At 67.6% G+C, this 115,343-nt stretch carries 103 protein-coding genes and 3 tRNA genes (2 of these 106 only partly in view); 34 read left to right on the top strand and 72 right to left on the bottom strand.

What is annotated here, in order from left to right; all coding sequences use genetic code 11:
* From glmM to EV380_RS16785, 4 genes are all read right to left on the bottom strand, one after another.
* A protein-coding gene (gene glmM / locus EV380_RS01775; RefSeq protein WP_130448904.1) for a phosphoglucosamine mutase crosses the window boundary here: on the bottom strand, positions 1-237 show its beginning. Its footprint begins 1,122 nt before the window's first position; the window shows 237 of its 1,359 coding nt (coding positions 1-237); the start codon lies at positions 235-237; its stop codon lies off the left edge, out of view.
* A 172-nt stretch (positions 238-409) separates the two neighbouring features.
* Positions 410-910 (bottom strand): 30S ribosomal protein S9, encoded by a 501-nt coding sequence (rpsI, locus tag EV380_RS01770; protein ID WP_102159567.1) that lies wholly within the window; start codon positions 908-910, stop codon positions 410-412.
* A gap of 42 nt (positions 911-952) precedes the next feature.
* Complete coding sequence (rplM, locus tag EV380_RS01765) at positions 953-1,396, bottom strand: 50S ribosomal protein L13 (protein ID WP_102159566.1); 444 nt, start codon at positions 1,394-1,396, stop codon at positions 953-955.
* Between the two features lie 276 nt (positions 1,397-1,672).
* Positions 1,673-4,654 carry a helix-turn-helix transcriptional regulator gene (locus EV380_RS16785; RefSeq protein ID WP_130448902.1) on the bottom strand — a complete coding sequence of 994 codons (2,982 nt, stop codon included), beginning with the start codon at positions 4,652-4,654 and terminating at the stop codon, positions 1,673-1,675.
* Between the two features lie 674 nt (positions 4,655-5,328).
* On the opposite strand from EV380_RS16785, the gene EV380_RS01755 reads away from it, so the two are divergent.
* The 8 genes from EV380_RS01755 to EV380_RS01720 all read left to right on the top strand — a co-directional run bounded on the left by EV380_RS01755 (position 5,329) and on the right by EV380_RS01720 (position 12,471).
* The gene (locus EV380_RS01755; protein ID WP_165391863.1) at positions 5,329-5,544 is read left to right on the top strand and encodes a Flp family type IVb pilin; all 216 of its coding nucleotides are present in this window, start codon (positions 5,329-5,331) and stop codon (positions 5,542-5,544) included.
* A gap of 78 nt (positions 5,545-5,622) precedes the next feature.
* Positions 5,623-6,015, top strand: coding sequence for a TadE/TadG family type IV pilus assembly protein (locus EV380_RS01750; protein ID WP_130448900.1), 393 nt, complete (start codon positions 5,623-5,625; stop codon positions 6,013-6,015).
* On the top strand, positions 6,012-7,034 hold the full coding sequence (locus tag EV380_RS01745) for a pilus assembly protein TadG-related protein (RefSeq protein WP_165391862.1): 1,023 nt from the start codon (positions 6,012-6,014) through the stop codon (positions 7,032-7,034). The genes EV380_RS01750 and EV380_RS01745 overlap by 4 nt, the downstream gene beginning before the upstream one ends.
* Before the next feature lie 45 nt (positions 7,035-7,079).
* Positions 7,080-7,838: a Flp pilus assembly protein CpaB gene (cpaB, locus tag EV380_RS01740; protein ID WP_102159561.1), complete on the top strand. Its 759-nt coding sequence runs from the start codon at positions 7,080-7,082 to the stop codon at positions 7,836-7,838.
* Entirely contained in the window at positions 7,835-9,031 is a 1,197-nt protein-coding gene (locus EV380_RS01735; RefSeq protein ID WP_130448896.1) for a CpaE/TadZ family protein, read from the top strand. Before cpaB ends, EV380_RS01735 begins: the two co-directional genes overlap by 4 nt.
* Before the next feature lie 266 nt (positions 9,032-9,297).
* Positions 9,298-10,629, top strand: coding sequence for a TadA family conjugal transfer-associated ATPase (locus EV380_RS01730; RefSeq protein ID WP_423219038.1), 1,332 nt, complete (start codon positions 9,298-9,300; stop codon positions 10,627-10,629).
* Positions 10,626-11,576 carry a type II secretion system F family protein gene (locus EV380_RS01725; RefSeq protein WP_130448894.1) on the top strand — a complete coding sequence of 317 codons (951 nt, stop codon included), beginning with the start codon at positions 10,626-10,628 and terminating at the stop codon, positions 11,574-11,576. Before EV380_RS01730 ends, EV380_RS01725 begins: the two co-directional genes overlap by 4 nt.
* Positions 11,577-11,583: 7 nt before the next feature.
* Entirely contained in the window at positions 11,584-12,471 is an 888-nt protein-coding gene (locus EV380_RS01720; protein WP_130448892.1) for a type II secretion system F family protein, read from the top strand.
* Between the two features lie 7 nt (positions 12,472-12,478).
* On the opposite strand, the gene truA is transcribed toward EV380_RS01720, so the two are convergent.
* A complete protein-coding gene (gene truA / locus EV380_RS01715; protein WP_130448890.1) occupies positions 12,479-13,441 on the bottom strand; it encodes a tRNA pseudouridine(38-40) synthase TruA in 963 nt (320 codons plus the stop codon).
* Positions 13,442-13,520: 79 nt separating this feature from the next.
* Here truA and EV380_RS01710 point away from each other — a divergent pair, with 79 nt between their 5' ends.
* Positions 13,521-15,164 (top strand): integrase, encoded by a 1,644-nt coding sequence (locus tag EV380_RS01710; protein WP_130448888.1) that lies wholly within the window; start codon positions 13,521-13,523, stop codon positions 15,162-15,164.
* A gap of 88 nt (positions 15,165-15,252) precedes the next feature.
* Here the strand turns inward: EV380_RS01710 and rplQ are convergent, their stop codons facing one another.
* The 6 genes from rplQ to infA form a co-directional block, all read right to left on the bottom strand.
* Entirely contained in the window at positions 15,253-15,801 is a 549-nt protein-coding gene (gene rplQ / locus EV380_RS01705; protein WP_130448886.1) for a 50S ribosomal protein L17, read from the bottom strand.
* An 85-nt stretch (positions 15,802-15,886) separates the two neighbouring features.
* Positions 15,887-16,894, bottom strand: coding sequence for a DNA-directed RNA polymerase subunit alpha (locus EV380_RS01700; protein WP_102159555.1), 1,008 nt, complete (start codon positions 16,892-16,894; stop codon positions 15,887-15,889).
* Between the two features lie 173 nt (positions 16,895-17,067).
* On the bottom strand, positions 17,068-17,469 hold the full coding sequence (gene rpsK, locus EV380_RS01695) for a 30S ribosomal protein S11 (protein WP_102159554.1): 402 nt from the start codon (positions 17,467-17,469) through the stop codon (positions 17,068-17,070).
* Positions 17,470-17,516: 47 nt separating this feature from the next.
* The gene (rpsM, locus tag EV380_RS01690) at positions 17,517-17,885 is read right to left on the bottom strand and encodes a 30S ribosomal protein S13 (protein WP_102159553.1); all 369 of its coding nucleotides are present in this window, start codon (positions 17,883-17,885) and stop codon (positions 17,517-17,519) included.
* 152 nt (positions 17,886-18,037) lie between these two features.
* Entirely contained in the window at positions 18,038-18,151 is a 114-nt protein-coding gene (rpmJ, locus tag EV380_RS01685) for a 50S ribosomal protein L36 (RefSeq protein WP_102159552.1), read from the bottom strand.
* A 106-nt stretch (positions 18,152-18,257) separates the two neighbouring features.
* Positions 18,258-18,479, bottom strand: coding sequence for a translation initiation factor IF-1 (infA, locus tag EV380_RS01680; RefSeq protein WP_102159551.1), 222 nt, complete (start codon positions 18,477-18,479; stop codon positions 18,258-18,260).
* 287 nt (positions 18,480-18,766) lie between these two features.
* On the opposite strand from infA, the gene EV380_RS01675 reads away from it, so the two are divergent.
* The 4 genes from EV380_RS01675 to EV380_RS01660 all read left to right on the top strand — a co-directional run bounded on the left by EV380_RS01675 (position 18,767) and on the right by EV380_RS01660 (position 23,314).
* Positions 18,767-19,783 carry a carbohydrate ABC transporter permease gene (locus EV380_RS01675; protein WP_130448884.1) on the top strand — a complete coding sequence of 339 codons (1,017 nt, stop codon included), beginning with the start codon at positions 18,767-18,769 and terminating at the stop codon, positions 19,781-19,783.
* A 56-nt stretch (positions 19,784-19,839) separates the two neighbouring features.
* Positions 19,840-20,688, top strand: a complete 849-nt coding sequence (locus EV380_RS01670; RefSeq protein ID WP_242607681.1) for a carbohydrate ABC transporter permease — start codon at positions 19,840-19,842, stop codon at positions 20,686-20,688.
* Between the two features lie 132 nt (positions 20,689-20,820).
* Positions 20,821-22,203 (top strand): ABC transporter substrate-binding protein, encoded by a 1,383-nt coding sequence (locus tag EV380_RS01665; protein WP_130448882.1) that lies wholly within the window; start codon positions 20,821-20,823, stop codon positions 22,201-22,203.
* A 151-nt stretch (positions 22,204-22,354) separates the two neighbouring features.
* Positions 22,355-23,314 carry a hypothetical protein gene (locus tag EV380_RS01660; protein ID WP_130448880.1) on the top strand — a complete coding sequence of 320 codons (960 nt, stop codon included), beginning with the start codon at positions 22,355-22,357 and terminating at the stop codon, positions 23,312-23,314.
* A 75-nt stretch (positions 23,315-23,389) separates the two neighbouring features.
* On the opposite strand, the gene EV380_RS01655 is transcribed toward EV380_RS01660, so the two are convergent.
* On the bottom strand, positions 23,390-24,097 hold the full coding sequence (locus EV380_RS01655) for a winged helix-turn-helix transcriptional regulator (protein ID WP_130448878.1): 708 nt from the start codon (positions 24,095-24,097) through the stop codon (positions 23,390-23,392).
* Positions 24,098-24,193: 96 nt separating this feature from the next.
* On the opposite strand from EV380_RS01655, the gene EV380_RS01650 reads away from it, so the two are divergent.
* Together EV380_RS01650 and EV380_RS01645 are read left to right on the top strand one after the other, a co-directional pair.
* The gene (locus EV380_RS01650) at positions 24,194-24,838 is read left to right on the top strand and encodes a maleylpyruvate isomerase family mycothiol-dependent enzyme (RefSeq protein ID WP_130448876.1); all 645 of its coding nucleotides are present in this window, start codon (positions 24,194-24,196) and stop codon (positions 24,836-24,838) included.
* 42 nt (positions 24,839-24,880) lie between these two features.
* Entirely contained in the window at positions 24,881-25,525 is a 645-nt protein-coding gene (locus EV380_RS01645) for a maleylpyruvate isomerase family mycothiol-dependent enzyme (protein ID WP_130448874.1), read from the top strand.
* A 77-nt stretch (positions 25,526-25,602) separates the two neighbouring features.
* On the opposite strand, the gene map is transcribed toward EV380_RS01645, so the two are convergent.
* The 33 genes from map to EV380_RS01480 form a co-directional block, all read right to left on the bottom strand.
* Entirely contained in the window at positions 25,603-26,433 is an 831-nt protein-coding gene (gene map / locus EV380_RS01640; protein ID WP_130448872.1) for a type I methionyl aminopeptidase, read from the bottom strand.
* A 144-nt stretch (positions 26,434-26,577) separates the two neighbouring features.
* Entirely contained in the window at positions 26,578-27,150 is a 573-nt protein-coding gene (locus EV380_RS01635; protein ID WP_130448870.1) for an adenylate kinase, read from the bottom strand.
* Positions 27,147-28,451: a preprotein translocase subunit SecY gene (gene secY, locus EV380_RS01630; RefSeq protein WP_130448868.1), complete on the bottom strand. Its 1,305-nt coding sequence runs from the start codon at positions 28,449-28,451 to the stop codon at positions 27,147-27,149. The genes EV380_RS01635 and secY overlap by 4 nt, the downstream gene beginning before the upstream one ends.
* Before the next feature lie 198 nt (positions 28,452-28,649).
* Positions 28,650-29,105 carry a 50S ribosomal protein L15 gene (rplO, locus tag EV380_RS01625; RefSeq protein WP_102159544.1) on the bottom strand — a complete coding sequence of 152 codons (456 nt, stop codon included), beginning with the start codon at positions 29,103-29,105 and terminating at the stop codon, positions 28,650-28,652.
* Between the two features lie 2 nt (positions 29,106-29,107).
* Complete coding sequence (gene rpmD, locus EV380_RS01620; RefSeq protein WP_102159543.1) at positions 29,108-29,314, bottom strand: 50S ribosomal protein L30; 207 nt, start codon at positions 29,312-29,314, stop codon at positions 29,108-29,110.
* Positions 29,315-29,318: 4 nt separating this feature from the next.
* Entirely contained in the window at positions 29,319-30,011 is a 693-nt protein-coding gene (gene rpsE / locus EV380_RS01615; protein ID WP_102159542.1) for a 30S ribosomal protein S5, read from the bottom strand.
* Positions 30,008-30,379 carry a 50S ribosomal protein L18 gene (gene rplR, locus EV380_RS01610; RefSeq protein WP_102159541.1) on the bottom strand — a complete coding sequence of 124 codons (372 nt, stop codon included), beginning with the start codon at positions 30,377-30,379 and terminating at the stop codon, positions 30,008-30,010. Before rplR ends, rpsE begins: the two co-directional genes overlap by 4 nt.
* 2 nt (positions 30,380-30,381) lie before the next feature.
* Positions 30,382-30,918, bottom strand: a complete 537-nt coding sequence (gene rplF, locus EV380_RS01605; protein ID WP_102159540.1) for a 50S ribosomal protein L6 — start codon at positions 30,916-30,918, stop codon at positions 30,382-30,384.
* A gap of 20 nt (positions 30,919-30,938) precedes the next feature.
* Positions 30,939-31,337 (bottom strand): 30S ribosomal protein S8, encoded by a 399-nt coding sequence (gene rpsH, locus EV380_RS01600; protein ID WP_102159539.1) that lies wholly within the window; start codon positions 31,335-31,337, stop codon positions 30,939-30,941.
* A 58-nt stretch (positions 31,338-31,395) separates the two neighbouring features.
* Complete coding sequence (gene rplE / locus EV380_RS01595; RefSeq protein WP_102159538.1) at positions 31,396-31,965, bottom strand: 50S ribosomal protein L5; 570 nt, start codon at positions 31,963-31,965, stop codon at positions 31,396-31,398.
* Positions 31,965-32,327, bottom strand: a complete 363-nt coding sequence (rplX, locus tag EV380_RS01590; RefSeq protein WP_102159537.1) for a 50S ribosomal protein L24 — start codon at positions 32,325-32,327, stop codon at positions 31,965-31,967. Before rplX ends, rplE begins: the two co-directional genes overlap by 1 nt.
* A 2-nt stretch (positions 32,328-32,329) precedes the next feature.
* The gene (rplN, locus tag EV380_RS01585) at positions 32,330-32,698 is read right to left on the bottom strand and encodes a 50S ribosomal protein L14 (RefSeq protein WP_102159536.1); all 369 of its coding nucleotides are present in this window, start codon (positions 32,696-32,698) and stop codon (positions 32,330-32,332) included.
* A 354-nt stretch (positions 32,699-33,052) separates the two neighbouring features.
* Positions 33,053-33,343 carry a 30S ribosomal protein S17 gene (gene rpsQ / locus EV380_RS01580; RefSeq protein WP_102159535.1) on the bottom strand — a complete coding sequence of 97 codons (291 nt, stop codon included), beginning with the start codon at positions 33,341-33,343 and terminating at the stop codon, positions 33,053-33,055.
* Complete coding sequence (rpmC, locus tag EV380_RS01575; RefSeq protein WP_102159534.1) at positions 33,343-33,588, bottom strand: 50S ribosomal protein L29; 246 nt, start codon at positions 33,586-33,588, stop codon at positions 33,343-33,345. Before rpmC ends, rpsQ begins: the two co-directional genes overlap by 1 nt.
* 2 nt (positions 33,589-33,590) lie before the next feature.
* The gene (gene rplP, locus EV380_RS01570) at positions 33,591-34,007 is read right to left on the bottom strand and encodes a 50S ribosomal protein L16 (RefSeq protein WP_102159533.1); all 417 of its coding nucleotides are present in this window, start codon (positions 34,005-34,007) and stop codon (positions 33,591-33,593) included.
* Positions 34,007-34,810, bottom strand: a complete 804-nt coding sequence (gene rpsC / locus EV380_RS01565) for a 30S ribosomal protein S3 (protein ID WP_102159532.1) — start codon at positions 34,808-34,810, stop codon at positions 34,007-34,009. The genes rplP and rpsC overlap by 1 nt, the downstream gene beginning before the upstream one ends.
* Entirely contained in the window at positions 34,811-35,176 is a 366-nt protein-coding gene (gene rplV / locus EV380_RS01560) for a 50S ribosomal protein L22 (RefSeq protein ID WP_102159531.1), read from the bottom strand. It lies immediately after the preceding gene.
* A gap of 55 nt (positions 35,177-35,231) precedes the next feature.
* A complete protein-coding gene (gene rpsS / locus EV380_RS01555) occupies positions 35,232-35,513 on the bottom strand; it encodes a 30S ribosomal protein S19 (protein WP_102159530.1) in 282 nt (93 codons plus the stop codon).
* Between the two features lie 12 nt (positions 35,514-35,525).
* Positions 35,526-36,365: a 50S ribosomal protein L2 gene (rplB, locus tag EV380_RS01550; protein ID WP_102159529.1), complete on the bottom strand. Its 840-nt coding sequence runs from the start codon at positions 36,363-36,365 to the stop codon at positions 35,526-35,528.
* A gap of 28 nt (positions 36,366-36,393) precedes the next feature.
* A complete protein-coding gene (rplW, locus tag EV380_RS01545) occupies positions 36,394-36,699 on the bottom strand; it encodes a 50S ribosomal protein L23 (RefSeq protein ID WP_102159528.1) in 306 nt (101 codons plus the stop codon).
* Positions 36,696-37,301 carry a 50S ribosomal protein L4 gene (gene rplD / locus EV380_RS01540; protein WP_102159527.1) on the bottom strand — a complete coding sequence of 202 codons (606 nt, stop codon included), beginning with the start codon at positions 37,299-37,301 and terminating at the stop codon, positions 36,696-36,698. Before rplD ends, rplW begins: the two co-directional genes overlap by 4 nt.
* A gap of 4 nt (positions 37,302-37,305) precedes the next feature.
* Positions 37,306-37,956, bottom strand: a complete 651-nt coding sequence (gene rplC, locus EV380_RS01535) for a 50S ribosomal protein L3 (RefSeq protein ID WP_102159526.1) — start codon at positions 37,954-37,956, stop codon at positions 37,306-37,308.
* A 19-nt stretch (positions 37,957-37,975) separates the two neighbouring features.
* Entirely contained in the window at positions 37,976-38,284 is a 309-nt protein-coding gene (gene rpsJ, locus EV380_RS01530) for a 30S ribosomal protein S10 (protein ID WP_013349689.1), read from the bottom strand.
* Positions 38,285-38,700: 416 nt separating this feature from the next.
* Complete coding sequence (locus EV380_RS01525; protein WP_130448866.1) at positions 38,701-42,495, bottom strand: hypothetical protein; 3,795 nt, start codon at positions 42,493-42,495, stop codon at positions 38,701-38,703.
* Between the two features lie 128 nt (positions 42,496-42,623).
* A complete protein-coding gene (gene tuf / locus EV380_RS01520; protein ID WP_102159525.1) occupies positions 42,624-43,814 on the bottom strand; it encodes an elongation factor Tu in 1,191 nt (396 codons plus the stop codon).
* Between the two features lie 234 nt (positions 43,815-44,048).
* A complete protein-coding gene (gene fusA / locus EV380_RS01515) occupies positions 44,049-46,169 on the bottom strand; it encodes an elongation factor G (RefSeq protein WP_102159524.1) in 2,121 nt (706 codons plus the stop codon).
* Positions 46,170-46,253: 84 nt separating this feature from the next.
* Positions 46,254-46,724, bottom strand: coding sequence for a 30S ribosomal protein S7 (gene rpsG, locus EV380_RS01510; RefSeq protein ID WP_102159523.1), 471 nt, complete (start codon positions 46,722-46,724; stop codon positions 46,254-46,256).
* Positions 46,724-47,098: a 30S ribosomal protein S12 gene (gene rpsL, locus EV380_RS01505; protein WP_102159522.1), complete on the bottom strand. Its 375-nt coding sequence runs from the start codon at positions 47,096-47,098 to the stop codon at positions 46,724-46,726. The genes rpsG and rpsL overlap by 1 nt, the downstream gene beginning before the upstream one ends.
* Before the next feature lie 334 nt (positions 47,099-47,432).
* Entirely contained in the window at positions 47,433-51,323 is a 3,891-nt protein-coding gene (locus EV380_RS01500; RefSeq protein ID WP_102159521.1) for a DNA-directed RNA polymerase subunit beta', read from the bottom strand.
* A 119-nt stretch (positions 51,324-51,442) separates the two neighbouring features.
* Positions 51,443-54,949, bottom strand: a complete 3,507-nt coding sequence (rpoB, locus tag EV380_RS01495; protein WP_102159520.1) for a DNA-directed RNA polymerase subunit beta — start codon at positions 54,947-54,949, stop codon at positions 51,443-51,445.
* A gap of 267 nt (positions 54,950-55,216) precedes the next feature.
* Positions 55,217-57,100 carry an FAD-binding monooxygenase gene (locus EV380_RS01490; protein ID WP_130448864.1) on the bottom strand — a complete coding sequence of 628 codons (1,884 nt, stop codon included), beginning with the start codon at positions 57,098-57,100 and terminating at the stop codon, positions 55,217-55,219.
* Positions 57,101-57,361: 261 nt separating this feature from the next.
* Positions 57,362-61,588, bottom strand: a complete 4,227-nt coding sequence (locus tag EV380_RS01485; protein ID WP_130448862.1) for a SpaA isopeptide-forming pilin-related protein — start codon at positions 61,586-61,588, stop codon at positions 57,362-57,364.
* A 632-nt stretch (positions 61,589-62,220) separates the two neighbouring features.
* Positions 62,221-70,026 carry a prealbumin-like fold domain-containing protein gene (locus EV380_RS01480; protein WP_130448860.1) on the bottom strand — a complete coding sequence of 2,602 codons (7,806 nt, stop codon included), beginning with the start codon at positions 70,024-70,026 and terminating at the stop codon, positions 62,221-62,223.
* 589 nt (positions 70,027-70,615) lie between these two features.
* Between EV380_RS01480 and EV380_RS01475 the strand changes: the two genes are divergently transcribed.
* Positions 70,616-71,803, top strand: a complete 1,188-nt coding sequence (locus EV380_RS01475) for an acetyl-CoA C-acetyltransferase (RefSeq protein WP_242607463.1) — start codon at positions 70,616-70,618, stop codon at positions 71,801-71,803.
* Here the strand turns inward: EV380_RS01475 and EV380_RS01470 are convergent.
* From EV380_RS01470 to rplJ, 3 genes are all read right to left on the bottom strand, one after another.
* Positions 71,751-72,866 (bottom strand): acyltransferase family protein, encoded by a 1,116-nt coding sequence (locus EV380_RS01470; RefSeq protein WP_130448856.1) that lies wholly within the window; start codon positions 72,864-72,866, stop codon positions 71,751-71,753. The genes EV380_RS01475 and EV380_RS01470 overlap by 53 nt on opposite strands.
* A 165-nt stretch (positions 72,867-73,031) precedes the next feature.
* The gene (rplL, locus tag EV380_RS01465; protein ID WP_102158336.1) at positions 73,032-73,409 is read right to left on the bottom strand and encodes a 50S ribosomal protein L7/L12; all 378 of its coding nucleotides are present in this window, start codon (positions 73,407-73,409) and stop codon (positions 73,032-73,034) included.
* A 72-nt stretch (positions 73,410-73,481) separates the two neighbouring features.
* Positions 73,482-74,030, bottom strand: a complete 549-nt coding sequence (gene rplJ / locus EV380_RS01460) for a 50S ribosomal protein L10 (RefSeq protein ID WP_102158337.1) — start codon at positions 74,028-74,030, stop codon at positions 73,482-73,484.
* A 312-nt stretch (positions 74,031-74,342) separates the two neighbouring features.
* Between rplJ and EV380_RS01455 the strand changes: the two genes are divergently transcribed.
* A complete protein-coding gene (locus tag EV380_RS01455; protein WP_130448854.1) occupies positions 74,343-74,897 on the top strand; it encodes a GNAT family N-acetyltransferase in 555 nt (184 codons plus the stop codon).
* 101 nt (positions 74,898-74,998) lie between these two features.
* On the opposite strand, the gene rplA is transcribed toward EV380_RS01455, so the two are convergent.
* From rplA to EV380_RS01430, 5 genes are all read right to left on the bottom strand, one after another.
* Entirely contained in the window at positions 74,999-75,703 is a 705-nt protein-coding gene (gene rplA / locus EV380_RS01450) for a 50S ribosomal protein L1 (RefSeq protein ID WP_102158339.1), read from the bottom strand.
* A gap of 136 nt (positions 75,704-75,839) precedes the next feature.
* On the bottom strand, positions 75,840-76,271 hold the full coding sequence (rplK, locus tag EV380_RS01445) for a 50S ribosomal protein L11 (protein WP_102158340.1): 432 nt from the start codon (positions 76,269-76,271) through the stop codon (positions 75,840-75,842).
* Between the two features lie 130 nt (positions 76,272-76,401).
* Positions 76,402-77,250, bottom strand: coding sequence for a transcription termination/antitermination protein NusG (gene nusG, locus EV380_RS01440; protein WP_130448852.1), 849 nt, complete (start codon positions 77,248-77,250; stop codon positions 76,402-76,404).
* Positions 77,251-77,335: 85 nt separating this feature from the next.
* Positions 77,336-77,599 (bottom strand): preprotein translocase subunit SecE, encoded by a 264-nt coding sequence (secE, locus tag EV380_RS01435; RefSeq protein ID WP_102158342.1) that lies wholly within the window; start codon positions 77,597-77,599, stop codon positions 77,336-77,338.
* A gap of 124 nt (positions 77,600-77,723) precedes the next feature.
* Positions 77,724-77,796: transfer RNA gene (locus EV380_RS01430), tRNA-Trp, on the bottom strand.
* Positions 77,797-78,114: 318 nt separating this feature from the next.
* Here EV380_RS01430 and EV380_RS01425 point away from each other — a divergent pair.
* Positions 78,115-79,308, top strand: a complete 1,194-nt coding sequence (locus EV380_RS01425; RefSeq protein ID WP_130448850.1) for a pyridoxal phosphate-dependent aminotransferase — start codon at positions 78,115-78,117, stop codon at positions 79,306-79,308.
* A gap of 118 nt (positions 79,309-79,426) precedes the next feature.
* Here EV380_RS01425 and EV380_RS01420 read toward each other — a convergent pair whose 3' ends face one another.
* A complete protein-coding gene (locus EV380_RS01420) occupies positions 79,427-80,113 on the bottom strand; it encodes a LuxR C-terminal-related transcriptional regulator (RefSeq protein ID WP_130448848.1) in 687 nt (228 codons plus the stop codon).
* A complete protein-coding gene (locus EV380_RS01415; protein ID WP_242607462.1) occupies positions 80,110-81,477 on the bottom strand; it encodes an ATP-binding protein in 1,368 nt (455 codons plus the stop codon). The genes EV380_RS01420 and EV380_RS01415 overlap by 4 nt, the downstream gene beginning before the upstream one ends.
* Positions 81,478-81,602: 125 nt before the next feature.
* Between EV380_RS01415 and EV380_RS01410 the strand changes: the two genes are divergently transcribed.
* From EV380_RS01410 to EV380_RS01390, 5 genes are all read left to right on the top strand, one after another.
* Complete coding sequence (locus tag EV380_RS01410) at positions 81,603-83,087, top strand: PspC domain-containing protein (RefSeq protein ID WP_130448846.1); 1,485 nt, start codon at positions 81,603-81,605, stop codon at positions 83,085-83,087.
* Positions 83,084-83,440 (top strand): hypothetical protein, encoded by a 357-nt coding sequence (locus tag EV380_RS01405; RefSeq protein WP_130448844.1) that lies wholly within the window; start codon positions 83,084-83,086, stop codon positions 83,438-83,440. Before EV380_RS01410 ends, EV380_RS01405 begins: the two co-directional genes overlap by 4 nt.
* A gap of 4 nt (positions 83,441-83,444) precedes the next feature.
* On the top strand, positions 83,445-83,693 hold the full coding sequence (locus EV380_RS01400) for a PspC domain-containing protein (protein WP_102158348.1): 249 nt from the start codon (positions 83,445-83,447) through the stop codon (positions 83,691-83,693).
* Positions 83,694-83,826: 133 nt separating this feature from the next.
* Positions 83,827-84,855: a 6-phosphofructokinase gene (locus EV380_RS01395; RefSeq protein WP_102158349.1), complete on the top strand. Its 1,029-nt coding sequence runs from the start codon at positions 83,827-83,829 to the stop codon at positions 84,853-84,855.
* Between the two features lie 144 nt (positions 84,856-84,999).
* Complete coding sequence (locus EV380_RS01390) at positions 85,000-85,731, top strand: GNAT family N-acetyltransferase (RefSeq protein ID WP_130448842.1); 732 nt, start codon at positions 85,000-85,002, stop codon at positions 85,729-85,731.
* On the opposite strand, the gene ygfZ is transcribed toward EV380_RS01390, so the two are convergent.
* The 3 genes from ygfZ to EV380_RS01375 all read right to left on the bottom strand — a co-directional run bounded on the left by ygfZ (position 85,728) and on the right by EV380_RS01375 (position 88,393).
* Positions 85,728-86,849 carry a CAF17-like 4Fe-4S cluster assembly/insertion protein YgfZ gene (ygfZ, locus tag EV380_RS01385; RefSeq protein WP_130448840.1) on the bottom strand — a complete coding sequence of 374 codons (1,122 nt, stop codon included), beginning with the start codon at positions 86,847-86,849 and terminating at the stop codon, positions 85,728-85,730. The two genes, EV380_RS01390 and ygfZ, sit on opposite strands and share 4 nt — an antisense overlap.
* Positions 86,850-86,949: 100 nt before the next feature.
* Positions 86,950-87,582, bottom strand: coding sequence for a nitrobindin family protein (locus EV380_RS01380; protein ID WP_130448838.1), 633 nt, complete (start codon positions 87,580-87,582; stop codon positions 86,950-86,952).
* Between the two features lie 184 nt (positions 87,583-87,766).
* Positions 87,767-88,393: a hypothetical protein gene (locus tag EV380_RS01375; RefSeq protein ID WP_130448836.1), complete on the bottom strand. Its 627-nt coding sequence runs from the start codon at positions 88,391-88,393 to the stop codon at positions 87,767-87,769.
* A 251-nt stretch (positions 88,394-88,644) separates the two neighbouring features.
* Between EV380_RS01375 and EV380_RS01370 the strand changes: the two genes are divergently transcribed.
* The 11 genes from EV380_RS01370 to EV380_RS01320 all read left to right on the top strand — a co-directional run bounded on the left by EV380_RS01370 (position 88,645) and on the right by EV380_RS01320 (position 99,886).
* Complete coding sequence (locus EV380_RS01370; RefSeq protein ID WP_102158354.1) at positions 88,645-89,352, top strand: winged helix-turn-helix transcriptional regulator; 708 nt, start codon at positions 88,645-88,647, stop codon at positions 89,350-89,352.
* 65 nt (positions 89,353-89,417) lie between these two features.
* A complete protein-coding gene (gene mshD, locus EV380_RS01365; RefSeq protein WP_130448834.1) occupies positions 89,418-90,407 on the top strand; it encodes a mycothiol synthase in 990 nt (329 codons plus the stop codon).
* A 97-nt stretch (positions 90,408-90,504) separates the two neighbouring features.
* On the top strand, positions 90,505-92,721 hold the full coding sequence (locus EV380_RS01360) for an RNA degradosome polyphosphate kinase (RefSeq protein ID WP_102158356.1): 2,217 nt from the start codon (positions 90,505-90,507) through the stop codon (positions 92,719-92,721).
* A complete protein-coding gene (locus tag EV380_RS01355) occupies positions 92,721-93,686 on the top strand; it encodes an NUDIX hydrolase (RefSeq protein ID WP_130452045.1) in 966 nt (321 codons plus the stop codon). The genes EV380_RS01360 and EV380_RS01355 overlap by 1 nt, the downstream gene beginning before the upstream one ends.
* A gap of 95 nt (positions 93,687-93,781) precedes the next feature.
* A complete protein-coding gene (locus EV380_RS01350; RefSeq protein ID WP_102158357.1) occupies positions 93,782-94,108 on the top strand; it encodes a GNAT family N-acetyltransferase in 327 nt (108 codons plus the stop codon).
* A 53-nt stretch (positions 94,109-94,161) separates the two neighbouring features.
* Entirely contained in the window at positions 94,162-94,674 is a 513-nt protein-coding gene (locus tag EV380_RS01345; RefSeq protein ID WP_130448832.1) for a DUF1648 domain-containing protein, read from the top strand.
* A gap of 10 nt (positions 94,675-94,684) precedes the next feature.
* Positions 94,685-95,488, top strand: a complete 804-nt coding sequence (locus tag EV380_RS01340; protein ID WP_130448830.1) for a thymidylate synthase — start codon at positions 94,685-94,687, stop codon at positions 95,486-95,488.
* Complete coding sequence (locus tag EV380_RS01335) at positions 95,485-96,030, top strand: dihydrofolate reductase (RefSeq protein WP_130448828.1); 546 nt, start codon at positions 95,485-95,487, stop codon at positions 96,028-96,030. The genes EV380_RS01340 and EV380_RS01335 overlap by 4 nt, the downstream gene beginning before the upstream one ends.
* Positions 96,031-96,294: an NF038396 family protein gene (locus tag EV380_RS01330; RefSeq protein WP_278030528.1), complete on the top strand. Its 264-nt coding sequence runs from the start codon at positions 96,031-96,033 to the stop codon at positions 96,292-96,294.
* A gap of 78 nt (positions 96,295-96,372) precedes the next feature.
* Positions 96,373-97,491: an aspartate-semialdehyde dehydrogenase gene (gene asd, locus EV380_RS01325; RefSeq protein ID WP_130448826.1), complete on the top strand. Its 1,119-nt coding sequence runs from the start codon at positions 96,373-96,375 to the stop codon at positions 97,489-97,491.
* A 208-nt stretch (positions 97,492-97,699) separates the two neighbouring features.
* Positions 97,700-99,886, top strand: a complete 2,187-nt coding sequence (locus tag EV380_RS01320) for an HNH endonuclease signature motif containing protein (protein WP_130448824.1) — start codon at positions 97,700-97,702, stop codon at positions 99,884-99,886.
* A gap of 111 nt (positions 99,887-99,997) precedes the next feature.
* On the opposite strand, the gene EV380_RS01315 is transcribed toward EV380_RS01320, so the two are convergent.
* The 14 genes from EV380_RS01315 to EV380_RS01250 form a co-directional block, all read right to left on the bottom strand.
* Positions 99,998-100,210: a hypothetical protein gene (locus EV380_RS01315; RefSeq protein ID WP_242607461.1), complete on the bottom strand. Its 213-nt coding sequence runs from the start codon at positions 100,208-100,210 to the stop codon at positions 99,998-100,000.
* Positions 100,211-100,301: 91 nt separating this feature from the next.
* On the bottom strand, positions 100,302-101,375 hold the full coding sequence (locus EV380_RS01310; RefSeq protein WP_130448822.1) for a UDP-N-acetylmuramate dehydrogenase: 1,074 nt from the start codon (positions 101,373-101,375) through the stop codon (positions 100,302-100,304).
* Positions 101,372-101,824 carry a MaoC family dehydratase gene (locus EV380_RS01305; RefSeq protein WP_102158363.1) on the bottom strand — a complete coding sequence of 151 codons (453 nt, stop codon included), beginning with the start codon at positions 101,822-101,824 and terminating at the stop codon, positions 101,372-101,374. The genes EV380_RS01310 and EV380_RS01305 overlap by 4 nt, the downstream gene beginning before the upstream one ends.
* A gap of 2 nt (positions 101,825-101,826) precedes the next feature.
* Entirely contained in the window at positions 101,827-102,273 is a 447-nt protein-coding gene (locus EV380_RS01300; protein WP_102158364.1) for an FAS1-like dehydratase domain-containing protein, read from the bottom strand.
* Positions 102,274-102,302: 29 nt separating this feature from the next.
* Positions 102,303-102,548, bottom strand: coding sequence for a hypothetical protein (locus tag EV380_RS01295; protein ID WP_130448820.1), 246 nt, complete (start codon positions 102,546-102,548; stop codon positions 102,303-102,305).
* A 30-nt stretch (positions 102,549-102,578) separates the two neighbouring features.
* Entirely contained in the window at positions 102,579-103,820 is a 1,242-nt protein-coding gene (locus EV380_RS01290) for a MinD/ParA family ATP-binding protein (protein ID WP_130448818.1), read from the bottom strand.
* A gap of 609 nt (positions 103,821-104,429) precedes the next feature.
* Positions 104,430-106,973 carry a rhamnogalacturonan lyase gene (locus EV380_RS01285; protein WP_130448816.1) on the bottom strand — a complete coding sequence of 848 codons (2,544 nt, stop codon included), beginning with the start codon at positions 106,971-106,973 and terminating at the stop codon, positions 104,430-104,432.
* Between the two features lie 285 nt (positions 106,974-107,258).
* Positions 107,259-107,332 (bottom strand) — tRNA-Met (locus tag EV380_RS01280).
* 61 nt (positions 107,333-107,393) lie between these two features.
* A tRNA-Thr gene (locus EV380_RS01275) sits at positions 107,394-107,465 on the bottom strand.
* A gap of 196 nt (positions 107,466-107,661) precedes the next feature.
* Positions 107,662-108,726 carry a phosphotransferase family protein gene (locus EV380_RS01270; RefSeq protein ID WP_130448814.1) on the bottom strand — a complete coding sequence of 355 codons (1,065 nt, stop codon included), beginning with the start codon at positions 108,724-108,726 and terminating at the stop codon, positions 107,662-107,664.
* Positions 108,723-110,021 (bottom strand): phosphotransferase, encoded by a 1,299-nt coding sequence (locus EV380_RS01265; RefSeq protein WP_130448812.1) that lies wholly within the window; start codon positions 110,019-110,021, stop codon positions 108,723-108,725. Before EV380_RS01265 ends, EV380_RS01270 begins: the two co-directional genes overlap by 4 nt.
* Complete coding sequence (locus EV380_RS01260) at positions 110,018-111,844, bottom strand: ABC transporter ATP-binding protein (RefSeq protein WP_130448810.1); 1,827 nt, start codon at positions 111,842-111,844, stop codon at positions 110,018-110,020. Before EV380_RS01260 ends, EV380_RS01265 begins: the two co-directional genes overlap by 4 nt.
* Positions 111,841-114,378, bottom strand: a complete 2,538-nt coding sequence (locus EV380_RS01255; protein ID WP_130448808.1) for a glycosyltransferase family 4 protein — start codon at positions 114,376-114,378, stop codon at positions 111,841-111,843. Before EV380_RS01255 ends, EV380_RS01260 begins: the two co-directional genes overlap by 4 nt.
* Positions 114,365-115,343 carry the 3' portion of a glycosyltransferase family protein gene (locus EV380_RS01250; protein WP_130448806.1) on the bottom strand. 254 nt of this gene lie beyond the right edge of the window, so only the last 979 of its 1,233 coding nucleotides appear in the window; the start codon falls outside the window, past its right edge — the gene reads right to left on this strand; the stop codon is at positions 114,365-114,367. Before EV380_RS01250 ends, EV380_RS01255 begins: the two co-directional genes overlap by 14 nt.

Here is a 115,343-nt window from a genome sequence, read left to right as displayed (position 1 = left end):
GCCGGCGTCGTACACGTCGACACCTGCGGCCGCGAGGCCCGCCTCGATCGCCGCAGAGATGAAGTCGCCGCTGATGCGCGGGTCCTTCGCGACGACGGCCACGGGCCGTTTACCGGCCTCCGCCTGATTGAATCCGAGGACGACCGCGGCCGCCTGGGCCAGCGACATCGCCAGTTGCGGCGTGATCAACTGGTTCGCTTTACCGCGGACGCCGTCGGTACCAAATAGTCTGCTCATCGTTGCCTATCCTAAGACCCCAACCTGCGAGAATCGCCGTATTACCGACGATTCCGGACAAACTTTCTGTGCTAAACCCCACATAGATTCAAGCACAAGGGCCCCGCAGCCGTTTGGCTGCGGGGCCCCCAAACCGGAGCGGAAACCACGTTTCCGCCCCGTGAGAAGCGGTTTAGCGCTTCGAGAACTGCGAGGCCTTGCGGGCCTTCTTGAGACCGGCCTTCTTACGCTCGATCACACGAGCGTCGCGGGTCAGGTATCCGGCCTTCTTGAGGGCCGGGCGGTTGTTCTCGCGGTCGATCTCGTTCAGCGAGCGGGCGATGCCCAGGCGCAGCGCGCCGGCCTGGCCCGAGTCGCCACCGCCGGTGATGCGGGCGGCGACGTCGTAAGCACCCTCGAGGCCGAGGAGCTTGAACGGCTCGTTGACGTCCTGCTGGTGCAGCTTGTTCGGGAAGTACTCCTCGAGCGAGCGGCCGTTGATGGTCCACTTGCCCGTGCCCGGGACGAGACGCACGCGAGCGATGGCTTCCTTGCGACGACCGACAGCGGAGCCGCCGATGGTCAGGGCCGGGCGCTCGGCGACAACGGTCTCTTCAGACGGGGTCGACTCGGTGGTGTAGGTCGAGGGGGTCTCAGCCTCGACCTCGTTCAGCTCTTCAGTGTTCTGAGCCACGATTCTCCTTGAAAACTAGTTCTCTTGTTTCGGGGCCCAGCGCTACTGCGCGACCTGGGTGATTTCGAATGCCTTCGGCTCCTGCGCGGCGTGCGGGTGCTCCGCGCCACGGTAAACCTTCAGCTTGGCCATCTGCTGAGCAGCCAACTTGTTCTTGGGAAGCATGCCGGAAATAGCCTTCTCCACGGCGCGGACCGGGTTCTTCTCCAGAAGTTCCGCGTAGGTCTCGGACTTCAGGCCGCCCGGGTAGCCGGAGTGGCGGTAGGCACGCTTCTGCTCGAGCTTGGCACCCGTCAGGGCAACCTTCTCGGCGTTGATGATGATCACGAAGTCGCCCATGTCCTGATGCGGAGCAAAGGTCGGCTTGTGCTTGCCACGCAGCAGAGTTGCGGTCTGGCTGGCGAGGCGGCCCAGAACGACGTCAGTGGCGTCGATGACGTGCCACTTGCGATCTGCGTCGCCGGGCTTCGGGGTGTACGTACGCACGGTAATTGCCTTCGTTTCCTTGGTTACTGGTCAAGTGCACCTGCCAAGACGGCTGTGAGATCCGTCCGTAGCACGCGCACTGTGTTACGAGTAGCGCTCTACCAGTTCATCAGGTGAGGACTGATTCCAACCGGTTCCCTTGTAACGCCTGCACACGTCACCGACCAGGGCCCTGCAACGAGGCCGTCACGTGAAATGTGGGATGTCAGGCACGGGTATGCACAACAGCTACAAATCCTAGCAGATCCGCGCGCCGTCCCCAATTCGGACAGGGGCTCACCGCTCCCCCGGCGACCGCCCGTTCTCCGCGAACATGTCGCGGACCTCGCTGCGCGAACCGAGCCGCAGTTTCCGGGCGATGTTCGCCGCGTGGTACTCGGCCGTCCGCACCGAGATCACGAGCCGATCGGCGATCTCCTTGTTCATCAGCCCGAGTCCGATCAGCCCCGCGATCTCCCGCTCCCTCCGGGTCAGGCCAGCGAGCGCCGCACCCTTCGCGGCCAACCTACTGCGCGAGGGCGTCGCGGGAAGGGCGCCGTCGTCGGCCGCGGCTTCGATCCCCTGCCCGTCGAGCAGCTCCCGCAGACCCCGCACGACGGCGCCGCTCGCCTCCCGCAGGCTGGGCGCCCGGCAGCCGATCCACAGCTGCTGGGCGCCGAGCGCCGCGCGGAACGCCTCGAGCGCGTGGCCGCGCAGGACGCCGCCGGACTCCACGACGAGCCGGCCGTAGTCGTAGGCGGCCAGCGCCCGGTAGATCCGCAGTCCGCCGCCGCGGCTGTCGGGGGCCCCGGTCGAGATATCGGGGATGCGCGCCGCCGCGGCCAGCGCCGCGGAGTACTCGTCAGCAGCCCGGCGCGGGTCGTCGTCGGCGGCGGCCAGGGCGCGCACGTAGGCGGTCACGAACGAGGCCACCGGCTCGGTCGCCGTGATCCCGTAGGCCTCGATGAGTTCCAGGGCCTCGCCGGCGAGTGCCGCGCTGCCGGAGTAGTACTGGGCGCGGGCCAGCAGCGTCAGGGCAGCCATGCCGAGCGGCTGCCAGCCGAGCACGTTGTCGGAGACGGGCAGCAGGGCCGCCACGACGTCGTCGTGGTCCCCGTCCGCCGTGGCGGCCCAGGCGCGCGCATACACGGACGCCAGGTGCACGAACGGGAGCCACAGCGCGTCGGGGGTGCTCTGCAGCTCGGCGAGCAGCGGCGCGACGCCGTCCTGCCCCTCGCGCGCGCCGGCGACGAGCACGCCCACGGCCTCGGCGGTGAGCAGCAGCTCGGAGTTGTAGGTGCCGAACACGAGCGCGCGGCCCAGGGTCGCGAACTCCTCGGCGCGGGAGAACTGGCCGGCGTCGAAATACGTCAGCGCGAGCTGGCAGTAGGCGTCGGCGGAGAGCTCCTCGCTGCCCGCCTCGACCACGGCGCGGTGCCCGAGGATCCGCGCCACGGAGGGGCGGTCGCTGTAGTCGCGGGCGCGGGCCGCGGCGAAGACGCGCACCGCGAGAACATCGTCCTCGGTGTCGGGCAGGGCCGCGAACCGCGCGGACTGGCTTCGGGCGAGCTCCGCGAATCCGCCCGGCTGCACGGGGCCGGGCTGCGGCACAAGTTCGGCCAGCTCGTCCCACAGGGCGAAGCTCGCGTGCAGAGCGTCGAGCCGGGATGGCCGGGCGAACGCGGCGAGCGCGGTGCCGCCACCGTCGACCGTGGCGATGCCGCCGTGCTCGAGCCGCCGCAGGTGCGCGGCGGCGACCCGGCGCAGGTCACGGCTCTGGAACAGGGTCCCGCGCACGGCGTCCGTGCGGGCGACCCGGTCGACTGCCTGCAGGAAGACGAACGTCGCCACCGGGCTGTCCACGTCGACGGCCCCGGCGTGCGTGAGCTCGGCGACGGCGGCCTCGTAGTGGGCCTCGGCGAAGTGCTGGACGGCCCGCGCAACGGAGAGCAGCAGGGGGCACCGGGCGCCGCGCATCGCGAAGCGGAGCGGGGCTCGCAGGTCCTCGCGGGGTTCGCGCCAGCGGGCCAGGAGGACCAGCCCGAGCGTCTCGTCACCGGGGCACGCCCGCGCCAGCGCGTTCAGATAGTCGGTCACGCGGCCGTGCTCGCGGCTGTCCAGCAGCCGCAGCACGTGCTCGGCGACGTCGGCGGGGACCCGCCCGTTGGGGCCTTCGGCGAGCTTGCTGCCGCCGAGGGCCTCCGGATGTCGGCCCAGGAAGCGGTGCAGCGGCGTCGACGCGACCTCGCCGATCTCACCCAGCGCCCGGTGGGTGCCGGCGATCTCGTCGGGCAGCATCGCCTGGCGCACGCCCTGGGCGATCGGCGGCAGCGAGAGGCGGTAGCCGCGCTCGCCCGGCTCCCACTGGATGAGATCCGCATCCTGGAGTGGTGCCAGATCCGCGGTGCCGAGTTCGTTCAGGCCGCACGCCTGCTCGATCTGGGCGACGCTCAACGGGTCCGGACTCAGCGCGAGGACGCGCATGACCGCCCTCCCCGTCGGCGTCAGGAAGGTCAGCGTGTCCGCGACCGCGGCATCGAAATCGCGCAGCCTGCGCGCGGTCCGGGCGGCGAAGACGTCCAGCGCGTCGGCGACGGCGTCGGCGTCGTGGCGGCGGTGGCGCAGCACGCGCACGGCCTCCTCGAGCAGCAGCGGCAGTCCTCCCGTGAGCTCATGCAGCCGCCCCGCGAGCGCGGGCCCCACGGGCGCGCCGATCATCGCCGACAGCGCCGTCCGCGTCTCCGCGGCATCCAGCGGCGGCAGGTCGATGTACGAAGACGTCGCCGGCGCCAGCGCAGCCCGGATCAGCTGCTTCGCCGGTTCATCGACGCACGGCCGCACGGTGCTGATGAAGAGCACCGGGTAGTTGCCCAGGTTCGGGAGGATGCCGGACATGATCTTGGTGGAGACGGTGTCCGTCCACTGCGCGTTCTCGAGAATGATGATCGTCGGCTCTTCGAACGTGTCCAACACGGAGAGCGCGAACGCCACCGCCCGGGAAACGTCCGACGTCAGCTCCGGCGTCATACCGGGAACGAGTTTGCAGGCCGCGGAGCCGGGAACGAACCGATCACCCGGCTCGAGGGAGGCGAACTTGCGCGGCCAGTGCAGCACACCCTCCAGCGCCGCCCACAGGACCTCCGACTTGCCGGCGCCGACGTGCCCTTCGAGGACGACGAACCGGTGGTGACCCGCGGCGACCTGATCGGCCGCCGCGCGCAGACGCGCGACCGCGTCTCCGCGGCCGATCGTGAGATTTTCGGGCCGCAATTTCCCCATGCACGCCAGTGTAGTAGTGCGGGCATGAAAAAGCCCCCCGGCAGGCACACCCCGAAGCCATCGGGGGGGGGTGAGAAAACTCCGGCGTGTGCACGCGAGGGGCCGTCGCCGAAACGACGACTGAAATCAATTTACGGTCGCTTATTCGCGATCAACAAGGGGTTGTTGAAGGTTCACGTATCCTGCCCGCGAAGTCCCGTATCACCCTCGTATTCACCTGCATCAACCACGTATGGTCCACGTACCAACCCCCTGCTCACTTGAGGTTCCATGGAGGACTACGGGAATTTACTCAAGACTTACGCAGGAAACTAGCAGGTGTTTTCAGATCGAAGACAATGCCTTCACAATCTAGTTTCTCTGCAAACTTCCGCGTTATTCAAAGGTTAAACCATCGGCTTTTTCTGCTGGCCCGTGAATATCTCTCCCGAGCCGACCGATTTCCGCCCGACGCCGTTGCCGGATCCGTACCCACAAGCCATCCCCGTACCCATGGACAGCCGGCGATGGCGCTCCTACGCTGCAGGTCAGACGCGACGGTCGAAGGCCGTTCGAGGAGCCGGAAACGGCTGGCGTCGCCCCGGACACGGGCGGCCTCGAAAACCCTTCGGACATCACATCAGCACTAGGACGCGGCCGGTGCCGCTTCCGCTAACACGATGGGGAATCAAGCCATGAACACCTTCTTCGCCAACATCTACCTCGCCCTCGAGACGCTCGGCGGTCGCCTGCGCCGCGAAGAGAAGGGCGCCACCGCCGTCGAGTACGGCCTGACCATCGGGCTGATCTCGCTCGTCGTCCTGATCGGAGCCGCCGCGATGACCGGGGCACTCAACAACCTCTGGACCGAGATCGGCGCCTACCTCCAGGGCATCGCGGACGGCCTCTAGGCCGATCCGCACCACTCGCTGCGGGGCGGGACCACTCGCCCCGCCGCAGAACCGTCGTCGACCCAGGGGAGGTGCGCCGTGTTCCGAAGCCGCACGAAAATTAATATCCGTCAGGAGCACGGCGGCTCCGCGGTCGAGTTCGCCCTGATCATCCCGCTCCTGCTCGGTCTCAACTTCGGCATCCTGGAGTACGCCTGGTACTTCAACCAGCAGATCTCGGCGACACAGGGGGCCCGCGCCGCGGCGCGGGCCTACGTCCTGCACCACAACGACCCCGGGTTCGACCTCGTCGCCGTCGCCGATGCCGGCGCACCCACCGTCGACATCACGAGCGCCACGGCCTCGCAGGCAGGGTGCCCTGAAGGGGTGACGATCTCCGTGGTGATCGCGGGCCCCAACGCCCCCCTCTTGGGGCTCTTCCCGCTACCCGCCCAGATCAAGGCCAAGGGGGCCATGCAATGCGAAGCGTGAAACGCCCCGGGCTGAGTGACGAGAGCGGCGGTTCCGCAGTCATGGTCGCCGTCCTCATGGTCGTGCTGCTCCTGTTCACCGCGATCGCCGTGGACTTCGGCAAGCTCTTCTGGGAGCAGGCCGAACTCCAGAACAGCGCGGACGCGGCGGCCCTGGGCGTCGCCAACGCATGCGCCAAGGATCCGGCTGCACCAGCGTGCGCAAACGATTCGGCGCTCGGCGATTCCCTGACCGATGCCAACGCGGCCGACGGCGCATCCGCGGCGAACACGAGTGTCGACCTCGCGGCTCAGGAAGTCACCGTCATCACCGAGGCCCGCGAACCCGGCGGGCCCGATGTCAACGGCTCCGCGGTCTGGTTCGGCCAGCTCTTCGGCACCGACACGGTCGGCGTCCGTGCCCGTGCCGTCGCCGCGTGGGGCGGGCCGACGATGGGCACCTTCTCGTTCCCGCTCCCGTTCTCCGAATGCGCGCTGCAGGACTTTCTGGCCTCCGGCGTCGACACCGCCCGGTGGCTCACCTACGCGGCGAGCCCGTGCAATCCCCACGGCAGCGCGATTCCGGGCAACTGGGGCTGGCTCGATCCGGACGGAGCGTGCGAGGTGAACATCGACACCGGCGCGGGCACCTTCTACCCCGGCGACACCGGAAACTCCCTGCCGGCCTCCGGGGGTGTGAAAGCCATCTGTCAGGAGACGCTCGAGGCGTGGATCGCGTCCATCGCATCCGAGGGGGCGGCGACCGTGTACTTCCCCGTCATTTCCGACAGCAACGGGCTGACGGGCTCCAACGTGGAGTGGGAGATCACCGGAATCGCGGCCTTCGAGATCGAGGCCTGGAAGTTCTCCGGCGGCGGCTCCCCCGACCAGTATCCGAACAACTCGACCCTGCCCCCCGGCTGCACCAGCAGTTGCCGCGGCGTCTACGGGAAGTTCGTGACGATCTACGAACCCGACGAGCTCGGCGGAGGTGGAGGAATCGACTACGGCGTCACCGTCCCGCCATCGCTCGTCGAGTAGCACCGCATCCGAACGCCGCGCGCGGCGTCAACCACAAGGAGAACCATGAACAGCAGGCTCGTCGGCGGCATCGTCGCACTCGTGTTGGCCGTGGTCGGGGCCATCCTGCTCCTGAACTACGTCCGCGGTGCGGACCAGCGGGCGCAGGCCGGCCTCGAACCGCAGGTGGTCCTCGTCGCGACCGCCGATATCGAGGCCGGCACGGCCGTCGCCGAGCTCAGCGACTTCCTCGAAACCGCCACGCTGCCGACCAACGCCGTCGCCGACGGCGCCCTGAGCGATCTCGAGGGCCGCGACGGGCTGGTCCTGGGCCAGCCCGTTCTGGCCGGCGAGCAGCTGCTGGAGGCCAAACTCGTCGACCCGGCCGAGCAACTAGAGCCCGGGACGGTGCCCGTCCCCGAAGGACTGCAGGAGGTGACCGTCGCGCTCGACCCCGCGCGCGTCGTCGGCGGCAAGATCCGCGCCGGAGACCGGGTCGGGATCTTCGGCAACTACGAGGTCCGCGTCGTCGGCGGAGAGGAAGCAGGTGCCAATGAGAAGTACACGAGACTCCTCATGGAGCAGGTGCTCGTCACGGGCATTCAAATCGCGTCTCCCGAGCAGACCGACACGGCGGCGCCCGACGGCGTCTCCGCCCTGCCCACCGGTTCGGCCTTCGTGACGTTCGCCGTCGACACCGACCAGGCCGGTCGAATCATTTTCACCCAGGACTTCGGGCTGACGTGGCTCACCAAGCAGAACGACGACACCCGGCCCGGTGACTCGGGAGCCGAGATCTTGGACATCGAGGAGATCCTCCGATGAGCCGCTTTCTGCTGATCTCCGACCGCCAGCCGCTCGAGGCCCGGCTCAACGCGGGCCTCAACTCCACCGTGCCGGGGTCCGTGTACCGGATCGGCGCCGGTGCCGCCGCGCAACCCTCCGACGACGTGCTCCGGCGCAGCATCGGCGAACCGACCGACGTCGTGATCCTCGGACCGGACGTCGCCACGGACACGGCGCTGCGTCTGGCCTCCTCGCTCGCGGCGACGGCCCCGGACGTCGCGGTCGTCCTGATCACCGAGTCGGATGAGGATCCCGAGCTCATGCGCTCGGCGATGCGGGCCGGGATCCGCGACGTCGCGGCCGCGGACGCGGACCCCGCCGCGCTGCGGCTGGCCGTCGAACGCGCGTGCGCCGCCGTCGAACGACGCCGGCACCCGGCCGGAGCCGACTCGGCACGGCCCCGCGGCGAGGTCATCACCGTCCTCTCCCCCAAAGGCGGGGTCGGCAAGACGACCGTGGCGACCAATCTGGCCGTCGGGCTCGCGCGCATCGCACCGCAGCGGGTCGTCGTCGTGGACCTCGACCTGCAGTTCGGCGACGTCGCCAGCGCCCTGAACCTCGACCCCGAGCACGTCATCACCGACGCCGCCCACAACGTGGCCGCCCAGGACTCCGTGGTGCTCAAGGCCTTCCTCGCCCGCACCGACCACGGCGTCTACGCTTTGTGCGGACCGCGCACCCCGGCCGACGCCGACCAGATCACCCCAGACCAGACGGGGCTGCTCATCGATCAGCTCGCCGTCGAATTCGACTACGTCGTGATCGACACGGCCCCCGGGCTCGGCGAGCACCTCCTCGCCGCACTGGAGCGGACGACCACCGCTGTCTGGATCTGCGGCATGGACGTGCCCAGCGTCCGCGGCACCAACAACGCCCTCGCCGTTCTCGGAGAGCTGCAGCTCGTCCCGCGCGGGCGGCACACGGTGGTCAACTTCGCCGACAAGCGCAGCGGCCTGACGATCGGGGACATCGAGTCGACGCTCGGTGCCCCCGTCGACGTCGTCATCCCCCGTTCGCGGACGCTCCCGCTGAGCACGAACCGCGGTATCCCGCACATCGCCGACGGGCGGCACGACAGCGCCTTCCGCGGCCTCGCGAAACTCGTCGACCGGTTCGACGCCGAGGAGCGCCAGCGTCTCCGCCAGCAGCACCGACGGGAGGTCGTCTCGTGAAACTCTCCGACCGACTGCGGGCGAACCGCAGTACGGGGCAGGGCGGCGAAGCCGTCGCCCCGTCCTCCGGCACATTCCCGGCCACCACGCTTGGAACCGGCACGCTGCCGACGCCCGAGAGCCCCTCGCCCGACTCCCCGGCGAGCGCCGAACAGCCCCCTGCGTCCACGGGCGCACTCGAGACGACGAACGCCCCCATCGCCGACTCCTCCGTCTTCAGCGCCCCGTCGAGCGGCTCGCCCGACGGCGCGGGGCACCGGGCCGAGGTGCCGATCCCGTCCCGCTCCCGGGCCGCAGGCGAGCGCAACACCGGCGCTGGAGGCCGAGACGCCCTCGCCGGCCTCAAAGCCCGCGCCGCCGACACCCTCTTCCAGCGGCTCGGATCACGCATCAGCGACCCCAACATGACCGAGGACTCCCTGCGCCGGCTCGCCCGCGACGAGCTGAGCCGCGCGATCGACGCCGAGCAGGTGCCGCTCACGCCCGAGGAGCGCCTGCGGCTGATCCGCGACATCGGCGACGAGGTCCTCGGCCTCGGGCCCCTGCAGCGGCTCCTCGACGACGACACGGTCACCGAAATCATGGTCAACGACCACCGGCAGATCTTCGTCGAACGCAACGGTCGCCTCGCCCAGGTCGATGCCGGATTCAGTACGGACGAGCACCTGCGCCGGGTCATCGAGCGGATCGTCTCCCGCGTGGGACGCCGGATCGACGAGTCCTCACCCCTGGTGGACGCGCGCCTCGAGGACGGCTCCCGCGTCAACGCCATCATCCCGCCGCTGGCCGTCAACGGACCCAGCCTGACGATCCGGAAGTTCGGCGCCGTCCCGCTCACCGTGCGGAACCTGATCGACTTCGGCACGCTCACCCCGGAGATGGCCCACCTGCTGCGCGCGTGCGTCGAGGCCCGCCTGAACATCATCATCTCCGGCGGCACCGGCACCGGCAAGACGACCCTGCTCAACGTCCTCTCCTCCTTCATCCCCAACGATGAGCGGATCATCACCATCGAGGACGCCGTCGAGCTGCAGCTGCAGCAGGACCATGTGGTGCGCCTCGAGTCCCGTCCGCCCAACATCGAGGGCAGCGGCGCCATCACGATCCGCGACCTCGTGCGGAACTCGCTGCGCATGCGCCCGGACCGCATCATCGTCGGCGAGGTCCGCGGCGGCGAGACCCTCGACATGCTCCAGGCCATGAACACCGGCCATGACGGCTCGATCTCCACGGTCCACGCCAATTCCCCGCGCGACGCCATCGCCCGCCTCGAGACCCTTGTCCTCATGGCCGGCATGGACTTGCCGCTGCGGGCGATCCGCGAGCAGATCTCCTCCGCGGTCGACGTCGTCGTGCACCTGACGCGCCTGCGCGACGGCACCCGGCGCGTCACCCACGTGACCGAGGTCCAGGGCATGGAGGGCGACGTGGTCACGCTTCAGGACGCGTTCGCGTTCGACTACGCGGCCGGCGTCGACGCGCACGGCCGATTCCTCGGCCGTCCCGTCCCCACGGGGGTGCGCCCGCGCTTCGTCGAGCACTTCCACGACGTCGGTGTCGCGCTCCCGCCCGGCCTGTTCGACGGCGGCCTGCGGTGAACCCGGCGGCCTGGCTCCTGATCGGCGGGCTCGCCGCCGTCGTCGCCGCGCTCACCCTCGGCGTACTCGTCGCCTTCCGCCCTGCGACGTCCCGCGTCGGGCGGGAACGACGACGGCCCGACGGCGCCGCGGGCGAAGAGTCCACGATCGCACGCGTCGGCGGGGCGGCGGTGACCGCCGTCGAGGCCAAGATCGGCACCACAGGCCGCGGCTGGCTGACCGCCGAGACTCTTGAGAAGGCCGGCGTGCGCCAGTCCCCCGCGGAGATCGTCGTGCTCACAATCATCGGCAGCGCCGTCGCGGCCGCCCTCGGCTGGGCCCTCGCCGGCCCTCCCGCCGCGCCGCTCTTCGCGCTGGCCGTTCCGGGAGGCGTCGCCGTCGTGCTGCACGTGCGGACCCAACGGCGGCGGGCGACCTTCGAGGAGCAGCTGCCCGACCTCCTCCTGACGCTTGCCGGCAGCCTGCGGGCCGGGCACTCCGTGCTGCGCGCCTTCGATGCGGCGGCGGGAGAGTTCGGAGCGCCGATGAGCGGGGTCCTCAGCCGGATCGTCAACGAGTCGCGTGTGGGCCGCAATCTCGAGAGCACGATGCTCGAGGCGTCCGAGCGGATGCGCTCCGAGGACTTCGCGTGGATCGCCGAGGCGATCCGCATCAACCGGGAGGTCGGCGGTGACCTCGCCCGCGTGCTCGACCAGGTGGGGGCCACGATCCGCGAGCGGGCGGAACTCAAGGGCCAGGTCCGGGCGCTGTCCGCCGAGGGACGGATCTCCGCCTACATCCTGATCGCGCTGCCCTTCGCCCTGTCCCTGCTGATGTCACTGCTGAACCCCGGATATATCGGCCAGCTCGTCACGCATCCCATCGGTCTCATCATGCTGGTCGTCGGCGCCCTCATGCTCGCGATCGGCACCATCGTGCTCACCCGCATGACGCGGATCGAGTTCTAGGGGCGGCATGGACATCACCTGGTTCGGATGGGCGGCGATCGCGCTGACGGTGCTGCCCGTGGCTGCGCTCGCGTACGGGCTCGTCGCCGTGGACCGGCGCCAGTTCGTCCTCATCCAGCAGAACCTCGCCCGCGCGGGCGTCGACGACGCCGCGCCGACCCACGGAACCCGGAGCTTCGCGGGCCTGGCCCGGCGCCTGACCCCGGGGACCTACGAGACGCGGCTGGACCGGCTGCTCGCTTACGCGGGCCGTCCCACGGCCTGGCCTCTGGACCGGCTCCTCACGGTCAAACCACTGGCCGCGTTCGCCGGCTTCGTCCTCGGCGGTCTCGTCGTCATCGGCTCGCCCGCCCCGTCGACCGTCGCCGGGTGGCTCCTGCTGACGGCCTTCGCCTACTTCCTTCCGGACCTGCTGGTCCTGAACGCCTCGATCAAACGCCAGCAGGCGATCCTGCAGGAGCTGCCGAACGTGCTCGACCAGCTGCTCATCGCCGTCGAAGCGGGCCTCGGGCTCGAGCAGGCGATGTCGCGCGTCGCCGTCGGAAGCAGCCCCATGGCCCAGGAGATGGGCCGGACCCTGCAAGAGATGCAGGTCGGCCGCTCCCGGCGCGAGGCGTATGAGGCTCTCGCGGAGCGGTCCACCGTGGCTGACCTGAGATCGTTCGTCCGCGCCGTGACGCAGGCCGACCGCTACGGCATCGGCATCTCCCGGGTGCTGGCGGCGCAGGCGGCACAGATGCGCGTGAAGCGTCGTCAGCGGGCCGAGGAGAAGGCGATGAAGCTGCCGGTGAAAATCCTCTTCCCGCTGCTCTTCTTCATCTTCCCGACGATCTTCATCGTGGTCATGGGCCCCGCCGTCATCAACATCCTCGAGAGCCCGCTCTTTGGCGGCTGATCCCTCGTCAACCGCCGGAGATGCCGGGCGAGCCGCCCGCATCGGCCGGGGCGCGCCGTGCCCGGGTCAGCTCGGCGCGGGCGGCGAGCTCCGCGGCGTCGTCCGGGTAGGCCACTTCCTCGAGCACGAGCGGGTGGGGCGCGGCGAGGATCGACTTCGCATCGCGCACCCGGGCGTCCAGCCGCTCCGCGATCCAGCCCGCGGCTTCGCGCCCGTCGCCGACGCGCAGCGCCGCGCCGATGACGGCCCGCACCATGTTGTGGCAGAACGCGTCCGCGCGCAGGTGAGCCGTGATCACTCCGTCCGCCCCGCGCTCGAAGCGGCAGTCCGTGAGCGTGCGGATCGTCGTCGCACGCTCACGGGGCTTGCAGAAGCTCAGGAAATCGTGCTGACCGAGCAGAGCGGCGACGCCCGCGTTCATCGCGACGAGGTCGACGGGGTCGGCGTGCCAGAGAGTGGTCCGCCGCTCGAGCGGGTCCCACCGGTCGGGGCCGTCGGCGATGCGGTACGAGTAGCGGCGCCAGAGCGCGGAGAACCGGGCATCGAAACCGGAGGGCGCGACCTCGACGGAGCGGATCAGGATCGCCTGCCCGTGCCGGGTGAGCACGCCGCGCAGGCGGCGCAGGAGCGAACGCATCGGATCGATGTCGCGTCCGCGGGAGAGCCCTGCCACCTCTTCCTCGGTCAGGTCGAAGTGCGCGACCTGACCGCGGGCGTGCACGCCGGCGTCGGTGCGGCCGGCGACCGTCGTCCGGACGCGGCGGCGGACCAGCAGCTCGAGCCCTTCCTCGAGCCGGCCCTGCACCGTGATCCGGCCGGGCTGGGTGGCCCACCCGGAGAATTCGGCACCGTCGTACGCGAGCAGCACCTTGATCCGCACGAGAGCGGGGGCCGGGGCACCGCCGTCGTGCCCGCCCTCGGCGGCGGGGACGACGAGGCCTGCTTCGGCGAGGGGATCGTTCGAACGCATGACGATCATTCTATGGGGACAGCACCGGCCCGCGCCGCGGACCGGGCAGCCCCGACATCGAGAACGGAGTCCGGAAACCATGGCAGCAGGCAAGAGCACCAAGCCGCGGACCTCGCGGATCATCGGCCAGGACCCCTACGCGACTCATATCGCCACCCGCCTGCAGGACTTCTTCCTCCCGTCGGCGCCGTGGCAGCGCCGGCTTTGGGAGGCCGGCACGCTCTCGACCCTCACTGAACTCCTCGATGCGTCCCGCTGGCAGAGCGAAGGCGTCCTGCACCCGTCGGCGGTCAAGAGCCTGTCCGCAGACCTCGGCACGATGATCGCCAAGGACCCCGGCATCGGCGGACCGAAGAAGACCGAGATCATCAACGCTGAGCTGTCGACGAATGTCCCGTACGGTTCCGGGCACTGGCAATCGCTTGATCAGCTCACGGAGCAGGCGAAGCGCCAATACCTGAAGTTCTGGCGGGACGCCATCGACTCGAATTCTCCACCTGGAGCCGAACGGGCCGCCCGGGCCATCGCGGCCACACTGCTCGACACCGGATACAGCATGTCGATGCTCCACGGCTGGATCACCAATCACATCGAGAATTGCGTGGAACTGGGGGAAATGCTCGAATCCGCAGACTCCCTGCGACGGCAGAAGCCGACGAAATTCACCGTCGCCATCCCGTTCACCTCGATGCCTCGAGCAAACGCCGCTCGTTCAAATCCTGCATGGCGGGACGCGCCGGCGATCAAACTCTGGCTCGGCGACTCCCGGAAAGCCCTGACCAAGGGCGTCTACTTCATGGGCGGCTTCCGATACGACTTGAGTGCCATGGATGAGCACTCGGCCCTCCAGGAGGCTTCCGCGATTCGCGGGCGGATCCTCTCACGCAGCAGCTTCGTTCCCGGCTACCGGAACATCGCGCCAGCTGGGATCGTCTGGATTCTCAACCAGGCCACCGGCGCGATTCGGCAATTCCCGCTGGAGGAGGCCCACCGGGGCATCTTCCTGCATTCACTGGGAGTAGGCGACCGAGTGCACGCCGTCGGATCCACAGTCAGCCGCCTGGACGACGCCCTCGAGCTGGCCTCGTCTCTCAACAACAGCAGCTCGCCCGGGCAGCCCATTGTCAATGGCTGGTCCGCCCTCGAAGGTCTGCTGTTCACGTCCGAAAATCCCGTCGACGTCAAGAAAGGGCGCGGACTCGTCGCAACTTCACGGGCCGCCCTGCTCGCGACCTGCTCGTGGCCGCGAGCCGAGTTGACGAGCCTCTCGTATTCCAAACGGCAGGACGTCACCGCTCTGGACATACGTCTGGAAGGTGCGGCGAGCAACCAAGAACGGTGCGGGCACCTTCTCCATCAACTCCGGACGACGGGGAATCTGAGTCTGTCGGATTCGCGTGACCGCGCGGCGCAGGAGCGGATGCTCGAGCTCATCAAGGACAAGACCGGAACGCTCAAGGCGGTAAGGCGCCAGATGGAGCTGGCCTTCCGCCGCTTGTACCGCAACCGGAACATCGTGGTCCATGGCGGCGCGGCCTCGGCGCAGACCCTCGCCGTCGCCGTTCGCACCACCGCTCCCCTCGTGGGGGCCGTGCTCGACCGCCTCGTGCACGCCCAGCTGACGGACGGCGTCGAACCACTGAGCCTCGCGGCCCGTGCGGAGTTGAGCTTGAAGAAGGTCGATCTGGGCGAGGGGCCGCCCGTGCACAGTCTCCTCGAATAGCCAGGAATACTAAAAGGCGCAGGGCCCGCACCCTTGTGGGGTGCGGGCCCTGCAGCGCGGAAGACGCGCGGAGGTCGGCTCGAAGAGCTTAGGCCTCCTTGGTCTCCTCGGCCTTGGCCTCGGTCTCGGGGGTCTCCTCGACCTGAGCCTCGGTGGTCTCCTCGACCTGCGCCTCGACGGTTTCCTCGGCCGGAGCCTCGGTCGCCGGGGCAGCCTTCTCAGCAGCCTTCTCGGCCTCGGCCACAACGGCCTGCTTCGGGGAGACGGGCTCCATCACCAGGGAGATGACGGCCATGGGGGCGTTGTCGCCCTTGCGGTTGCCGATCTTGGTGATGCGGGTGTAGCCGCCGTCGCGGTTGGCCATCACCGGAGCGATGTTCTCGAACAGCTCGAAAACGATGCTCTTGTTGGTGCGGCTGCGCGAAGCGATCGCGGCCTGGACGCGGCGACGCGAAGCCAGGTCGCCACGCTTGGCGAAGGTCACGAGGCGCTCGGCGTACGGGCGCAGGCGCTTGGCCTTGTGAACCGTGGTGGTGATCTGCTTGTGCTCGAACAGCTGGGCAGCCAGGTTTGCGAGCATCAGGCGCTCGTGGGCGGCACCGCCACCGAGACGCGGGCCCTTAGCGGGGGTAGGCATGGTATTTCTCCTCAAGTGGAGTCCGGGCTTCCGCGCCTCGCGGCGGGAAAGTCGGACTGAAAACTACTGATGTAGGTGAAGGGCCTTAGGCCTCTTCGTCACCGAACTCGGCGTCGTCCTCGATCGAGGCAGCGTGTGCGGCCAGATCGTAGCCTGGAGGGGAATCCTTCAGGTTCAGACCCAGGTCGATCAGCTTGGCCTTGACCTCGTCGATGGACTTCGCACCAAAGTTGCGGATGTCCATCAGGTCAGCCTCGGAGCGTGCCACGAGCTCACCCACGGTGTGGATGCCCTCGCGCTTGAGGCAGTTATACGAGCGAACCGTCAGGTCCAGGTCCTCGATCGGCAGCGCCATGTCGGCGGCCAGGGCCTGGTCCGTCGGCGACGGGCCGATCTCGATGCCTTCGGCAGCCGAGTTCAGCTCGCGCGCCAGACCGAAGAGCTCGACCAGCGTGGTGCCGGCGGAAGCCACGGCGTCGCGCGGGACGATCGATTCCTTGGTCTCGACGTCGACGATGAGCTTGTCGAAGTCGGTGCGCTGCTCGACACGAGTCGCCTCGACGCGGAAGGTGACCTTCAGAACCGGGGAGTAGATCGAGTCGACCGGGATGCGGCCGATCTCCTGATCTGCGCTCTTGTTCTGCGAGGCCGACACGTAGCCGCGGCCGCGCTCGATGGTCAGCTCCATGTCGAACTTGCCATCGGCATTCAGCGTCGCGATGTGCAGGTCCGGGTTGTGGAACTCCACACCGGCGGGCGGGGTGATGTCAGCCGCGGTCACGACGCCCGGGCCCTGCTTGCGCAGGTAGGCGACGACCGGCTCGTCGTGCTCGGAGGACACAGCAAGGTTCTTGATGTTCAGGACGAGTTCGGTGACGTCTTCCTTCACACCCTGAACGGTCGTGAACTCGTGCAGCACACCGTCGATACGAACGCTGGTGACAGCAGCACCAGGAATCGAGGAGAGCAGCGTACGGCGGAGCGAGTTACCGAGGGTGTAGCCGAAGCCCGGCTCCAGCGGTTCAATCGTGAACCGGGAGCGGTTGTCAGAGACTACTTCTTCAGTGAGGGTGGGGCGCTGTGCAATAAGCACTTACATTTCCTTTCAGCGAGCGTCCGCTATATGACGCAACACATGTGGGTGGAAACGACGTTGGCCGTGGATGGCGTCCGTCTTTGAAGTGAGTTGACGCTCCGGCGGGCACGGCCGCCGTCGTACTGCATGACAGTACGACGGCGGCACGGTGCCCGCCGCTGAGAAGCAACTTAGACGCGGCGGCGCTTCGGCGGGCGGCAGCCGTTGTGAGCGCTCGGGGAAACGTCCTGGATCGAACCCACCTCGAGGCCGGCGGCCTGCAGCGAGCGGATCGCGGTCTCGCGGCCCGAACCCGGGCCCTTCACGAAGACGTCGACCTTCTTCATGCCGTGCTCCTGAGCGCGCTTTGCAGCGGACTCGGCGGCCATCTGAGCGGCGTACGGGGTCGACTTGCGCGAACCCTTGAAGCCGACCTCACCGGCCGAAGCCCACGAGATAACAGCACCGGTCGGGTCCGTGATGGACACGATGGTGTTGTTGAACGTGGACTTGATGTGGGCCTGGCCCAGCGTGATGTTCTTCTTGTCCTTGCGACGCGGCTTACGTGCCGCTCCACGAGTCTTTGGGGGCATTGATGTACTCCTACGAGATTTGGGCTTGAGTGCCGCTGAAAGCGGTCTTACTTCTTCTTACCGGCGACGGTGCGCTTCGGACCCTTGCGGGTGCGAGCGTTGGTCTTGGTGCGCTGACCGCGGACCGGAAGGCCCTTGCGGTGGCGGATGCCCTCGTAGGAGCCGATCTCGACCTTGCGGCGGATGTCGGCTGCCACTTCGCGGCGGAGGTCGCCTTCGACCGTGAAGTTGCCTTCGATGAAGTCGCGCAGCTGCAGCAGCTGCTCGTCGTTGAGGTCCTTGACGCGCGTGTTCGGGTCGATGCCCGTTTCCGCGATCGTCTGTTCTGCACGGGTCTTGCCCACGCCGTAGATGTAGGTGAGCGCAATGATCACGCGCTTCTCGCGCGGGATGTCTACGCCAGCGAGACGAGCCATAGTGGTTGTCTTCCTGTTCTTGATTCGGAGGTCTGAAGCAGTACGACCCGGTCTCCCGGTCCTCGGCCTCCGTGCCGAGGGTGTGCGTCCCGCGTAGTGGACGCTGTACTGCCGAAATTACTAACTACGCGCAGGGGTTCCCGTACGGGGAATTAGCCCTGGCGCTGCTTGTGGCGTGGGTTATCGCAGATCACCATGACCACGCCACGACGGCGGATCACTTTGCACTTTTCGCAGATCGGCTTCACGCTAGGGTTGACCTTCAAGGCATTTCCTTTGCGATGTGGTTTTGAGTGGAGCAGTAGTCGCCAACGCGCCTGCGGAACGAACCGCCCCGTCTCCGGGCCGGATGCTTCGCAGGTGCTGCGGTCTCTACTTGTAGCGGTAAGTGATTCGGCCGCGGTTCAGGTCGTACGGGCTGAGTTCCACGACGACCCGGTCCTCGGGAAGGATTCGAATGTAGTGCTGACGCATCTTGCCCGAGATAGTGGCAAGCACGACGTGACCGTTCGGCAGCTCAACGCGAAACATCGCGTTGGGCAGAGCTTCCGATACGGTGCCCTCTACCTCGATGACACCCTCTTTCTTGGCCATATCCTCCGCTAACTTTTGTGCCGGTTGCTTGCGCTCCCGGCGTTGATAGTTTCTGATTGGATCGACGCACGCACCCCCGGCACCTCAGGAGGGGCCATTTTTTGGGCATGCGCATAGAGACAACCAACAGTCAAGCGTACCGGCTCCGGTGCCGAAACTGAAATCCTGTCCGTGCGACGCCGGACACACCCCATCCGCGCCGCCGTCTCCGACCGTTCGCCCGCCGGCAACCCCGCGTTCGCCCCCTCGCCAACCCAGGCGCACCGGGGGCTGGAACGCTATCGGGCATGACTTCACCGCCCACCACGGCAGCCGCCGGCACCCCGGCGCCCCTGCTGCCTGACGACGAGACCGGCCGGCCCGCCGGAACACACGCCGGGCCGCGCACCGAACCGCGCACCGTCAACCCGAAGGACTTCCGCCGGCGCAGCCTGCGCACCCGGCGCGACTTCTGGGTCTTCCTCGCCTTCGCGCTGCCGAACCTGATCCTCATTCTGCTCTTCACGTACCGGCCGCTCATCGCGAACATGCAGTACTCGTTCCTGGACTGGACGCTCGGCTCCCCCACCGCCACTCAGGTGGGGCTCGCCAACTACGTCCGCTTCTTCACCGGGCCCGACGCCCGGGAGATCCTCAGCACGACGGCGGTCTTCACGCTCGCCACCGTCGGCGGCTCGATGGTGCTCGGCCTCGCGATCGCCTTCGTGCTGAACCAGAACCTGCGCGGGACGACGTTCGCCCGCTCCGCCGTGTTCGCGCCCTACGTTCTCTCCGGCGTCGGCATCGGCCTGGTCTGGCTGTTCATCTTCGACCCCGTCTACGGAGTCCTGGCCTGGTTCCTGCGCCAGTTCGGCGCCTCCAGCCCACAGTGGATCAACGACCCGGATCTGGCGCTGACGATGGTCACGTTGGTCTACATCTGGAAGAACCTCGGCTATTGCGCGGTCGTCTACCTCGCGGGGCTGCAATCCATGAGTCAGGACGTCCTCGCGGCCTCCTCGCTCGACGGCGCCTCCGGCTGGCGGCAGCTCGTCTCCATCAAACTGCCCCTGCTCTCGCCGACGACGTTCTTCCTCTCGATCACCTGCATGCTCTCCTCGCTGCAGGCCTTCGACATCATCCGTATCATGACGCCGCTCGGCCAGGGCACCTCGACGCTGCTCTTCGAGGCGTATCTGCAGGCCTTCGGCGCCTACAACCGCGCCGGCTACTCCGCCGCGATCTCCACCGTCCTGTTCGTCATCCTGCTGGCCATCACCCTGCTCCAGCTGCGCTTCGTAGAGAAGAAGGTGCACTACTCGTGAGCACGCCGCCGATCCAGATCCACGACCGTTCCGGGCCCCGCCGTCGTACCCAGGAGATCCCCACCCCCGTGCCGACCCCGGCCGCCCGGGTGCGCCGCGCGGTCGGCGGCTACCTGCCGCTGGCGCTGTCCGTACTCATGGTGTTCCTGCCGCTGGCGTGGATGGCGCTCAGCTCCATGAAGCCGGCGTCCGAGATCATCACCACCGACCTGGCGATCCTGCCGCAGGCGCCCACGCTGGGGAACTACGCGACCGCGATGAGCAGCGTGCCGTTCGCGACGTTCTTCCTGAACTCGGTGATCGTCACGGCGGTCGGGTCGGTCATCAAGGTGATGCTGGCGATCCTCACCGCGTACGCGCTCGTGTTCGTGCGGTTCCCCTACAAGAACGCCGTCTTCATCGTCATTCTCGTGGCGCTGATGGTCCCGCCGCAGGTCTCCGTCCTGCCGAACTTCCTGCTCATCACGGAGCTAGGCGGGCGCAACACGCTCTGGGGCATCATCCTGCCCGGGCTCGGCACCGCGTTCGGCACGTTCCTGCTGCGCCAGCACTTCCTGACGCTGCCCGGCGCGTTGGTCGAGGCGGCCGAGGTCGACGGCGCGAACCACTGGAAGCGCCTGTGGCAGATCATCGTGCCGGTATCGATGCCGACGATCGCGACCGTCGGGCTCGTGACGATCGTGAACGAATGGAACGAATACATCTGGCCGCTGATCATCGTCGACGACCCCAACATCATGACGCTGCCCGTCGGCCTGACCCTCCTGCAGAACTCCGAGGGCAACGCCGCGTGGGGCGTGCTCATGGCCGGGGCCTTGCTGGTCATCGTCCCCGTGCTGGTCGTCTTCGCCGTGCTCCAACGGCACATCGTCTCCGGCTTGACGCAGGGCTCCGTAACCGGCTGAGCACGCCCACGCCGACACGCAACCGCCCACCCGAAGCTACCCGCCCGTAACCAGCTCGCCACTTCCAGCGGCGAGAGTGCTCACATGCTCTCCCGGCGACCGCCGGTCATCCTCGCAACCGAAAGGCACACCATGTCCTCCGCCCATCCCGCACCCGCGTCCGTCCTCGCCTCCGCCCTCGGCCGGCGTCGATTCCTCTCCCTCGCCGCCATCGGCGGGGCCACCGCGGCGCTGGCCGCGTGCAGCGGGCCGTCCACCGCGGGCGGCGGCGCCCAGGCCGCGGCCGACGTCGACTTCGCCGGCATCGAGCCGGCGACCTCGATCGATTTCTGGTCCAACCACCCGGGCCAGGCGCAGCCGATCGAGAAGGAACTCATCGCCAAGTTCGAGGAGGCCACCGGCATCAAGGTCAACCTCGTCACGGCCGGCTCCAACTACGAGGAGATCGCCCAGAAGTTCCAGTCCACCCTGACGGCGCAGTCCGGGCTGCCGGGCGTCGTCGTGCTCTCCGACGTGTGGTGGTTCCGCTACTACATGGACAAGACGATCACGCCGCTGGACTCCCTGATCAGCCAGCTCGAGTGGGACACGAGCGACTACCAGGAGTCCCTCGTCGCCGACTACCAGTACGACGGCGCCCAGTGGGCCATGCCGTACGGCCGCTCCACGCCGCTGTTCTACTACAACAAGGACCAGTTCGCCGCCGCCGGCCTGCCCGACCGCGCCCCCGAGACGTGGGACGAATTCGCCGAGTGGGCACCGAAGCTCATGGACTCCGGCAAGGACAAGAGCGGCTACCTGCACGCCTTCATGTACCCGGACGTCGCCGGCTACGCGGGGTGGAGCATGCAGAACATGCTCTGGGGCAACGGCGCCGCGTGGTCCAACGAGTGGGACATCACCTGCGATTCCGACGAGGCCGTCGCGACCTTCCAGTGGATGCAGGACTCCGTCTACCAGGACAAGTGGGCCGGAGTCTCCTCCTCCGACGCCGCCGCCGACTTCTCTTCGGGTGCCGTGTCCGCGACGATCCTGTCGACCGGCTCGCTCATCGGCGTGCTGGAGAACGCCCAGTTCGACGTCGGCGTGGGCTTCCTGCCCGCCGGCGACGTCGACGGCCCCGTCTGCCCGACCGGCGGCGCGGGCCTGGGCATCCCGGCCGGTATCCCGGACGAGGAGAAGCTCGCCGCGGCGATGTTCATCAAGTTCATCGGCGAGCCGGAGAACACGGCGGCGTTCTCCGAGGCCACGGGCTACATGCCGGTGCGCAAGTCGGCCGACATGACCGCGGCGCTCGAGGCGACCCCGCAGCTGCAGGTCGCGATGGACCAGCTCGCCGCGACCCGCGTCCAGGACTACGCCCGCGTGTTCCTGCCCGGCGCCGACCAGGAGATGGCCAAGGCCGCCCTGGCCGTGCTCACACAGGAGGCCGACCCGCAGACGTCGCTCACGACCCTGCGCGAGACCCTCGAGGGCATCTACGAGAACGACGTGGCCCCCAAGCTCGACGCCTGACGGCTCTCCGCGAACCGCAACGACGAGTGGCGGTCCGGCCCGATGGTCGGACCGCCACTCGTCGTTGCGCTCACGGGAACAGTGCGCACTCCCCAACGCAAACCTGTGGACAACTCGATTTTCGGCCTCCCGTCTGGGGCACACTCGACGCATGTCGCTTCCATCGCCGCTCCCCCGCGAGCTCGCCGGCCGGGTCTTCACGACCGCCCGCGCCCGTACCCTCGGCGTCAACCGCGCCCGCCTGCGCTGCTCCGACATGCACCGGCTGCACCGCGGCATCTTCTCCCACCTGAACTCCGATCCGAATCCGCTCGCGGTGTGCGCTGCCCTCGCGGAGGAGCACCGGCATCTCTGGGCTTCGCATTGGACCGCAGCACGGGCGCACGGCCTGTGGCTCCCCCTCGACGCCCCGGACTCGCAGGTCCTGCACGTCAGCCGCTCGAAGACCTACTCGCAGCTGAAGTTGACGACGGCCCGCTGCCACTGGCTGGACGTGCTCGAGAGCGAACTCGAGACCCGCGACATGGCTGCCGCCGGCCCGCCCGGGGCCGTGGCCCGGCTGTCCACGCCCGCCAGGACGTGGCTCGATCTCTCCCCGGAGCTCGCGCACGAGGACCTCGTCGCCCTCGGCGACCAGCTGGTGCGCCACCCCTATCCAAAATTCGAGCACCGCACGACGCCGTTCGCCACCCCGGATTCCCTCCGCGGCCTGCTGGCGGCCCACCCGTGGGCGCCGGGAGCACGCGCCGCCCGGGCCGCGCTCGCACAGGTACGCGTCGGTTCCGACTCCCCCGCGGAGACCCGGCTGCGGCTCGCCGTCCTCGCCACATGCCTGCCCCAGCCGGACCTGCAGATCAGGCTCCGCCCGCAGGACCCCTACTCGCCGACGGCGGATCTCGGCTACCGGCGCTTGCGCTTCGGAGTCCAGTACGAGGGTCGCGGGCACCGGACCGCCGAGCAGCTCAGCCGCGACAACCGTCGAGACGCCGCCTTCAACGAGGCCGGCTGGCTGTACTTGAAATTCGATGCGAGCGACTACGAGAACGGGTTCATGCAAGCCTCCTGGCGGATTCGTCAGGCCTACGACCGCCTCGCGTCGCGCACGCGCTGACGTGCAGCCGAGGGACGGGCGGCCGGCCGCGTCCTCGCGGTGCGCGCCGCGCGAAGGCCAACCACCGGCAGAAAGTCAGCGCCCGGTGGACAGAACGTCCCCTGCCGGTCCATGCAGTTTTGTCGCCTCGATCAGCCGGTCGACGGTTGCGCTACTCCCCGAGACCGCCACCCCCGGCAGATCCGCGAGCCCGACGCCCCCGATCAGGCACGCCTTCCAGTCGTGCGTACTGGCGACCACTTCGGCGTCGGCCGCCGCGGGCTGGGCGGTTCTGACGATGGTCGTTCCCGCGGCCGACATCCTGGCCGTGTAGGCGACGGGATCTGCATCTTGGCGCCGAGAGTCCGTCAGTGCGAGCGCGACGCTCTCCTCGGGCGTGGGGCCTGGCACCGGGCGGGCGTGGGCGCGCATCGCGAGCACGATGGTGTCGGGGCTCATGTCCGCGTCGAGCGGCAGCGACGGCGAGGCCACGGCCCACATCGACAGCGCCGTGTTGACGGCCTCCAGGCGGTATCCCCACTCGGTGAGCTCGTAGACATCGGCCCGCCCCGGACCGGGCAGCCGGCGACGGCTGGCGACCCCGTGCGCTTCCAGATCGCTCAGGCGTTGCGTCAGAACGGCAGGGCCGATGCCGAGCACGTCGCGCTGGATGTCAGAGAAGCGCTTCGGGCCGAGCAGGAGTTCGCGCACCACGATCAGCGCCCAGCGTTCGCCGATGAGGTCGAGGGCGTGCGCCGCCGCGCATCCGTCGTTGTAGGAACCGTAAGACCTGCGGGAAACCATTGACACATGCTACTACAGCTGCAGTATCGTCTACTTCAGTAATAGTAGTAAACGTCCCGGCGTCCACGTCGCCGCCCGCGCGGTCAGGAGAGAGACATGAACAAGAGAGCAACAGGGCTCTGGCAAACGGTCCACGCAGAACGCCGCCGCCTCGCCGAAGATCTGGCCGTACTGCGCGAGGAGCAGTGGCGAACCGCCTCGCTCTGCCCCGGATGGGATGTGCACGACGTCTTGGCGCACCTCGTGGACACGGCGCGGACGGGGCGCCTCGACTTCGTCCGGTCCATGCTGCGGGCACGCTTCGATTTCGACCGCGCCAACGAGCGGGGCATCCTCCGCGAGAAGCGCGCCTCACCGCTTGAGACGCTGGCCGCGCTCGAGGCCGCCAGCGGGCTCACGCGCACGCCACCCGCAAATCTCGCGACCCGCCTCGTCGAGGCCGTGGTGCACGGCGAGGACATCCGCCGGCCGCTCGGCCTCGTCGGCGACTATCCGCCGGAAGCAGTCGCGCAGGCGATCTCGTACCAGCTGCGCACCCCGGTCTCCTTCGGCGGCGGGCGGGAGCGGGCAGCCGGCCTGCGCCTGATCGACCGCAGCACGGGCACCGGCTGGGGTGCTGGAGACGACGTGGTCGCGGACGGGGTCGACCTGCTGCTCGCCGTCTCCGGACGTCCCGTGGCACCCGAACGTTTGACGGGACCGGGCGCGCCTGCGCTCACCGGCACACCGTCGCGCCCCTGAATCCAGGCCAACCGAACACTCGACTGCAGGAGGAACAAAGCCATGGGCACAACAACGAACGGGGCGCTCTGGGCCCTGGCGCACGCCGAACGGGCCGCGCTGGCCGAAGATCTGGCCGCACTGGAGCCCGGGCAGTGGAGGCACCAGACGCTGTGCGGGCGGTGGGACGTCGAGCAGGTCGTCGCACACCTCATCGCCGCGGCGAGCCTGAACCAATGGCAGTGGCTGCGCAGCATGCTGGGGGCGCGCTTCAATCCCGGTGTCCACAACCAGCGCCGGTTGCAGGACCACGTCGGCGCCACCCCCGAAGAGACTCTGGATAGATTCCGGACGATCGTCTACAGCACCACGGCACCGTCGTCCCACACTGCCGCCTACCTCGGCGAGGTCCTCGTGCACTCCCAGGACATCCGGCTCCCGCTCGGGCTGGGCCGGGTCCCGAGCGTGGAGGCGCTGACGCCCGTGGCGGAGTTCTTCGCCCGGCACGACTTCGCCGTCGACAGCAAATCGAACGCTGCCGGGTTCGAGCTCCGTGCCGACGACGGACCGTTCGCCGCCGGCGACGGCGACCTGGTCACGGGCACCACTCTCGCCCTTGTTATGGCGATAGCCGGGCGGCAGGCCTATCTAGAGGACCTCGAGGGTCCTGGAGTGCCGGCCCTGGCGGCGCGCATCTCCGGCCGCTGATGACCCGCGACGAGGAGTGGCGGCCGGATCCGTGGATCGGGCCGCCACTCGTCGTCGCGACGGAATCGAAGGGCGTGCTACGGGATGACGGGCGAGGGCGTGACGCCGTACTTCGCGAGCCGCTCGGCCCCGCCGTCGTGCGCGGTCAGCACCCAGATGCCGCCCATGGTGACGGCGACCGAGTGCTCCCACTGCGAGGCCCGGGAGCGGTCGGTCGTGACGATCGTCCAGTCGTCCTCGAGGACAGCCGTCTCGATCCCGCCGCGCACGAGCATCGGCTCGATCGCCAGGCACATGCCCGCTTTCACTCGGGGGCCGCGGTGACCGGAGCGGTAGTTGAGCACGTCCGGCGGCATGTGCATCTCGGAGCCGATGCCGTGGCCGACGTAGTCCTCGAGGATGCCGAGCGGGGCGCCCTCCTGGGCGGAGACGAAGTCGTCGATGGCCTCGCCGATCTGGCCGACGAAGCGGGCGTTCGCGAGCGCGGCGATGCCGGCCCACATGGCCTCCTCCGTGATGTCGGAGAGGCGCTGATCGGCCGGGTCGGCGGTGCCGACGATCACGGTGCGGGCCGAGTCGGCGTGCCAGCCGTCGACGATGCAGCCGCCGTCGATCTTGAGCACGTCGCCATCTTCGAGCACACGTGAGCCCGGGATGCCGTGCACGACCTCCTCGTTGACCGAGGCGCAGATCGTCGCCGGGAAGCCGTGGTAGCCCTTGAAGTTGCTGGTGGTGCCGTGTTTGGTGATCACGGACTCGAAGACCGCGTCGAGCTCCGCCGTCGTCATCCCGACCTCGGCCGCGGCGACCGTCGTGTCCAGCGCCTCGGCCAGGACGAGCCCGGCCTCGCGCATCTTCAGGATCTGCGGGTTCGACTTGTATTCGATCTTCGACGAGCGGAAGCTCATTGCTGGACGTCCTTCTTCAGTATTCCCCGGCCGCGCCGGGGTGTTGTTCCGCCGCGTGCGGCGGCGTGCGGATTCCGCCGAGAACGACGGCGGCAGCCCCCGCACGCGGGTGCGGGGGCTGCCGTTGTCGTGCTCCGGAAATGGCTAGGCGTTTTCGGCCAGACCCTCGAGGAGGCGGGCGGTGACGTCGTCAATGTCGCCGAGGCCGTTGACCTCGCGGACGATGCCGCGCTCGCGGTAGCGGTCGACAACAACCGCGGTCTGCTCGTGGTAGAGCCCGAGACGGTGACGGATCACGTCTTCGGTGTCGTCGGCGCGGCCCTCGATCTCGGCGCGCTTGAGCAGCCGGGTCACCAGCTCCTCGTCGTCGACGGTGAGCATCAGCACTGCGTCGAGTTGCTGGTCGTTGTCCGCGAGGATGGAGTCGAGCTCATCGACCTGAGCCGATGTGCGCGGGTAGCCGTCGAGCAGGAAACCGTTGTCGACGTCGGCCTGGGCGAGGCGGTCGCGCACCATGTTGTTGGTGACCGAGTCCGGAACGAAATCACCGGCGTCGATGTACTTCTTGGCTTCGAGGCCGAGTGGGGTGCCGCCCTTGACGTTGGCGCGGAAGATGTCGCCGGTCGAGATGGCGACGACTCCCAGCTTGGCGGAGATTCGTTCGGCCTGGGTGCCCTTGCCCGAGCCCGGAGGGCCGACAATGAGGAGACGAGTCATCGCAGAAGTCCTTCGTAGTGTCGCTGCTGCATCTGAGCATTGATTTGCTTGACGGTCTCAAGACCGACACCGACCATGATGAGGATCGAGATGCCGCCAAAGGGGAAGTTCTGGTCTGCATTGATCAGCACGATCGCGAGCAGCGGAGTGAGCGCGATCAGTCCCAGGTAGATGGAACCCGGGAACGTGATGCGGCTGAGCACGTACTGCAGATAGTCCGCGGTCGGCTTGCCGGCGCGGATGCCAGGAATGAAGCCACCGTACTTCTTCATGTTCTCCGCGACCTCGGTCGGGTTGAACGTGATCGAAACGTAGAAGTACGTGAAGCCGATGACCATGAGCACGTAGATCGCCATGTACAGCGGGCTCGACGGCGTCATGTAGGTGGAGATCCACGAAGCCCATCCCGGGAGCGTGCCGTCGTCGTTCGTGTTGAACTGAACGAGCATGCCCGGCAGGGCGAGCATCGAGGAAGCGAAGATCACGGGGATCACGCCGGCCATGTTGACCTTGATCGGGATGTAGGTCGAGGACCCGCCGACGGAGCGGCGGCCGACCATGCGCTTGGCGTACTGGACCGGGACCCGGCGCTGAGACTGCTCGACGAAGACCACGAGCCCGATGACCACAAGGCCGATCAGAATCACCGCGAGGAAGATCATCACGCCCTGGGCGCGGAAGATGCTGCCCATGGAGGCCGGGAAGCCGGCGGCGATCGACACGAAGATCATCATGGACATGCCGTTGCCGATGCCCTTCTCCGTGACCATCTCGCCCATCCACATGATGCAGACGGTGCCGGCGGTCAGCGTGAGGATCATCAGCAGGATCACGAGGATGCTGTCCTCTGGGACGATCGGAAGCTGGCAGCCCGGGAACAGGATCCCGCTGCGGGCCAACGACACCAGTGTCGTGGCCTGGAGCACGCCGAGCGCGATCGTCAGGTAGCGCGTGTACTGAGTCAGCTTCGCCTGGCCGCTGGATCCCTCTTTGTGCAGTTCCTCGAAGCGCGGGATCACCACGCGCAGCAGCTGCACGATGATCGCCGCGGTGATGTAGGGCATGATGCCCATCGCGAAGATCGAGACCTGGAGGAGCGCGCCACCGCTGAAGAGGTTGACGAACTCGTAGACGCCGCCCGTGGTATTGCCCAAGGCGAGGCACTGCTGAACATTTCCGTAGTCCACGCCCGGTGTCGGAATGAATACACCGATGCGATAGATGACGATGATCCCTAGGGTGAACAACAACTTGCGTCGCAAGTCAGGCGTCCGGAATACCCGGGCAATGGCGCTAAACAAGCGTCCTCCTGAAGACAGTGAACCGGCAAAGGCCGAAGTGACTAGACGAGTCTACCGGTAAGAGTGACGGGGCACTCACCATGCCGCCGTCACGTGTGAAAAACTTCTTGACAATCGAGGGAAACAAGAAGAGGGCCCCCGACGCCCCGGACAATGTCCGGTTCGCCGAGGACCCTCCCCTAGCTGAGATGCGAGACCTTAGAGCTCGGTCACGGAACCGCCGGCAGCGGCGATCTTCTCAGCAGCGGACTTCGAGAAGGCGTTGACCTTCACGTCCACCTTGACGGTGATGTCGCCCGTGCCCAGAACCTTGACGGGCTGGTTCTTGCGAACGGCACCCTTCTCCACGAGGGCCTCGACGGTCACGTCGCCACCCTCCGGGAACAGCTCCGAGATCTTCTCCAGGTTGACAACCTGGAACTCGACGCGGAACGGGTTCTTGAAGCCGCGCAGCTTCGGCAGGCGCATGTGCAGCGGCAGCTGCCCGCCTGCGAAGCCGGCCTTGACCTGGTAACGGGCCTTGGTGCCCTTGGTACCACGACCTGCGGTCTTACCCTTGGATGCCTCACCACGACCCACACGGGTCTTGGCGGTCTTGGCACCCTCAGCGGGACGCAGGTGGTGAACCTTGAGTGCGTTTTCCTTGTTTGCCATGATTACTTCGCCTCCTCAACCTTCACGAGGTGCGGAACCGTGTTGATCATGCCCACGGTCACGGAATCAGCGGTACGGACCACGGTGTGGCCGATGCGCTTGAGACCGAGCGAACGCAGGGTATCGCGCTGGTTCTGCTTGCCACCAATGGTGGACTTGATCTGGGTGATAGCCAGCTTTGCGTCGCTGGGGACCAGGTTCTTCGCCATGAGCTTAAGCACCTGCCTTCTCGTTGAGGATGCGCAGCATCTGGGGCGGCACGACCTCGTCCATGGCCAGACCACGGCGAGCGGCCACAGCGGCCGGCTCTTCAAGACCCTTCAGAGCAGCGATGGCGCCGTGCACCATGTTGATCTGGTTGGCCGAGCCCATGGACTTGGACAGGACATCGTGGATACCGGCGCACTCGAGCACGGCGCGGATCGGGCCACCGGCGATAACGCCGGTACCCGGAGCGGCCGGGCGCAGCAGCACGACGCCGGCAGCGGCCTCGCCCTGCACCAGGTGCGGGATGGTGGTTCCAACGCGGGGGACGCGGAAGAAGTTCTTCTTCGCCTCCTCGACGCCCTTGGCAATGGCGGCCGGAACTTCCTTGGCCTTGCCGTAGCCGACGCCGACGAGACCGTTGCCGTCGCCAACCACCACGAGTGCGGTGAAGCTGAAGCGACGGCCGCCCTTGACGACCTTGGAAACGCGGTTGATGGTCACAACGCGCTCAAGGAACTTGTCCTTGTCTTCGTTGCGGCTGTCGCGGGAATCGCGGCCACGGCCACGACCCTCGCCACGGCCACGGCCTTCGCCACGACCGCGGCCCTCGCCGCGACGGCCACCGGTGTTCTCCGCCTGGGCGGTCTGCTCAGTAGCTTCAGACACCTGGGGTTCCTTCTCGTTAGTAGCTTCGCTCACAGTGCCAGCCCGCCTTCCCGTGCGCCGTCGGCCACCGCGGCCACACGGCCGTGGTACTTGTTGCCGCCGCGGTCGAAGACCACGGTCTCGACGCCGGCAGCCTTGGCGCGCTCGGCGACGAGCTCGCCGACGCGCTTGGCCTTGGCGGACTTGTCGCCGTCAAAGGCGCGAAGGTCAGCTTCCATGGTGGATGCCGAGGCCACGGTGATGCCCTGGCTGTCATCGACGACCTGGACGAACATGTGACGAGCCGAGCGGTTCACGACGAGGCGCGGACGAACGGCGGTACCCGTAACCTTCTTGCGGAGGCGCAGGTGGCGGCGGCCGCGAGCGGCCGACTTGCTCTTGCCCTTAATTCCGAGAGCCATGATTACTTACCAGCCTTTCCGACCTTGCGGCGGATCTGTTCGCCTTCGTAGCGGATGCCCTTGCCCTTGTACGGGTCCGGACGACGCAGCTTACGAATGTTGGCGGCGACCTCGCCTACCTGCTGCTTGCTCATGCCGGAGACGATCACCTTGGTGGCGCCTTCGGTGACAAGCTGAATGCCCTCAGGGGCCTTCACGGTGATCGGGTGCGAGTAACCGAGGGCGAACTCGAGGTCCGTGCCCTTGGCGACGACGCGGTAGCCGGTGCCGTGGATTTCCAGCTTCTTGCTGTAGCCCTCGGTCACACCCAGGATCATGTTGTTGACCAGGGTGCGGGTCAGGCCGTGCAGCGAGCGAGCCTCGCGGGTCTCGTCGGGACGCTTCACCGTCAGGGTGGTGTCCTCGATCTCGACCGACATGATCGGCGAGATGGTCGTGACCAGCTCACCCTTCGGGCCCTTCACGGCGACGTCGTTGCCGTCAACCTTGACCTCGACGCCGGACGGGATGGTGATTGGACGTACTCCAATACGCGACATTTGTCTGTTCTCCCTTCCCGTTACCAGACGTAGGCGAGGACTTCCCCACCTACACCCTTCTTGGCTGCCTGACGGTCCGTGAGCAGACCGGAGGACGTGGACAGGATGGCGATGCCGAGGCCGCCCAGCACGTGCGGGAGGTTCGTGGACTTCGCGTACACGCGGAGTCCCGGCTTCGAAATGCGGCGCAGGCCAGCGATGGAACGCTCGCGGTGCGGGCCGAACTTCAGGGTGATGGTCAGCTTCTTGCCAACCTCTGCTGCTTCCTCGACGTACTCGGCGATGTAGCCTTCACGCTTCAGGATCTCGGCGACGCGCAACTTCAGCTTCGACGACGGCATGGAAACCGTGTCGTGGAAAGCCGAGTTGGCGTTACGCAGACGAGTCAGCATATCTGCGACAGGATCTGTCATAGTCATGTGGGCTTCTGCCCTTCCTCGTTGTGGTATCCGCTACAGGAGCGGACCTGCAACGTAGTTAGTTTTCGGTTTTGAACGGGAAACCCAGCGCCTTGAGCAGCGCGCGGCCTTCGTCATCGGACTTGGCGGTGGTGACCACGGTGATGTCCATACCGCGGACGCGGTCAACCTTGTCCTGGTCGATCTCGTGGAACATGACCTGCTCCGTGAGACCGAAGGTGTAGTTGCCGTTGCCGTCGAATTGCTTCGGGGACAGGCCGCGGAAGTCGCGGATACGCGGGAGCGCCAGGGTGACCAGGCGGTCCACGAATTCCCACATGCGGTCGCCGCGCAGCGTGGCGTGGGTACCGATCGGCATGCCTTCGCGCAGCTTGAACTGAGCGATCGACTTGCGTGCACGGGTCACGACCGGCTTCTGACCGGTGATAGCGGTCAGGTCGCGGACGGCGCCTTCGATGAGCTTCGAGTCCTTGGCGGCCTCGCCGACACCCATGTTCACGACGACCTTGCTCAGGCCGGGGATCTGCATGGAGTTGACGTAGTTGAACTCGCCCTGGAGTGCCTCGCGGACCTCGGTGCGGTACTTGGCCTTCAGCCGCGGCTGAGTCTTCACAGCTGCATCAGTCATTAGAGAGCCTTTCCGGAAGCCTTGGCGTAGCGAACACGCACGGTCTTCTTCTCGCCGTCCTTCTCGACGGTCTCCTCGCGGAAACCGACGCGGGTCGGCTTGTTGGTCTCGGGGTCCACCACGGCGACGTTGGAAACGTGCAGCGGAGCCTCGACGACCTGAATGCCACCGGTCTTGGTGCCACGGTCGGTCTGACCAGCCTTGACGTGCTTGGTCACGCGGTTGATTCCCTCGACGAGAACGCGGTTCGCGTCCGGGAACACCTTCAGGACCTTGCCCTGCTTGCCGCGGTCTCCGCCGCGTTCCTGGCGAGCGCCAGTGATGACCTGAACCAGGTCACCCTTCTTGATCTTCGCACCCATAGTTACAGCACCTCCGGAGCAAGGGAAACGATCTTCATGAACTTCTTGTCGCGAAGTTCACGTCCGACCGGCCCGAAGATACGGGTACCGCGCGGCTCGCCCTCGTTCTTGAGGATGACCGCAGCGTTCTCGTCGAACTTGATGTAGGAACCATCCGCACGGCGGCGTTCCTTCTTGGTACGGACGATGACCGCCTTGACGACGTCGCCCTTCTTTACGTTGCCGCCAGGGATTGCATCCTTGACGGTGGCGACAATCGTGTCGCCGATGCCTGCATAGCGACGGCCAGAGCCACCGAGAACACGAATGGCAAGGATTTCCTTGGCACCGGTGTTGTCAGCAACCTTGAGTCGCGATTCCTGCTGAATCACTATCTGCTCCTGTCGTCTCGCTGGTTCTCGTTTAGAGCCTGGCGGAACGGATATGTACCACCTGAAACTAGCGCTTACCCCTGCCTCAAAACTGCGCAGCCGACCGAAGTCGACTGCCATGAGTGAAGCAGGGCCGAGGCGAATGTCGCAGGGCCATGCCGTGGATACCGGGACCCGGTTCACACGAGTGTCTAGCGCCGAGGTGGATAGTCCCGGCGCGCAGAACGCACAGAAAGCCCAGTCTAGTGCATTCTGGCGCCCAGCGCCAAACCCGTGATATAGAACGACGCCGGCCCCCTCACCCGAAGGCGAGGGGGCCGGCGTCGTGCTGGTTAAGTCCAGGTCTTCGAGGGCCTACTTGGCCTTCTCGACGACCTCGACGAGGCGCCAGCGCTTGTCCGCGGACAGCGGACGGGTCTCGGCGATGACAACGAGGTCGCCGATGCCGGCGCTGTTGTTCTCATCGTGGGCCTTGACCTTCTTATTACGGCGCAGGACCTTGCCGTAGAGGGCGTGCTTCACGCGGTCCTCCACGTCTACGACGATGGTCTTCTGCATCTTGTCGGAAACCACGTACCCGCGAAGGGTCTTGCGGTAACCGCGGGCTTCTGCCTGCTCAGCCACTGCGTTCTCCTTCTCGCTCATTACTTGGCGTCCTCTGCGGATACGTCTTCACGAATGCCCAGCTCGCGCTCGCGCAGCACCGTGTAGATGCGTGCGATGTCGCGCTTGACGGACTTCAGACGACCGTGGCTCTCCAGCTGGCCGGTGGCCGACTGGAAACGGAGGTTGAACAGCTCCTCCTTGGCCTTCTTCAGCTCTTCAACGAGAGCGTCGTTGGTCAGGCCTTCCAGCTTCTCAACAGCAAGATCCTTGGATCCAATTGCCATTCTCATTCACCACCCTCACGGCGCACGATGCGTGCCTTCAAAGGCAGCTTGTGGATCGCCAGGCGCAGAGCCTCGCGAGCCACCTCTTCACTGACACCGGAGAGCTCGAAGAGAACCCGTCCCGGCTTGACGTTGGCGACCCACCACTCGGGCGAACCCTTACCGGAACCCATGCGGGTTTCGGCAGGCTTCTTGGTCAGCGGGCGGTCCGGGTAGATGTTGATCCAGACCTTACCGCCACGCTTGATGTGGCGCGTCATGGCGATACGAGCCGCCTCGATCTGACGGTTCGTGACGTATGCCGGCGTCTCAGCCTGGATACCGTACTCACCGAACGAGACCGTGGTGCCGCCCTTCGCCGCACCCGAACGCTTCGGGTGGTGCTGCTTGCGGTACTTAACTCGGCGTGGGATCAGCATTACGCCTGTCCTCCTTCTGCCGCAGCCGGTGCGTCGACCTTGGCACCGGTGTTGCGGTCGTTACGACGACGACGCTCACCGCCGCCGCCACCGGGGCCGCGGCCGCCGCGGTCGCCACCGCGACCACGTGCCGGAGCTGCGGCTGCCTGGGCAGCGAGCTCCTTGGCAGTCACGTCGCCCTTGTAGATCCAGACCTTCACGCCGATGCGGCCGAAGGTGGTCTTGGCTTCGAACTTGCCGTAGTCGATGTTCGCACGCAGGGTGTGCAGCGGAACGCGACCCTCGCGGTAGAACTCCTTGCGGGACATCTCGGCGCCGCCGAGACGGCCGGAGCACTGGACACGGATGCCCTTGGCGCCGGCGCGCATGGCGGACTGCATGGCCTTCTTCATCGCGCGGCGGAACGCCACACGCGAAGCAAGCTGCTCGGCGATGCCCTGGGCCACCAGCTGAGCTTCGATCTCCGGGTTCTTGACCTCGAGGATGTTCAGCTGCACCTGCTTGGACGTGAGCTTCTCCAGCTCGCTCCGGATGCGCTCGGCCTCGGCGCCGCGGCGACCGATGACGATGCCCGGGCGGGCGGTGTGGATGTCGACGCGGACGCGGTCACGCGTACGCTCGATCTCCACCTTGGCGATGCCGGCACGTTCCATGCCCGTGGTCATGAGCTCGCGGATCTTCACATCTTCTTTTACGAAGTCCTTGTAGCGCTGGCCCGGCTTGCTGGAATCGGCGAACCAGTGCGACACGTGGTCGGTGGTGATGCCGAGTCGGAATCCGTTCGGGTTGATCTTCTGACCCATTTAGTTCTCCCCACCCTTCTCCGTGGTCGAAACAACCACGGTGATGTGGCTGGTGCGCTTGTTGATGCGGAACGCGCGGCCCTGGGCCCGCGGCTGGAACCGCTTCATGGTGGCGCCCTCGTTCACAAAGGCTTCGCTGATGATCAGCTCGTCCTCGTTGAACGCAACTCCGTCGCGGTCCGCGGCAACGCGAGCGTTGGCGACGGCCGATGCGACTACCTTGTAGACCGGCTCCGAAGCACCCTGCTGGGCAAACTTCAGAATCGCCAGCGCCTCATTCGCCTGCTTGCCACGAACAAGGTCGACGACGCGCCGGGCCTTCATAGGCGTCACGCGGATATGGCGCGCAATAGCCTTGGCTTCCATTGCTTTCCTTCTCTCGTCTATCGAAGAAGTGCAGTGCAACTAGTCCCTTGCGGGATTAGCGGCGCTTGCCCTTCTTGTCGTCCTTCACGTGGCTGCGGAAAGTCCGCGTCAGAGCGAATTCGCCGAGCTTGTGCCCGACCATCGACTCGGTGATGAACACCGGCACGTGCTTACGTCCATCGTGTACGGCGATCGTGTGGCCGAGCATGTCGGGCACGATCATCGAACGGCGGGACCACGTCTTAATGACGTTCTTGGTGCCCTTTTCGTTCTCAGCAACGACCTTCAGGTAGAGGTGCTGATCTACGAAGGGGCCTTTCTTCAGGCTGCGTGGCATGTTTCCAGGCTCCTATCGCTTGTTCTTGCCAGTACGACGACGACGCACAATGAGCTTGTCGCTTTCCTTGTTCGGACGGCGGGTACGGCCTTCCTTCTTACCGTTCGGGTTGACCGGGTTACGGCCACCGGAAGTCTTACCCTCACCACCACCGTGCGGGTGGTCAACCGGGTTCATGACCACACCACGGACGGTCGGGCGGATGCCCTTCCAGCGGTTACGGCCAGCCTTACCCCAGTTGATGTTCGCCTGCTCGGCGTTGCCGACCTCGCCGATCGTGGCGCGGCAGCGCACGTCGACGTTGCGGATCTCGCCGGAAGGCAGACGCAGCTGAGCGAACTTGCCCTCACGGGCGACCAGCTGGATCGATGCGCCAGCCGAGCGGGCCATCTTGGCACCGCCGCCCGGACGCAGCTCCACAGCGTGGATCACGGTACCGACCGGGATGTTGCGCAGCGGCAGGTTGTTGCCCGGCTTGATGTCAGCGTTGGGACCAGCTTCGATCGTCGCGCCCTGCACGAGCTTGTTCGGGGCGATGATGTAACGCTTGGTGCCGTCGATGTAGTGCAGCAGCGCGATGCGGGCGGTGCGGTTGGGGTCGTACTCGATGTGAGCGACCTTCGCCGGCACGCCGTCCTTGTCGTGACGACGGAAGTCGATCAGACGGTACGCGCGCTTGTGACCGCCACCCTTGTGCCGGGTGGTGATCTTGCCGCTGTTGTTACGACCACCGGACTTCGTCAGCGGGCGAACCAGCGACTTTTCCGGGGTGGTCCGGGTGATTTCTGCGAAGTCGGCAACGGACGAGCCACGGAGGCCCGGCGTTGTCGGCTTGTACTTACGGATTGCCATGTTTATTCCTCGTTAAAGTGGTCTCCGCTTAGGAAAGCGGACCGCCGAAGATGTCAATAGTGCCTTCCTTCAGCGAGACGATCGCGCGCTTGGTAGCTTTGCGTTCGCCCCAACCGAAGCGGGTGCGCTTGCGCTTACCGGCACGATTCAGGGTGTTTACCGAGTCAACCTTGACGCCGAAGATCTTCTCGACGGCGTACTTGATTTCGGTCTTGTTGGAGTTCGGGTCGACCAGGAAGGTGTACTTGCCTTCGTCGATCAGGCCGTAGCTCTTTTCCGAGACGACGGGAGCAATGATCACGTCGTGCGGGGACTTGGTGAAGGCGGCGCTCACTTGGCTTCCTCCTTGTTTACCAGGGCATCGAAGGCGGCCTTGGTGAACACCACGTCATCGGCGACCAGCACGTCGTACGTGTTGAGCTGGTCGACGTAGACGACGTGGATGTTCTCGAGGTTGCGCATGGAGAGCGCGGCAACGTCGTCGGCACGGTCGATGGCGATGAGCAGGTTCTTACGCTCGGTGAGAGCGCGCAGGGTAGCCAACGCACCCTTGGTCGACGGCTTGTCGCCGGAGACCACGGACTCGATGACGTGGATGCGATCGTGACGAGCGCGGTCCGAGAGGGCACCGCGCAGGGCAGCAGCCTTCATCTTCTTGGGGGTGCGCTGCGAGTAGTCGCGGGGGGTCGGTCCGTGGACGACGGCGCCGCCGGCCATGTGCGGGCCGACCATCGAGCCCTGGCGTGCACGGCCAGTGCCCTTCTGCTTGAACGGCTTCTTGCCGGTACCCGAGACCTCGGACCGGGTCTTGACCTTGTGCGTGCCCTGACGAGCAGCGGCAAGCTGGGCCACGACGACCTGGTGAAGCAGCGGAACGTTGGTCTGAACGTCGAAGATCTCCGCGGGGAGATCAACCTTCAGTGCAGAGTTAGCCATGTGATTATGCTCCCTTCACGGCAGAGCGCACGAGGACGACCTGGCCGCGGGCGCCCGGAACGGCGCCCTTGATCAAGAGGAGGTTCTTCTCGGCATCCACGCCGTGGACCGTGAGGTTCAGCGTGGTGTGACGGACGTTGCCCATGCGGCCAGCCATACGCAGGCCCTTGAAGACGCGGCCCGGGGTGGATGCGCCGCCGATGGAACCCGGCTTGCGGTGGTTCTTGTGAGCACCGTGCGAGGCGCCGACGCCGGAGAAGCCGTGGCGCTTCATGACACCGGCGAAGCCCTTGCCCTTGCTCTTGCCGACGACGTCGACTTTCTGGCCGGACTCGAAGACCTCGACAGAGAGTGCCTGTCCGAGCTCGTACGACTCGGCATCAGCAGTGCGCAGCTCGACCACGTGGCGGCGCGGCGTCACGCCGGCGGCCTCGAAGTGACCGGCCAGCGGCTTGGTCACCTTGCGCGGATCGATCTGGCCGTAGCCGATCTGGACGGCGGTGTAGCCGTCGCGGTCTGCATTGCGCAGCTGGGTCACGACATTGGAGTCAGCCTGGACGACAGTCACCGGGATGAGATTGTTGTTCTCGTCCCAGACCTGGGTCATGCCGAGCTTCGTGCCCAGCAGACCCTTGACATTACGGGTTGCGGTCATAGTCTCTCAGCACCTCCCCTTAAAGCTTGATTTCGATGTTGACGTCAGCCGGCAGGTCGAGACGCATGAGCGAATCGACGGCCTTCGGAGTCGGATCGACGATGTCGATCAGGCGCTTGTGGGTGCGCATCTCGAAGTGCTCGCGGCTGTCCTTGTACTTGTGAGGCGAACGGATAACGCAGTACACGTTCTTCTCCGTTGGCAGCGGCACTGGGCCGACTACGGTTGCGCCTGCGCGCGTCACCGTCTCAACGATCTTCCGGGCCGAAACGTCAATGACCTCGTGGTCATACGACTTCAGCCGGATGCGGATTTTCTGTCCCGCCATGGCGTCATGCCTCTTTCTGATAGCACTCTCTGTACAGTTGCTGTGCCCTAGACGTGATCCTCATCGGATCGGCACGCCTCGCACGGACTGAATCCGGAAGATTCCGGGTTCCTCACCCCGCCGAGGTCCGACCCCCGCACTCGGGCGTGTCGCGCACTCTCTGCGAATAAAATTCGCTGGAAAGTCCTACACCCGTGGGGATCTTGATGTTTTGGGCCGCTCCGATTCGGTCGAATCCAACCCTGCCCCGGGCATTATCCCGGGCGGGATGCGATCTCGGTTGAAGCCGGCCCTGCGCTGCTGGCCGCCAGAAAGGCGTCCGAGAGCAGCCCAAGACATGGAGAGGCGCTTGAACAACTTGTCTAGTGTTTCACGGATGCCCCCGAAAGGCCAATCGGGGGCGCCCGTGATCCCGCCTACACGCTCGTGTCGAAGTCGCTCGGTTCCTCGGGCTGCGGGCGCCGATTGAGCCGCCGCAGCGAGAGCAGTGCGAAGACGATCAGCACGATAGCGAGCAGCGCCAGCAGCACGAAACTGTAGTCCCGCAGATACCACGCCAGGGCCACCGCGACGCCGACGGCGCCCCACCAGAGCAGGGCCCGGTCCCCGCGCGTCAGGCCCGCGAGGACGTACCCGACAAACCCGACGAGCACCCAGAGCTGCGCCCAACCGCCGTCGACGAAGACCGCCACGGGTGCCGAGCACGTTAGGACGGCGGCCGAAGCCAGGAGGTACTTGCGGGCCAAACCGGAGGGGTGCCGACTGGCCGCGGGCCGCACGATCTCGCTGACGGCCAGCCCGACGAGGACCACGGTCACGGCCTGCAGGGTCCAGAAGAGCGACGGGTCGGCGAACTCGTGCCACACGCGGACCGCGTAGGCCGTGACGGCCAACGTGGCTCCGTGGGCGGCCAGGCGGCGGCCGCCGGGTGGCCACTCGTACACGGCCAGCACGACGGCGGCGGCGCCGAGCACGCACGCGGCCACGACGAACGCCGTCGTGCCCGACTGCGCCGCCAGGACGCCGAGCGTCACGGCGACGATCCCGGAGCGCCGGGCCCAGGGCGCGGCGTCCGCGACCACTCCGGTCGCGGGGCTGGCGAGCATACCGAGGCCCCACCAGATCCAGCCCGCCGCCAAGAAGGAGAGCGCCCACAACCCCGGCGCGGGCGATCCCGAGCCGAAGAGCGCATCCGCGCCGACCGCGGACTCGGTCATCGGGTCCGCGATCAGCCCGTACACCGCCGCGGCCGCCACGACGACGGCGACACCGGCCAGTGCGGGCCGTGCCCACAGGAGTGCGAGGCGGACCGTGCCGTAGGCAGATGCCGCCAGCACGGCGCCGGCGACGGCGGAGTGCTCCCCCGCGGCGGCGACGAGCCCGGATGCGGCGAAGACACCCGCGAGCACGGACGGCACCGCGACCGCCGTCGAACCCCTGGCTCCCGCAGTCCGCCGGCGCTCGAGCACGACGGCGACAGCGACCGATCCCAGGACGCCTGCCGCAAGGGCCAGTGCGGCCGCCGGCTGCGACCACAGCGGCTCGGGCAGCCAGCCGCCGCGGCGCAGGCCGAGAACGCCGGATCCCGCGAGCAGGATGCCGGCCAGTACCGCGCCCGGCACGGCCCGGCACCACGTCGCCGACGCCCCGCTCAGGCCCCGGCGGGAGAGCACGACGGCGTAGGCCGCGAGGCAGAGCAGTTGCACGAAGAGCGACGCCTGATCCACGCCCGCGGTCGGGTCGGCGGGGCCGAACCCGCCGGCGAACGGGTCGGCGGCGGTCAGGGCGTAGCCGGCTGGCAGGACGGCCAGCACCACGAGGGCCGCCCACCCCATGGTCCGGCGCCAGCCCATGCCGGTATTCGTGCGGCGCGCCAGGAGGCGGCCGCCCTGGCCTGCGGCCAGCGTCGCGGCGGCGATCGCGACGCGCGCGTGCGCGTCCGCGTCGAAGCGGGAAGCGAGGTCGAGGGCGAGCCACGTCATCAGGATTTGGGCGACGACGGCGTAGACGGCGCGGAGCTCGGGTCGGCGGGCCAGGAGCACGAGTGCGACGCTGTAGGCGAAGCCGGCGCCCAGGAGGATTTCCAGCGTCCAATCCCGCTCGGGCCAGTCGATGCGACCGGCGTCGACGACCACGGCGAGCAACCACGCGGTCCCGGCGACGGCTTGGTTTCCGGCCGCGCGGACGCCCGCGCCCGCGCGGACGATCCATGCCGTGCACGTCAGCGCCACGAGGAGCACGGCCCACCACGCGAGGCGTTCGACCGGCAGCTGCATCCACGTGGCGTCCTCACCGAGGCCGGTGAGCAGCAGGGCGGCAGCGACGGCCGCCGCGACGCCGCCGACGTGGAGCGTCCGGGACCGCGCGCCGTCGTCGTTCCCTGCGGCGAACGCCGCGGCCCCGCGTGCGGTGAACAGCGCCAGCGCCAGCCAGGCCGCGATCGCGACGGTCACCATCAGCACCAGCTGCGCGGAAAGCACCGAGTGGTCGGGGCCGGCGCCGACGGCCGAGAGCCCCGGCACAGCGACGACGAGCTGCCCGAGCACGAGAGGTGCCAGGAGCAGGTGCACGCTCCGCCAGGCCGCCAGGGCAGGGGCCGGGTGCCCGCTCTCGGGCTCGTTCCCCCGCCTCCGGACGGCTTCGGAGGCGAGCAGGGCGAAAGCGCTGGTCCCCGCGACCCGCCAGGCCGCCTCCTCGAACGTGCCGTCCATGACCCCGAGCGGGAGCGCGAAAGCCCCGAGCGCGAGCAGAATCGGCATAAGGCGAACCCGGGAGAGGTACCCGGCGGCGCCGATGCCGGCCGCGCCAATGAGGATCCCGGGCCCGAGCATCCGGCTGCCCTCGCCGAAGAACGACGCGTACAACGCGTGATAGGTGAACACGGCCGTCACCGCCGAGACCGCGGAGAGCACCCACACCTCAGCCGCCCACCAGCGCGGCGGGTAGACACGCGCGTGCTGGCGCGGGAAGGCCGCGATGAGGACGAGCTGGGCCAAGAGGATCAGCAGCAGCGCCCAGACGACCGCTTCGGCGGAGTCGGTGAGCTCGTGCACGGCCAGGAGCACCGTGAGGCTCGCGACGAGTCGGAACATGGAGACGTTCACGACCCGCGCGGCACGGCCTTCGGTGAAGGCGAAGACACCGTAGTAGACCGATGCTGCGGCGCCGATCAGCAGGAGCTCGGACCTCGAGAGCTGCCACTCCATGACGAGCGCCCCGACCAGCACACCCGGAACCAGGAATCGGTGGGCCGCGACGAAGGTGCGCACGTAGAGGCTGCCCAGGAAGGCCGGGCGGACGACGGCGGCCGCGGAGAAAAACGCCGCCAAGGCCATCGTGAAGACGAAGTACCAGATCAGCCCTCGGTTCAGCACCGCTCCCCCGGACCAGGCCAGGGAGACGAAGAAGGTCAGCGCGAAGACCGCCACGACCTGGCTGCGCAACCGCACGCTCGCGAAGACGAACGCGGCCGAGCCGACGATCGAGACGATCATCCAGGCCGTCGCCGCCTCGACCTCGAGCAGGACGTGCCACGCGACGCCGAGGACGGGAATGAGCGCGAGCCCGATACCGGTGAGGGCGGTCGCGGCGGAGCGAAGGTCGCGGCTGCGCGCGTGGATCGACAGTCCTCCCCCGTAGAAGAGGGCGCAGACGGCGCCGAGCACCGAGAGCTTGGCCGCCGGGTGGATCGGGAAGCTGATAAAGAGCAGCCCGGCGCCGATCAGCAGGCCCGCCGCGACGTAGAGCGCGATGTTCACGTTCCGCAACTGGCGGGCCGCGGGGTCAAGTGCCGGTTTCGGCGCCGAAGGCGGCGGGAACGTCATCGCCGGGGCGGATTCGGACGGTAGGGCGGAGATCGGCGCTGCCGGCGAGGGCGGAACGCTCAGTATCGGCGGCGCCGGCTCCGGGGCGGACGTCGGCTCCGGGGCGGGCGTCGGCTGCGCGAAGGCGGGCGGCGCCTCGCTCGCGGGCGGGATGACCGGTCCGGCCGGATCCCCCGGCGCTGGCGGGCTCTGCGACCCGAGCGACGGCGAGAGGTGCGCGACGGCGGCGTCGTACCCTTCCTGCCACGCTCGCGCGAGCCCGTGCTGGTCCTGAGCCGCGCCGCGGTGGTTCGCTTTGCGCCCGAGCAGCCATCCCCCGCCGAAGGCGAGGGCCATCAATACGATCACCAGCAATGTCACGCTGTCCTCTTCTCTACCGATCACCACCAACGTTAGTCTATTAGGACGATGAAAGTGAACGGATCCGCGGGCACCGGTTAAACGACAAACACCCCGCTGCCAGAGCAGCGGGGTGTTTGTTTTAGACCGTCAGGTCAGAACATCAGGTAAGAAACTTACTTGATGATCTTGGTGACGCGGCCCGAGCCAACGGTGCGGCCACCCTCGCGGATAGCGAAGCCGAGGCCGTCTTCCATAGCGATCGGCTGGATGAGCGCAACGGTCATCTCAGTGTTGTCGCCCGGCATGACCATCTCGGTGCCTTCCGGCAGCGTGATGACGCCGGTGACGTCGGTCGTACGGAAGTAGAACTGCGGACGGTAGTTCGAGTAGAACGGGTTGTGGCGACCGCCCTCATCCTTGGAAAGGATGTAGACGTTGGCCTCGAAGTCCGTGTGCGGGGTGATGGAACCCGGCTTCACGATGACCTGCCCGCGCTCGACGTCCTCGCGCTTGATGCCGCGAAGCAGCAGACCACAGTTCTCGCCGGCCCATGCCTCGTCGAGCTGCTTGTGGAACATCTCGATACCGGTGACCGTGGTCTTCTGGACCGGACGGATGCCGACGATCTCGACCTCGGAGTTGATCGCGAGGGTACCGCGCTCGGCGCGGCCCGTCACGACGGTGCCGCGACCGGTGATCGTGAAGACGTCCTCGATCGGCATCAGGAACGGCTTGTCACGGTCACGAACCGGGGTGGGGATGTACTCGTCGACGGCCTCCATGAGGTCCTCAACAGCCTTGACCCACTCGGCGTCGCCTTCGAGAGCCTTCAGGCCGGAAACGCGCACGACCGGTGCGTCGTCGCCTTCGTAGCCCTGGTCCGACAGCAGCTCGCGGACCTCCATCTCGACCAGGTCGAGGAGCTCTTCGTCGTCGACCATGTCCGACTTGTTCAGCGCCACGAGAAGCTTCGGCACGCCAACCTGGCGGGCCAGCAGCACGTGCTCGCGGGTCTGAGCCATCGGGCCGTCAGTGGCGGCCACAACGAGGATGGCACCGTCCATCTGAGCAGCACCGGTGATCATGTTCTTCACGTAGTCCGCGTGGCCCGGGGCGTCCACGTGGGCGTAGTGACGCGCCTCGGTCTGGTACTCGATGTGCGCGATGTTGATCGTGATGCCGCGCTGGCGCTCCTCCGGAGCGGAGTCGATGGCGCCGAAATCGCGCTGCTCATTCAGATCCGGGTACTTGTCAGCAAGCACCTTGGAAATGGCAGCAGTCAACGTGGTCTTACCGTGGTCAACGTGACCGATGGTGCCGATGTTGACGTGCGGCTTAGTCCGCTCGAACTTTGCCTTCGCCACAGGTTCCTCCTAGAACGTATTCAGAAGACTTACCCCGCCCACGCGGTTCGTGGACGAAACTCATGCAAGTCTACTGGGGGCTTGATTATTTCGCTAAATTTGTGGTTTCCCTCAGCGCCCGTTTTGTTCCGGGCCCATCAGTCTGCCCCGAGTCGGGGTGACCAGTTGGCCACCCCGACTCGATGTCCTCCGCCACTGTACGCGGTTTCAGACTGGTCATTGATCCGTGGGCGATTATTCGCCGCGGGACTTCTGGATGATCTCCTCGGCAACAGCCTTGGGGACCTCGGCGTAGCTGTCGAATTCCATGCTGTAGACAGCGCGGCCCTGGGTGCGCGAGCGCAGGTCGCCGATGTAGCCGAACATCTCGGACAGCGGAACCTGGGCCTTGACGACCTTGACGCCCTGCGCATCCTCCATGGACTGGATCTGTCCACGACGGGAGTTCAGGTCACCGATGACATCGCCCATGTACTCCTCGGGAGTACGGACCTCGACGGCCATGACCGGCTCCAGGATCACCGGGTTGGCGCGGCGTGCGCCTTCCTTGAAGACCTGGGAACCGGCGAGCTTGAACGCCATTTCCGAGGAGTCGACGTCGTGGTACGCACCGTCAAGCAGCGTGGCCTTGACGCCGACGACCGGGTAACCGGCGAGGATGCCGAACTGCATGGCGTCCTGGATACCGGCGTCGACCGAGGGAATGTACTCGCGCGGGATGCGGCCACCCGTGACGGCGTTCTTGAACTCGTAGAGCTCGCCGTCGTTTTCCTGGGTGTCGAGCGGCTCGAAAGCGACCTGCACCTTGGCGAACTGACCCGAACCACCGGTCTGCTTCTTGTGCGTGTAGTCGACCTTGTCCACGGCCTTCTTGATGGTCTCACGGTACGCGACCTGCGGCTTGCCGACGTTCGCCTCGACCTTGAACTCGCGGCGCATGCGGTCCACCAGGATGTCCAGGTGGAGCTCGCCCATGCCGCCGATCTCGGTCTGCCCGGTGTCCTCGTTGAGGGAGACCGTGAAGGTCGGGTCCTCAGCGGCGAGCTTCTGGATGGCGGTCGACAGCTTCTGCTGGTCGCCCTTCGTCTTCGGCTCGATGGCCACGGAGATGACAGGCTCCGGGAAGGTCATCGACTCGAGGACGATCGGTGCGTCGGAGGCGCTCAGGGTGTCACCGGTGGTGACGTCCTTCAGGCCGATGACGGCGTAGATGTGGCCAGCCACGATCTCTTCGACCGGGTTCTCCTTGTTGGAGTGCATCTGGAACATCTTGCCGATGCGTTCCTTCTTGCCCTTCGTGGTGTTCAGCACCTGCACGCCCGGAACGGCCTGGCCGGAGTAGACGCGGATGAAGGTGAGCTGACCGAAGAACGGGTGCGAGGCGATCTTGAAGGCCAGAGCCGAGAACGGCTCGTCCTGGCTCGGCTTGCGAGTCAGTTCCTTCTCCTCGTCCGACGGGTCGTGACCGATCATCGGCGGCACGTCGAACGGTGCCGGCAGGTAGTCGATCACGGCGTCGAGCATGGGCTGCACGCCGCGGTTCTTGAAGGCGGAACCACAGAAGACCGGGTAGGCCTGCGAGGTGACCGTCATCTGGCGGATGCCGGCCTTGAGCTCCTCGAGCGTGATCTCTTCGCCCTCGAGGAACTTCTCCATGAGCTCGTCGGAGGACTCCGCGACCTGCTCGACGAGCTTCGCGCGGTACTCCTCAGCACGCTCCTGGAGGTCCTCGGGGATCTCGCGGGTCTCGTAGGCGGCACCCATGGTGACGTCGCCCTTGGAGTCGCCCGGCCACACGAGGGCCTTCATGGTCACGAGGTCGACGACGCCGACGAAGTCGGACTCGGAGCCGATCGGCAGCTGCATGACCAGCGGGGTCGCGCCCAGGCGGTTCACGATGGTGTCGACGGTGAAGTAGAAGTCGGCGCCCATCTTGTCCATCTTGTTGACGAAGCAGATGCGCGGGACGTCGTACTTGTCGGCCTGACGCCAAACGGTCTCCGACTGCGGCTCGACACCCTCCTTGCCGTCGAACACGGCGACGGCGCCATCGAGGACGCGAAGCGCGCGCTCCACCTCGACGGTGAAGTCAACGTGGCCAGGGGTGTCGATGATGTTGATCTGGTTGTTGTCCCAGAAGCAGGTGACGGCAGCCGACGTGATCGTGATGCCGCGCTCCTTCTCCTGTTCCATCCAGTCGGTCGTCGAGGCGCCGTCGTGCGTCTCGCCGATCTTGTGATTCACACCCGTGTAGAAGAGGATGCGTTCCGTCGTGGTGGTCTTACCGGCATCGATGTGGGCCATGATGCCGATGTTGCGGACCTTCTTGAGGTCGGTGAGCACATCCTGTGCCACGTTGTCTCCCTTTGTCTGTCGACTCGGGGACGACGACGGCCGAGGCACCGAGTGCCTGCAGCCGCCGTCGTCCTCAAATCATTTTTACCAGCGGTAGTGAGCGAAGGCCTTGTTGGACTCGGCCATCTTGTGGGTGTCCTCGCGGCGCTTCACAGCGGCACCGAGACCGTTCGATGCGTCGAGGATCTCGTTCATGAGACGCTCGATCATCGTCTTCTCGCGACGGTCCTTGGAGTAGCCGACCAGCCAGCGGAGGGCCAGTGCGGTGGAGCGGCCCGGCTTGACGTCGACCGGGACCTGGTAGGTGGCGCCACCGACGCGGCGGGAGCGGACCTCGAGGGCCGGGCGGACGTTGTCCATGGCCTTCTTGAGGGTGGCGACCGGGTCGGAACCGGTCTTGGCCTCTGCACCGGCAAGGGCACCGTAAACGATGCGCTCGGCGGTGGACTTCTTGCCGTCGACCAGAACCTTGTTGATCAGCTGCGTGACCAACGGGGATCCGTACACCGGATCGGCGACGAGGGGGCGCTTCGGAGCGGGACCCTTACGAGGCATTACTTCTTCTCCTTCTTCGCGCCGTAGCGGGAACGAGCCTGCTTACGGTCCTTCACGCCCTGCGTGTCGAGTGCGCCACGGACGATCTTGTAACGGACACCCGGGAGGTCCTTCACGCGGCCGCCGCGAACGAGCACGATGGAGTGCTCCTGCAGGTTGTGGCCAACGCCGGGGATGTACGCGGTGACCTCAACGCCGCCGGAAAGGCGCACGCGAGCGACCTTACGGAGCGCCGAGTTCGGCTTCTTCGGGGTGGTGGTGTACACACGGGTGCACACGCCACGGCGCATCGGGTCGCCCTTAAGGGCGGGAGCCTTGGTCTTGTTGACCTTCGGCGAGCGGCCCTTGCGGACCAGCTGCTGAATAGTAGGCACTTTCGTGTCCTCCGGTTTCTTTGACATGCTGCACCGACAACCTACGTTCTACGTCGGCGCTGCTACTTGGTCGTTTCATCGCGACGCAACGGAAGCGGAATCGACCGTAGGCGTGCAAAAGTGTGGCATTCGTTGCGCAATTTCCCCGCAACCCGGACCGAGTCCCTTTGCCACACATAAAACAATTGACTTCACCATAGCACGTTCCGCGCGGCTTAATCGAATCGAGCGCGACGCCGTGTTAAAGCAGTGGAACGCGAAACGGGGCGGCACCACACGCAGTGGTACCGCCCCGTTTCATGGCCTCGGTCGCCTAGGCGACTTGTCTCCCGGCTTAGCGGAAGTCGGAGCCCATGTCGTAGTCATCCATCGGGATGGCCGTGAACTCCGGGCTCAGGCCGGCGTCGACACCTTCGTAGTCGAAGCCGGTGAACGCGCTCGGTCCGGTGAAGAGGTTGGCCTTCGCCTCTTCGGTCGGATCGACGTTGACCTTGGTGTAGCGGTCCAGGCCGGTGCCGGCCGGGATCAGCTTACCGATGATCACGTTCTCCTTGAGGCCGAGCAGCGGGTCGCTCTTGGCTTCCATCGCAGCCTGGGTCAGGACACGCGTGGTCTCCTGGAAGGATGCGGCGGAGAGCCACGAGTCGGTCGCCAGCGAGGCCTTGGTGATACCCATGAGCTCGTCGCGACCGGAGGCCGGAGTCTGACCCTCGGAGATCGCCTTGCGGTTCTCCGCGGTGAAGCGGACGCGATCGGCGAGCTCGCCCGGCAGCAGATCGGTGCCGCCCTGCTCGATCACCGTGATGCGACGGAGCATCTGGCGGACGATGACCTCGACGTGCTTGTCGTGGATGCCCACACCCTGCGACTGGTAGACGTTCTGGACCTCGCGGACCAGGAACTTCTGCGCCTCGCGCGGGCCGAGCACACGCAGCACCTGCTTCGGGTCGATCGCACCGGCAACCAGCTGCTGGCCGACCTGCACGTGATCGCCGTCGACGACCAGCATGCGCGCACGACGCAAGATCGGGTAGGCGATGTCCTCGGAGCCGTCGTCAGGGGTGACCACGATCCGCAGCTGCTTCTCGCCGTCCTCGATGGTGATGCGGCCGGCGACCTCGGAGATCGGGGCGACACCCTTCGGGGTACGGGCTTCGAAGAGCTCTTGAATACGGGGCAGACCCTGGGTGATGTCGTCCGCGGAGGCGACACCACCGGTGTGGAAGGTACGCATCGTCAGCTGGGTACCCGGCTCACCGATGGACTGGGCGGCGATGATGCCGACGGCCTCGCCGATGTCCACGGTCTTGCCGGTCGCCAGGGAGCGGCCGTAGCAGAGCGCGCAGGTTCCGACGACGGACTCGCAGGTGAGCACGGAGCGCACCTTGATCTCCTCCACGCCGGCCTGGTAGAGCTGCTCGATCAGCACGTCGCCCACGTCGGCGCCGGCCTCGGCCAGCACGTTGCCCTCGGCGTCGGTGACGTCGACGGCCAGCGTGCGGGTGTAGGCCGAGTTCTCGACGGTCTCGTGCTTGCGCACGGTACCGAGCTCGTCGACGGTGGAGACTGCGACCATCAGGCCGCGCTCCGTGCCGCAGTCGTGCTCGCGGACGATGACGTCCTGCGAGACGTCGACCAGACGACGCGTCAGGTAGCCCGAGTTGGCGGTCTTCAGCGCCGTATCGGCCAGGCCCTTACGGGCACCGTGCGTCGCGATGAAGTACTCGAGAACCGTGAGACCTTCACGGTAGGAGGACTTGATCGGACGCGGGATGATGTCACCCTTCGGGTTCGACACCAGTCCACGGATACCGGCGATCTGACGCAGTTGCAGCCAGTTACCACGGGCCTTCGAGGTGACCATGCGGTTGATGGTGTTGAGCGTCTCCATGCCGTTCTTCATGGCCTCGGCAACCTCGTCGGTCGCCTTGGTCCAGATGTCGACCAGCTCGGTACGACGCTCGTCGTCCGCAATGAGGCCCTTGTCGAACTGGGCCTGAACCTTGAGCGCCTGCTCCTCGTACGGGGCGAGGATCTCGGCCTTGTTCATGTTCGAGGACACGTCCGAGATGGCCACGGTGACACCCGAGCGGGTCGCCCAGTAGAAACCGGCGTCCTTCAGGTTGTCGAGCGCCTGGGCGACCTCGACCTTCGGGTAGCGCTCGGCGAGATCGTTGACGATCTCGGAGAGGGCGTCCTTACCGGCAACGTGCTCGACCCACGGGTAGTCCAGCGGCAGGGTGTCGTTGAAGATGACCTGTCCGAGGGACGTCTCGATGAGCGCCGGGGTGCCCGGCTCCCAGCCCTCGGGAGCGGGCTGCTCCGTGGAGGGTGCGAAGTCGGAGACACGGATCCGGACGACGGCGTTCAGGTGCAGCTCGCCGGCGTCGTGGGCCATAATCGCCTCGGCGACCGAGGTGAAGACGCGACCCTCACCCTTCTCCCCCTCACGCTTGGTGGTGAGGTGGTGCAGGCCGATGATCATATCCTGCGAAGGCAGGGCGACCGGGCGACCGTCAGACGGCTTCAGGATGTTGTGCGAGGACAGCATCAGGATGCGCGCCTCGGCCTGAGCCTCCGGCGACAGCGGCAGGTGCACTGCCATCTGGTCGCCGTCGAAGTCGGCGTTGAACGCGGCGCAGACGAGCGGGTGCAGCTGCAGGGCCTTGCCCTCGACGAGCTGCGGCTCGAACGCCTGGATGCCCAGGCGGTGCAGGGTGGGTGCACGGTTGAGCAGCACCGGGTGCTCGGTGATGATCTCCTCGAGCACGTCCCAGACCTGCGGACGGTAGCGCTCGACCATGCGCTTGGCGCTCTTGATGTTCTGCGCGTGGTTGAGGTCCACGAGGCGCTTCATCACGAACGGCTTGAAGAGCTCCAGGGCCATCTGCTTGGGCAGACCACACTGGTGCAGCTTCAGCTGCGGGCCGACGACGATGACCGAACGGCCCGAGTAGTCGACGCGCTTGCCGAGCAGGTTCTGACGGAAGCGTCCCTGCTTGCCCTTGAGCATGTCGGAGAGCGACTTGAGCGGGCGGTTGCCCGGCCCGGTGACCGGACGGCCGCGACGGCCGTTGTCGAACAGCGAGTCGACGGCCTCCTGGAGCATGCGCTTCTCGTTGTTCACGATGATCTCGGGCGCGCCGAGATCGAGCAGACGCTTCAGCCGGTTGTTGCGGTTGATCACGCGACGGTACAGGTCGTTGAGGTCGGAGGTCGCGAAGCGGCCACCGTCCAGCTGGACCATCGGGCGCAGCTCCGGCGGGATGACCGGGACGGCGTCCAGGACCATGCCCAGCGGGCTGTTGTTCGTGGTCAGGAACGCGTTGACGACCTTGAGGCGCTTCAGGGCACGCGTCTTGCGCTGGCCCTTGCCGTTCTTGATGATGTCCTGCAGCATGTCGGCTTCCGCCTCCATGTCGAAGGACTCCAGGCGCTTCTTGATCGCTTCGGCGCCCATGTGGCCCTCGAAGAACAGTCCGTACTTCTCGCGCATGGCGCGGAACAGGCCCTCATCGCCCTCGAGGTCAGCGACCTTGAGGTTCTTGAAGCGGTCCCAGACCTGCTCGAGGCGCTCGATGGTCGCGTCCGCACGCTTGCGGACCTGAGCCATCGTCTTGTCTGCGGCGTCGCGGGCCTTCTTCTTTTCGGCGGCCTTGGCGCCTTCGGCCTCGAGGCGCGCGAGGTCGTCCTCGAGATCCTTGGCGATCGCGGCGATGTCCGAGTCGCGGGTCTCGACGAGGTTCTTGCGCTCGAGATCGTGCTGGGCCTGAAGGTTCGGCAGCTCGGCGTGGCGACGATCCTCGTCGACCGAGGTGATCATGTAGGCGGCGAAGTAGATGATCTTCTCAAGATCCTTCGGTGCCAGGTCGAGCAGGTAGCCGAGGCGCGAGGGAACACCCTTGAAGTACCAGATGTGCGTCACGGGAGCGGCGAGCTCGATGTGGCCCATGCGCTCACGGCGCACCTTGGCACGCGTGACCTCAACGCCGCAACGCTCGCAGATGATGCCCTTGAAGCGCACGCGCTTGTACTTGCCGCAGTAGCATTCCCAGTCGCGCGAGGGGCCGAAGATCTTCTCGCAGAAGAGGCCGTCCTTCTCGGGCTTGAGGGTGCGGTAGTTGATGGTTTCCGGCTTCTTTACCTCGCCGTAGCTCCACTCGTGGATTTCTTCAACGGTAGCGAGGCCAATGCGCATGAGGCCGAAGGAGGATTCGCTGGACATATGGTCCCTATCTCTCTTGTTCTCTGAAGTCTTCGCTGGGGCGGGCGGACCGCCCCGGGATGAAAAGTTCGGGTCCGACGGCGGGTGCCCGGCTCATGTGCCGGGACCCGCCGGTCGACCTAGACCTCTTCTACGGAGTTCGGCTCGGCCCGGGAAAGGTCGATGCCGAGTTCTTCCGCGGCCCGGAAGACTTCTTCGTCCGAGTCACGCATTTCAATCGTCGTGCCGTCCGAGGAGAGAACCTCGACGTTCAGGCACAGCGACTGCATTTCCTTGATGAGCACCTTGAACGATTCCGGAACGCCGGGCTCCGGGATGTTCTCGCCCTTGACGATCGCCTCGTAGACCTTCACGCGGCCGTGAATGTCATCGGACTTGATCGTCAACAGTTCCTGCAGCGTGTAGGCGGCGCCGTAGGCCTCGAGGGCCCAGACTTCCATCTCACCGAAGCGCTGGCCACCGAACTGGGCCTTACCACCCAGCGGCTGCTGCGTGATCATGGAGTACGGTCCGGTCGAACGCGCGTGGATCTTGTCGTCGACGAGGTGGTGCAGCTTCAGGATGTACATGTAACCGACCGAGATCGGGTCCGGAAGCGGCTCACCGGAGCGGCCGTCGAACAGGCGGGCCTTGCCGCTGTTGTCGATCAGGCGGTCACCGTCGCGCGTCGGCGTCGTGTGGTCGAGCAGACCGCGGACCTCGTCCTCTTCCGCACCGTCGAAGACCGGGGTGGCGACCGTGGTCGGCCCGGACTCGCGTGGCAGGTTCGGGAGCTTCTTGATCCACTCCGGCTCGCCCTCGATCTTCCAGCCCTGCTTGGCGGCCCACGCGAGGTGGATCTCCAAGACCTGACCGATGTTCATACGGCCCGGGACACCCAGCGGGTTAAGGATGACGTCGACCGGCGTGCCGTCCTCGAGGAACGGCATGTCCTCGATGGGCAGGATGCGCGAGATGACGCCCTTGTTGCCGTGGCGGCCGGCGAGCTTGTCGCCGTCCGTGATCTTGCGCTTCTGCGCCACGTACACGCGGACCAGCTGGTTCACGCCCGGGGGCAGCTCGTCGTCGTTGTCGCGATCGAAGATGCGGATGCCGATGACGGTACCCGACTCGCCGTGCGGCACCTTCAGGGAGGTGTCGCGGACTTCGCGGGACTTCTCGCCGAAGATGGCGCGCAGCAGGCGCTCCTCCGGGGTCAGCTCCGTCTCACCCTTGGGCGTGACGCGGCCGACGAGGATGTCGCCGGCTTCGACCTCGGCACCGATGTGGATGATGCCGCGCTCGTCGAGCTGCGAGAGAACCTCTTCGGAGACGTTCGGGATGTCCCGGGTGATCTCCTCGGCGCCGAGCTTCGTGTCGCGGGCGTCGACCTCGTGCTCCTCGATGTGGATCGAGGTGAGGACGTCTTCCGAGACCATGCGCTGCGAGAGGATGATCGCATCCTCGAAGTTGTGACCCTCCCAGGACATGAACGCCACCAGGAGGTTCTTGCCCAGTGCGAGCTCGCCCTTGTCGGTGGACGGGCCGTCGGCGATGAGCGACTGGTACTCGACGCGGTCGCCCTCGGAGACCATGACGCGCTGGTTGTACGCGTTGCCCTGGTTCGAGCGGGCGAACTTCATGATCGGGTAGGCCGTCTCGGTGCCGTCGTCGTTCATGACGATGACGAGGTCGGCGGAGACGTCGGTGACGACACCCGGCTTGTCGGCGGTGATGGAGTCGCCGGCGTCGACCGCGACGTACTTCTCCATGCCCGTGCCGACAATCGGGGACTCCGACTGCAGCAGCGGGACAGCCTGACGCTGCATGTTCGCGCCCATGAGCGCGCGGTTGGCATCGTCGTGCTCGAGGAACGGGATCAGGGCCGTAGCGCCGGACACCATCTGGCGCGGCGAGACGTCCATGAAGTCGATCTCGGAGGGAGCGGCCAGCACGGGCTCGCCGCCACCGCCGCGTTCACGGGCGAGGACGAGGTCCTCAGCGAAGAACTGGTCCTCCGTCAGCGGGGCGTTGGCCTGAGCGATCAGGGCCTCGAGCTCGTCGTCGGCCGTGAGGTAACGGACCTCTTCGGTGACCTTGCCGTCGACGACCTTGCGGTACGGCGACTCGATAAAGCCGAAGGCGTTGATGCGTGCGTAGGTCGCGAGCGAGCCGATGAGGCCGATGTTCGGGCCTTCAGGGGTCTCGATCGGGCACATGCGGCCGTAGTGCGACGGGTGCACGTCGCGGACCTCCATGCCGGCGCGGTCACGGGACAGACCACCCGGGCCCAGCGCGGACAGACGACGCTTGTGCGTCAGGCCGGCGAGCGGGTTGTTCTGGTCCATGAACTGCGACAGCTGGGAGGTTCCGAAGAACTCCTTGATCGCAGCGACGACCGGGCGGATGTTGATCAGCGTCTGCGGCGTGATGGCCTCGACGTCCTGCGTCGTCATGCGCTCGCGGACGACGCGCTCCATGCGGGACAGGCCCGTGCGGACCTGGTTCTCGATGAGCTCGCCGACGGCGCGGATGCGACGGTTGCCGAAGTGGTCGATGTCGTCGACCTCGACGCGCACGTCGACGTCTTCGCCGTTACGGACACCCTTGATCGTGTCCTCGCCGGCGTGCAGCGCGACGAGGAACTTGATCATGGCGACGATGTCGTCGTTGCCGAGCACCGAGGCGCCCGGGCCGGAGAGCGGCTTATCGACGCCGAGCTTGCGGTTGATCTTGTAGCGGCCGACCTTGGCCAGATCGTAGCGCTTCGGGTTGAAGTACAGGTTGTCCAGCAGGTTCTGGGCGGCGTCGACTGTCGGCGGCTCGCCCGGACGCAGCTTGCGGTAGATGTCGAGGAGGGCTTCCTCCTGCGTCTCCGTGGTGTCCTTCTCGAGGGTGGCGCGGATCGACTCGTAGTTGCCGAACTCCTCGAGGATGCGGGCTTCGCTCCAGCCGAGGGCCTTGAGCAGGACCGTGACGGACTGCTTGCGCTTGCGGTCGAGGCGGACGCCGACCTGGTCGCGCTTGTCGATCTCGAGCTCGAGCCACGCACCGCGGGACGGGATGACCTTGGCGGTGAAGATGTCCTTGTCACTGGTCTTGTCCGGCGTGCGCTCGAAGTAGGCGCCCGGGGAGCGGACCAGCTGGGACACGACGACACGCTCGGTGCCGTTGATGATGAACGTGCCCTTCTCCGTCATCAGCGGGAAGTCGCCCATGAACACGGTCTGCTGCTTGATCTCGCCCGTGTTGTTGTTCATGAACTCGGCCTTGACGTACAGCGGGGCGGAGTAGGTCGCGTCGCGATCCTTGCACTCGGCCTCGGTGTACTTCGGGTCGGCGAACTCCGGCTCCGAGAAGCTCAGGGACATGGTCTCCTGGAAGTCCTCGATCGGGGAGATCTCCTCGAAGATCTCCGCCAGGCCGGAGACGTCGGCGACGCCCTCATCGCCCACGGCCAGAGCCTGGGCGACGCGGTTCTTCCAGCGTTCGTTTCCGACGAGCCAGTCGAAGCTCTCGGTCTGGAGTGCCAACAGGTTGGGCACATCCAAAGGCTCATGGATCTTTGCGAATGAAATTCGACCAGCCGCTTCCGCGGACCGCGCCGAACTAGCGGTTACGTTTTGAGAGGTGCTCGAGGCGACCAAGATGGATCCTTCCACAGACCGTCAGGTTTCCGAGCGCCTCCCCCGACACATGACTTACAGCCCAGAGCATTCGCTATTAACGATTGCCCCGGGCTAAACCATGGGTATCGGGCCCACCGCTATATGAAGGCCAGAAGATAAAGAGGGAAGACGCAAAGCTCCATACTACACCCGGCCGCCTAGCATGTCCAACCACCGGTTGACAAACCCCGGGCGGCCCGGATCGGAGGTCCTCCCCCGCCCCGGGCCGCCGGCTCGCACGGCCCGCTACACCGCGAGCAGCGGCGCGAAGAAGTCCGCCAACTCGTCCGTTGCCGTCAGCGGCAGCACGTTCGCCACGTAGTGGTCCGGGCGCACGACGACGACGGCGCCGTCGCGGCTGATCCCGCGCGCGTCGAAGATGTCATCGCCTTCCTGGACGCCGAAGATCTTCTCGAGGTGTGTCAGCGAGAAGGGCCCGACCTTCGGTCGGAATGCTGCCGGCACCGCGTTGATGTCGATGTCCGCGTGCGCCTGCTGGTAGACGACTTTCACGTCGAACCACGCGTCGTCGTCGGCCCCCGCGGGCGTCGCCGCGAGCGGTGACTCTGCCGCCGTCGTCAGCCAGTTCGCGAACTCCGCGGTCGCCGACGGCGCCCCGGCCTCCGCACCGTCGGCGAAGACGTAGATGCGCCAGCGGCCGTCGGCCTCGGCGAGGTGCCCGAGCTGCTTGGGGTTCGAATCGCACAGCCGGACGACGGGCGCCGACTTGAACCGCTTGCCAATGGGGAACCCCGTGGCGAGGTCCTGGTGCGCCGGGGCGGCCACGAGCAGCGACGGCGCGTACTCGGTCATGAAGCCCGCCGGGAATTCCGCCGTGCGGACGTAGAAGTCCTCGAGCTCCGAAGGATCCTCGAACTCCTCCGGACGCTTGGCCATGAGCGTGGACCACTGCTTGTCGAAGTCGATGAGGTTCTGGGCGACGACCTGGCGCTCCTCGGAGTACGTCGACAGCAAGGACGCGGGGCCGCGCCCTTCGAGCACGTGGCCGAGTTTCCAGCCGAGATTGAAGCCGTCCTGCATCGAGACGTTCATGCCCTGCCCGGCCTTGGCGCTGTGCGTGTGGCAGGCGTCGCCGGTGATGAAGACGCGCGGGGTGCGAGTGCCGCGCTCCTCTGCGACGACGTCGTCGAACCGGTCGGTGAGACGGTGGCCGACCTCGTAGACGCTGTGCCAGGCGACGTCGCGCACGTCGACCGTGTAGGGGTGCACGATCTCGTTCGCCTTGGCGATCATCTGCTCGATCGTGGTTTTCCGCACGGCGCCGTGGTCGCCCGCGGGAACCTCGCCGAGGTCGACGTACATCCGGAAGAGATGGCCGCCCTCGCGCGGGATGAGCAGGATGCTGCCGCCGCCGCCGGACTGGATCGCGCACTTGAGCCGGATGTCCGGGAAGTCGCTCTCGGCGAGCACGTCCATGACGCCCCACGCGTGATTGGCCTGGTCGCCGTCGAGCGTGCAACCGATCGCGGAGCGCACCTTGCTGCGCGCCCCGTCAGAACCGACCACGTACTTGGCGCGGACGACGCGCTCGCTGCCCGCCTCGTCACCGGCGGTCCGAACGAGCGTCACCTCGATCGGGTACTCCCCTGCACCGGTGTCGGTCAGGTCCTTGAACTCGTATCCGTAGTCCGGCTTCATCCGGGTCGGCGAATTGGCCATGAACTCCGCGAAGTAGTCGAGCACGCGGGCCTGATTGACGATCAGGTGCGGGAATTCACTGATTCCCGCTGGATCGTCGATGGTCCGTGCCGTACGCACGATCTTGGACTGATCAGCGGGGTCCGGCTTCCAGAACGCCATCTCCGTGATGGCGTAGGCCTCGGCCGTGATGCGCTCGGCGAATCCGAAGGCCTGGAACGTCTCCACGCTGCGCGCCTGGATGCCGTCGGCCTGCCCGATCTCGAGCCGCCCCGGGCGGCGCTCGATGATGCGGGTGTTGACTCCCGGGAAGCGCGACAGCTGGGCGGCCGTCAGCATCCCGGCGGGGCCGGTACCGACGATCAGCACGTCCATCCGGTCGGGCAGCTCGTCGGGACGGTCGATTCCGGTACCGGCAGCCGGCTGGACACGCGGGTCCCCGGAGACGTAGCCGTGATGGTGGAAATGCACGGGATGGTCCTCACTTCGTTGTGCGGGCGGATGCACGTCGTGCGACGCCACCCTTGGTATGTTCTATAAACGAACTGCACGTTCGATTATCGCTACACTCATGGTAGGTGGCGGAGAACACGTTGTGCAAGGGCTCACATCGCACACGACGACGCGGGGCGGGCCGCGCCCCCGATTTCCGAGAGCACGGCCCGCCCCGCGTCACTGCAGCGTCTCCGCTGCGCTTAGCCGCCATCATTCAGTCGGCGACTGCGGCCTCCTTCAGGCGTCGCGGCGGTTCCGAGCGATCAACGCCCCGGCTCCGGCCATCAACAATCCGAGTCCCACCAGAGCCAGCCACCCAGCCTGGGCGCCCGTCTTCGGCAGCGGCCCCGGTGTCGGTGTGGGAACCGGTGCCGCCTCACGGCAAGCCTCGACCTCCGCCTGCGCGTCCGCACCCGTCTCCACGATCATCGCCGTGTTCGTGAACGAAGCACACTGACCAGCCTTCGCATCATGAGTCAACACATACTCGAACTCCGTCGACTCACCCTCCGCATTCCAGTCCGCCGAACCCAACACCACCGGCTCAGCACCCGGATCCGTCTGATCATCAACCACCTCAACCGACTTATCAGTCTCGGCATCCAACTCGAACACGACCGCAGTACTCGCCGTGACAGACCCGCCATCCCAGGCGACCTCCACCACGTTCTCACCCTCGTACTCCGGCTGCCCCTCGATCAGGCACTCGTACGCCAACGTGACCGTCGCCCCCGGATCGATCACGACGTCGCCGCCGCCCTCGATCACACAGGACTCGATCCCCTCGACACCGGGCACGTCCGCCACCGTCGCCTCGATCGGACCCTGCTCCTCCGAGTTCGGATTCATGACCGTGATCTCACCGGAGAGCATCCACCCCGAGTCCTCGACCCCACCCGGCGTCGCCGAAACCAGGTACTCGAACTCCGGAGCAGCACCATCATGAGCGACCGTCACCTTGCTCCGATCGACCTCCTTGGCGATCTCCCACAGATACAACCGATCGAAGCTCGCATCCGCCGTCTTCGAAACCAGCAGATCCGCCTCGTGACAGACCGTCACGTCCGCATCATCCATCGGGTTCTCACCCGTGACCACGACCCAGGCCGTGTTCGTGAACGACTCGCACGTCCCCGACTCCACCGTGAACACCAGCTCCTGCTCGAACTCCTTCGACCAGGACGCGTCCTCGGGATCAACCTCGTCCCACGACACCGTCCCCAGCAGCTCGCCCTCGGAACCGGGCACCGCCTCGTCGTCGAACACCTCGACGGTCTCATCCGTCTCCGCATCCAACTCGAAAGCGAACTCCACCGGAGAACTCGACGCGCTCCGCTCACCCTCATGCCAGGTGACAACCGCCGTGTTATTGCCGGTCGTCTCCGCGGTCGCACCCTCGGTCGTGCACGAGTAGTCCAGCTCGACCGTGCTGTTCGGCGCGATCGTCACCGTCCCGTCCTCGTTCAGATCCTCGTCCTCGACCGTGCAGACCAGGGACTCAACCGAGATCGTGTCCTCGACCTCAGCAACAATCCAGCCCGACTCGAACATGTTCGGATTCTCAATCGAGATCGTCCCGCCCAGCTCGAAACCATCATCGGCATAACCCTCACTCGACACCGAGATCAGATACGGGACCGTCGCCTCACCATTCTCATCAGCATCGACAAACTCATCGACACCCTCAGCACGCTCCTTCACCACATCCCACAAATACGTCCGATCGAAGGAACCATCAATCGTCTTCTCGACCACCAACGGTGCCTCACGACAGGCTTCGGCAAGAGCGTCGTCCTCAGCCAAGGTCAGGCCCTCATCGCCCACCACGCTGGCGACATTCACGAACTCGGCACACGTGCCGGCCTCGCCCACGTTCCACGTCAGCTCGTACGTGCGCTTCTCCGGTTCCATGCCATCCGACCAGGTGACTTCCCAAGCCGGATCGAAGGTGAAGTGGTCGTCCTCGACGAGGACCGTGTCATTGATCGGCGTGACCGACCACTCGTCAGCAGCGACCTCCGCAGTGCCCGTGGCTTCGCCGGTCGGCGTCGAAGCGGCGTCGGCATCCCACACCGCGGTCGCCACGTTCTCACCCTCGTACTCCGGCTCGCTCGTGAACGTGCAGTTGTAGTCGAAGGTCTGGCTCTCGCCGGCCCCGATCAGCCGCGTAGCATCCATGACGGCACACTCGGCCCCGCCGCCGATGTCGACGGCGTCGCTCACTGTCGTCTCGATGTCCTGCCAGTCATTGGGGTTCGCAACTGTAATCTCGCCACTCATCGCCCAACCCGAATCCTGGAACGAATTCGGACCCACCGTGACCTCGTACTCGACCGTCACGTCTCCAGTCTCGGGATCAGCCTCGAACGGCTGGTCGCCGAGCACGGTCTTCTCGATATCCCACAGATACGTCCGGTCGAAGCTGTGGATCACGTTCTTCTCCACGACCAGATCCGCACCCACACACAACGTCGCCTCGACGGTGTCAGACTGACCCGTCTCGACGATCGTCACCGTGTTATCGAACGTCTGGCACTCGCCAGCTGGAACCTCGCGGGTGATCGTGTAGGTGTTCTCGTACACGCCGTCCTCTTCGGAGCCCCATGTGATGCTCCACTCCGGGTCAAACGTGAACTGGCTGTCCTCGACGGTGACGGCTTCGTTCGCCTCCGTCGTCGTCCACGTGAAATCGACCGTGTCAGTGGCGGACGCCTCACCGGCGTTGTCCGGGTCGTCGACGTGGGACTGCTCCTGCGGGTAGTCAGCGTTGCTCCAGGTCAGCGTGACGGCGTTGGAGCCGGACTCGCTTTCCGGTTCGGCGCCGATCTCGCACTCGTAGTCGAGCACCGTTTCCCCGGGGCCGAAGGCGATCTGATGACCGTCAGCACCGCTGGCGTCGGCGGCGTCGATCACGCAGACCGTCCCGTCACCGAGCACGTCCTCTACCGTGGCCACCATCGACCCCGCGTTCGGGTTGTCCACGGTGATCATTCCGCCGGCGACGAAATCGGTCGCGGTCCGATCGCCCTCGAACACCTCGACCAAATACGTGAAGTCAGCGGTCGTCCCGGCCTGCTCGATCAGGGTCTGGTCCACCGACTTGTCGATGCCCCAGGTGTAGTCGACCTGGTAGGAGGCCTCGATCGACTTCTCGACGCTCAGCGGTTCCCAGGCGATCGGGTCCTCGAACGTGAACGTCACGCTCCCACCCGGCTCAACCGTCAGCGGCCCCTGGTCCCGATCAGCCGGCAACAAGTACCCGTCCGGCGCCACGACCTCGGTCACCGTGTACTCCCCCGGATTCACCTCAGCCAACTCGATCGTCCCGTCAGCAGGATCAGCATCGTTGGCATCGTTGTCCGTGACCGTCAACGTCCCCTCGCCACCAGGCAGCGGATTCGGATCGATCTCGAACGACGCACCACCGAGCGGCACCCCGTTCTCATCCGTCTTCAGGATCTTCAGACTCGAACACAGATCGAGATCGATCTGACCGCCGACGAAGTCCTTCAACTCCGACTGCTGGCTCGCCGACGCTGCCGAGCGCAGCATGATGTTCGCGAAATCGAAATCACCGCACTCGAGCATCCCATCGTCGCCACCGAAGATCGCCGAGAGATTGAACTTGAACTCGACCAGCGTCTCGTCCTGGCTCACCACATGATCCCAGGAGCCAGCCGGCAACGTTGTCGTCACCCAGCCCGACCCGTCCCACACCTGAACCTCAGGCGTGGAGAACGCATCATTATTCGCCGGGAACACGAACCGGAGATCGCCCACGCTGCGCACCGGGATATCCGCCCCGTTCGCATTCGTCGTCGAGGCCAGCTGATTCAGCTCGAGGAAATACCCGATCTGACCATTCGACGTGACCCGCTCGAACGCCAGCCACAGCCAAGCATCGTCCCCCACATAGTCAGCGGCAACCCACGTGTCCCCGACATCACCCGAACCAGGCGAACCAGCCGACTCGTTGTAGTTCCACGACGAAAGGTCGTTCTCCTTGGAACCATTCGAATAGACCGTCGTATCCGCGTTGCCAATCGGATCCGTCGCCATGTCGATGTCGGCCGGCCAATTCAGCAGAAAATCACTCGACGATGCGAAGGGCGTGAACACCTCCGCCGAAAGCACTTCCGGGGCCTCTTCCTCGACTGCGGGCGCCTCAGCAGCCGGTTCCTGCTTCGGTGCCGCCTTCTCCTCAGCGGCAGGCACCTCGGCCTGCTCCTCCTCGGCTGCCGATTCGTCAACGGGAGCCACTTCTACTGCCGGCTCCTCGGCCGATTCGTCCTCGCCGGCGGGCTCCTCCTCGAGTACAGGCTCCTCAGCCGAACTCGACTCGAGCTCCTCGTTGGTGTTTTCCTCTGTCGTAACCGACTGGTCTTCGGCCGCCGGGAAGATCTCCTCGTCGGCCGCAGCCATGGCGATGCTGCCGGAGAACATCAGACCTGCGGCGAGCCCCATGGCCAGCAAAGATTTGAGTCCGCGAGGCCCACTGCGTGGGGCGCGGTTGAGATGTCGTGACATGTCGTCCTCTTAAAGATGCGGGTGAGTACGGAAGGCCAGCGCGAATGATCGATAGATAGCGCGAGCTGGCTGGAATAGCGTTGGACGATCCGACCCGCCGGAGGTGAGAGATTCAGCCTGCTGGGCTCGTGCGCCCGCGTTCCGCAGTTGGAACGGACAGGCGAGTAGCCGCAGCCTCCGGTAGCCGAGATCGGCTGTGGCTAGGCTGCGGTCTGCGTGAGAGGTCGCTGTCGTCGTCGCGACGGCTTCAAGAGATGCGAGTGGCGCGGGGCTTCAGCGCCTGCCTGGTCCTCGGGCCTCATGCCCGGCGGAGTAGCGGCGTCCCCAACGTATTCGTGTTCCATGGCTTTCGGGTCCTTGCTAAAGGTTCCCCCCCGATGCCTTACACGCGACCACCCTGTGACGGGTGACACGCCCTGAGTATAAGCACAAGATGCCCCTCACGGGAATGATGACAGAGGCTTCTTGCCGCAGAGACTGAACGACGGCGGGGGCGGAGTGTCGCTTGACACTCCACCCCCGCCTTCACTGCCGCGGCAACCTCTCATTGGCGGCGGTCGCAGTTTCCGTCAGACGTCCCGGCGGTTCCGGCCGATCATCGCCCCGGCTCCGACGATCAGGAGCCCGAGACCCACGATGGCCAGCCACATGATCTGCGATCCCGTCCTCGGCAGCGGCGTCGGTGCGGGGATCGGGACGGGCGCTGGCGTCGGTTCCGAAGTGGGAGCCGGTGCTGCCTCGCGGCACGTCTCCACCTCCGCCTGCGCCTGCGCCCCCGTCTCCACGATCATCGCCGTGTTCGTAAACGAAGCACACTGACCAGCCTTCGCATCATGAGTCAACGCGTACTCAAACTCCGTCGCCTCACCCTCCGCATTCCAGTCCGCCGAACCCAACACCACCGGCTCAGCACCCGGATCCGTCTGATCATCAACCACCTCAACCGTCTTATCGGTCTCGGCGTCGAGGTCGAAGCCGAACGGCACCGGGCCGCTCGTCGCGGACCGTTCGCCGTCGTGCCACGTGACGACGGCGGTGTTCTCGCCTTCCGTCTCCGCGGTGGCGCCGTCGGTCGTGCACGAGTAGTCCAACGTGACCGAACTATTCGGCGCGATCGTGACCGTTCCGTCCTCGTTCAGGTCCTCGTCCTCGATCGTGCAGACCAGGGACTCGATCGAGACCGTGTCCTCGACCTCGGCGACGATCCAGGCGGCATCGAACATGTTCGGGTTCTGGATCGTGATCGATCCGTCCAGCTCGAAACCGCTGTCCTCGGTGTCGCCCGGGGTCGCGACGACCGTGTAGTTGAACTCCGGCGCCTCGTCCTCCGCGCCGACCGTCACCTCGGTCCGGTCGACGTCCTTGGCGACGTCCCACAGGTACAGGCGGTCGAAGGAGCCATTAATCGACTTGTCGACCATGAGTGCGGCCTCGCGGCAGGGGGTGACTGTCACCGAATCCTGCGGAACGTCGCCTTCTACGACGATCCAGGCCGTGTTGGTGTAGTCCACGCACTGGCCGGCCGGCGCATCCAGCTCGAGCACGTAGTCGAACTCGGTCGCCGTTCCCTCCGCGTTCCACTCCGCAGAGCCCAGCAGCACGGGATCACCTTCCGGATCCGTCTTGTCGTCGTAGACGTCGACGATCTTGTCCGTCTCCGTCTCCAGGCCGAAGGCGATGCCAGTGCCCGCCGTGACGGACCCACCGTCCCACGCGACCTCAACGGTGTTCTCGCCCTCGTAGGCCGGCTGCCCGGTGATCACGCACTCGTAAGCGAGAGTTACGGTCTCCCCCGGATCGATGACGACTTCCTCGCCGCCGACGACCTCACAGGATTCGATACCCTCGACGCCGGGCACGTCCACCACCGTGGCCGTGATCGGACCCTGCTCCTCGGAGTTCGGGTTCATGACGGTGATCTCACCGGAGAGCATCCAGTTCGAATCCTCGTAGTCTCCCGGCGTCGCGATCACCTTGTAGCCGAACTGCGGCGCCGCGTTGTCCTCGCCCACGGTGACCGTGGTGCGGTCGACCTCCTTGTCGATCTCCCAGAGGTAGAGGCGGTCGTAGCTCGCGTCCGCCGTCTTCGAGACCAGCAGATCCGCCTCGTGGCAAACCGTCACCGTCGCATCGTCCTGCGGGTTCTCACCCGTGACCACGACCCACGCGGTGTTAGTGAAGGTACCGCAGGTGCCGGGATCGACCGTGAACGTCAGTTCCTGCTCGAACTCCTTGGACCACGACGGGTCCTCGGTATCGACCTCGTCCCAGGACACCGTCCCGAGGAGCTCGCCCTCGGAACCGGGCTGCGCCTCGTCGTCGTACACGTCGACCGTGCGATCCGTCTCGGCATCCAACTCGAAGCCGAACGGGACCGGGCCGCTGGTTGCGGACCTTTCGCCGTCGTGCCACGTGGCGATCGCGGTGTTCTCACCCTCGGTCTCGGCGGTCACGCCCTCGGTCGTACACGTGTAGTCGAGCGTGACGGACGATTCGGGAGCGATGGCGACCGTGCCTTCCTCGTTCAGGCCGGCGATGGTGCAGACCAGGCCGTCCACGGAGACCGTATCCTCGACCTCGGCCACGATCCCGCCGCCCTCGAACACGTTCGGGTTGGTGATCTCGATGCTTCCGCCGAGCTCGAAGCCCGAATCCGCGTACCCGCCGGAGGTGACGGCGATGACGTACGGCACCGTCGCCTCACCGTTCTCGTCGGCGTCGACGAAGTCCTCGTCACCGTCGGCGCGCTCTTTGGTCAGGTCCCACAGGTAGGTGCGATCGAAGCTCGCCTCGATCGACTTCGCGACCACGAGCGCCGCCTCGCGGCAGACACTCACGCTTGCTTCGGCCTGCGGATCCGCACCCGTGACCTCCACGTGGGCGGTGTTGGTGTAGCCCGCGCAGTCGCCGATCGGTGCGTCGAGGACCAGCGAATACTCGAACTCGGTGGGCGTTCCCTCCGCGTTCCACTCCGCCGAACCCAGCGTCACCGGGTCCGCCTCCGGGTTGGTCTTGTCGTCCAGGACGTCGACGACCTTGTCGGTCTCCTCGTCCAGGTCGAACCCGAACGGCACTGGCCCGCTGGTCGCGGTCCGTTCGCCGTCGTGCCACGTGACGACGGCGGTGTTCTCGCCTTCCGTCTCGGCACTCACCCCGCCGGTCGTGCACGTGTAGTCGAGGAACACCGAGCTGCCCGGCGGGATCGTGACCGTGCCATCCTCGTTCAGGTCATCGTCCTCGATCGTGCAGACCAGAGACTCGATCGAGACCGTGTCCTCGACATCGGCGACGATCCACGCGTGGTCGAACGAGTTCTCGTTCTGGACCAGGATGGTTCCGCCGAGCTCGAAGCCACTGTCCTCGTGGTCACCGGGGGTGGCGATCACCGTGTAATTGAACTCCGGCGCGTCGTCCTCTTCGCCGACCGTGACCTCGGTCCGGTCGACGTCCTTGGCGATGTCCCAGAAGTAGAGCCGATCGAAGGAACCACCAGCCGACTTGTCGACCACAAGTGCGGCCTCGCGGCAGGCGGTAACAGTCACCGAATCCTGCGGGTCGTCGCCGTCGACGACGATCCACGCCGTGTTCGTGTACGCCACGCATTCACCAGCCGGGGCGTCCAACTCGAGCACGTACTCGAACTCGGTGGGCGTTCCCTCCGCGTTCCACTCCGCCGAACCCAGCAGCACCGGCTCACCCTCGGGATCGGTCTTGTCATCGAAGACCTCCACCGACTTATCGGTCTCGCCATCCAACTCGAAACCGACGCCGACGGTCGCCGACGACTCACCGTTCGGCCACGTCACCACGGCCGTGTTCTCACCCTGATACTGAGGCTGCCCGCTGATCACACATTCGTAGTCCAGGACCACCGAATCACCGGAAGCGATCGTCACGCCCTCGCCGTCGATGACGGAACACGAGTCCACGCCCTCAACCGACGGAACGTCCGTCACGTCCACCGTCACCGGATCCTGACCCTCGTCGTTCGGGTTCTCGACCGTGATCGTGCCGGACATCGTCCAGCCCGAATCCTCGAACCCGCCCGGCGTCGCAATCACCGTGTAGTTGAACGCAGGCGCCGCATCCTCCTCACCGACCGTGGCCATCGTGGAGTCCACGTCCTTGAGAATGTCCCACAGGTACAACCTGTCGTAATCTGCATCGACCGTCTTAGAGATCAACAGGCCCGCCTGACGGCAGACCGTCACGTCGACCTCGTCCGACGGGTCATCGCCGTCGACGACGATCCACGCCGTGTTCGTGTACGCCACGCATTCACCAGCCGGGGCGTCCAACTCGAGCACGTACTCGAACTCGGTGGGCGTTCCCTCCGCGTTCCACTCCGCCGAACCCAGCAGCACCGGCTCACCCTCGGGATCGGTCTTGTCATCGAAGACCTCCACCGACTTATCGGTCTCGCCATCCAACTCGAAACCGACGCCGACGGTCGCCGACGACTCACCGTTCGGCCACGTCACCACGGCCGTGTTCTCACCCTGATACTGAGGCTGCCCGCTGATCACACATTCGTAGTCCAGGACCACCGAATCACCGGAAGCGATCGTCACGCCCTCGCCGTCGATGACGGAACACGAGTCCACGCCCTCAACCGACGGAACGTCCGTCACGTCCACCGTCACCGGATCCTGACCCTCGTCGTTCGGGTTCTCGACCGTGATCGTGCCGGACATCGTCCAGCCCGAATCCTCGAACCCGCCCGGCGTCGCAATCACCGTGTAGTTGAACGCAGGCGCCGCATCCTCCTCACCGACCGTGACCATCGTGGAGTCCACGTCCTTGAGAATGTCCCACAGGTACAACCTGTCGTAATCTGCATCGACCGTCTTAGAGATCAACAGGCCCGCCTGACGGCAGACCGTCACGTCGACCTCGTCCGACGGGTCATCGCCGTCGACGACGATCCACGCCGTGTTCGTGTACGCCACGCATTCACCAGCCGGGGCGTCCAACTCGAGCACGTACTCGAACTCGGTGGGCGTTCCCTCCGCGTTCCACTCCGCCGAACCCAGCAGCACCGGCTCACCCTCGGGATCGGTCTTGTCATCGAAGACCTCCACCGACTTATCGGTCTCGCCATCCAACTCGAAACCGAACGGGACCGGGCCGCTCGTCGCGAACCGCTCGCCGTCGTTCCAGGTGACCACCGCAGTGTTCTCGCCCTCGGACTCGGCGGTCACGCCGTCGGTCGTGCACGTGTAGTCGAGTTCGACCGTGCTGTTCGGCTCGATCGTGACCGTGCCGTCCTCGTTCAGGTCGTCGTCGTCGATCGTGCAGACGAGGCCCTCGATCGAGATCGTGTCCTCGACCTCGGCGACGATCCAGCCGGACTCGAACGTGTTCGGGTTCTCGATCGTGATGGTTCCGCCGAGTTCGAACTCGCCGTCTTCGGTTTCACCCGGCGTCGCGACAACCGTATAGGCGAATTCGGGGATTGCGTCGTCCTCGCCCACCGTAACCTCGGTCTGGTCGACGTCCTTCTCGACATCCCAGAGGTAGAGGCGGTCGAAGGAGCCGTCAATGGTCTTCTCGACGACCAGTGGCGCTTCCCGGCAGGCCTCGGCCAGAGCATCATCCTCAGCCAACGGCAAATCGTCATCGCCAATGACACTGGCGACGTTGACGAACTCGGCACATCGACCGGCCTCACCCACGTTCCACGTCAGTTCGTACGTGCGCGTCTCCGGCTCCAGGTCCTCGGACCAGGTGATCTCCCACGCCGGGTCGAAGGTGAAGTGGTCGTCCTCGACGACGACCGTGTCATTGATCGGCGTCACCGACCACTCATCGGCGGAAACCTCCGCCGATCCCGTGGCCTCGCCGTTCGGCGTGAACGCGGCCTCCGCGTCCCACACCGCCGTCGCCACGTTCTCACCGTCGTACTCCGGCTCGCTCATGAACGTGCACGTGTACTCGAACACCAGAGAATCATTCGCCTCGACCACCCGCGTGGCGTCCATGACGGTGCACTCAGCACCGCCACCGATGTCGACCGCGTCGCTCACCGTGGTCTCGATATCCTGCCAGTCATTGGGGTTCGCAACCGTGATCTCACCACGCATCGCCCACCCCGAATCCTGGAACGAATTCGGACCAACCGTGACCTCGTACTCAACCGTCACATCCCCGGTCTCCGGATCAGCCGCGAACGGCTGATCACCGAGCACTGTCTTCTCGATATCCCACAGGTAGGTGCGGTCGAAACTGTGGATCACGTTCTTCTCCACCACCAGATCAGCACCCACACACAACGTGGCCTCGGCGTCGTCGGACTGCTGCGTCTCAACGATCGTCGCGGTGTTGTCGAACGTCTGGCACTCGCCAGCGGGCACCTCGCGCTCCAGGGTGTACTCCTGCTCATGCACCGTGCCCTCGCCCGACCAGGTGATCTCCCACGCGGGATCGAACTCGAACTGGCTGTCCTCGATCGTGACCGTCTCGTCCGTCTCGTTCACCGTCCACTCGAACGCCTCACTAGCCGATGCCTCACCCTCGGGAGCATTACCCGGATCATCAACGTCGTCCTGCTCCTGCGGGTAGTCAGCGCGGCTCCACGCCACCGACACCTCGTTCGACCCCGAGAGCTCCTCCGGCTCCTCAGCCACCTCGCACTCGTAGTCGAGCACCGTTTCCCCCGGTTCGAAGGAGATCTGAAGACCGTCGGCACCCGAAGCATCGGCCGCGTCGATCACGCACACCGTCCCGTCGCCGAGGACATCCTCCACCGTCGCGACCATCGCACCGGCATTCGGGTTGTCCACCGTGATCGTCCCGTCGACCACGAAGTCCGACGCTGTCCGCGCACCCTCGGTCACCTCGACCAGGTACGTGAACGCCGCCGTCGTGCCCGACTGCTCGACCAGGCTCTGATCCACCGTCTTCTCGATGTCCCACTCGTACAACACCGAATACGAGGCATCGACGCTCTTCTCAACCGTCAGCGGTACCCACTTCACCGGATCTTCGAACGTGAACGTCACACTCCCACCCGGCTCCACCGTCAACGGACCCTGGTCCCGATCCGCCGGCAATAAATACCCGTCAGGCGCCTCGATCTCCGTGACCGTGTACTCGCCCGGATTCACCGCGGCCAGTTCGATCACACCATCAGCCGGATCAGCATCGTTCGCATCGTTGTCCGTGATCGTCAGCGTGCCCTCGCCATCCGGCAGCGGATTCGGATCGATCTCGAACGTGGCCCCGCCCAGCGGCACCCCGTTCTCGTCCGTCTTCAGGATCTTCAGCCCCGCGCACAGGTCCACGTCGATCTGGCCGCCGACGAAATCCTTCAGCTCGGACTGCTGACTCGCCGACGCCGCCGAGCGCAGCATGATGTTGGCGAAATCGAATTCGCCGCAATCCAGCATCCCGTCCTCGCCGCCGAAGATCGCCGAGAGGTTGAATTTGAACTCGACGAGCGTGCCCTCCTGACTCACGACGTGGTCCCAGGAACCGGCCGGCAGGCTGGACGCCACCCACCCGGATCCGTCCCACCGCTCGATCACCGGCGTGGAGAACGCATCATTATTCGCCGGGAATGTCAACCGGATATCGCCTACACTCCGCACCGGGATGTCCGCACCGTTCGCATTCGTCGTGGACGGCAACTGGTTCAACTCCAGGAAATACCCGATCTGTCCGTTCGCGGTCACCCGCTCGAACGCCAACCACAACCAGGCATCGTCCCCCACATAGTCAGCGGCAACCCACGTGTCCCCGACATCACCCGAACCAGGCGAACTCGCCGAAGCACTGTAATCCCACGAGCTCGGATCGTTCTCCTTCGACCCTTGGGAATACACCGTCGGATCGTTATTTCCGATCGGATCGGTCGCCATGTCGATGTCGGCCGGCCAATTCAGCAGGAAATCACTTGACGATGCGAAGGGCGTAAACACCTCCGCCGAAAGCACCTCCGGGGCCTCTTCCTCGACTGCGGGCTCCTCAGCAGCGGGCTTCTCAGCTTTCTCCTGCTTGGGTGCCACTTTTTCCTCAGCAGCCGGTTCCTCAGCAGCCGGTTCCTCGGCCACAGGCGCCTCTGCCGGCGCCGGCTTCGGTGCCACCTCCTCCTCGGTGACCGGTTCGTCAGCCGTTTTCTCGGCGACTTCCGCCTTGTCCGTCGCGTCTTCCTCGACAAGGGTTTCCTCATCGACGCTCGCATTCTTCTGGACGGGCGCCTCACCCTCCGGTTCCGTCTGTGCAGTGACCTCCGCGGCGGCGGGGAAATCGTCCTCTGCTGCGACGGCCATCGCGACGCTGCCGGAGAACATCAGTCCCGCAGCGAGCCCCATAGCCAGCAAAGATTTGAGTGCGCGGAGCCCTGTGCGGTGCGCGCGGGTGAGATGTCGTGACATGTCGTCCTCTTAAGAATGCGAGTGAGTGCACGGGCGCCAGCGAGAATGCTCAATTATTTCTGCGAACTGGCATAGATACGTCGACGCGTCGAAGGTCGACAGGAGCGAGTTGATAACTGCGACACCCTGCTCAGGCGTTCACTCAGTGGAACGGGCGGGGCGGTGGGTTGGAGAGGGCCGCGGACGCGAGAGAGCGCGGTCCGGGCGGAGGTTACCGTCGTCGTCGCAACGGTTGAAAGAGAATTCTTCGGCGCGCAGATCCAGCGCCTGCCTGATCCGCGGATCTGGTGCCCAGCGGAATTTCGGCGTCCCCAACGTTTTCGTGCTTCATGGCTTTCGGGTCCTTGTCAAAGGGTCCCCCCCGATGCCTGATGACGCACGTCCTGCAAGCAGGACGAAACACCCTGAGTATAGGCACGGATGCTCGGCTACCGGAAGGTATGGCGGAGATTCTTTGCCGCATTAAGACAAACGGCCATCGACAGCGCGGAGGCCGTGCACTAGGTTAATAATGGCTAACTTTTGCCAGGCCGATACCGGAGAGCCAGCGTCGGTCGGCACACCACCCAGAGAGAGCGGAGCAGAATCAGTGTCTGACCTCAACGAAGCGGTCATCGTCGGCGGCGCCCGCACCCCGTTCACGCGGTTCAAGGGCAGCCTCGCAGCTCTTACCGCTGTCCAGCTCGGGGCCCACGCCGTGACGGCGGCCCTCGAGAAGTCCGGGGTCGACGCCGGCTCGGTGAACGGCGTCGTCTTCGGCCAGGTCGTTCAGGCCGGCGCCGGCCAGAATCCGGCACGCCAGACCGCGATCGCCGCCGGTATCGGCTGGGACGTGCCGACCGTGACGATCAACAAGGTGTGCCTCTCGGGCCTCGCCGCGATCACCGACGCGGCCCGGCTCGTGCGCCTCGGTGAGGCCGACGTGGTCGTGGCCGGCGGTCAGGAGTCGATGACCAACGCGCCGCACGTGCTGCCCGGCAGCCGCATGGGCTGGTCCTACGGGGACATCGCGGCGATCGACTCCGTCGCGCACGACGGCCTGACCGACGCGTTCGACAAGATCTCGATGGGGGTCAGCACCGAGCGGAAGAACTCGGTCCTCGGCCTCACTCGCGCGGAGCAGGACGAGGTGGCCGCGCTCTCGCATCAGCGGGCGGCCCGGGCCCAGCAGGACGGAGTGTTCGACGCCGAGATCGCGCCCGTCCCCGTCCCGCAGCGCAAGGGCGATCCCGTCGTCGTCGCCGAAGACGAGGGCATCCGACCGACGACGACGGCCGAGTCGCTCGGCGGCCTGCGTCCAGCGTTCGCCGCCGACGGGACGATCACGGCGGGCAACTCCTCGCCGCTCTCCGACGGCGCGGCCGCCGTCGTCGTCACCTCACGCGCCTACGCCGAGGCGAACGGGCTGCACATCCTCGCGCGGATCGGCGAGCCCGGCCAGGTGGCCGGTCCGGACAACTCGCTGCACTCGCAGCCGTCGAACGCGATCCGGGCGGCGCTGGCGCGGGCCGACCTCGACGTGCGCGAGCTCGACTTCATCGAGATCAACGAGGCCTTCGGCGCCGTGGCATGCCAGTCGCTCACCGACCTCGACTACCCCCTCGAACGCACGAACATCCACGGCGGCGCCATCGCCCTGGGCCACCCGATCGGGGCGTCGGGCGCTCGGCTGGCGCTGCACGCCGCCCTCGAACTGGACCGGCGCGGCGGTGGGACGGCTGCGGTCAGCCTGTGCGGCGGAGGAGGGCAGGGCGAAGCGCTGCTGCTGCACCGCTGAGCCACGCCCCCGACAGGTCGACGCCGCGGGTGACGGCCCCTGCTAGCGGACGCCCCAGGGGCCGTTCCACCCACCGGTGGACGGCGTAGGCCGCGCCGAGCACGACGAGCATGACCACGGCGAGCGTGGCGGACTGCGGCAGGTAGTCCGAGAGGATGCCGATGCCCCACCAGCCCCACATCTGGTGCAGGAGGTAGACGGGATAGGTGAGCGCGCCGGCGACGGCCAGCCCCGGCACGTTCAGGTTCACCGCGGGGGTCAGGGTGACGACGGCCAGCAGGGCGAAGACCGCCACCACCATCGGCCAGTAGGCCTCGGGGGCGATCTCGTAGCCGACGAGCCAGTCGACCTCCCCGCTGAGGCGGATGCCCGTGAAGTAGGCGGAGAGCGCCACGTTGGTGCCAAGGATGATCCAGCGCAGCGGCGTGTGGCCGAAGCGGTAGATCAGGAAGAGCACCATGCCGCCGGCGAAGAGGGGTGCGTGCTGCTTCAGCATCGCGTCTTCGAGGAAGCTCAGGCCCAGCGCCTCAGCGAAGATGCCGGCGGCCGGCCACAGCGCGGCGAAGGCCAGGATCCGGCCCGGGGTGAGCCAGCCGAGCAGCATGAGTGCCAGGATCCACGCGTAGAAACGCATCTCCACCCACAGGGTCCAGTAGACGCCGTCGATGCTCTTGACGTCGAAGGCGGACTGGATCATGGTCAGGTTCATCGCCCAGTCGCCGTAGGTGAAATCGTCGCCCGCGCCCGGCCACATGAAGAACAAGAGTGCACCGGTCGCGATGACCGCCACCCAGTAGGCGGGGAAGAGCCGCCCGATACGCGAGCCGATGAACTTAGCGGGCCGCTTGCCATAGCTCGAGAGCAGGATGACGAACCCGCTGATCACGAAGAAGAGCGGTACGCCGAGGTTGCCGAAGACGGTCAACTGGCTGAGCCCGGGCCAGGTTTCCCGTGCACCTTCGTCCCCCCAGTTGCCGTGATTCCACGCCGTGTAGTGGTACAGGACCACCATCAGCGCGGCCACCAGACGGAGACCGTCGAGCAGCGCCAAACGTCTATTCATAACGAATAGGTTACGGAGTGAATCTTTGCGCGAAGTGTAATCCGCTGAACATTCGCTGATAGCCAGCGGTGGGGATGCCAATGCAATCGGCCCCGCCGGCGTGCACAATGCACGCGGGCGGGGCCGTTGCGCCGAGATCGAATCTCGGCAAGTCCCGGAAGGAACTTACTTGAGGGTCACCGTGGCGCCGGCGCCTTCGAGGGCCTCCTTGGCCTTCTCGGCTGCGTCCTTGTCGACGCCCTCGAGGACAGCCTTCGGAGCGGAATCGACAACTTCCTTGGCTTCCTTCAGGCCCAGCGAGGTCAGCGCGCGGACCTCCTTGATGACGCCGATCTTCTTCTCGCCAGCCGACTCGAGGATGACGTCGAATTCGGTCTGCTCTTCAGCAGCGGCTTCGCCTGCGCCACCGGCCGGGCCAGCAACGGCGACGGCAGCAGCGGTGACCTCGAAGGTCTCCTCGAAGGCCGAAACGAACTCGGAGAGCTCGATGATGGACATTTCCTTGAAAGCTTCGAGGAGCTCTTCGTTGGTGAGCTTCGCCATGGTGTGGCGTCCTTTCCTTGGGGCGGCGCCTCTAGGCGCCGCAGAGATGTGCTTTAGGGGGTGGAAGAAGCTCTAGGCTTCTTCGGCGGCTTCGGCAGCGGGTGCTTCCTCGGCCTCTGCGGCGGGAGCTTCAGCGCCGCCCTCTTCGCGCTTGGCGCGCAGTGCCTCGATGATGCGGGCGGCTGCGGAGGCCGGAGCCTGCAGTACGCCGGCAACACGAGCCAGCTGGTGCTCGCGGGACTCCAGGGCTGCCAGAGCGGCAACCTCTGCAGCGGTCATTGCCTTGCCCTCGAAGTAACCGGTCTTGACGACCAGCTTCTCGTTGCTCTTGGCGAATTCAGTCAGGCTCTTGGCTGCGGCAACTGCATCGCCCTTGATGAAGGCGATGGCGGTCGGGCCGGCAAGCTGGCCGTCGAACGCGTCGACGCCGGCTTCCTTGGCAGCGATGCCAGTCAGGGTGTTCTTGACGACCGAGTACTTGGTGTCTGCACCAAGCGCACGGCGCAATTCCTTGAGCTGCGCAACAGAGAGCCCGCGGTATTCGGTCAGGACAGCGGCGTTCGACTCCTTGAAGTCTGCAATGGTCTCCTCAACTGCGGAGACCTTGTTCGGCGTTGCCATAACCCTCCTTCCGGGGTGAGTGTCGGGTGTCGGCCAGATCCCGCCCGGGTAGGCTGGACATAAAAAACGCCCCGTGCAGGTGCACAGGGCTTCAGGAACCACGGTCAGTACGACGACGTCGCGCGGCTTTCGAAGAAAGTGTCACCTGCGTGGGCCGTCCTCTACGAGGATCTTTCAGATGCACGCCTTCTTCTGACAACTCAGATTCCGAACACACACCGACCGACGGTCTTAGGTAGGGACAACTCTACCGTCCGGACGCCCGCTCGCAAAATCGACTCCAGCGGATGCTCGCTGCCTAGACTGGGCGGCATGGAATCGTTTCAGGATGCAGAGCTCACCTGGCGGCCGCTTGTTCGCGACGATCTGCCCCTGCTGGCCGGCTGGCTGCACGAACCGGCGGTAGCACGCTGGTGGAACCACGACTCCACGCAAGCCGGTGTCGAGCGCGACTTCGCCGCGAGCATCCGGGGCGAGGAACCGGGCGAGGACCTGGTGATCTGTCTGTCGGGCCGGCCCATCGGACTCCTGCAGCGATCCGCCATCGCCGACTACCCCGACGAGGCCGCCGGCTACGGTGCCGTCGTCGAGCTGCCCCCGGGCGCCGTTCAGCTCGACTACCTCATCGGCCGGCCCGAACTGCGCGGACGCGGCCTCGGAACGCTGATGATCACCCGCGTACTGAACAGCACGTGGACGGACTACCCGGACGCGCCGGCTGTCTTCATCGCCGTGGTCGCCGCCAACACCGCCTCGTGGCGGGCTGCGGAGAAGGCCGGTCTGCGCCGCGTTGCCGAGGCGCCGATGCGTCCCGACAATCCCCTCGATGACCCGCTGCACTACATCTACCGCGTCGACCGACCGTGAGGCAACCGGCACCAGGCCGCCTCGTCGTCGTCGACCGGTGATACGCGTGTGGCCGCCGTCCCGGTCGGGGACGACGGCCACATGCGGCTCAGGTCTGTCGATTAGCCGACGACGACCTTGGTGACGTTCGGGTCCACCTGGATGCCCGGGCCGAAGGTCGTGGCGACCGTGGCCTTGCTGATGTAGCGACCCTTCGAGGAGGTCGGCTTCAGGCGGAGGACCTCTTCGAGGACCGCGCTGTAGTTCTCGGCCAGCTTCTGGGCGTCGAAGGACACCTTGCCGATGATGAAGTGCAGGTTCGAGTGCTTGTCGACGCGGAAGTCGATCTTGCCGCCCTTGATGTCGCCCACAGCCTTGGCCACGTCCATGGTGACGGTACCGGTCTTCGGGTTCGGCATCAGGTTACGCGGGCCGAGGATCTTGCCGAGGCGGCCGACCTTGCCCATCAGATCCGGGGTGGCGACCGCGGCGTCGAAGCCGGTCCAGCCGCCCTGGATCTTCTCGATCAGGTCGTCGGAGCCGACGAAGTCGGCGCCGGCGGCCTTGGCGGCCTCGGCCTTGTCACCGTTGGCGAAGACGACCACGGTAGCGGTCTTGCCGGTTCCGTGCGGGAGGTTGACCGTGCCGCGGACCATCTGGTCTGCCTTGCGCGGGTCGACGCCCAGGCGGAAAGCGACCTCAACGGTCGCGTCCGTCTTCGCGGAGCCGGTCTCCTTGGCCAGGGCCACTGCCTCGGCCGGCGAGTACAGCTTGCCGTCCTCGATCTTGGCTACAGCTGCCTCGTATGCTTTGCTGCGCTTTGCCATCTGCTTGTTCTCCTTATGCAGTCGTGGTCTGTATGGGTCGCGCTCGACCCTGCCACTGTGTCCCGTCACGGCCCGGTGGCCGGCGAGATCTATTTGATAATGGGGGTGCCCCGAGGATTCGGAGCGGGTGAGGGTCTTAGCCCTCGACGGTGATGCCCATGGAGCGGGCGGTGCCGGCGATGATCTTGGCGGCGGCCTTAACGTCGTTGGCGTTCAGGTCGACCATCTTCTGCTCGGCGATCTCCTCGCACTGCGCCTGGGTCAGCTTCGCAACCTTGACGGTGTGCGGGGTAGCCGAACCCTTCTGCACGCCTGCTGCCTTCTTGATCAGCTCGGCTGCCGGCGGGGTCTTCGTGACGAAGGTGAAGGAGCGGTCTTCGTAGACCGTGATCTCCACAGGGATCACGTTGCCGCGCTGGGACTCAGTCGCCGCGTTGTAAGCCTTGCAGAACTCCATGATGTTGACACCGTGCTGACCAAGCGCGGGTCCGATCGGCGGTGCCGGGTTGGCGGCGCCTGCCTGGATCTGCAGCTTGATGAGGCCGGTGACCTTCTTCTTGGGGGCCATGTCGGGTCCTTCTTCTCATTGCGTTTCCCTGGTGCACAGGAGCGTGCGTCAGGGGGTCGGCCGCCGTGGCGCGGCAGCCGGACGGCCTCCTACCGGTCAAAGCGGTCCGAAGGAGGCCGAAGCTTCAATGCTACTGGATCTTGGTGACCTGACCGAACGAGAGGGTCACCGGCGTCTCGCGCTCGAAGATCGACACGAGCACGACCAGCTGCTGGGTCTCGAGCTTGATCTCCGAGATCGTTGCCGGGAGCGTCTCGAACGGGCCGTCGTTCACGGTCACGGACTCGCCGACTTCGAAGTCGACGTTGACCTCGGTGATCGGAGCACGGCCCGGCTTGTTTGAGCCCTTGTCCGTCTCCTCGGTGACAACCGTGTGCTCGAGCATGGAGAACACCTCGTCCAGACTCAGCGGGGCCGGGTCGTGGGCGTTGCCGACGAAGCCGGTGACGCCCGGCGTGTGGCGAACCGCACCCCACGACTCGTCCGTCAGGTCCATGCGCACCAGCACGTAGCCGGGGATGCGAACGCGACGGACGATCTTCTTGGCGGTGTTCTTGATCTCCACGACCTCTTCCATGGGGACCTGGATTTCGTAGATGAAATCCTCCATGTTGAGGGTCTGGGCACGCGTCTCGAGGTTCACCTTGACGCGGTTCTCGTAGCCAGCGTAGGAGTGGATGACGAACCAGTCGCCCGGCTGCCGGCGCAGCTTGGTGCGCAGCTCTTCCTTCGGGTCGACCTCGGGCTCGGCCTCCTCGGCCGCAACGTCCTCGGAGTCTTCGGACGGCTCGGCGTCGGCAGCCGCGGGCTCTTCGGCGGTTTCCGCCGCAGCCGGCTCGGTGGACTCGGTCTCAGTCGACTCGGACTGCTCGTCAGCCTCGGAGACAGCAAAATCGGCCGGCGCCTGCTCGGCGGCGGTCTCGGTTGCCGGCTCGACGTTCTCGTCGTTGCCCTGCGCTTCGAGTTCCTGATCGGACACTAGGTTCCTGCTTTCTATTACTGGTTAACCAGAAGTATTCATCGTGCGGCAGCCGCGTCCGGCCCGTCGTGACCGCGTGTGAGACTTACTGTTCCAGCTGGTTCGTGAAGACGAAGATCGACGCCTGCCCGAACAGGAAGTCCAGTGCACTGACAATGACCATCACGACGGCGACGAAGCCGAGGACCATCAGCGTGTAGCTGAACCAGTCCCGCTTCGTCGGGATGACGACCTTCTTCAGCTCCGAGACGACCTGGCGAAGGAACAGCGCGATCGCAGCGAAGACACCCCGTCGGTCACCCTTGGGGCTCTGCGAATTGTTCGAGCTGCCAGCCGCGATCTCGGTCACAGTTCCTCGTTCCAGTCATGTGTAGTGAAACAGTCACGGTGCCCCGCTGGTCCCTCGAGACCTGCGAGACACCGTGACGTGGATTTCGCTGAGCACGTCACGGTTGCCCGTGATTGCCACTGCGCAGGGCAGACAGGACTCGAACCTGCAACCTGCGGTTTTGGAGACCGCTGCGCTACCAATTGCGCCACTACCCTTTGATGCGTTGCACCCGATCATACGGCCTTTTCGGGCTAGGCCCGCAAGTCGCGCTTGATCGTGGCGTTTTCCAACACCGAGGAACAAGTTTACGCAATTGGGCGGCGCAAGTCGAACCGAGCGTCCGCGGGTCCGCGCGCTCCCCGGACCGCGGGGCGGTGAGCACCGGATCCGGCAGCCCGGAACGTGGCCCGAAAGCGCCGTCGTCGTGCCGCGACGTAAAGCGCGCGCACCGTTGGTGCGCGCAGGTGAGGGCAGACTAAGCTGGAGCCGCCCGCCCACACGCACGCACGCACACGAAAGCGAGACACTCGCGTATGTCACGGATCTCCCGCCGCATCGGTTCCATCGCAGAATCGGCCACGCTCGCCGTCGACGCGAAGGCCAAGGCGCTCAAAGCCGCCGGCCGTCCCGTCATCGGTTTCGGCGCCGGCGAACCGGACTTCCCGACCCCCGACTACGTGGTGGAGGCGGCGATCGAGGCCGCGAAGAACCCGCGATTCCACCGCTACTCCCCCGCCGGCGGCCTGCCGGAGCTCAAGGCGGCGATCGCCGAGAAGACGCGCCGGGACTCGGGGTACTCGCTCGAGGCGGACCAGGTGCTCGTGACCAACGGCGGCAAGCAGGCCGTCTACAACACGTTCGCAACGCTGCTGGACCCGGGCGACGAGGTCATCGTGCCGGCCCCGTTCTGGACGACGTACCCGGAGTCCATCCGCCTCGCCGGCGGCGTGCCCGTCGACGTGTTCGCCGGCCCGGAGGCCGGCTACAAGGTGAGCGTCGAGCAGCTCGAGGCCGCGCGCACGGAGCGCACGAAGATCCTGCTGTTCGTCTCGCCGTCGAACCCGACCGGCGCCGTCTACACGCCCGCCGAGGTCGCCGCGATCGGCCGCTGGGCCGCCGAGAACGACCTGTGGGTCGTCACCGACGAGATCTACGAGCACCTCGTGTACGCGGGTTCGGAGTTCACGTCGATCGCCACAGCCGTGCCCGAGCTCGGCGACAAGGTCGTCATCCTCAACGGCGTGGCCAAGACCTACGCGATGACCGGCTGGCGCGTCGGCTGGATGGCCGGCCCCGCGGACGTCATCAAGGCGGCGACCAACCTGCAGTCGCACGCGACCTCCAACGTGTCAAACGTCGCGCAGATGGCCGCCCTGGCCGCAGTGTCGGGACCGCTGGACGCCGTGAACGAAATGAAGGTCGCTTTCAACCGCCGCCGCCTGACGATGGTGGCCGCGCTCAACGAGATCGACGGCTTCTACGCGCCGATGCCGGAGGGCGCGTTCTACGCCTACGCCGACGTCCGCGGCGCGCTGGGCCGCGAGATCGCAGGGGTCACCCCGCAGACCTCCGCCGAACTGGCCGCCTTGATCCTGGAGAAGGCCGAGGTCGCGATCGTCCCGGGTGAGGCGTTCGGCCCGTCCGGCTTCGTCCGCCTGTCCTACGCGCTCGGCGACGAGGACCTGGCCGAGGGCGTCGGCCGCATGCAGAAGCTGCTCAACGGCTGAGGCTGCCGCACCTCCAGCACCGCAACGAACGAGTGGCGGCCCGAGTCCATCTCCGGGCCGCCACTCGTCGTTGCGGGTCGGCCCGGCCTCCGCTAGAGCCTGCGTTGGTCCGGCGGCCCTAGAGGATGCGCCGGTCCACGGCCCACCGGGTCAGTTCGTGCCGGTTGGAGAGCTGCAGTTTGCGCAGCACGGCGGAGACGTGGGTCTCCACCGTCTTGACCGAGATGAACAGGTCCTTGGCCACTTCCTTGTAGGAGTAGCCGCGGGCGATGAGCCGCATGACCTCGAGCTCCCGCGCCGAGAGCAGGTCCAGCTCGTCGTCCGCGCTCACCGCAGCCCCCGTGCCGAACGCGTCCAGCACGAATCCTGCCAGCCGTGGCGAGAACACCGCGTCCCCGCCGGCGACCCGCACCACGGCGTCGGAGATGTCCTTCCCGGAGGCGGACTTGGTGATGTAGCCGCGAGCCCCGGCCCGGATGACGGTCACGACGTCCTCGGCGGCGTCCGAGACGCTCAGCGCCAGAAACCGGGTCCGCGAGAGTTCGCCCGCGCATTCGGCCAGCACCTCGGCACCGCCGCCCCCGCGCCCGCCCGGCAGATGCACGTCGAGCAGCACGACGGCGGGCCGCAGCTCGCGCACCGCCTGCACGGCCTGCTCGACGCTCGCGGCCTCGCCGACGACGTTCAGCCGCGCGTCGAGCTCAGCGTTGAGGCCGGCCCGGAAGATCGCATGGTCGTCGACCACGACGACGTCGATCGGCGCCGCCTCCCGCGTCCCGGAGGGCATCTGGTCAGAGTTGTTCATGTTCCGTCCTCGGTGTTGTCGGGTTCGGCGCTGGACGCGCTGCGCGCCCGGCCGTCCCCGAATTCGAGCTTCAGGGCCACTTCGGTTCCATTCTCTCCCGAACGGATGGTGGCGCTCCCGCCGTGACGGCGCATGCGCCCCACGATCGATTCGCGCACGCCGAGCCGGTCCTCGGCCACATCGTCCGGGTCGAACCCGGTGCCCCGGTCGCGTACGAACACCTCGACCGTCGCCGGCCCGTTCGGCGGCCGCCGCCCCTCGACGTAGACGGAGACGGCTCCGCCGGCGTGTTTGGCGGCGTTGAGCATGGCCTCGCGCGCGGCCGCGACGAGCGCGTCCTGGCCCGCCCCGCCGTCGAGTGCACCGACGGTCACGATGTCGATCCTGACCGCGTGATGGGCCTCGAGCTCCGCGGCCTCCGCCTTGATCGCCTCGCCGACGTTCGTCGGCTCGACGTCGTACTCCTGATACAGCCAGCGGCGCAGCTCGCGCTCCTGCGCGCGGGCCAGCCGGATGACGTGCGCCTCGTCGCCCGCGCGCTTCTGGATCAGCGCGAGCGTCTGCAGGACCGAATCGTGCAGGTGGGCCGCGATGTCGGCGCGCTCGGCCGCGCGCACGCGGCTCGCCCGTTCCGTCGTGAAGTCGCGCCAGAAGCGCAGCCCCCACGGCAACAGCACGACGACGAGGCCCGCGAGCACCACGAACGCGAGCAGCGCCCCGGACCACAGCGCCTCCACCGTCAGGGACTGGGCGACGAGCAGGATCAGCCCGGTCACGACGAGTGCGAGCCCGGCGGCCAACCGCAGCCACAGGCTCCAGCGGCTCGGACGGCCGGCGTCGCCGTGCCCGGCGGCGGCCGCCACGGCGCGGGAGCGCTCGACGTCGATCTGCGTCCACACGAGCACCGCGCCGGCGGTGATGAGCACGGCCGGCCAGATCAGCTGCCACGCGAAATCGAGCCCGCTGACTTGCGCGAACAGCAGCAGGCCGGCGATCAGGCAGGCCGCCCCGACGAGCACGTAGCGCGCCGCGGAACCCGTGGGGTTCTCGCCGAAGCCCTGGCGCGGCAGCTCGCGCATCGCCTCGGCCAGGTTGCGGCGGCGGCCGGCACCCATCGCCTCGGCCGAGCGTGCGGCGTCGGTCTGGCTGGGTACGAGCACCCACAGCCACGCGTACAACACGAGGCCCGCCCCGCCGGCGAGCGCGAGCAGGACCATGAGCACGCGCATCGTGCGCGTGCCAGTGCCGAGGTGGGCCGCCAGCCCGGCGCAGACGCCGGCGACGATCCGGGCCTCCGTGCGCAACAGTGGCGGCCGCTCGGCCTGCTCGCCGGGCGCCTCAGCGGGAGTGTGCATGGTGCTCATGGAACCACTAAAGCACGCGCACGGCGCCCCGGGGCCGCTTTTCAAGGGAACCCGGGGTCCGAATCAGGGTCCGTTCAGGGCAGACCCCAATAGCGGGCCGGGCGGCGGGCGGGAAGGATGGAGTCATGAACTCGACACCTGCCGAACACTCCTTCTTCCGCTGGCTGCGCTCGCTCGACCTGCAGCGCGGTTCCGACCGCTGGATCGGCGGCGTCGCGTCCGGCTTGGCCGCGCGCACCCGGCTCGACCCGATCCTCGTGCGCGGCATCGTGCTGATCGTCGTCCTCTTCACGGGCGTCGGCCTCTTCCTCTACGGCCTGGCGTGGGCGCTGCTGCCCGGCCCGACCGGCCGCATCCACGTTCAGGAGGTCGGCCGCGGCAACTGGACGATGGGCTTCACCGGCGCGCTGGTGCTGCTCGTCCTGGGCACGGCCGACTGGTTCCGCCCGCGGTTCTGGGACCGCGACGTCGTCGATTTCGGCGGCCTCGTCTTCCTCGGTCTCGTCGGCCTCGTCGTGTGGTTCTTCGTCGCCCGCCACCGCAACCGCTCCGCCGCACAGGGCGCGGCGCCGGGCGGTCCGCCGGCCCCCGGCAAGGACGCCCCGCCCGCCCCGGGGACCGCGGCCTACGCACCGGGAGCCCCGGCTTTCGGTCCCGCGCCGGCACCCGGCAGCGCGGCACCGTTCGCAGCAGCTACACGCTCCGGGGACGCCCCCGGCGGATCCGGCACGACGGCGCCCCAGCCCGCCCCGCCGTCGTCGTACGTCCCGCCGAAGCCGCCCAAGCCGGCACCGGCGCCCCGCCCGCGGCACGCACGCCTGAGCGGAGCGTCCACGGCGATCGTCCTCGGCGTCGCGCTCCTCGCCGGCTCCGCAGTACTCGCGGCCGACTACTTCTCCCAGACGCGCATCAGCTTCTGGGCCTGGACGGTCGCGACCGCGGTCGCCCTGACCGTCGTCGGCGCCGGCCTGGTCGCGGCGGCGCTGAGCAAGCGCTCGGGCGGCGCCCTGACCGGCTGGGCCGTGCTCCTGCTGATCCCCGCCCTGATCGTCGGACTCTTCTCCGGCGCTCTCGGCGGCAGCGACTACCGCAACCACGGCCTCTTCTGGACCGACTCCTACGACTCCCTGACCGACCACAGGGAGGGCGTCTACGCCTTCTCGCGCAGCCGGACCGACCTCACCTACATGTCATCCATCGAAGAAGACACGAGCGTTCCCTTCAACACCGCGTTCAGCCGCACCACCATCATCGTGCCGGGGGACATCCCGGTCTACCTCGACGGCGCGGCGCCGTTCATGAGCGTCGAGGTCACCTCCGCCGACGGCATGGAGCTGCTGGAGATCTCCGGAGTCACCACCCCGCAGAACCATCTCCTGACGGACGTGACCGAGGGCCCGTCGTTGACCCTCGATGTGAACGGGGCCTTCAGCCGGGTCGACATCATCGTCGACGGCGACGGCGAGGACATGCTCGATTCGGACAGTTCCCTGTGGGACGACGCCGAACCCGACGACTCCTTCGAGGACGCGGACCACGACACGGAGGATTCACCGACATCCGCCCACCAGCACATCCAGCCGCTCGAGCCGATGGAGGCAGCCAAATGAGCCAGTACACCAGCGAACCCGCAGAGCACGGCGACGACTCCAGCCGCCCGACCGAGCCGATCGACACCTCCGGCGTCGCCCAGCCCACGGAACCGATCACGCGCGCCGGCACCGACCAGCCCTCCGCAGCGGCACCCATCAAAAACACGGTTCCGTTGGGTACGCTGATCTTCGGGCTGATCGTCTTCGTCCTCGGGGCGTTGACGCTGGGCAACCAGTACCTGGACATCGTGGTGAACCCGGCGTTCGTCACGGTCTCGATCCTGATCGGCGCCGGCCTCATCATGGTCGTCGGCGGGATCTCGGCAGCCCGCCGCAACTCCACCGCTGATCGCACGAATATGAAAGGCTAACGCTATGGACAAGTTCTTCGACGCCCTGCGCTCCACAAACTTCCGTCGTGGCCCGAACCGCTGGGTCGGCGGCATCGCCGGCGGCATCGCCGCCAAGTTCGGATGGGACCCGACCCTCGTGAGGATCGGCGTCCTGCTCTCCTTCCTGCTGCCGGTCATCGGCATCGGCGCCTACATCGTCGCCTGGCTGCTGCTGCCCTGGCAGGACGGCAGCATCCCGCTCGAGAAGCTCATCAACGGCAAGAACCGCTGATACCGCTGACGGTCGTCACAGTCTCCACTGTGGCGACCGTCTCGTTCTTGCTACCATTTACTGTCAGGCCCAGCGTCGTGCTTACTTGTCCATCCGGCCACCAACCGGGAACAGACTGAAGAAAGCGAAGCGCATGCGCATCGGTATTTTGACCAGCGGCGGCGACTGCCCCGGCCTGAACGCCGTGATCCGTGGCGCCGTCCTGAACGGCATCAAGAGTTACGGTCACGAGTTCGTCGGCTTCCGGGACGGCTGGCGCGGCGTCGTCGAGGGCGACATCGTCGAACTCCCCCGCTCCACGGTCCGCGGCATCTCCAAGCAGGGCGGCACCATCATCGGCACGTCCCGCACCAACCCCTTCGAGGGCGAGAACGGCGGCCCGGAGAACATCCAGAAGATGATGGACGCCAACGGCGTCGACGCGATCATCGCGATCGGCGGCGAAGGCACCCTGGCCGCAGCGAAGCGCCTAACCGACGCCGGGCTGAACATCGTCGGCGTCCCGAAGACCATCGACAACGACCTCGACGCCACCGACTACACGTTCGGCTTCGACACCGCGGTCTCCATCGCCACCGAGGCCATGGACCGCCTGCGCACCACCGGCGAATCCCACCACCGCTGCATGGTCGCCGAGGTCATGGGCCGCCACGTAGGCTGGATCGCCCTACACTCCGGCATGGCCGCCGGCGCCCACGCCATCCTCATCCCGGAGCAGTCCGTGACGATGGAGCAGGTCAACGAGTGGGTGCTCCAGGCGAACGAGCGCGGCCGCGCACCCCTCATCGTCGTCGCCGAAGGCTGGATCCCGGAAGGCGCCGACGAAGCCTACTCGGACCGCGGCCTCGACGCGTTCGGCCGTCCCCGCCTCGGCGGCATCGGCGAACGCCTGGCCATCGACATCGAGCAGAGCACGGGCATCGAATCCCGCGCCACCGTGCTGGGCCACATCCAGCGCGGCGGCGTCCCGACGGCCTTCGACCGCACGCTCGCCACCCGCCTCGGCATGAACGCCGTCGCGGCCGTCCACGATCATGCCTGGGGCGAAATGGTGTCGCTGCGCGGCACCACGGTGGAGCGCGTCCGCTTCGAGGACGCCCTCGGCCACCTCAAGCGCGTCCCGCAGGAACGTTACGACGAGGCCTCGATCCTCTTCGGCTAGATTCGCGCCTCGAGACGGGCCGGCTCCGCATCGCGCGGGGCCGGCCCTTTTTCGCGCCCGCTTCGGCCCCTCGCCCGGGACACGCGCGCGAAGCCACACCCCCCGTCCTGTCGGTTCACGGCGCTCGGGCCCTAAGCTGAGGCCATGGAGTTGGAGAGCGGAACACGCGCGATCGTCGCGTTGGTCTGGGCCCGCCGGCTGGGCCTGCCCGACGATGCCCTGCAGCAAGCCGCCATGGGTGCGCCGTCGGAACGGCTGGCCGTGCCCGTCGACGACGGCTCGGTGCTCTTCCTGCGCTACCTGACGGGAACGGTGCTGTGCGCCCCCGCGTGGGCGCTCGAGGTGCTCTCCGATTACGACGACGACACCCTCGCCGCCAGCGCCGGGCTGGTCCGCGCGCTGCGGGGCAGCGGGCACGACGACGCCGCGGGCCTGCGCAGCAGCGGAGACTTCGCGCTGTACTACCTCGACGATCCCGTGAACGTCGAGCCCTCGGACACGGCGTCCGTCTCGTTCGAGCGCGAACACGCCCGCCTGCTCGAGGACTCCTCCCCCAAGGACGACACCGTCGGGCTGGACCTCTCCGGCCGCGAACACACGTTCACGCTCGTGGCCGACGAGGGGCAGGCGCCCCTGGCGACGTCGTCGTACAACATCTGGGAGGGGCTCATCGCCGACGTCGCGACGGTGACGCTGCCGCAGATCCGCCGGCACGGGCTCGGTGCCTACATCACGGCGGTCGCCGCGGACGACGCGCTCACCCAGGGCTACACGCCGCAGTGGCGCGCCCCGCGGGACTCGCCGGCGGCGCACCAGCTGGCGCTCGACGTCGGGTTCCTCGACGCCGGCAGCGTCAGCACCGCGACACTCGGTTAGCGCGGGCCCCGCAGGAATCCGGTCTGGCGGCCGACGACCTGGCCGGCGTCGGTCGCGACGATGAGCTGCTGGGACGCGGCGTACTCGGTGTCCCCGGAGACGACGGTCAGGACCGCGTCGGCGTCCACGTTGCGCTTGATCACGGCCAGCGCGATCGGCCCGGCCTCGTGGTGCAGCGCGGCCGAGGTCACGCTGCCCACGACGCGCTCTCCGCGCTTGGGGTCGACGAAGACGACGTCGGCCCCCGGCACCGGCAGGGTGTGGTGGCTGCCGTCGAGATCCAGGAAGACGATGCGGCGCGGCGGGTGGCCGAGGTTGTGCACGCGGGCGACCGTCTCCTGGCCCTTGTAGCAACCCTTGTTCAGGTGCACGGCCGTGCGCAGCAGGTCGAGCTCGTGCGGGATGGTCTTCTCGTCCGTGTCGAGGCCGAAGCGCGGGCGCCACGCTGCGATGCGCAGGGCTTCGACCGCCATCGTTCCGGCCAGTTCGCGCCCGGCGAGCGCCTCCTCGAGCCGGGCGGACGGGATCAGGTACTCGTACCAGTGCCGGTCGCGGCCCGGGTGCTCCTCACCCGAGTAGGCGAAGCCGCCCTCTGCGACGCCGGGCCACGGGTCCTTCCAGACGAGATCGTCCGCGAAGTCCGCGACCTCGACCGTGGAGGCGACGACGGCCCAGTCGGCGGTGGCGTCCGCGACCTCGACGCGCATCATGAACCGCATCGAGTCGAGCCACGCGGCCAGCGGCGCCGCCTCGAAGGCCTCCACGAGCAGCCAGGTTCTCGTGCCGTCGTCGACGACCCGGCAGTCGTAGTCGATGCGCCCCTGCAGGGACAGGAAGAGCAACTCCGTCGACTGCCCGGGCGCCAGGTTCAGGACGTGCTGCGATGAGAGCGTGTTCAGCCAGGTCAGCCGGTCCTCACCCGTGACCGTGACGACGCCGCGGTGGGAGAGGTCGGCGACCGCGTCGCCGGCCTCGAGCGCGCGCTGCTCGGGCAGCGGCCGCCCGTAGTGGGCGGCGACGCCCGCGTCGGCGCCGTCCCCGGCGATCGCCCCGTCGCGGGCGAGCAGCGGCGAGGTGTACGGCGTGGGCCGGGTGGGGTTCTCTTCTGCGTGCGTCATGGGCTGCTCCTGTGCGACTGGTGGTGTCTGAGGGGACGACGACGGCCGGCGACCGTCGCGATGGCGATGGTCCCCGGCCGTCGTCGTGCTGGCGGGCGGGTCAGGCGGACCCGCCCGCACCGTCGTTCGTCGAGGCGCCGTCGAGCTTCTTGAGCACCGCGGAGGCGTGCGCCGTGAGCGATTCGCCCGCGCCGGCCGAGTCCCAGCGCCAGAACAGCTCGCCGTTGACGAGCCCGTACATGCGGGTGGCCTGCGTGTACTCCTTGGCGCCGGCGGCGCGCAGGACCTGATCGGTCTCGAGCTGGATGCGCGGGCCGTTGATGGTGCCGCGGTAGAGCTCGTTGAGTCCGCCCGGGTGCACGATGCTCGCCTGGATCCGGAAACCGTCGTCGCCGCGGTACTTCTCGACGTCGGCGGCGGTGCGCAGGGTCGGCACGACGTCGCCCGGGACCATGCCCGGGCCGGCGTCGCCGTCGACCTGATCGCGCTCGAGCTGCCAGAAGCCCATCTCCACGGCGAGAGGGCGCAGGACGGTGCCGTCCTCCTGGGTCAGCCAGCTCTCCGAGCGGTACTGCAAGTGCGGAAGGCCGTCGTTGGCGAACTGGACCCGCTGCAGGAAGTATTCGTCGTCGACCTCACCCTCGCCGAGACGCCCCATGCCCTCCCAGGTGCCGAGCAGCCAGGACAGCGGGACGAGTTCGGGGGTGAGATCCGTGGGGATTTCGATGGCCATGCAGTGCGACCTGCGCCCTACTTCTGGCCCTTGAACAGGCGGGAGACGACCAGCCCGGCCACGGCCGCCATGCCCAGACCCGCCACGACCAGCAGGCTGATGAAGAAGATTTCGAGTGCCAAGTAGTTTTCCATGCCCCCATACTAACGAACTTGCACCCGCATACTGGGGTGCGTGTTCCGCGCTACTGCAGCAGGAGACGCTGTGTGAAGTAGACCAGGGTTCCCGAGGCCAGCAGGGGTGCCAGGGTCATCGCCGCGCTCCCCGCGTACGTGCTACGCGGGAGCCTCCCGGCGAGTATCAGCAGCACCACGAGCGTGAGCAACGCCACGACGGCGGCGCCGACCGGCACGATCAGCGGGTTCGTGCCCAGCACGGCGAGGTTCAGGACGGCGACCCAGCCGCTGGCGAACGTCGTCGCGAGCAGTCCCAGCAAGGCGGCGAGCGTCGATTCGAGGCGACGGGTGGCGCCCGTGCCGCGCACGAGCTGACTGCCGAAGACCCCGACGACGCCCAGCCCCAGGCAGAGCGGCATCCACTGCATCGGGGACGGCAGCGCGGTGAGAGTGGCCGCCAGGGTCGCGGCCCAGCCGGCCAGCAGGAGCAGCCACGTGATGTGCCACGGGTCGGGCAGCTTGAGCAGCCGCGGCCACCCGTACGCGAACACGGCGATCAGAACCGCGACGACGCCGGCCATCGGGTACACGCTCGCGCCGGCCCCGTCTTCGAGGCCCGCGCGCGCGGCCACGGCGCCGACGATCAAGGCGGCGGCGGCAAGCACTGCGGCGGCGGCGATGGTTTTGCTCCTCACGCGTCCCATCCTGCCTCATCAGGGCCCCGGACGCCCTCCCGGCCCGCCCGGGCGCGGTCGTTCGGGCAGAGGAAACCTCGAATTTCCGCGCTTTTCGCGTATGAACACCACACGTCCAAGAGCGGGCCCCGATGTCGGGACTGTGTCCTCTTCGTGAAGCACGCAACATGAATGAAACTTGACCGCTCATATACTGAAAACCATTCCGGCCCGCCGAGCGCGTAGGTCCACCAGCCCAGAGGAGACCCGGTATGGCTAGCATCATGCTTCTGACGAACACGTCGGAATCGTCGTTCGACGTACTACCAGCACTTGAACTCCTCGCCCACGAGGTGCGGGTCTTCCCGGCCTCCGCGACGGCTCTGCTGGACGCCGAGCGCGCGGACGTCATCATGGTCGATGCCCGCCGCGACCTCTCCGGATCCCGCTCCCTCTGCCAGCTGCTGCACACGACCGGCAACTCCGCGCCGATCATCCTGATTCTGACCGAGGGCGGAATGGCAGCCGTCTCACCGCTGTGGAAGGCCGACGACGTGGTCCTGGACAACGCCGGGCCGGCCGAGGTCGAGGCCCGGCTGCGCCTGGCGTCGAGCCGCGCGGGCGACGGCGCGCAGGACGATCCGACCGAGATCCGCGCTTCCGGCGTCGTGATCGACGAGGCGAGCTACACGGCCAAGGTCCACGGCGCCCCGCTGAACCTGACCTACAAGGAGTTCGAGCTCCTGAAGTACCTCGCCCAGCACCCCGGCCGCGTCTTCACCCGCGACCAGCTCCTGCACGAGGTCTGGGGCTACGACTACTACGGCGGCACCCGCACCGTGGACGTGCACGTGAGGCGACTGCGCGCCAAGCTCGGCGCGGATCACGAGCAGCTCATCGGCACGGTCCGCAACGTCGGCTACCGGTTCGCCAGCGCCCGCACCGTGAGTGAGGCCGAAGGCAACGTCGAGGCCTCGTAGCGCCCGCCGCGCTTCGCGCCGGGGCAATGCTGGCAGGCTGCGGCCCTGACGACTAGATTTAGACCATGACGGCCGAGACGAACACCGACTGGAGCATCATCACGCGGGCCACGGCCCCGACCGACGAGCAGGTGCGCGACATCCTCGCGCTGGCCACCGCGGCCGAGGCCGCCGACGGCAACCCGCCGCTCTCCGAGCAGACGCTCGTGGACCTGCGATCGGGCGCCGCCTCCCTCTGGCTGGCCCTCGCCTACCTCGCGGACTCGGACGCCGACGGGGCGACGACGGAACCCGGCGCCGAGCTGGTTGGCGCCGCCGTCGCCGTGCTGCCGCAGAACACCGACTCCCCCGACGCGCTCGGCACGCTCGAACTCGTCGTCCACCCGAGCTTCCGCAACGACGGCATCGGGTCCGCGATGGCCGACGTGCTGGCCGTCCAGGCGGATCTTTCGGGCCTGCAGGCCTGGTCGCACGGCAACCACGCAGGGGCGGCCCGCCTGGCCGAGCGGCACGGCCTGAGCCAGGTGCGCGAGCTCTGGCGCATGCGCCTGACGGGCCACGACGAGCTGCCGACCCCCGCGTTTCCGACCGGAGTCAAGCTGCGCACGTTCATGCCCGGCCACGACGACCACAAATGGCTGGCGGCCAACGCGGCCGCATTCGCGCACCACCCGGAGCAGGGGTCGATGACCCTGGCCGACCTGCAGGCCCGGATGGACGAGGACTGGTTCGACCCGGACGGTTTCTTCCTGGCGGTCAACATGAACGACGAGATCCAGGGCTTCCACTGGACCAAGGTGCACCCCGCGAGCGCGGATGCCACGGGCGAGCACGCCGCGATCGGCGAGGTCTACGTCGTCGGCGTCGTCCCGACCGCCCAGGGCACGGGCCTCGGCAAGGCCCTGACCATCGCCGGCATCAACCACCTGCGCACGCTCGAGCTGCACGGCGTCATGCTGTACGTGGACGCGGACAACGAGGCCGCCGTCGCACTCTACGAGAAACTCGGATTCACGCGCTGGGACGTCGACGTCATGTATGCGCGCAACGCGTAGGCCCCGCCGGATACTAGACTGATCAGTGCATCGTTGCGCCGCCGCAGGCCGACCTGCGCGGTCTGACGACGGAACTCGGAAGGACGCGCACCGCACCATGAACACCACGACGACGACGCCCTCGTTCGGCGACAGCGAAATGCCCGCCGCCCGCGCGACGCAGGACCGCATCGAACTGCCCGAGTTCGAGCCGACGCTCGGCCCCGACGGCGACTTCGCGGACGAGCACCGCTTCCTAGACCGGGAGCTGAGCTGGCTGGATTTCAACGCGCGCGTGCTCGAGCTCGCGGAGGACCCGCAGCTCGCCCTGCTGGAGCGGGTGAACTTCCTGTCCATCTTCGCCTCCAATCTCGACGAGTTCTTCATGGTCCGCGTCGCCGGCCTCAAGCGCCGCATCGCCACCGGCCTGGCCGTGCCCTCGGCCGCCGGCGTCAGCCCCGTGGAGCAGCTCGAGCACATCCTCGACACCGCGCACCGACTGCAGCAGCGCCACGCCGACGCGTTCGCCTCGACCCTGCTGCCCGCGCTCGAGGAACAGAACATCCGCCTGTGCACGTGGTCGGAGCTGAGCACCGGCGAGCAAGAGAAGCTGCACCAGTGGTTCGTCGATCAGGTGTTCCCGATCCTCACCCCGCTGGCCGTGGACCCCGCCCACCCGTTCCCGTACATCTCCGGGCTGTCCCTGAACCTGGCCGTCATCGTCCGCAACCAGACCAGCGGCAAGGAGCTCTTCGCGCGGCTCAAGGTCCCGGACACGCTGCCGCGGCTGGTCTCCGTGGACGGTCGGCGTTCGGGCAAGACCCCGGACTCCGTGGCCCGCTTCATCCCGCTGGAGTCGGTCATCGCCGAACAGCTGGAGCACCTCTTCCCGGGCATGGAGGTCGTCGAGCACCACACGTTCCGCGTCACGCGCAACGAGGACCTCGAGGTGGAGGAGGACGACGCCGAGAACCTCCTGCAGGCCCTCGAGAAGGAGCTGCTGCGGCGCCGGTTCGGCCCGCCCGTGCGGCTCGAGATCGCAAGTGACATCAACCCCGCGGTCAAGGAGCTGCTCGTGCGCGAGCTGGGCGTCGAGCAGGACGAGGTCTTCGAACTGCCCGCTCCCCTGGACCTGCGCGGACTCGGCGTCATCGCGGGTATCGACCGCGCCGACCTGCACTACCCGCGGCACATCGCCCACACCTCCCGGCACCTGAACGAGTCCGAGACGTCGAAGGCCGCGAATGTCTTCGCCGCGATGCGGCGCCGCGACATCCTGCTGCACCACCCCTACGACTCGTTCTCCACCTCGGTGCAGGCCTTCCTCGAGCAGGCCGCCTCCGATCCCAAGGTCCAGGCGATCAAGCAGACCCTCTACCGCACCTCGGGCGACTCCCCCATCGTCGACGCCCTCATCGACGCCGCCGAGGCCGGCAAGCAGGTCCTCGCCCTCGTGGAGATCAAGGCCCGCTTCGACGAGCAGGCCAACATCTCGTGGGCGCGCAAGCTCGAGCAGGCCGGCGTGCACGTGGTCTACGGCATCGTCGGGCTCAAGACGCACAGCAAGCTCTCGCTCGTGGTTCGCCGCGAGGGTGAGCGGATGCGCCGCTACTGCCACATCGGCACCGGCAACTACCACCCGTCGACCGCCCGGTTCTACGAGGACCTGGGCCTGCTCACGTGCGACGACCAGGTCGGCGACGACGTCTCCCGCCTGTTCAACCAGCTCTCCGGCTACGCCCCGCGCTCGACCTACAAGCGCCTGCTGGTGGCCCCGCGCTCGCTGCGCTCGGGCCTGATCGACCGGATCGAGCAGGAGATCGCCAACCACAAGGCGGGCCTCGCTGCGCGCGTGATCCTGAAGGTCAACTCGATTGTGGACGAGGCAGTGATCGACGCCCTGTACCGCGCCTCGCAGGCTGGCGTCCAGGTCGACATCATCGTCCGCGGCATCTGCGCGCTCCGCCCGGGCGTCCCGGGCCTGAGCGAGAACATCCGCGTCCGCTCGATCCTCGGCCGCTTCCTCGAGCACTCCCGCGTCTTCGCGTTCTCCAACGGCGGCGACCCGGTCGTGTACATCGGCTCGGCCGACATGATGCACCGCAACCTCGACCGCCGCGTCGAGGCGCTGGTCCAGCTTTCCAATCGCGAGGCCATCGGCGAGCTCGTCGGCATCCTGGACCGCTATCTCGACGACGCCACGGCGAGCTGGCACCTGGGCCCCGACGGCGTCTGGAACCGCAGCCACCTGGACGCGGACGGCGAGCCGCTGTCGGACATCCAGAGCTGGCTACTCGCCTCCCGCCAGCGCAAGCGGAACGCGACCCGCCGTTGATCGCCGTGCCGCTGCGCTCCTCGGACGATGAGGCGACGGTCGCGGAGCCGGTCGCCGTCGTGGCCGCCGGGGTCATCCCCTGGCGCCGCCGCGAGAACTCCCTCGAGGTCCTGCTGATCCACCGCGACCGCTACGACGACTGGTCCTGGCCCAAGGGCAAGCTCGATCCGGGCGAATCCGTCCCCGAGTGCGCCGTCCGCGAGGTGCGCGAGGAGGTCGGGCTCGAGATCGCCCTCGGCCTGCCCCTTCCGGCCATCCGGTACGAGGTCAAGTCGGGTCCGAAGGTCGTGTACTACTGGGCGGCGCTCGTCGACGGCCAGCGTGTCGTGCCCGACGGCGACGAGGTCGACGCCACCAAATGGGTCTCCGTGGACACCGCCCGCCGGATGCTGACGAGCGTCTCCGATCAGAAGCCCCTCGACGCGCTCGAGCGGGCCTGGACCTCCGGGGACCTCGAAACGCTCCCCTTCGTCGTCGTACGCCACGCCAAGGCCAAGCCCCGCTCGACGTGGACGAAAGAGGAGGGCGAGCGGCCGCTGGCCGCGACCGGGCAGCGGCAGGCGATCGCGGTCGCCAACGTGCTCGAGGCCTGGAACCCGTCCAAGGTGGTCTCCAGCCCGTGGACGCGCTGCGTGCAGACGGTCTCGCCCTACCTCAAACGCAAGGACATGGGCGTCAAGCTCGCGAACTCGCTCACCGAGCACGCCGCGGACCGGAAGCCAATCAAGGCGGTCAAGCAGATCCTCAAACAGCTCGACAAGCAGGCATGCATCGCCGTCTGCACTCACCGCCCCGTGCTGCCGCACGCGCTCGAGGCGCTGCGGGCCCGATGTGCGCCGGGGATCGCGAAGTTCCTCCCGGACTCGAACCCGTATCTGGATCCAGGATCGATGATCGTCGCGCAGCAGTCCAAGACGAGCTGGCGGATCGTGTCGGTCGAGGTCATCGCCCCCTTCGGCGACTGAGGCCGGCCACGGACCGTAACGCCGGGCCCCTGTCGCCGGGGCCCGGCGCCCGCTAGGCTACAGACGAGAATCGACGTCGAGAGCGAGGAGTGGCCATGGCCGCTGACACGACCGGGCACGAGCAGCCGGAGAAGATCGCGCACGAAGACCTGCGGCTCGACCACGACCCCGGCCGCGAGCGCTTCGGACTCTGGCAGGGGCCGAGCTTCATCGGCTTCCTCGGGTACTCGCGCGACGGCGACGTCGTGACGCTCCAGCACACCATCATCAGCGAGGAGTTCGGCCGGCGCGGCTACGCCCGGGCGCTCGTGACGCTCGTGCTGGACCGGCTGCGCGCCGAGGGCTCGACGATCGTCCCCGAGTGCTCCTACGTGCAGGACTACCTCTCGCGCTACCCCGAGTACAACGACCTCGTCGCGTGACGCCCGGCCCCACGAGGGATCCGTTTGGTCCGACCCCGCGGTGGTCCTTCGCCGTGGCGCTCCTCCCGCTCGCTCTCCTGCTGATCGCCATGGCCGGGGCCTACCCGTTCCTACCGGACCCGCTACCCGTGCACTGGGACGGCGCGGGTGAGGCCGACCGGCTCGTGGAGAAGTCGCCGATCCCGCTGCTCGCCTACGCTGCAACGGCGGCCGGGCCGGTCGCCGTCGTCCTCGGTATCGGCCTGTTGAATCCGGCCAAGATCCGCATCAACGGCGTCCGGGACCCGCAGGGGCTCGCCGAGGCGGATTCCGAGCGCTACCTCGTGATGAAGGGGCGCTTCATCCGGCACGTCGCCCACGGTATCGCCTTCTGGGTCGGGCTCCTCGTCGCGGCCGCGCCCATCGGTCTCCTGCTCGGCGCAGGAACGTGGTGGGTACTCGCCTGCATGGTGTTGATCGTCCCAGTCCTCGTCATCGCCTTCCGCGCGACCGGCCGGATGAACACATGGATTCGCGAGGAATTCGATCCCAGTGCTCACGGCGCGCGCGGCACAGCGTCCCGGTAGACTGGGCGCCATGCCTATCCCCACTCCGTATGAGGACCTGCTGCGCGACGTCCTGGAATCCGGCGCCCACAAGGGAGACCGCACCGGCACCGGCACCCGCAGCGTGTTCGGCCGGCAGCTGCGCTTCGACCTGTCCGAGTCGTTCCCACTGATCACGACCAAGCGCGTCCACTTCAAGTCCGTGGCGCTCGAACTGCTCTGGTTCCTGCGCGGCGACTCAAACGTCCGCTGGCTGCAGGAGAACGGCGTCAGGATCTGGAACGAGTGGGCGGATGACGACGGCGAGCTGGGCCCGGTCTACGGCGTCCAGTGGCGATCGTGGCCGACCCCGGACGGTGGACACGTCGACCAGATCACCCAGTTGATCGAGTCCATCAAGAACAACCCGGATTCGCGCCGCCACATCGTCTCGGCGTGGAACGTCGGCGAGATCGAGAACATGGCTCTCCCGCCGTGCCACGCGCTGTTCCAGTTCTACGTCGCCGACGGCCGGCTCTCCTGCCAGCTCTACCAGCGCAGCGCCGACATGTTCCTGGGCGTCCCCTTCAACATCGCCTCCTACGCGCTGCTGACCCACATGGTCGCCGCGCAGACCGGCTTGGAGGTCGGGGACTTCGTCTGGACCGGCGGCGACGTGCACGTCTACGACAACCACGTCGATCAGGTCCGCGAGCAGCTCTCCCGCGAGCCCCTGCCCGCCCCGCAGCTGAAGCTGAACCGCGTCCCGGCGTCGATCTTCGACTACACGCTGGCGGACTTCGAGGTCCTCGGCTACGAGCACCACCCGGCGATCAAGGCGCCCATCGCCGTATGACGCCGCGCATCAGCATGATCTGGGCCCAGTCGGCCGACGGCGTCATCGGCCGCGACGGCACCATGCCCTGGCACCTGCCCGAGGACATGGCGCACTTCAAAGCCTCCACCATGGACCACCCGGTGATCATGGGCCGCAACACCTGGGCGTCCATCCCGCCGCGTTTCCGCCCGTTCGCCGGGCGCACCAACATCGTCCTCACCTCACACGAGGAGACGGCGAACCAGGTGCGCGCGGCGGGCGGCGTCGTCGTGCCCTCGATCGCCGAGGCGCTCGCGGCGGCCGCTGCCGCCGAGGGCGGTGAGCGCGTGTGGATCGTCGGCGGCGGGCAGGTCTACGCGGCGTTCGCGCCGCACGCGCGCGACGCCGTGGTCACCGTGATCAACCATCAGTACGACGGCGACACGCACGCGCCGCTCCTGGGCGCCGATTGGGCGCGCTTGCCAGCAGAGCCGGCCACCGGCGCGTGGGCGCGTGCCGCCAACGGACTCGAGTACCGCTTCGACTACTGGCGCCGCGACGGCGCCGAGAGGACCGCCTAGGTGAATTTCGCCGATCTCAAGGCCGACGTGAAGGCCGCCCTGAACAAACCCGAGCCGCTGTTCCTGCTCGGGTACATGCTCTTCCCGCTGCTGGCGCTCGTCTTCGCGGCCCTGGGCCTGTGGATGATCATCAGCGGGCAAAAGATCCCGGGCCTGATCGTCCTGCTCGTGGTCACGCAGGCCTTCACGTTCGGCGCGCTCTGGGCCATCGGCCGGCGCCGCCACATCGTCGCGAACCCGCCCGGTGACGACGCCGAGGACTAAGCGCCCGTCGCCGTCGCGCTGCTCACAACGGCGTAACCGACCCGGGACGAAACGGGGCCTGGGCCCTACCATGGACTCATGACTTCTTCCGTTGGTTTTGTCGGTTACCGCGGCATGGTCGGTTCCGTCCTGATGCAGCGCATGCTGGACGAGAACGACTTCGCGGACATCGACCCGGTGTTCTTCTCGACCTCCAATCCGGGCGGCGCCGCGCCGTCGTTCGCGTCTGGGGCGGGCCCCCTCCAGGACGCGCACGATCTCGATGCGCTCGCCAAGCTGCCCATCATCGTCACCGCCCAGGGCGGCGACTACACCAAGGCCGTGCACTCCGATCTGCGCGCCCGCGGGTGGGACGGGCTCTGGATCGACGCCGCATCCACGCTGCGCATGAACGACGACTCGATCATCGTGCTCGACCCGGTGAACCGCGACGTCATCGACCGCGGTCTCGCCGCCGGCGTCAAGGACTTCGTCGGCGGCAACTGCACGGTCTCCTGCATGCTCATGGGTCTGGGCGGGCTCTTCCGCAACGGCCTCGTCGAGTGGGCCACCGCGATGACCTACCAGGCCGCCTCCGGCGGCGGCGCCCGCCACATGCGCGAGCTTCTCACGCAGTTCGGCGACATCAACTCCGCCGTCTCCGCGGAGCTTGCCGATCCCGCCGCAGCGATCCTCGATATCGACCGCAAGGTGCTCGAGAGCCAGCGCAACGGACTCGACACGACCCAGTTCGGCGTGCCGCTGGGCGGTTCGCTGATCCCGTGGATCGACGCCGATCTGGGCAACGGGCAGTCCAAGGAGGAATGGAAGGCCGGTGCGGAGACCAACAAGATCCTCGGCCGCGACGAGTCGAACCGCATCCAGATGGACGGTCTCTGCGTGCGCATCGGCGCGATGCGGTCCCACTCGCAGGCGCTGACGATCAAGCTCACCGAGGACCTCCCGGTCGAGGAGATCGAGCGCCTCCTCGACGCGGACAACGAGTGGGCGAAGGTCGTTCCCAACGCCAAGGAGGCCACCATGGCGGACCTGACCCCTGTCGCCGCCTCGGGCAGCCTCGAGATCCCGGTCGGTCGCATCCGCAAGCTGGAGATGGGCGGCGAGTACATCTCCGCGTTCACCGTCGGCGACCAGCTGCTGTGGGGCGCCGCTGAACCGCTGCGCCGTATGCTGGCCATCGCGCTCGGAAAGCTCTGAACGACGCGGTCCGCAGCGGACTCGGAGCGAACCGCTTCGGCAGGCTCGCGACGATCGCTCTCTGACGGCGGCCCGGTGTCCACGACGAACGCCGGGCCGTCGCTGTACCCGGGCTCGGGCTCCGCCGGCTTCGGCTTCGGCAGAGATAATCGCAATTATTAACCATGGACACCTTTCATCAATCGAAACATTCTTCTATAATTGGAAGATGACGCAGGCGCCGGAACCGCACGAGGAGCTGCGGGCTCAGGCCGAACCGGCCTCCCCGGTTCTTCGTGCTGAACTGCGCCGCTTCGAAGCCTGGCAGAACCTCCTCGCCGCCGCAGTCGCCCCGGCCTACAATCGAGTCAGGCAGGCACGCGGGTCCGCGCCCGCCGACAGCGAGGACCGGGACGGCGTCAACGCGCTCTCGAGCCTGATCAAGCAGCTCGAACCCGCAACATTGCTGGCCTTCTCCGAAGACCTGCACCGTTTCGCCGCAGCCTGCGGGCACGAGGCCATCGCCGGCCTCGAGGCTCAGGCTCAACGCGAGGTGCCCGCCCACCTCGAAGCACTCACGACCATCTCCGACGGCATGGAGATCTCGGTGCGGACCGGCCAGCTCCGAGAGCGCGCGAGCCTGCAGGTCACCGCCCAGCATGTCGCCGTCGCCCGCGACTGCACCCTGCAGACGGCCACTCGCGACGTCGAACGTGCCCGCGTCGCCCACGATGACGCGCACGAGATCGTCGACGCCCTCGCCTCCGGCCGCATTGGTCTCGCGCACGCCCAAACCATGATCGACCTGTGCCGCAAGATCGAGCCCGAACGGGTTGATCCCCCGCTGACCGACGATCCCGTGGACGCGGCCACGTACGACCAGAACGTCATGGACGCCGAACTCGGCTGCCGGGCCCGCCGCCAGGACCTGGGCGCTTCCCTTCTCGAGGCCGCTCCCGGGCGGACCCCAGGCTCCGTCAAGCGCTCCGGCACCCGCATACTCAATCGTCTGCTGGGGACCAGCGCCTCAGACCGGTACGCCGCCGCGCGCAAGAAGCGCAACGTCCGCATCACGACCGCCGAGAACGGGATGTGCCATCTCTCCGCCTACCTGCCGGCCCTCGCCGGAGAGGCCATCGAGAACCGGCTCACCGAACTGGCGACCCTGCACACCGACCGCCGCATCGACGCGGCCATCGCCGAGCGCTACCCGGCCAAAGCGCCCGTCTCCGGCCAGAACGCCGACGGGACAGCCGGCGAGGCCGACACCGGGACGGACCGCACCCGCGCCCAGACTCGGGCCGATGCCCTCGTCGAACTCCTGCTCGCCGGACCCGACGGCTCCGGCCTCGAGAACGTCGTTCCCACCGTGGCCGTCACCATCCCTGCCACCGTCTTCCCGAACTTGGCGCCGCTCGCGCCGGCGCCGCGGTCCGTATTCCGCGTACACCCAGCAACCGGTACCGGATCCACCGGCACCGATGAGGTGCCGACCTCCGCCGCACAAGACGCAGACGAACGGCTCAATGGGTTGCGTCTGCCGGCCGGGGCCGTCGCCCCCGAAACCGAGGTACTCGGCGCGTTCGACCCCGCCGACCTGGCAGCCATCCTGCCGCAGGCGAAGACCTGGACCCGGATCGTCACCGATCCGTGGACGGGGGCCATGACCGCAATCGACACCAATCAGTACAGGCCCACCGCCGCCATGCGACGTGCCCTCGCCCTACGAGACAGGACCTGCCGGGTACCCGGGTGCGGCCGGCGCGCGACCGCTTGCGAACCCGATCACGTCGTCGAACGCCAGCACGGCGGCGCCACGAGCCTGAACAACCTCGTGAGCATCTGCAAACGCTGCCACCGGCTCAAGTCGTGGGGCCTTCTCCGGCTCAGCCTCGATACCGACGGCACCGTGCGCGCCACGACGTGGTGGGATCAGGAACGCGCCGGCACCGCCGACGCGCCCTGGGACACCCAGGCCAGACCGCTCGGCGACACCAATCCCAACACCAGCCGGCACGCCCTCGGGCCCGTTGAATCCGCGCTCCTGCGCGAGCTGGGCCGACACCTCGAATGGGTCAACCGCCGCGCGACGGGCCACACCGTCATCAACAGGCCGCCCGCCGTCAAGAACCGTGAGCTGCGCCGCGTGAACAAACTCCGCGACCTCCGACGCCAGCGCGGTGGCAAGCGGCGGCACCTGACGCTCGACGCCCCTGACGGGACCATTGCAGACCGGACCACGCCCGGTCAGGCCCGCGCCATGACCCACCTCGGCTACGCGCCCGAGGAACGCCGGGAATTCCACCGCGACGCCGCCAACGCGGCCAAATACCCCGCCTGGCTCGGCTGGAACGCGAAGAACTCCGCCGCGGCCGACGCCATCGACGAAGCAGGCGCCGACACGGACAAGGGGTGAGAACACCGAATCGACCGCAGCGAGGCACTCTCATCCGCACGCGACGAAGGCTCGGCGTCCGTCACGGACGCCGGGCCTTCACGAGTGCGCGTTACGCCGAGCAGCCGCCGGTCACACCTCGTGGTGGGTGCGCTGGGCGTCCTCGGACGCGAGCTCGTAGAGGCGCTCGATCGACTTCAGGCGCTCCTCGTCGATGTCCCCGGCCTCGTAGTATGCCCGAGCCTTGTCCAGGAGGCGCTTGGCCTCCTTGAGGTTACCGTCGGCCATCTCCATGGCGTGCTCAAGGCTCGTCTCGTGCTCTACGTTTCCCATGTGCTTGCCCATGAATCCATCATGCTCCCCGGTCAGAACACTGTCCAGCACTTCCAGCGCCTGTGGCCGAACCGTCACCTTCGTGCCGGCTCGCGCTCCAGAACTAGAGCGTGCAGTCGATGAGCAGCGGCTCGTTGTGCAGCGTGATTCCATACTTCTCGGCGACGCCGTCGCGCACGGCCCGGGCGATCGCGAGCACGTCCGCGGCGGTGGCGTCCCCGCGGTTAGTGATCGCCAGCGTGTGCTTCGTCGACAAGGCCGCCCGACCGCCGGTCAGCTCGTAGCCATCCATACCCTCGAGCCCGAACCCCTTGCCAAAACCGGCGTGCTCGATGAGCCACGCGGCCGAAAGCTTGACCCGCTCCCCCGACCCCGTGGCGACCGGGTACCGCGGCGCAGCGTCGGGCAGGGTGGCCGCCAGCGACTCGTCGATGACGGGGTTCGTGAAGAACGACCCCGTCGAGTAGGTATCCCGATCGTCGGCGTCCAGCACCATGCCCTTGCCGGCGCGCAGGGACAGGACGGCGGAGCGGACCTGCCGGGCGGCGACCCGTGAACCGGTCTCCGTCCCGAGGGCCTTGGCGAGCTCGCCGTAGGCGATCGGCATGCCGAGCGTGCCCTGCTTGAGCTGGAACACCACCTGGAGCACGACGTAGCGGGGTGAACCGTTGCGCGTGGACTGTTTAAGGATCGAGTCACGGTAGCCGAAGCCGAGATCCGCGTTTGCGAAGGAGACGATCTGGCGCGTCGTCCGGTCCCACGTGCGCACGCGCGCGATCGTGTGTGAGACGTCCGTGCCGTAGGCGCCGACGTTCTGCACGGGGGTCGCCCCGGCCGACCCGGGGATTCCGGAGAGCGCCTCGAGACCGACAAACCCGCCGTCGAGACTCTCAGCGACGAATTCGTCCCAGTTCTGGCCGGCTTCGACCGAGATCATCCCGCCGGAGCACGAGGACAGATCCTCGAGGCTGCTGCCGCGGGTGGCGACCCGGATCACCGTTCCGTGAAATCCGGAATCGGCGACGACGAGGTTCGAGCCCCCGGCGACCAGCAGTAGGTCTTCACCCGCGTCGTCGGCGGCCGTCACCGCGTCGATCAGTTCACGCTCGGTGGTTGCCTCGACGTAGTGTGCGGCGTCGCCGCCGACCGCGGTCGACGTCAGGTCGGCCAACCTCATGGGCGCTGGAACCGGACGACGGCCTGCGACTTGACGAGGACCTTCTGCCCTGCGGCGGAGACAGTGAGGTCGACGCGCACGGTGCGGGCGTCGTCGTCCTTGGCGCCGATCTTGCCGGCGACCGAGACCTCGGTCCCGGGAGCGTCCGTCGGCGAGACTCCCGCGACGTCCTCGACGACGACGGGCTTGGTGAAGCGCGTCTGATAGTCGACGACGGCGCCCGGGTCGCCGACCCAGTCGGTCACGAGCTGCACAGCGGAGCCCATGGTGAACATGCCGTGTGCGATGACGCCGGGCAGTCCAACCTCGCTGGCGAAGCGCTCGTTCCAGTGGATCGGGTTGAAGTCGCCCGAGGCACCCGCGTAGCGGACCAGGTCCGCGCGGTTGACGGTGACGGTGGTCTCGCCGATGGCGTCGCCGACGGACAGGGAATCGAAATCGATGCTCATGGTTATTCCTCTCCGCGGACCAGCAGGGACGAGACGGACGTGGCCACGTGCCGGCCGCCGGTGGTGGAGATTTCGGCGCGTGTGGTGATCATGGCGCCGCCGCCCATCGCGCGCACGGTGTCGACGTGCAGCTCCGTGACGAGCTCGTCGCCGGCGACGATCGGGCGGTGGTGGGTGAAACGCTGGTCGGCGTGCACGACGCGCGAAAAGTCGATGCCGGAGTCCGGGTCCGCAATGAGCTGGGCATCGGCCCGCTGCGCGATCAGGACGGCGAACGTGGGCGGTGCGACGACGTCGGCGTAGCCGAGCGCGCCGGCCGCTTCGACGTCGAAGTGCGCGGTGTTCGTCGCCTTGACGGCGGCGGCGAACTCGCGGATCTTCTCGCGTCCGACGACGTACGGGTCACCGGCCGGATAGACGCGCCCGGCGAGGGCGGGGTTGATGCTCATGGTCTTCCTTTGCGGTTGATCTCCCACGCTCAGCGGCGCGGCGAATTCTCTTGCGCCAAACGGTACGCCCTCGCGTCGCGGCCCCTCACCACGAGGCCGCCGACGTGCAGCAGCACGCCGACGATGATGATGCCGACCGCCGTGTAGAGCAGCGGCATCGTCCCGGTGTTCGCGCCGACGATGGCCAGCACGATGCCAATCGCCGAGACCCCCATCGAGATGCCGACAATGAGCTTGTAGAGCGGGGACAGCGCGTCCCAGGGAATCGAAAGCATGTGCCCTAGTCTATCGGCGCGGCGCCCGCGTTAGTTGGCGATGCCGTCGGACACCGCGGCGGCGGCACGCAGCCAGGCGTGCTTGGTCGCCGGCTTCAGCGCCTCGAACTTGATCTGCCCCTTCACGAGGTGCGCGTCGTACGGGACCGCGACGACCGCGCGGGCCAGGTGCTCGAACCCGCGCGTGATCCGGTTCAGCTGACCGGGCTTCGGGCTCGGCGACGGCTCGGAGACGATGACGACGGCGTTGCGTGCCAACTCCGCGTACCGGCCGCCGCGGTTGGTGAGCGCCTCCAGCAGGAGTGCGCCGGCCTCCGCGTGCTCCTCGACGGTGGTCGAGGCGATCACGAGCTGGTCGGTGTGGTCGATCATGCGCAGCCAGCGCTCGGCGGACTCGTCGTTGCCGGAGTCGACGAAGGTGATCTGGAAGTAGCGCGAGACCACGGAGTGCAGCGCATCGAAGTCGTCGCTGGCCACGGACTGCTCGGCCGCCAGGAGCGTCGGCTCGGTGCGCAGCACGCTGAAGCGGTCCGACGGCTGGTAGTGCACGTAGCCGTCGATGCTGCGCTCGGTCGGCTTGGAGCCGAGAAGTTCGTCAGCGTCGTCGAGCAGGTTCATGACGTGCGACTTGTGCTCGTCACCCGTGGTGCGCCAGCCGAGCGTCCCGCGCGTGCCGTTGTTGTCCCAGGCGAGGACCGACTGGCTCGAATTCCGTCCGAAAACGGAGGCGAGAAGGACGGTGGTCGGCGTTTTGTTGGCACCGCCCTTGCCGTTGACGATGGAGACCGTCTTGGGTCGGCTCACCCGGCGGCCCACCTGGGCGCGCCACTGGCGGTCGCGCCGTTCCTCGCCGGTCGGTTCGAGGGAGAAGCCGATCCGGTTCAGGAAGCCGCGGAAGCCCTGCTGCGCCGGGACGTCGCCGTGGTCGGCATCACGCAGAAACGTGGGGCGGTCGTCGTCGACCGCTCTCGCCGGACTCGACTGGAACGAGCGCAGGGCGTCGGCGGCGGAACCGGCCGGGGCCGGAGCGGCGGACTCAGGCGACGCCTCGCCCTGCAACGGAGTGCTCTTCGCGGAGGCGGCTTTCGGCCGCGCCCCGTTGGGGGACGTCTCCGTCGCGGCCGTCTTCTCGTCCTCGGGCATCGCCAGGTCGTCGAGCAGGAACGCCTCGATATCGCGCTTCGCGGCAAGTGGCCGCGAGGCCGACTGCTTGGCCGGCTCGGACTGTGGTCGGGGGGCGGGTATTGCGGAGATGATGGGCTCCTCTGTCATGTTCTCAGCGTCGGCTGCCGTTTCCCCCGTGGCCTTGCCTTGTCCTGTGTTCTCTTGCGACGCGTCGCGTTGCTCAGCCGCGTCCACGGCACGCTGCCGGGCTCGGCGGAGCTCAGCGCGCGTCTGGTAATTCGGGTCCGCCTCTGCCACGGCCGTCCTTTCTGCCGACTCGAGTTCTTCCACTCCCCCAAGCTTATAAGTCAGCCTACCTTGACGGTCTTGCTCGCCAGGCACTCGTCAGGGACGCCGATGATGTCGAGGCACCCGGGGCCTGGGCGTCTCGCCGGGAGACGCAGAGGCGCCCCGCGACCTGGGTCGCGAGGCGCCTCTGCCGGCGTCCACCCTAAAGCGGCAATGCCGCCAGCAGGCTGTCGAGGAGACCGGAAACCGTCCCGAGGAGACCGTTGAGGAGAGCCAGAAGTTCAGCCATGGATCATGTCCTTTCGCAAAGGGCGAAGATCGCCCGGTGGAGTGCCGCCGGTGTGGCGGATACTTCATCGTTGCAGCACAAACACGCAGGTGGGAGGGGTACAGGCAACAATTCACCGACCGGTAACATGAAAGTGCATTCTGGGCCAAAATTGCAGTCGAATCGCGCCATCTGGATGACTATCGGGCCGAACGCACCTCCCAGCGGGTCTGCGCGCCCGCCTCGACACGGTAGCCCGGGTTCGGCACCGCCACGACGACGGCATCGCCGACGAACACGGCCTTGCCGTTACGCGCGGTGACCTCTTCGCCGTCGACGTAGTAGGTGAAGGCCGGATCGGACGCCTTGACCTTGACCTCGTCACGCGCGTCACCCGGACGGTCCAGGGCGCGGGGCGCCGCCGGAACGGCCGAACGGGTCAGAATCGGGACGGCGTCGTAGTCGATGTCACTGGCGAGGTAGAAACCCGGGTAGGCCGGCTGGTTGTACGACGTCTGCTGCGCCGAGACCTGCGAGCGGTACTGGGGGTCATGCATGAGCGTCGGCAGCTTGTGCCCGGTGACCTCGGTGCTCAGGTAGAAGCGCAGCGCGGAGGAATCGGCGGTGGGCACGAGCAGTTCCTCGCGCCAGTCACCGAGGACGTCGGCGACGAGTGACGGATTGCCCTTGGTGCCGTTGTTGGTCCGGGCCCCTTCACCGGTCAACAGCGTGCCGTGCTTCCAATCCTCGATCCCCGGCTGATTGGCGCCGTCGCGCCCGACGATCTGCGTGGTGCCGTCCGCGGCCCAGCGGATCGATGCGTTCGTCCCCGGGGTCGCCGCGCCGAGGCGCTCGCCTTTGACCGAGAGCAGACCGGAGGCATCGGTGCCGTCCGGCATGGAGGCCCAGGCCTCGAGGCCGGGCACCTCGGGATCGACGTCGCCGACCATGCCGCGGCCCGTGTCGCGGCCGGAGTAGGCACCGAAGAGCACCTCGCCCGTCGCGGCGTCGCGCATGACCGAGCCGTACGGCGCCCATGCGCCGCCTTCATGGACCGTCCAGGCCTCGAGGCCGTCGCGGTCGGGATCCAGGTCGCCGACGTGCATCGCGTCCCCGTGGCCGAGCTTGGCGGTCTCGCCGGGCGCCGCGCTGCCCTCCGGCAGAACATCCGTGGTGCTGTAGAGGACGCTGCCGTCGTCGTCGAGGGCGGCCCCGCCGTAGAAGATTTCCTGGCGGCCGTCGCCGTCGAGGTCCGCCGGCATCATCGAATGGAAGCCCTGGGAGGCGATCTCGCCGAACACCGGGTCGGAACCGTCGCCGCCGTGCGGAGCCGCGTCGAAGGGATTGTCCATGGGCACGTGCCCGCTGTCCGCGATCCACCGCTGCGTGAGCCGTTGACCGTCGAAGTCGTAGGCGGCGAGTGCGGTGCGCGTGTAGTAGCCGCGGGCGAACACCGCCGACGGCTTCTCGCCGTCCAGGTACGCGGTGGTGGCGAGGAACCGGTCGACGCGGTTGCCGGGTTCGATCCGGCTCATCGCGTAGTCGCCCCAGAGCAGCCCGTCGTCCCCGCGGCCCGGGTCGTAGTCGACCGTGTCGAGTTCTGCGCCGCTCTCGCCGTCGAAGACCGTCAGGTACTCCGGCCCGGAGACGACGAAGCCCTCGAAGGTCGTCAGGTCGTTGCGGTCGCTGCGGCTCGGTGCGTACTCGTCGATGAAGTAGTCCGCCAGGTCCGTCGCCGCGGCCGCGGTCAGCGGGTAGTCGTGGCGCGGCTCGATGCCGAGGGCCTCCTCGATCGTGGCGGGCCAATTCCCGGCGGCCACCTCGGGGTGCTCGTCCCACCCGGCGAACATGGAGATCAGGTGCTCGCGGTAGTCCGCCGCGCTCATCCGATAGTCATCGCCGTGACTGACGCCGGCGTCCACGTCCGCGGCGGGCAGGGTGATGTGCGACGTCGTGCCGGCCACGCCGTCGTCGTACTCAGTGGAGCTGGTGCCGGGCGCGGTCTTGACCATGATCTCGCTGCGGCCGTCGCCGTCGAAGTCCTGGACCAGGAACTGGGTGTAGTGCGCGCCGGAACGGATGTTGACGCCCAGGTCGATCCGGTTCAGCAGCGTGCCATCGAGGGTGTAGGTGTCGAGGTAGGTGTTGCCCGTGTAGCCCTTCTGCGAGACGTCCTTGGAGTTGGACGGATCCCACTTGACGACGTATTCGTAGGCGCCGTCGCCGGTGACGTCGCCGACCGAGACGTCGTTCGCCGCGTACGTGAACGCCTCGCCCGCCGGCGTGACACCGTCCGCGGGCTTGCGCAGTGGAAGGTCGTGGAAGCCCTCGCCCCACACGGTGGTCTCGGGCCCAGGGGCCAGTTCGACGCCGTTCACGACCGGGGCGACCGCGTAGCTGCTGTCCTCGGTGCCATCGGGGTCGGCGTAGTTAGTGCTGTCGTCGACGGCGGCGATGGGCTCGCCGTCCCGGTAGACGACGAAGCCGGCCCCCGTCATGCCGTTCGCCGACGCACCGCGCGTCTCCGAGGCGAGCAGCCGCCAGCTGAGGAAGACCTGGTCTTCCACGGCGACGGCGACGAGCCCGCGGTCGAGGTCTTCGAGCTGGGTTCCGGCGAGGGCCAGCGGCTCGATGCGTTCCGCCGCCGAGGGCGCGGCGGCGGCGGGCAGCGCTGGCCCGACAGCCAAGCAGCCGATCGCCAGGGCAGCCATCGTGCCTCGCAGAGAATATTTGAATCGATTCATTTTATGGGACGCCCCTCGGCGGTCGAGTTTTCATGAGTGTGGGATTGCGCTTTCCAGGTTCGAACGTAATCCAGATCACAGCAGCGAGTCAACGGGTCTGCGCACTCATGCCCGAATCGCATCATGCGATCGGTCGGACGCCTCGGGGCTCCGGGCCCGGCGCGGCGGACGGCAGTGGAGCGGCGCGGCTTGGCCCGGATGACTGCACGAATGGCTGCACGTAACCACTGTTCGCGGGAACGAAAGAAGGCCCGGAATCCTCGCGGATTCCGGGCCTTTCGTCGGTAGCGGCGCCGGGACTCGATCCCGGGACCTCACGATTATGAGTCGTGCGCTCTAACCAGCTGAGCTACGCCGCCACGAATGGAAACGCCCGCGACTGCGCCAGTTTGCATGACACAGACGCGGGCTTCCATTCAGAGCCCCCCACGGGAATCGATCCCGTGACCTCGTTCTTACCAAGAACGCGCTCTACCACTGAGCTAGGGGGGCAACGGAGAAATACTTTACCAGCGAGGTGGGCCCGCGCAAAATCGAGCGATTCCCCTCTTCCTCGGCCGCGGAGAATCGCCTGCATCCCCGTCGTCGCGGGGATGCAGGCATTCACCCGGGTCCGGTTTTCCCACCGGCCCGAGGCCCGCCCCCGGGCCTGGACGAAATCCGGAGTGAGGCGCTTGTCACTCGCGCCTCACCCGTCGCGGAGCCAGTCCCTTGCGAGCCCCCGCCACCGCGGGCGAAACGCGTAGACGCCGATGAGCCGGACCCGGCTGGCGGCCTCGTAAGCGGCGAGCCGCGCCGGGGGTACCCCGCAGCGACCGGCCAGCCTCAGCAGGATCTCGCGCGCCGCATCGCGGGCGGACGCACCGATGAGCCCCTGATCGTGGCGCAGGTCGAGGTGCGCCAGCAAGTTGCCCAGGTCCAGGGCAGGCTCCGCGAGGGCCGCCGTGTCGAAGTCCAGCAGGCCGATCCGGCCCAGCGCCGGATCGTAGAGCACCTGCTCGTCGTGCAGGTCGCGGTGGGCGAGAACCAGGCGGTCATCGCCGGCGAGCAGCTCACGCGTGACCAGCCGCGCCCGGCGGTCGAAGAGTTCAAGGCCGCCGACCCCGAGCCGGAGTGGATCGTGCTGGCGCAGGTGGCCGGCCCAGGTGAGCACGACGTCGGCCTCGGCCTGCGCGTCATGCCTCGCCAGAGCGGGCCCGCCCACGTGCCCGCCCGCGGGCGTCCGACCCGCGATGCGCGCCCACGTGTCAGCGAAGGCGTCCCACGCCTCGCGCCACCGGCTCAGGTCCTCGGTCGCGGCCAGGCTGCGCAGCGGCAGGCCCGGCACGGTGTCGAACACGACGGTCTCGCTCCGGGTTTCCAGCACCGTGGCGCTCGCGCCGCCGGCTGCGCGCACGACGTCGCCCAGCCGGGTCGACGCCGCGGCGACGCCGGCGGCGCGGCGCCGGCGCAGCACCTTGACGTAGCGGTCCCCCGAGCGCACGACGGCGCGGCGCCCGGCCCGGTGCACAAGCAACTCGGCCCCGGGCACCAGCACGTCGGTCAGGCCCGGCAACGCGGCGTCCCGGCCGAAATCGAGCAGCTCGAGCCGGGTCTGCGCGCCGTGCCAGGTCCCGGCGCGCAGGCGGCCGGCGCCGTCGTACCCCTCGACGTCCTGCGTCCCGTCCGGGCGCGGCCAGGCGCGCCCGATGCGCAACCCGCCGGCGTACTCCGGCACGGGCGTCTGCCGGTGGGAACCGGCAGTGCCGGTCACGGCTTCCCCCGCAACGAGTGGGCCGGGCCCGCGTGCGCCGCCGTCATCGCGTCGGTCAGGGCCGCCGGGCCTCCTGCCGCGGGGGCCGCCGCCAGCCGCTCGGCCAACGCCAGGCGGCCGGACACCCTCTCCGCCCAACGCGGGTCGGCGGCCCGGAAGGGCTCGAGCGCGCGCAGTAGCACGTGGGCGCCGACGAACGCCGGCACCGATTCGACGCCGCCGTACCCGTGCAACATGTTCTCCGTCCCGTCGAGCCGCCGGGGCCGGCCGTCGGCGACCGCGAGCAGCTCCGCCGCCGCGAAGCAGCCGAGGTCCCAGCCGGGAGGGCCCCAGGCGGCGCGGTCGGCGTCGATGATGCGCAACCCGGCCGGACCGCGCAGCAGCTGATCGGCAGAATAGTCCCCGTGCACGGGCACGTCGGCGCCTCCCGCCGCCGCGAGCGCCTCGTTCAGGTCGGCCGCGACCCGGCGCGCCCGGTCGGCCGCCTCCGGCAGGATCCCCTCGATCCCTGACACGACCGCCCGCAACCGCGCCGAAGCGTCGAGGCGCGGCAGTGCGGTCACCGCGGCGACGGATGCCCCGGCCGCGTGCCAGCGCCGCAGCAGGTGGCCCGCTTGCTCGAACTCGTCTGCGGTGCCGCCGGCGGAGAGGTCCCCGGTCCCGTAGTGCTCGAACACGAGACCGTGGTCCTGGGCGCCGGCCATCGGGTGCGGCTGCAGCGCTGGCACGCCGCACGCTCGGAGCGCGGAGGTCAGATCTTCGATGTGCCCGTAGGCCCGGTGCGACAGCTTGACGACGACGTCGCCGTCCGGTCCGGAGATTGCGACGTCCTCCACGGGGCCGCGCCGGCGCACCACGAGCCGGCGTCCCGGGTTGAAGTTGAGGATCTCGCCGCGCACAGAACCGTCTGCACGCACCGAGCGCGTCCGGCGCAGGAGCCTGCGCAGCTTCTTGTCGGCACCGACCGGTCCCGCGATCAGGAGGTGCCCGCCCCCGAGATCGAGCGCCGGGAGGTCGATTCCCAGCTTCTCACCGAGCCGCCACGCCCCTGCGGCTTTGTCGGCGGCCGCCGGACCGAAGCCGGCAACCCAGCCGACCGGGGCGCCGTCGTCCGCGTTGAGCCGGCCCACCACGGTTCGGTCCGGTTTGTAGCGCAGGTGATCGGCGCGCACGGGCCCGGAGCCGATGCCGAGTGCGGCAGCCAGCGCGTCCAGTCCTTCGTGCCCGCCGTCCGCCGCTTCGAAGAGGACCTCGGCGGCCGGCAGCAGGCGAGGAGCGGCGGGGCGCGCGCTCATCGCGCCCGCTCCAGCAGCACCTGCGGGTCGTCCCACTGCTGATGAACCCAGGTGGCGAACAATCCGGCCTCGTCCTGCAACAGCTCCTCCGGCGTCCCGTCGAGCCGGATCCGGCCGGATTCGATCCACACCACCCGGTCGGCTGCGAGCGCCGTCGCGGCGTCGTGGGTGATGCTGATCGTCGTCGTCGACGCGGTCAGCTCGTCGAAGGCGGCCAGGACCTCGGCCGCCGACTCGGGATCGAGCCCGGCGGTGGCTTCGTCGAGCACGACGACGGCCGCACCGCGGAGCATCGTCCGGGCGATCGCGATGCGCTGGCGCTGTCCGCCGGAGAGCGTTCCGCCCCGCTCGCCGATCTCTGTCTCGTAGCCGTCGTCGAACCCCATGATGAAGCCGTGGGCCTGCGCCCGCCGGGCCGCGTCCTCGATCTCGACGTCGGTCGCATCGAGCCGGCCGAACCGGATGTTCTCCCGAATGGTCCCCGTGAAGAGGACGGACTCCTGCGGCACGAACCCGATCTGGGCGCGGAGGGAGGCCAGCGTCAGCTCGCGCACGTCGTTCCCGTCCAACATCACCTGCCCGGATTCGGGGTCGATGAGCCGCGAGACGAGCAGCGAGATCGTCGACTTTCCCGCCCCGGAGGGGCCGACGAACGCGACCCGCTGTCCGGCCGGGATCTTCAGCGAGAGCTCGTGCAGGACCCGCGCGCCGTCGTCGTAGCCGGCGGTGACCGAGCGCAGCTCGATCGCGCCGTCGGCCCGGTCGATCGAACGTGCGCCGTCGGCATCGCGGATGGCGGGAACGACGTCGAGCACATCGGCAACGCGCTCCCCGGAGGCTGCCGCGCGGGCAATCCGGCCGGTGTACTTGGCCATGTCCCGCAGGGGCTTCATCGTGGTTTTCAGGTAGGTCAGGAAGATGACGAGGTCCCCCGGCGTCATCCCGCCCTGCATCACGCGCCACCCGCCGGCGAAGAGGACCATGGCCGTTGCGGTGCCGACGAGGACGTCGGTGCGGCGTTCCAGACCGGCGGCGAGCCGCCTGGCCAGGACCCCGTCCTTGAGCGTCTTCTTGTTGCTGCGCCCGAACCGGCTCTCCAGCTCGGATTGCAGCCCGTAGGCCTGGACGACGCCGATCGCGCCGAGGCTCTCCGCCGCGATGTTCGCCAGCTGCCCCTCGCCTTTGCGGGTCTTGCGCGAGGCGTCCGTGATCTGCGCGGAGCTGCCCGTCGCGGAGATGGCGTAGGCGATCGTCGCCAGCACGACGACGATGGTCAGCAGGGGGTCCAGCCAGAGCATGACGACCGCCATGGCGACGAGCGTGACGGTGTTAGCCAGCAGCGGCAGGCCCGCAGTAACGGCGACATCCTGCAGTTTGCCGACGTCGCCGACGAGGCGCTGGACGAGGTCCCCCGAACGAGCGCGGGAGTGATACACCCGCGGCAGGGACTGCACGTGCGCGAAGACGTGCTGGCGCAGCTTCGTGGCCACGCGGGAGCCCGCGAGAGCGAACGCGACGGTCGCCAGATAGTTGGAGAGCGCGCGCAGGGTGACGATGACGAGCACGGCCGCCCCGCAGGCGACGAGGAGTCCGATCGACGCCGACCAGGCACCGTCGACGCGGGCGCCCAGGCTCGCCGTCACGGAGTCGATCACGAACTTGACCGGCCAGGGTTCGGCGACGCGGAAGGCGACCTCGAACAACAGCGCCGTCACGCCACCGCTCATGAGCAGCCGCTGGCCGCCGAGGTGCGGACGGAGGATCCCCAGCGTGCGGCGCAGCGGCCCGATCCGCAGCTTCTCGGGTGATTTCTTCTTTTTCATACGTCCTCCCGCTGCAGTAGGGCGGCGCCGGCGGGCAGTTCCCGGCGGGGGAAGTCGACCCCCGCCAGCAGCGCCTCCAGCACGCGCGACCAGTCGTGTCGGGCCACGGCCCGGGCGCGCCCGGCGCGACCCAGCGCGGTACGCACCGCAGGGTCCGCGGCCAGCGCGTCAATCGCCGCGGCGAGCGCCGCAGGGTCCGACGGCTCGACGAGGCGGCCCGTGACGCCGTCGTCGACGATCGACGGCACTTGTCCGACCCGGCTCCCGACGACCGGCAGCCCGGCCGACATGTACTCGTAGATCTTCAGCGGCGAAAAGTACGACTCCCCGGCGCCGGCAGCCGGGTACGGGGCGACCGCGATTCCTGCCCCGGCCAGTTCCGCCCCGATGGCCGCCGGCGGCACCATCCCCGTGAAGCGGATGCGCCCGGCAGCCGCGGCGCCGTGGGCGGCGGCCCTCTCTCGCAGCGCGCCGGCCAGGGGTCCGTCGCCGACGATCTTGACGCGCCAGTGGCCGGCCGAAGCCGCGACGGCGTCGATCAGGGTCTCGACGCCGTGCCACGGCTTCAGAGTGCCCACGAAGACCGCCTCGACCGGGCCGTCGCCGTCCCGCCCGGAGGCCGGCCGAATTCGCCCGGTGTCCACCCCGTTAGCGACGACCTCCACGTCGCCGGCGCCCGGCGCGTTCTCCCGCACCCATGCGGCGACGGGGGCCGAGACGCACGCGGTGCGGCGGGCGGCGCGGACCTGCCGGGTGAGGACCTCGCGGGCCAGGGACTCGTGCTCGAGCTCGCGGTGGGTGCGCTGCTCGTCGATCAGCGGAGCGTTGACCTCGAGAATGCCAGGCACCCCGTCCCCCGCGAGCGTGGCGAGCACCGTGCTGAAGAGGCTGTAGCGCTCGTAGACGAGGTCCGCCCCGTCCCGGCGGATCGCCGCGGCCAGCTCGGCGCCGGCCTCGCCCTGGGCGAGCTCGCGCTCCCCCGTGTCCGCGACCCGGCCGACGGCGGCCTCCGTCACGGGAACGTCCGCCAGGTCCGGCGGCGCGGCTGCACCAGGCCGCCGGTCACCCGACGTCCGGGTGCAGTAGATGCGAACGTCGGCGCCGCGGCGGCGAAAGGCGCGCACGATCTCCTGCACGTGCACGGAAGCGCCCTTCGAACCGAACACCGGGACGCCCGGATCGACGCAGACGTACGCGACCCGCCGCCCGGCAAGGTCTTGGCGGAGCGACGGGGCCCGTTCGCCGGCAGCCGGCGCGCCGGAGGCCGTCTCCTCGGCGGAGTCCACGGCTGCGGTGTCCACATCGGCAGCACGGGGCGCCGGATGATCTTCGAGCCCGGCCAGCGCGCGGCCCTGGCGGGAGGAATCGAACCGGGACTCGATCAATCGCCGCGCGGACCGGGCGAGCGCCACCCGGTCGGCGTCCGTGGCGAGGGAGCGCAGGGCGGCGGCGAGGGCCTCGTCGTCGCCGGGGGCGAGCAGCAGCCCCGTCTCGCCGTCGGAGATCGCCTCCGGGATGCCGGTCACCGCCGTGGCCACGCACGGCACACCCATGGCCATGGCCTCCAGCAGCACTGTCGGCAGCCCGTCGGCGTTGCCGTCGGCTCCCACGACGCACGGAGCGGCGAAGACGTCGGCCCAGTCGAGCAGCGCGCGCACCTCGTCCTGGGTGCGCGCGCCCATCAGCTCCACGGGAGCGGCCGTGTCCTCAACGAGGGCGGCGAGTTCTTCGGCGAGCTCGCCGTCTCCGGCCAGGCGCACCCGAATCCGCAGACCCTCACCCTGTAGCCGGGCGGCGACGCGGATCAGGTGCGCGAAGCCCTTCTTCTCGACCAGGCGCCCGACGGCGGCGACGCGCAGCACGCCGTCCGGGGCCGCCGGATCGCGGTAGGGGAAGCGGCTCAACTCCAGCCCGTTGTAGAGGAGGTGGACTTTGTGCGCCAGGTGCGGATAAGTCGCGCGCAGGTGGTCCAGGTTGAAGCGGCTGATGGTGACCATGTGGTGGGCGCGTTCGAGCATCCGCTCGAGCCGGGCGGCATCGACGGATTCGTGGAAAAGGTCCTTGGCGTGCGTCGTGACCGAGAACGTGATGCCGGCCAGCTCGGCGGCGATCTCGCTCACGCGCCCGGACATCGATCCGAAGTGGGCGTGCAGGTGGGTCAGGGACGCCCGGCGGGCCATCACGGCAAGCGCGACCGCCTGCTGGACCTCCCCGGCGTCGTGCGTGGCAAGCTCGGGCAGCAGGCGGGCGAAGCGCTCGGCGAAACCGTCGATCGTCGCCGTCGCCTCCGCGATCTGCTGCCACGCCTCGGTGGCCTTCACGGCGCGCGGCACGAACTCGACGGGTGCTTTCACCCGGGCGAGCTCCGGATGGAATCGGGTGTCGGTCGTGTGGCGCAGAGCGAAGATGCGCAGCTGCTCCCCGGCGGCCTCGCGGGCCAGGATCTCCGTGACGATGAACGTTTCGGAGAACCGGGGGTAGACCTTGACGACGTACCCGGTCCGGCGCGTGGAAGTTGTCTCAGGCGATGACACGGTTGAGCTCCTGACGGTTGTCGTTCGTGGCGAGTCGGCGTGCGAAATCGACGACGCGGTCCAGGCCGGTCGTGTCGAGCCCCCGGCGGCCGGCGCGGGTGCGTGCCGAGCCCGTCCCGGAGACGACGGCGTTCCGCAGCCACTCGCCGATAGCGGCGGGGCCGGCCTCGCTTTGGCGCAGCAGGTCGACGGCGCCGCGGGCGTGCAGGGACGACGCCCGGATGAGCTGCTCGGCGCGGGGCGATTCGCGGGGAACCACGAGGGTCGGTGTCGTCGTGCTGAGCGCCTCGCAGACGGTGTTGTAGCCGCCCATGACGACGGCGGCGGCGGCCCCGCGCAGGCAGGCGAGGCCGTCCGGTACGGAGGCGAGGACCTCGGCGTCGGCGCCGGCGAGCGCCCGGACGTCGGCGCGCTGGTCGGCGGGCATCTGCGGGCCGGTGACGATCAGGTGCCGGTGCCCCGCCGGGACCGGGGCCCGGGCGGCCGCAGCGGTGAGCGCGAACCCGTCCGCGCCGCCCCCGGCCATCGTCAGGACGTAGGGCTGGTCAAGGAACGCCGGAGGCGACGACGCCGCCGGGTCCGGGCCTCGGCCGTGGGCGAGGAAGCCCGTGTAGCGGACGCGATCGGCCAGTTCGAGGGGAAGTTCACCGGTTTCGAGGGGGTCGTGCACCGCCGGGTCGCCGTAGACCCAGAGCTCGTCGAAGCGGCGCGCCACCCGATCGACGCCGAGGGCTCCCCACTCGCGCTGCGCGACCTCCGGCGCGTCCAGGACATCGCGCAGGCCCAGCACGAGCCGGCACGAGGGGCGGTCGCGCCGTAGGCGTTCGAGCGGACCGGCGAGTTCGCCGTCGACCCCGAACGCGTGCCGGTCGATGATCACGAGGTGCGGGCGGAACGCCTGCAGCACGCCGTCGATGACGGAGGAGCGCACGTCCATGAGCCGGGGCATGCCGACGTCCAGGGTG

Source organism: Zhihengliuella halotolerans (assembly GCF_004217565.1).
Classification (GTDB): domain Bacteria; phylum Actinomycetota; class Actinomycetes; order Actinomycetales; family Micrococcaceae; genus Zhihengliuella; species Zhihengliuella halotolerans.
This window is presented reverse-complemented; position numbering and strand designations above follow the sequence as displayed.

Excerpts from the sequence above, each read along its gene's own strand:
- rpsS (WP_102159530.1), bottom strand. The coding sequence starts at position 35,513 with ATGCCACGCAGCCTGAAGAAAGGCCCCTTCGTAGATCAGCACCTCTAC.
- truA (WP_130448890.1), bottom strand. The coding sequence starts at position 13,441 with ATGCGTTCGAACGATCCCCTCGCCGAAGCAGGCCTCGTCGTCCCCGCC.
- EV380_RS01360 (WP_102158356.1), top strand. The coding sequence starts at position 90,505 with ATGAACACCACGACGACGACGCCCTCGTTCGGCGACAGCGAAATGCCC.
- rplR (WP_102159541.1), bottom strand. The coding sequence starts at position 30,379 with ATGGCTCTCGGAATTAAGGGCAAGAGCAAGTCGGCCGCTCGCGGCCGC.
- EV380_RS01420 (WP_130448848.1), bottom strand. The coding sequence starts at position 80,113 with ATGAACAACTCTGACCAGATGCCCTCCGGGACGCGGGAGGCGGCGCCG.
- EV380_RS01335 (WP_130448828.1), top strand. The coding sequence starts at position 95,485 with ATGACGCCGCGCATCAGCATGATCTGGGCCCAGTCGGCCGACGGCGTC.
- EV380_RS01260 (WP_130448810.1), bottom strand. The coding sequence starts at position 111,844 with ATGAAAAAGAAGAAATCACCCGAGAAGCTGCGGATCGGGCCGCTGCGC.
- EV380_RS01405 (WP_130448844.1), top strand. The coding sequence starts at position 83,084 with ATGAGCCAGTACACCAGCGAACCCGCAGAGCACGGCGACGACTCCAGC.
- rplC (WP_102159526.1), bottom strand. The coding sequence starts at position 37,956 with ATGACCGCAACCCGTAATGTCAAGGGTCTGCTGGGCACGAAGCTCGGC.
- EV380_RS01755 (WP_165391863.1), top strand. The coding sequence starts at position 5,329 with ATGAACACCTTCTTCGCCAACATCTACCTCGCCCTCGAGACGCTCGGC.
- rplF (WP_102159540.1), bottom strand. The coding sequence starts at position 30,918 with ATGTCGCGTATTGGAGTACGTCCAATCACCATCCCGTCCGGCGTCGAG.
- rplE (WP_102159538.1), bottom strand. The coding sequence starts at position 31,965 with ATGACTGATGCAGCTGTGAAGACTCAGCCGCGGCTGAAGGCCAAGTAC.
- rpsG (WP_102159523.1), bottom strand. The coding sequence starts at position 46,724 with ATGCCTCGTAAGGGTCCCGCTCCGAAGCGCCCCCTCGTCGCCGATCCG.
- EV380_RS01310 (WP_130448822.1), bottom strand. The coding sequence starts at position 101,375 with ATGAGGTTGGCCGACCTGACGTCGACCGCGGTCGGCGGCGACGCCGCA.
- rplA (WP_102158339.1), bottom strand. The coding sequence starts at position 75,703 with ATGGCAAAGCGCAGCAAAGCATACGAGGCAGCTGTAGCCAAGATCGAG.
- EV380_RS01655 (WP_130448878.1), bottom strand. The coding sequence starts at position 24,097 with ATGGTTTCCCGCAGGTCTTACGGTTCCTACAACGACGGATGCGCGGCG.
- rpsJ (WP_013349689.1), bottom strand. The coding sequence starts at position 38,284 with ATGGCGGGACAGAAAATCCGCATCCGGCTGAAGTCGTATGACCACGAG.
- EV380_RS01660 (WP_130448880.1), top strand. The coding sequence starts at position 22,355 with ATGTCGCTTCCATCGCCGCTCCCCCGCGAGCTCGCCGGCCGGGTCTTC.
- rpsK (WP_102159554.1), bottom strand. The coding sequence starts at position 17,469 with ATGCCCCCAAAGACTCGTGGAGCGGCACGTAAGCCGCGTCGCAAGGAC.
- rpsQ (WP_102159535.1), bottom strand. The coding sequence starts at position 33,343 with ATGAGCGAGAAGGAGAACGCAGTGGCTGAGCAGGCAGAAGCCCGCGGT.
- rplX (WP_102159537.1), bottom strand. The coding sequence starts at position 32,327 with ATGGGTGCGAAGATCAAGAAGGGTGACCTGGTTCAGGTCATCACTGGC.
- EV380_RS01455 (WP_130448854.1), top strand. The coding sequence starts at position 74,343 with ATGGAATCGTTTCAGGATGCAGAGCTCACCTGGCGGCCGCTTGTTCGC.
- rplD (WP_102159527.1), bottom strand. The coding sequence starts at position 37,301 with ATGGCTAACTCTGCACTGAAGGTTGATCTCCCCGCGGAGATCTTCGAC.
- EV380_RS01390 (WP_130448842.1), top strand. The coding sequence starts at position 85,000 with ATGGAGTTGGAGAGCGGAACACGCGCGATCGTCGCGTTGGTCTGGGCC.
- EV380_RS01285 (WP_130448816.1), bottom strand. The coding sequence starts at position 106,973 with ATGAATCGATTCAAATATTCTCTGCGAGGCACGATGGCTGCCCTGGCG.
- EV380_RS01425 (WP_130448850.1), top strand. The coding sequence starts at position 78,115 with ATGTCACGGATCTCCCGCCGCATCGGTTCCATCGCAGAATCGGCCACG.
- EV380_RS01350 (WP_102158357.1), top strand. The coding sequence starts at position 93,782 with ATGGCCGCTGACACGACCGGGCACGAGCAGCCGGAGAAGATCGCGCAC.
- rplJ (WP_102158337.1), bottom strand. The coding sequence starts at position 74,030 with ATGGCAACGCCGAACAAGGTCTCCGCAGTTGAGGAGACCATTGCAGAC.
- EV380_RS01300 (WP_102158364.1), bottom strand. The coding sequence starts at position 102,273 with ATGAGCATCAACCCCGCCCTCGCCGGGCGCGTCTATCCGGCCGGTGAC.
- EV380_RS01645 (WP_130448874.1), top strand. The coding sequence starts at position 24,881 with ATGGGCACAACAACGAACGGGGCGCTCTGGGCCCTGGCGCACGCCGAA.
- EV380_RS01665 (WP_130448882.1), top strand. The coding sequence starts at position 20,821 with ATGTCCTCCGCCCATCCCGCACCCGCGTCCGTCCTCGCCTCCGCCCTC.
- EV380_RS01415 (WP_242607462.1), bottom strand. The coding sequence starts at position 81,477 with ATGAGCACCATGCACACTCCCGCTGAGGCGCCCGGCGAGCAGGCCGAG.
- rpmC (WP_102159534.1), bottom strand. The coding sequence starts at position 33,588 with ATGGCAATTGGATCCAAGGATCTTGCTGTTGAGAAGCTGGAAGGCCTG.
- EV380_RS01380 (WP_130448838.1), bottom strand. The coding sequence starts at position 87,582 with ATGGCCATCGAAATCCCCACGGATCTCACCCCCGAACTCGTCCCGCTG.
- infA (WP_102159551.1), bottom strand. The coding sequence starts at position 18,479 with ATGGCCAAGAAAGAGGGTGTCATCGAGGTAGAGGGCACCGTATCGGAA.
- EV380_RS01295 (WP_130448820.1), bottom strand. The coding sequence starts at position 102,548 with ATGCTTTCGATTCCCTGGGACGCGCTGTCCCCGCTCTACAAGCTCATT.
- EV380_RS01400 (WP_102158348.1), top strand. The coding sequence starts at position 83,445 with ATGGACAAGTTCTTCGACGCCCTGCGCTCCACAAACTTCCGTCGTGGC.
- EV380_RS01340 (WP_130448830.1), top strand. The coding sequence starts at position 94,685 with ATGCCTATCCCCACTCCGTATGAGGACCTGCTGCGCGACGTCCTGGAA.
- map (WP_130448872.1), bottom strand. The coding sequence starts at position 26,433 with ATGAGCTTCCGCTCGTCGAAGATCGAATACAAGTCGAACCCGCAGATC.
- EV380_RS01320 (WP_130448824.1), top strand. The coding sequence starts at position 97,700 with ATGACGCAGGCGCCGGAACCGCACGAGGAGCTGCGGGCTCAGGCCGAA.
- rpsM (WP_102159553.1), bottom strand. The coding sequence starts at position 17,885 with ATGGCTCGTCTCGCTGGCGTAGACATCCCGCGCGAGAAGCGCGTGATC.
- mshD (WP_130448834.1), top strand. The coding sequence starts at position 89,418 with ATGACGGCCGAGACGAACACCGACTGGAGCATCATCACGCGGGCCACG.
- EV380_RS01635 (WP_130448870.1), bottom strand. The coding sequence starts at position 27,150 with ATGACTCGTCTCCTCATTGTCGGCCCTCCGGGCTCGGGCAAGGGCACC.
- rplP (WP_102159533.1), bottom strand. The coding sequence starts at position 34,007 with ATGCTGATCCCACGCCGAGTTAAGTACCGCAAGCAGCACCACCCGAAG.
- EV380_RS01720 (WP_130448892.1), top strand. The coding sequence starts at position 11,584 with ATGGACATCACCTGGTTCGGATGGGCGGCGATCGCGCTGACGGTGCTG.
- rplB (WP_102159529.1), bottom strand. The coding sequence starts at position 36,365 with ATGGCAATCCGTAAGTACAAGCCGACAACGCCGGGCCTCCGTGGCTCG.
- EV380_RS01370 (WP_102158354.1), top strand. The coding sequence starts at position 88,645 with ATGGCTAGCATCATGCTTCTGACGAACACGTCGGAATCGTCGTTCGAC.
- ygfZ (WP_130448840.1), bottom strand. The coding sequence starts at position 86,849 with ATGACGCACGCAGAAGAGAACCCCACCCGGCCCACGCCGTACACCTCG.
- rpsH (WP_102159539.1), bottom strand. The coding sequence starts at position 31,337 with ATGACTATGACAGATCCTGTCGCAGATATGCTGACTCGTCTGCGTAAC.
- EV380_RS01650 (WP_130448876.1), top strand. The coding sequence starts at position 24,194 with ATGAACAAGAGAGCAACAGGGCTCTGGCAAACGGTCCACGCAGAACGC.
- EV380_RS01735 (WP_130448896.1), top strand. The coding sequence starts at position 7,835 with ATGAGCCGCTTTCTGCTGATCTCCGACCGCCAGCCGCTCGAGGCCCGG.
- EV380_RS01675 (WP_130448884.1), top strand. The coding sequence starts at position 18,767 with ATGACTTCACCGCCCACCACGGCAGCCGCCGGCACCCCGGCGCCCCTG.
- EV380_RS01485 (WP_130448862.1), bottom strand. The coding sequence starts at position 61,588 with ATGGGGCTCGCCGCAGGTCTGATGTTCTCCGGCAGCATCGCCATGGCT.
- EV380_RS01395 (WP_102158349.1), top strand. The coding sequence starts at position 83,827 with ATGCGCATCGGTATTTTGACCAGCGGCGGCGACTGCCCCGGCCTGAAC.
- EV380_RS01710 (WP_130448888.1), top strand. The coding sequence starts at position 13,521 with ATGGCAGCAGGCAAGAGCACCAAGCCGCGGACCTCGCGGATCATCGGC.
- EV380_RS01480 (WP_130448860.1), bottom strand. The coding sequence starts at position 70,026 with ATGTCACGACATCTCACCCGCGCGCACCGCACAGGGCTCCGCGCACTC.
- rplV (WP_102159531.1), bottom strand. The coding sequence starts at position 35,176 with ATGGAAGCCAAGGCTATTGCGCGCCATATCCGCGTGACGCCTATGAAG.
- asd (WP_130448826.1), top strand. The coding sequence starts at position 96,373 with ATGACTTCTTCCGTTGGTTTTGTCGGTTACCGCGGCATGGTCGGTTCC.
- EV380_RS01470 (WP_130448856.1), bottom strand. The coding sequence starts at position 72,866 with ATGAATAGACGTTTGGCGCTGCTCGACGGTCTCCGTCTGGTGGCCGCG.
- EV380_RS01315 (WP_242607461.1), bottom strand. The coding sequence starts at position 100,210 with ATGGGCAAGCACATGGGAAACGTAGAGCACGAGACGAGCCTTGAGCAC.
- EV380_RS16785 (WP_130448902.1), bottom strand. The coding sequence starts at position 4,654 with ATGGGGAAATTGCGGCCCGAAAATCTCACGATCGGCCGCGGAGACGCG.
- rplL (WP_102158336.1), bottom strand. The coding sequence starts at position 73,409 with ATGGCGAAGCTCACCAACGAAGAGCTCCTCGAAGCTTTCAAGGAAATG.
- rplQ (WP_130448886.1), bottom strand. The coding sequence starts at position 15,801 with ATGCCTACCCCCGCTAAGGGCCCGCGTCTCGGTGGCGGTGCCGCCCAC.
- rplO (WP_102159544.1), bottom strand. The coding sequence starts at position 29,105 with ATGGCAAACAAGGAAAACGCACTCAAGGTTCACCACCTGCGTCCCGCT.
- rplK (WP_102158340.1), bottom strand. The coding sequence starts at position 76,271 with ATGGCCCCCAAGAAGAAGGTCACCGGCCTCATCAAGCTGCAGATCCAG.
- rpmD (WP_102159543.1), bottom strand. The coding sequence starts at position 29,314 with ATGGCGAAGAACCTGGTCCCCAGCGACGCAAAGCTGGCTATCACCCAG.
- rpsC (WP_102159532.1), bottom strand. The coding sequence starts at position 34,810 with ATGGGTCAGAAGATCAACCCGAACGGATTCCGACTCGGCATCACCACC.
- cpaB (WP_102159561.1), top strand. The coding sequence starts at position 7,080 with ATGAACAGCAGGCTCGTCGGCGGCATCGTCGCACTCGTGTTGGCCGTG.
- EV380_RS01500 (WP_102159521.1), bottom strand. The coding sequence starts at position 51,323 with ATGTCCAGCGAATCCTCCTTCGGCCTCATGCGCATTGGCCTCGCTACC.
- EV380_RS01305 (WP_102158363.1), bottom strand. The coding sequence starts at position 101,824 with ATGAGCATCGATTTCGATTCCCTGTCCGTCGGCGACGCCATCGGCGAG.
- EV380_RS01265 (WP_130448812.1), bottom strand. The coding sequence starts at position 110,021 with ATGAGCGCGCGCCCCGCCGCTCCTCGCCTGCTGCCGGCCGCCGAGGTC.
- EV380_RS01410 (WP_130448846.1), top strand. The coding sequence starts at position 81,603 with ATGAACTCGACACCTGCCGAACACTCCTTCTTCCGCTGGCTGCGCTCG.
- EV380_RS01290 (WP_130448818.1), bottom strand. The coding sequence starts at position 103,820 with ATGACAGAGGAGCCCATCATCTCCGCAATACCCGCCCCCCGACCACAG.